The following is a 109,921-nucleotide window of genomic DNA, read 5'->3' as shown; positions in this document are numbered from 1 at the left end:
TCGGAGATGTGTATAAGAGACAGGACATGGGCGGGCGCGGCTGTGTTTCGTGCTGAGCGACAGTCCTCGGGGAGGCGGACGCGAGTCCTGTCGCTGAGCGCGAACCGTCGGTGCTGTCCGGGCCCACGGTCCGGGCCCGCGGTCTAGGCTGACGCCGATGAGCGACGACGCCCGGGATCCCCGCACGGACTGGACGGGACGCCCGGGCCCACTTCTCAGCCTCGCGCTCATCGTCGGGATCTCGCCCTTCGCGACCGACATGTACATCCCGGGCCTGCCCGCCATCGCCCGCGACCTCGACGTGTCGACCGCCGCCGTGCAGCTCAGCCTCACCGCGTTCCTCGTTGCCTTCGCCGTTGGGCAGCTCGTCGTCGGACCGATCAGCGACGGGGTCGGACGTCGCCGGATCCTGATCGGCGGCATGGCCCTGTTCACCGTCTCGACCGTGGTGTGCGCGATCGCCCCGGACATCGTCACGCTCGTCCTCGCGCGCGTCGTCGAGGGGGTGGGCGGAGCCGCCGCGGCGGTCGCCGGACGCGCGATGGTCGGAGACGCGGCGACGGGCCTCCGCCGCAGCAAGCTCTTCTCGACGCTCGCGGTCGTGAACTCGGTCGGACCGGTCGTCGCGCCGCTGGTCGGCGGCGTCGTGCTCACGGTCACGTCCTGGCGGGGGACGTTCGTCGTGCTCGCGGTCTTCGGCATCGTGCTCACCGTCGCCGCGCTCCGGCAGCTGCCCGAGACCCTCGTCGCCCCGAGCCCCGGCGGCTCGTCACCCCGCGCCGTGGCCGGTCGGATGGCGGAGCTCCTGCGCATCCCGCGGTTCCGGTGGTACCTGGTCACCGGATGCGCGGCGACCATCGGGTTCTTCTCGTACATTGCCACGTCGTCGTTCGTGTTCCAGGAGCAGTACGGGTTCAGCGAGGGCCGGTACTCGCTCGTCTTCGCCACGAACGCGGGCTGTTCGATCCTGTCGACGCTGCTGTTCCGGCACCTCGTCGGACGGTTCTCCGAGGACCGGCTGTTCACCATCGGGCTCGTCGTCGGGACCGTCGGCTCCGCACTCGTGCTGCTCGGAGCGGTCAGCGGGCTCGGCGCCGCACTCGTCTGGCCGGCGCTCGCACTCGTCACCGCGGCGTGGGGATGGGTGATCCCCGGCTCGATCACGTTGACGCAGGCGCTCGGGCACCGACACCCGGGAACGGCATCGGCGCTCGCCGGTGGGCTGACGTTCGGGCTCGGCGGGATGGCGACCCCGCTCGCCGGGGCGCTCGGCGGGACGGCGATCGCGATGGGGGCACTGATGACGGGGTTCATCGCGGTGGGGTTGGCAGCGCAGCTCTGGGCGTCGGCAGCGGAGGGGAGGCGCGGGGTCGGCTCGCGCTGAGCGGCGACGCGTGGGCGTCGGTGCTGACATCGGTGTTGGCGCTGGTGCTGGTGCTGGTGCTGGTGTTGGTGTTGGTGCTCGCCGGGATCGAGCTGGCTGGCACCCGGGCGCGGTGTCGATCCCTAGGCTGGAGCGATGCCGACGTTGAACCGCATGCCCGTCCTGCTCGCCACCGGCTCCATCGCCATCCCCGTCGCCGAGGCCCTGGTCGCCCTGCCGTCGGCCGTGCTCCAGCGGATCGAGGCATCGCCGATCGACCCGGACCTGGCGGACACGGCTGCGTTCTCGGAGGCCTACGGCTTCCCGGTGTCCGGCGGCGCGAACTGCATCGTCGTCGCGGGGAAGCGCGGCGACACCGTCACCTACGCCGCCTGTGTGGTGCTGGCCTCGACCAAGCTCGACGTGAACCGCACCGTGAAGGGCCTGCTCGGGGCACGGAAGGTGAGCTTCGCGCCGATGGACGACGCCGTCGAGCGCACCCGGATGGAGTACGGCGGCATCACCCCGATCGGTCTGCCGGCCGACTGGGCCGTGTACGTCGACTCCCGGGTGCTCGCGGTGCCCGAGGTCGTCATCGGTGCGGGTGTCCGCGGGGCGAAGCTGTTCCTGCCGGGTGCCGTGCTCGGCGAACTGCCACGTGTCGAGGTCGTCGAGGGGCTGGCGGTCGACCCCGCTGATGCGGGCGCTGTCGATTCGGCACAGGTCGATTCCTCGTCGGAGGCCGACCAGCCCGCTTGACCGAGCGGACTCAGTCCTGCGGCACGACCAGGCAGAACGGGTGCCCGGCCGGGTCGAGGTAGACCCGGAAGGTGTCGGTGCCCTGCCCGGTCGTCGCCGCACCGATCGCGACCACCGCCTGCTCACCCGCGTCGAGGTCGTCCACCTTCACGTCGAGGTGGACCTGTTGGGGGACGCTCTGCCCCGGCCAGTCCGGCGCACGGTAGTCGTCGACCCGCTGGCAGGCGAGCAGCGGTCGGTATCCGGCGAAGGGCAGGACCACCTCGGCCCAGTCCTCGTCGAAGGCGACGATCTCCCCGCCGAGGACTTCGGCGGAGAAGCGGGCGAGGGCGCGCGTGTCCGGGCAGTCCAGGACGACGACGTCGAGTGTGCCGATCATGGCGGTCACCGTAGTCCTGGTCGGCTCGGCCGGCCCGCGGCTCAGCGCGAGGCTGCCGTGAGCGCCTTCGTGATCCGCTGCAGTGACACGGTCTCCGCTGTACCCAGTTCCTGCGCGAAGAGGCTGAGGCGGAACTCCTCGAGCATCCAGCGTGCGTGCACGAGCTCCGGGTGCGAGTCGACCGCCGGCGGGAACGTCCCACCGGCCTCGACGTAGCGGTCCGTCGCGCCGGTGACCTCGCGCATCCAACTCGCATCACGGCCCGGGTTCTGGAGCAGCTTCGTCACGCGGGCGTCGATGCCCTGCAGGTACACGCGGATTCGTCGGAGGCGGTCGAGCCCAGCCACCGAGACGAACCCGGCGAACACGAGCCGTTCCATCTGCTGCCGCATGTCCGACAGTGCCGGCAGCAGCGCCATGTTCGTCGCCTGCTTCATCGCGCGTTCGGCGTTCCGCTGGGCGGTGAGGACGGCGGCCACCTCGGACACGGCGGTGAACATCGTGTCGACGACCGTCGCCGAGACGGTGGCGCGCACCTGGTCGAACGCGGCCCGGGTGAACACCAGCCCGTCGGGGTGGGTCCGGCGGATCCCGGCATCGACCACGGCGGCCAGGACGTCGTCGAAGAGGGCGTTGGTCGACGGGTAGGGGCTCGCGGCGAGCGCGAGCTTCTCCTGCGCGGTGAGGTGCTGCTGGATGTACGACACGGGGGACGGTACGGCGAGCATCACGAGGCGGCGGACGCCCGCGGGCATCTGCACGGTCCGGTCGCCGGGCGTCGCGAGGAGCTGGACGCCGACGGTCGCCTTCGGGCCGGAGCCCTCCTCGACCAGGGCCGGGTACGCGCGGATGACGCCGCCCGCCTGCTTCGTGTCGAGGACCTCGGGCAGGTCCTGGTCGGGCCAGGTGGTGAGGCCGGACCGTTCGATGCGGCGGCCGGAGCCGGCGTCGGCGACGCGGGACGAGCCTCCGGAGCGTTGTGTCGCCGCAGCGACGCTCTGCTGGGTCCGGTCCTTGAGCTTGGTCTGCAGGGCCGAGAGGTCCTTGCCGGCCTCGACCCGGCGGCCGCGCTCGTCGACGACCGCGTAGGTCGGCAGCAGGTGCGACGGCACCCGAGACATGTCGAAGTCGGACTCCGACACCGGCACGTGCACGAGGCGCTGGATCGTCTTGGCGAGTGTCGCGCGGAAGCTCTCGGTCGGGGTCGTCGGAGCGTCGTCGGGGAGTTCGGCGACGATCTTCTCGGCCCAGTCGGCGGCCGGTACGACGTTCTTGCGGATCTGCTTCGGCAGCGCCTTGATGAGCGCGGTGACGAGTTCCTTCCGGAGCCCGCGGACCTGCCAGTCGAAGCCCTCTTCCCGCATGCGCGGCAGGACGGCGAGCGGCACCTGGACGCTGACCCCGTCGTCCTCGGCACCGGGCTCGAAGCGGTAGCGGACGGCGAGGCGCTGGTCGCCGCTCCGCCACTGGGTCGGGTACTCGGCGTCGTCCTCTGCGGCGGATGCGGCAGACTCGTCGAGCAGGTCCTCGCGGCGCATCGTGAGCAGGTCCGGCTGGTCACGACGAGTCCGGCGCCACCACCCCTCGAAGTCGCGCGTCGTCGCGATCTCGGCGGGGATGCGGGCGTCGTAGAACTCGACGACCGTCTCGTCGTCGAGCAGGATGTCGCGGCGCCGGGTGCGCTCCTCGAGCTGTTCGAGTTCGCGGCGGAGCTTCCGGTTCGCCCGGTCGAACGCCTGCTGCGACTCCCACTCGCCCTCGACCAGGGCGTGCCGGATGAAGAGCTCCCGCGAGTGCACGGGGTCGATCCGGTTGTACTGCACCCGTCGACGCTGCACGATCGGCACGCCGAACAGCGTCACCCGCTCGTAGGCGACGACCGAGCCCTGCTTCTTCTCCCAGTGCGGTTCGCCGTAGGTGCGCTTGAGCAGGTCGCCGGCCAGCGGCTCCACCCACGCGGTGTCGATGCGGCCGACCGTCCGGGCGAACAACCGACTCGTCTCGACGAGTTCGGCGGCCATCACCGCGTCCGGCTGCTTCTTCGCGAGCACACTGCCCGGGAACACCACGAACCGGGTGTTCCGCGAGCCGAGGTAGTCCCGCTTCTCGCGGTCGCGGAGACCGATCTGGCTGAGGAGGCCGGCGAGGAGCGCGCGGTGCACCGAGTCCGGGTCGTCCTTGCGCTCCTTGCCGACGTGGATGCCGACCTGCTTCGCCGCCCGGGAGAGCTGCCGGTACAGGTCCTGCCACTCGCGGATGCGCAGGTGGTTGAGGAACTCCGCCTTGCACATCCGGCGGAACGCGCTGGAGGACAGCTCCTCTTGCTTGTCCTCCAGGTAGTTCCAGAGGCCGAGCAGGGTGAGGAAGTCGCTCGTGGGGTCGGCGAAGCGCGCGTGCTGCTGGTCGGCCTGCGCCCGCTTCTCCAGCGGACGCTCGCGCGGGTCCTGGATGCTCAGCGCCGAGACGATCGCGATGACCTCACGGCCCACGCCCTGGCGGCTCGCCTCGAGGACCATCCGGCCGAGGCGCGGGTCGATGGGCAGTCGGGTGAGCTGCTTGCCGGTCTTCGTGATCGCACCGTCGGTGTCGACGGCGCGGAGTTCGCGGAGGAGGTCCAGGCCGTCCTTCACGCCCCGGGAGTCCGGCGGTTGCAGGAACGGGAACGACTCGATGTCGCCGAACCCGAGCGAGATCATCTGCAGGATGACGGCGGCCAGGTTCGTCCGGAGGATCTCCGGGTCGGTGTACTCGGGACGGCGGTCGAAGTCGTCCTCGGAGTAGAGGCGGATCGCGATGCCCGCACTCGTCCGACCGGCACGGCCGGAACGCTGGTTCGCGGACGCCTGCGAGATCGCCTCGATGGGCAGCCGCTGCACCTTCGCCCGCGGCGAGTACCGGGAGATGCGGGCGGTGCCGGTGTCGACGACGTACTTGATGCCGGGGACGGTCAGCGAGGTCTCGGCCACGTTGGTCGCGAGCACGACACGTCGTCGGAGGCCCGGGGTGTTCGATCGCTGGAACACGCGGTGCTGGTCCGCGGCGGACAATCGACCGTAGAGCGACAGGACCTCGGTCCCCGGGTAGTGCTTGCCCTCGATGGCGTCCTGCGCGTCGCGGATCTCGTTCTCGCCGGACAGGAACACCAGGACGTCGCCCGGGTCCTCCCGCGCGAGCTCGTCCAGCGCGTCCGTGATGCCCTGCAGGTAGTCGCGGTCGTCGGTGCTGCTGTGGTCGTCCCTGCTGCCGTTGTCCGGGCCGCCCTCGTCCTCGTCGTCGTCCTCGTCGCCCGTGGCGTCCTCGTCCGCGACGAGCGGTCGGTACCGGACCTCCACCGGGTAGGTCCGTCCGGAGACCTCGACGATGGGCGCGTCGCCGAAGTGCTCGGAGAACGACTGCGGGTCGATCGTGGCACTCGTGATGATGACCTTGAGGTCCGGGCGCCGAGGGAGCAGTCGCTTCAGGTACCCGAGCAGGAAGTCGATCGTCAGGGAGCGCTCGTGCGCCTCGTCGATGATGATCGTGTCGTACCGCTTGAGGTCCCGGTCGAAGTGGATCTCGTTCAGCAGGATGCCGTCCGTCATCAGCTTGATCCGGGTGGCCGCGCTGACCTTGTCGGTGAAGCGCACCTGGTACCCGACGAGGTCGCCGAGCTCGCCGCCGAGTTCTTCTGACACGCGCTCCGCGATCGTGCGCGCGGCGATCCGTCGGGGCTGGGTGTGGCCGATGCTCTCGCGACCGAGCTCCAGGCAGATCTTCGGTAGCTGCGTCGTCTTGCCCGACCCGGTGGCACCCGCCACGATCACGACCTGATTGTCGCGGATCGCAGCGGCGATGTCGTCCCGCCGCTGCGAGACGGGCAGCTCGGGCGGGTACGTGATGACGGGGGGATTCGACATGAGCATTCCAGGATACCGTCCGGGCGTGCCGCAGTCAGCCGAGCTGGGTGGCGAGCTCGCCGACGGTCCGTGCCGGCAACGCGCAGACCCGGTCGTGGCAGACGTACGTCACGCCGTCCAGCGCGTCCCTGCCCTCGAACAGCGAGAAGCCAGCCGCCGCCCACTCTGCCGCCTGCGCTCGGGTGAGCACGGCGACGATCGTCCCCGGACGTCGTGCGGCCCCGACTGTGGTCAGCATGCCGACCACCTCGGAGCCCGATCGGTCGTCAGCGACGAGCACGACCTCTCGTGAGGGCCGCTGGAGGGCGAGCGCGAGCCCGAGGGCATCTGCGTGCCCGAGTGGTCGGTCCACCCCGGTCCGGGCGCGCTCGGCGATGAGGCGCTCGGCCGCCGAGTGCCGGCCGTCGTCACCGGTGAGGGCAGCGAGGAGCGCGGCAGCCCCGGCCATCGCCACCGTTCCGGATCGGAGTGCTGTCTGCGGCTGCTCACCGGTCGCGGTCCCGGCAGCGGCGAGGACCGGATCGACCTCCAGCGCACCCGACAGTCCGTCGTCCACGAGCGTGCGCCCGATCACGGCGTACCCGAGCTCGCCGGTCGCGAGGGCGAGCTCGAGCAACCCCTCCGCGAACAGGCCGAGGTCCTCGATCGTCGGCGCTGCGGTCGACCCACCGCGCGGGGTGCTCGACCGGACCATGACGTGTTCGTCCCGGAGGTGTGCGGCGATGACGGCGTCGGCCGCCGCTCGCGCGAGGTTGATCATCTCGTCGTCCCCGGCGCGACTGCCCGCGATGACCAGCCCGCGGATCGCCAGGCCGTTCCACCCGGTCAGGACCTGGTCGTCGAGCGGCGGCGCCTCGAGCCGGCCCCGCTCTTCGAGCGGTACGCGGTACCACTCGCCTTCCACACGCCGGCCGTCGATGGTCGACTCGCTGTCCTGCGCCGCGACGAAGGCACCGTCCGCCCGTCGGAGGGTGTCGCGGAGGAAGTCCGCGATGCCGCGGGCTCGCCCCGGTTCGGCCACCGCGAGCAGGCCCGCATTGTCGTAGAGCATCCGCTCGTAGTGGGGGACGGACCAGTCGCGCTGGGTCGCGTACCGGAACACACCACCGTCGACGTCGGTCAGTTCGGACCCGGCGATGGCGTCGAGCGCACGGGTGAGCAGCGCGCCGGCTGCGCCGTCGCCGTCCGCAGCCACGTCGCCGAGGAACTCCAACAGCGGAGCGTTCGGGAACTTCGGCGCCCCTCCGAACCCGCCGTACGTGGCGTCCTCGGCACGCTCGAGGTCGGACACGACCCCGTGGATCGCCTCGACGGACGGGAGGCCCGCCCCACCCCCGTCAGGCTGCCCGGCCTGCGCGGCGGCCGCGTCCGCCTCGGCGCCCTGCCGGATCGCCCCCGCGATCGCAGCGGCGTTCGCATCGACCTCGTGCCGACGGTCCCGCCACGCATCGAGCACCGCGGCCGTGACCTGCCGGAACGACGGGTGCTCGCCGACCGGCTGCGGCGGGTAGTAGGTCCCCGCGTAGAACACCTGCGCGGCAGGCGTCATGAACACCGTCAACGGCCATCCGAGGTTCTCGGTGAAGGCGCTCGCCGCGGCCATCGCGCTCGAGTCGACGTCCGGGCGCTCTTCGCGGTCGACCTTCACGGCGACGAAGTCCTGCCGGAGCATCGCACCGATCTCGGGGTCGGAGAAGCTCTCACGCGCCATCACGTGGCACCAGTGGCACGTGGCGTAGCCGATCGACACGAGGACGGGCACGTCACGCTCCCGTGCCTCGGTGAAGGCGTCGGCGCCCCACTCGCGCCAGTCCACCGGGTTGTCGGCGTGCTGGCGGAGGTAGGGGCTGACGGCGGTCCCGAGCCGGTTGTCGTTCATGCACCCAGCGTGCCCCGCGCGCCCTGTGTGGGCGGGCCTCCAGTCGGATCTGTGGAGGAGCTGCCGCTGTCCACAGCCCGGCGGGGTCAACCCAGCCGACCTGTCAGCCCAGCCCGAGCGACAGCAGCACCAGCGCCGCGTCCTCCGGCCCGTAGTCGAACATCCGGTCCCAGAACGGATCGGCCGCCCACGGCACGTCCCCGTCGACCGGCGTGCGGTGCGCCGTCTCGACCAACCAGTCGACCTCCGGCACGACCGCCTCCGCGAACCGCGGCGGCACCCACCCGAGCGAACGCGCAGCGGTGGTGTCGAGCACGGACGGCGACGGCACCGACCAGGGCGTGAGTCCGACGAACGCGGGGGCGTCCTCGCCGAGCAGGACCTCGTCGAACGTGTGACCGAGGTGCCTCGCGACGATCCGGACGATCTCCAGCGCCGTCGGCGCCGTCTCGTCCGCGACGTTGAGGATGCGGCGGTCGGGTGCGTCGGCGACGATCCGGACCAGGGACGCGATGCCCGACGCCGCCGTGGTGTGGTCGACGCCGCGCCCCTCGTCGGCGAGCAGGACGCGCTCGCGGCCGTCGAGCACCCGGCGTACGACGAACCACTCGCGGGGTCGGCCGATGCCGACGCCGTACACCTTCGAGGGGCGCAGGACGGTGACGGGCGCCCCGTGGTCGAGCAGGACCTGTTCGGCGGCGACCTTCGCGGCGCCGTAGCCGTCGCGACTCGCCGGGTCGGCGTCAGCGGGGGTGACCGTCGGCTGCAGCTCGGTGACGGCGCCGCCGAACACCGGTTTGTCGAGCGAGTTCGCGTGGCGACCCTGCTCGTCGGCGTAGACCGCCTTCGAGGACACGAAGACGGTCGACCCGACGTCGTCGAGGAAGGGGGCGAGCTGCAGGGCGTCGTCGCGGGTCACGCCGACGGTGTCGACGAGCAGGTCCGCGCCGGGGCGCAGCAGCTCGCGCAGGAACGTCGTGTCGCGACGGTCTCCCGGTCGGCCGACGGCGCCACGGGCGAGGAGTTCATCAGCGACCGGGCCTCCGGAGCGCGAGACGACCTCGACCTCCCAGTCGTCGCCGCCCCGGCCGGACACGTCGAGGAGTTCGCGGACGACCTGGGCTCCGATGCCGCCGGTCCCACCGAGGACGACTGCGCGTCTGCTGCTCATGCGGGCAACGCTAGCCCGCCGCGGGCAACGGGCAGCGCCACCCGGTCAGGACGCGATCGGTTCCCGCCACCACTCGGCGAGGGACCCGTCGTACACGCGGACCTTCTGGTGTCCGAGCACGGTCAAGGCCAGCGCGTCGACGCAGGAGGCGCTCCCGACACCGCAGTAGGTGACGACCTCGTCCGCGGAGAGCACCGGTGCGAGTGCGCGCTCGAGTTCCGGCTGGCGGAGCAGGGCGTTCGATCGGTCGAGCAACTCACGGACGCCGATGGTGGTGCTCCCGGGGACGATCGGCGGGTGGTCGTCGCCGAGGGCCGCCGGGTCGGCAGCCATGACGAGCGCCGCCGGCTGGGAACCGTCGACCGCACGGAGGACCCGTGCCCGGTCGGCCCAGAGCGGACGTTCCTCGCCCGCGACGAACGCGTCGCCGTCGCGGGACGGCTCCGGTGCGCGGGACAGGGCCCCGACACGGACCGGCCGTCCTTCGTCGCGCCACTTCGGGAAGCCGCCGTCGAGCACGGCGACGGCGTCGAAGCCGAAGGACCGGAAGATCCACCACAGACGGGCGCTCCACTCGCCGATGCCGTCGTCGTAGACCACCACGGTGGAGGCGCGGCTCACGCCCAGCGCGCGGGCCGCGGACTCGAAGCGGTCGACTCCGGGCCGGGTGAAGGGCAGGTCCGTCCCGGACGCCGAGAACTCGTCGATGAGGTCGGCGTAGACGGCACCCGGGACGTGTCCGCGACGCTCGTGGGCGTCCCGCGCCGAGTGCCACGACATGCCGAAACCGATGCCGTCCGTGTGCACCGAGGCGTCGAGGACGAGGAGGTCGTCCGCGCCGAGGTGGTCGGCGAGCCACTGCGTGGACACGAGTGGCGAGGTCAGGACGGGGGCCATGTGGCACACGGTAATCGACGCCTCTGACTCACGACAGAGGGTGAGCAACAGTCCGACACAGGCCGTGGAACGATCGGTCGGAGCACAGCGTGATGTGGCTTGCAACAGCCGGACGCCGGACGGCGCCGCAGTGACCTGCGGTGCCGTCCGGCGTTCGGCGTGGTCGTGTCGTCTGGTGCTGGTCAGTGCGCGGCGGTCGGGACGCTGCCCGTCACGCCGGACCCGGCACGGGCGAGACGATCGAGACGGACCGACTGCCGGTTGATGAGCAGGCCGCTCGCGATCGCCACGATCAACAGGACCCCGGCCGAGATCGCGAACGCAGCGTGGTAGCCGTCGAGCACGGCCTGCGCCTGCTGGAGCTTCGTCGGCGCCGCGGACAGGCCGGAGAGGCTGTTCTCGACGACGTTCGCGAAGATCGTCGACAGCAGCGCGGTGCCGATCGAGCCACCGATCTGCTGCATGGTGTTCACCGTCGCCGATGCCACACCGGCGTCCGAACGGGCGACCCCGGTCGTCGCGGTGTTCATCGCCGACGAGAAGATCGTGCCCATGCCGAGACCGATCACGATGAGCGCCGGCAGGACGGTGCCCGCGTAGGAGCTGTCGAGGTCGGTGCGCAGGAGGAGCAGGAGCCCGATGGCGGCGACGAGGGCTCCGGCGAAGATCAGGACCTTCGGGCCGACGCGGGGCAGCAGGCGTCCGCCGATCTGGGTGGCTGACAGCATGATCGACAGCGGCATCGGCAGGAACGCCAGGCCGGTCTGCAGCGCCGAGAAGCCGAGGGTCTGCTCGAGGTAGTAGGTCAGGAACAGGAAGATGCCGAACATGCCGATCGCGACCAGGCCGATGGCGACGAACGAACCACCGCGGTCACGGTCGAGGATGACGCGCAAGGGGAGCAGCGGGTGCGCGACCCGGGTCTCGATCACGACGAAGGCCGCGATCAGCAGCACACCGCCGGCGAGCATGCCGATCGTGAGCGGGGCGTCCCAACCGTTGGTCTCGGCGTTCGAGAAGCCGTAGACCACACCGACCAGGCCGGCGGTGATCGTGATGACCCCGGCGATGTCGATGCGCGGACGCTCGACCTTCGGCGGCTTCGCCATGAAGACGATCGCGCCGATGACGCCGAGGATCGCGAACACGACGTTCACGTAGAGGCACCAGCGCCACGAGGCGTACTCGGTGAGCACGCCACCGAGCAGCAGACCGATCGCGGCACCGGAGCCGGCGATGGAGCCGAAGATGCCGAACGCACGACCGCGCTCCTTGGGGTCACGGAAGGTCGTGGTGAGCATGCCCAGGGCGGACGGGGCGAGCAGCGCGCCGAAGACGCCCTGCAGGGCGCGAGCGGCGACCAGGAGCCCGAACGAGTCGGCGAGGCCGCCGAGCACGGACGCGACGGCGAAGCCGACCAGGCCGATGATGAAGGTGTTCTTGCGGCCGAAGAGGTCACCGAGGCGCCCGCCCAGGAGCAGGAGTGAGCCGAAGGCCAGCGAGTACGCCGTGACGATCCACTGACGCTGGTCGGTGGCGAACCCGAGGTCCTGCTGCGCCGAGGGCAGCGCGATGTTCACGATGGTGGCGTCCAGGACGACCATGAGCTGGGCGAGGGCGATGACCGCGAGTGCGATCCATCGGTGGTCGGTCCGGGCCGGGGTGGGGCCCGCGGTCGTCGGCGTTGCTCCTGTGGGAGCGGGCGCGGTCTGTTCTGCCGTCACGACAGCCTCCTTCTCGAAGGATGGAAGAGGAGGGGCGCGCGCCGTCGGGCGTCCCGGAGAAGAGTGAAGCGGATGCGCTGCATCCGCTTGCGGTAACTGTAGCCCAAAACGGAGTCACCGCATCCGCTTGTTCCCAGAAAGTCCGATTATGTTCGTTCTGTGAGCACCACCGGACCCGCCGCCGATCTCGATCGCCCCCTGCGCGCCGACGCGGCACGGAACCGCGAACTGATCCTGCAGACGGCACGGAAGTGCTTCGCGGAACGCGGCATCTCGGTCACCCTCAACGACATCGCGCACGAGGCCGGAGTGGGCGTCGGCACCGTCTACCGGCGCTTCGCGGACAAGGACTCGCTGATCGAGGCCCTCCTCGCGACGAAGTTCGAGGCGATGAACGCCGCCGCCGCCCGCGCTGCCGACGAGATCGACCCGCGCGAGTCCCTCCGTCTCTACCTGATGGGCGTGTTCGCCTTCCGAGCGCGGGACCGCGCCCTGGCCGACGTCATCGTCCGCGCCGGCAAGGCCCGCCCGTCGATCGTGCAGGAGCGCGACCGCCTGGAGCAGCAGGTGTCCCGCATCATCGGCCGTGCGAAGGACGCCGGCGTGATCCGTCCCGGCTTCGACTACCGCGACCTGCCGATGCTGACGACGATGATCGGTGCCGTGGCCGACGCCACCCGCGATTACGATCCCGACGCCTGGAAGCGGTACGCGCAGGTGTTGGTCGACGGCGTGCTCCCGCAGGCCCAGCCGGACCAGCTGACCGGAGAGCCACTGGACCGCGACGCCCTCGAGCGCGCGATGCAGACGCAGAACTGACCGGAGCCGCCGCTACAGCCAGCTGGGCAGCCAGTAGTGGGACCGGATGAAGTCCCACGGCGCCTGCATCGCCGACCACAGCGGGTACCAGTACGCCGACGCGAGCACCACGACGACCAGGTACACGCCGAGCCAGACCAGCGCCCGGGTCCGCCGTGGCCGCGGGTCGTCCCGCGAGCCGATCAGGTGCCCGATCACGGCCGACAGCGCCATCACGAGGAAGGGCTCGAAGGCGATCGTGTAGAACTGGAAGACCGTCCGGTCCAGGTACATCAGCCACGGCAGGTAGCCCGCGGCGATGCCCATCAGGACGATGCCGTACTCCCACCGCGGCCGTGTGATGAGCAGCACGAGCAGCACCACGGCCGCGATGACCGAGGCGTACCAGATGAACGGGTTCGCGATCCCGGTGATCGCCGCCCCACAGCGGTCGGCCGCGCAGCCGTCCTGGCCCACGTTCGTGCCGACGTAGTACATCGACGTCGGCCGTTGCATGAGGAGCCAGAGCAGCGGGTTCGCCTGGTACGAGTGCGGCGTGTGCAGGCCGATGTTGAAGGCGTAGATCTCGCTCTGGTAATGCCACCAGTTCTGCAGGCTGTCCGGCACCCAGGCGAGCACCCCGGTCCAGCGCTGACCGCCGGTCCCGATCCAGTCGCGGTCCCAGCCGCCCCGGGTCAGGAACCAGCCGGCCCACGACGCCAGGTAGGTCGCGGCGGCGATCGGCACGGTCAGCAAGAAGGTCACCGGTGCCTGCTGCAGCGCGGCGCTCGAGGACCAGAAGGCCACCCCGGCGCGACGCCGCAGCAGCATGTCGCTGACCACGGAGTACACGGCGAAGAACGCCAGGAAGTACAGCCCGGTCCACTTCGTCGCGGTCGCGAGCCCGAGCGCGAGGCCCATCGCGACGAGCCAGGGGCGCCACCAGAGGACCGGACCCCAGAGCGTCGGTCGGCCGGCGGCGGCACGACGGTCGACCCACCGGTCGAGTTGCCGGGCGGACCACCGTCGGTCGAGCAGCAGTGCGCCGAAGCCGAGCACGACGAAGAACGTGACGATGCCGTCGAGCAGCGACACCCGTGACATCACGATCGCCTGTCCGTCCACCGCCAGGAACCCGCCTGCCAGCGTGCCGATGAACGTGGACCGGAACAGGGAACGAGCGATCACCGCGGTGAGGAACACGGTGGCGATGCCGAGGACCGCGACGGTGAACCGCCAGCCGAAGGCGTTGTCCGGCCCGAACAACAGCATGCCGAGACCGATCAGGTACTTCCCGAGCGGCGGATGCGCGATGAACTCCGCGGCTCGGGAGTAGAGGTCGGTCTGCCCGTCGGCGAACCGGTCGTCGGTCGTCGGTGCACCGTCGCCCGTCGGGTTCGCCGGCCACGTGCCCTCGTACCCGAGGTGGACGAGGGACCAGCTGTCCTTGACGTAGTAGGTCTCGTCGAACACGAGCGAGTGCGGCCGGCCGAGGTCGACCAGCCGGAGCAGGGCAGCGAGCACGGTGACCGCGATCGGGCCACCCCATCGCCAGGCGGCGACCCGCCACCCGGTGGAGAGCATGCGGCCCCACCAGTCGTCGAGCCGCGAGCCACGCGGGACGTCCGGCACGGTCTTCTGCAGGTCGGCCAGGTCCGTGGTCACCCGCAGCATCCTACGGACGCGGCGCAGGTGTCGGCTGCGTGTCCACAGGTCGCGGGTCCTGCGACGACAATGGGGTCGTGATCGTCCTCGCAGCAACCCCCATCGGCAACCTCGGTGATGCCTCCCGTCGACTCGTGGAGACGCTGTCGAACGCCTCCGTGGTGGCCGCCGAGGACACCAGGACCGCGATCCACCTGATGCGCGCACTGGGCATCGAGAACCGTCCGCGGCTCATCGCGCTGCACGAGCACAACGAGCGGGAGCGCGCGGCCGAGGTCGTCGAACTCGCCCGGGAGGACGACGTCGTCGTGCTCACCGACGCCGGCATGCCCGCCATCAGCGACCCCGGGTTCCCGCTGGTCGAGGCCGCCGCCGCCGCGGGCGTCACCGTGACCGCGGTCCCCGGCCCGAGCGCCGTCCTCACCGCGCTCGCGCTCTCCGGGCTGCCGACCGACCGCTTCACGTTCGAGGGCTTCCCGACCCGCAAGGCCGGGGAACGGCGACGGGTGTTCGCCGCACTGGCGGGGGAGCAGCGGACCATGGTCTTCTTCGAGTCGCCGCACCGGATCGCCGACACGCTCGGCGACATGGCCGCCGGGTTCGGCAGCGACCGGCGTGCCGCGGTCTGCCGCGAGCTCACCAAGATGCACGAGGAGATCCGTCGGGGGACCCTAGCGGAGCTGACCGAGTGGGCGGCTGACGGCGTCCGCGGCGAGATCTGCGTCGTCGTCGCGGGGTCCACCGGATCGGGTGACGACGCCACGATCGAGGACGGCGTCCGCCTGGTCCTCGAACGCGTGGCCGCCGGCGCACGCATGAAGGAGGCCGCCGCAGCGGTCGCCGACGCGACCGGACTCTCCAAGCGCGACCTCTACGAGGGTGCACTCGCCGCACGCTGACCGGACGCGACACCTGTCGGACGGGAGGCACGTGGGGGCGCCGCCACGGGCCTCCCGTCCGGTTCTCCACAGGCCGCCCGGCAGCGCGTCACGGTGCTCGGGCGCGCCTCTAGGATGGTCCGCATGGCCGACGGCAGCTCGTTCTCGATCACCACGCCGATCTTCTACGTCAACGACGTGCCCCACATCGGGCACGCGTACACGGAGGTCGCCGCGGACGTCCTCGCGCGCTGGCACCGCCAGCGTGGGGACGACACCTGGCTGCTCACGGGCACCGACGAGCACGGGCAGAAGATCCTCCGCACCGCCTCGGCGAACGACGTCACGCCGAAGGAGTGGGCCGACCGCCTGGTCACCGACGCCTGGAAGCCGCTGCTCGACACGGTGGACGTGGCCAACGACGACTTCATCCGGACCACCGACGAGCGGCACGAGCGTGGCGTCACGGCGTTCCTGCAGAAGCTGTACGACGACGGCTTCATCTACGCGGGCGAGTTCGAGGGCTTCTACTGCGTCGGCTGCGAGGAGTACAAGCAGCCGAGCGACCTGGTCCCCGGCACCGGTCCGTACGAGGGCCAGCAGGTCTGCGCGATCCACTCCATCCCGGTGGAGGTCCTGGCCGAGCGCAACTACTTCTTCCGCATGTCCGACTTCGAGCAGCGTCTGCTCGACCTCTACGAGTCGAACCCGCAGTTCATTCAGCCGGAGAGCGTCCGCAACGAGATCGTCTCCTTCGTCAAGCAGGGGTTGCGCGACCTGTCGATCTCGCGGTCGAGCTTCGACTGGGGCATCCAGATCCCGTGGGACTCCGACCACGTCCTGTACGTCTGGTTCGACGCGCTGCTGAACTACATCACCGCCCTCGGGTACGGCACCGAGGACGACGAGGCCTTCCAGCGCCTCTGGCCGAGCGTGCACATCGTCGGCAAGGACATCGCTCGCTTCCACGCCGTCATCTGGCCGGCGATGCTGATGGCGGCCGGGCTCCCGGTCCCCGAGCGTGTCTTCGGCCACGGCTGGCTGCTCGTCGGCGGCGAGAAGATGTCGAAGTCGAAGCTGACGGGCATCGCCCCGAGCGAGATCACCGACACGTTCGGCTCCGACGCCTTCCGGTACTACTTCCTCCGGGCGATCACCTTCGGGCAGGACGGCAACTTCAGCTGGGAGGACATCTCGGCGCGGTACCAGGCGGAGCTCGCCAACGGGTTCGGGAACCTGGCCTCCCGCATCGTCGCGATGCTCAACCGCTACTTCGACGGCGCCGTCCCCGAGCGGGGCGAGCTGACCGAGTCCGACGCAGCGATCGACGCCCTCGCGCGGGCGGTCACCGAACGGGCCGACGCCGCGATCGCCGCGTTCGCACCGCACGACGCGATCAGCATCGTCTGGGAGCTCGTGGACGCCCTGAACGGCTACATCACCGAGCAGGAGCCCTGGACCCTCGCGAAGGACGACGCGCAGCGTGAGCGCCTCGCGACCGTGCTCGTCACCGCACTGCGGGGACTCGGGACCGTGGCCGTGCTCGTGTCCCCGGTGATGCCGAAGGCGACCGAGAAGCTGTGGGCCTCGATCGGCGCCGGTGGCTCGATCGCTGAGCAGCGCATCGACCGCGCCTGGGAATGGCAGGGGTCCGAGACGGTGACGCCGCTCGCCGCCGGGCTCTTCCCGCGCATCGAGCAGCCGGAGCAGGGCGCCGCGTGACCGACGCGCACGTCCGTGCCCGCGGCGGCGACGGCGGCGGGCAGAAGCGGGACCTGACGTACCCGCCGCTGCCCCAGGCCCTCACGGTGCCGGTGTACGACAACCACACCCACATGGAGATCGCCGACGGTGTCGGGGACGGCGGCGACGGTCCGCTCGACTACCGGGAGCACCTCGACCGCGCGTCGAGCGTCGGCGTCCGCGGTGTCGTGCAGGTCGGCACGGACCTGGCCACCTCGCGGTGGTCGGCGTCGATCGCGGCGCGGGAGCCCCGGGTCCTCGCCGCGGTGGCCCTGCACCCGAACGAAGCCCCGGTCCTCGACGAGCAGGGGTTGCTCGACGAGCACCTCGCCGGTATCGCCGAGCTCGCGGCACTGCCGCGGGTGCGGGCGATCGGGGAGACCGGGCTCGACTTCTTCCGCACCGGTGACGACGGCCGGGCGGCGCAGATCCGCTCCTTCGAGGAGCACATCCGCATCGCGAAGGACCACGACCTCGCGCTGACCATCCACGACCGGGACGCGCACGACGCTGTGGTCGAGGTCCTCGAGCGCGTCGGCGCACCCGAGCGCACCGTCTTCCACTGCTTCTCGGGCGGCCCCGAGCTCGCGCGCCTGTGCGCCGAGCGCGGCTGGTACATGTCGTTCGCCGGCACCGTGACGTTCAAGAACGCGCAGAACCTGCGGGACGCACTGCACGTCGCCCCGCGCCACCTGATCATGATCGAGACGGACGCGCCGTTCCTCACCCCGACGCCGTTCCGCGGCCGGCCGAACGCGCCGTACCTGATCCCGCACACGCTCCGGTCGATGGCCGAGACGCTGGGGACCGACGCCTCGATGCTCGCGGCGCAGATCACCTCGAACACCGAACTCGTCTACGGCGCGTGGGACGCCGAACCCGTCACGGTGGTGCAGTAGCCGTGGGCGCGCTCCTCGGCCCGGCGGAGATCCGGGAACTCGCGGCGACGCTCGACGTCACCCCCACCAAGAAGCTCGGCCAGAACTTCGTGCACGACGCCAACACGGTCCGACGCATCGTGTCGATCGCCGGTGTCACGCCGCAGTCGAAGGTGCTCGAGGTCGGACCGGGGCTCGGGTCGTTGACGCTCGGCCTCACCGAGACCGGTGCTCCCGTCACCGCCGTCGAGATCGACGCCCGGCTCGCAGCGCACCTGCCGACGACCGTCTCCGCGATGCAGCCCGACGCCCGCCTGACGGTGGTCCACCAGGACGCCATGCAGGTCTCGGCCGAGGACCTGCCGGTCCTGCCGACGCACCTCGTCGCGAACCTGCCGTACAACGTGTCCGTGCCGGTGCTGCTGCACCTGCTCGCGACCTTCCCGTCCCTCGTCCGCTCGCTCGTGATGGTGCAGGCCGAGGTCGGCTACCGCCTGGCCGCCGACCCGGGCAGCAAGGTCTACGGATCCCCGAGCGTCAAGGCCGCCTGGTACGGGTCGTGGCGCATCGCCGGGCAGGTCAGTCGGCAGGTCTTCTGGCCGGTGCCGAACGTCGACAGCGTCCTGGTCGGGTTCGACCGACACGAGCCGCCAGGCGACGAACAGCTCCGTTCTCGGGTGTTCACCCTGGTGGACGCGGCGTTCCAGCAGCGCCGGAAGATGCTCCGTCAGGCACTCTCCGGTGTCCTGGGCGGCAGTGCGCACGCGTCCGAGGTCCTCGAAGCCGCGGGCATCGCGCCGACGGCGCGTGGCGAAGAGCTCGGGGTCGACGACTTCGTGCGCCTCGGCCGGACCGTCCTCGCTGCAGCGGGGGGCGCCGCGGCCGACACGACCGCCTGACAGCCGGTCAGCGGACGGACGCGCCCCGAGCCTCCAGGGCGGCAACGACCGTGTCCGGATCGCTGCAGCGGAACCGGAGCGCGCGCTTGCCGTCGACGGTCACGTGCACGCCGGGCCCGTTGTCGAGCAGGATCGCCGTCCCGCTGGGGATCAGTCGGATGCCCCAGCCGCCGGAGTTGAGAGCCGTCATCTCCATCGGCGTCGCCGACGCGATCCGGTTCAACGGGATGCGACGTCGGTACCAGAACGGAGTGACCCGCACCTCCAGCACGTCGTCGATGCGGACGTGCAGGCGCATCCGGACCACGCCGATGCCCAGCACGGTGGTGAGCACGAGGGTGCCGACCAGGCTGACGGCATTCCCGGCGCCCACCCGTCCGCCAGGTGACGACGGCACGGTGAGCGGGAGCGCCACCGCGCCGATCCCGACGACGATGAGAGCGATGCCGACCACGGTCATCAGGCGTCCGGACGGCAGGGCTTCCTCGTGGGGTTCGCGTCGCATCCCCCCATCCTGACATGACGGCAGACGGTGATGTGCGACATGTCGGGACGGGAGCTGGCTGTCAGTGCTCGCGTCCCGCCATCATCTCGAGGATCTGCTGGTGGTTCCCGTTGCGCTCCGCCCATCGCAACGGCTGGACGTTCTGCACGAGGATCTCGGGAGCGGCACCGGACTCGATGAGCCCCACCACCTCGTCGATGAACGCGTCGAGCGGCATCCCGCCGAAGTCCTGGCCGCCCATCAGGTCGGTCGCGACCGCGGGCGGCGCGAGCTCGAGCACCTCGACCGACGAGCCGACGAGCTGCTGTCGGAGTGCCTGCGTGTACGAGTGCACGCCGGCCTTCGTGGCGTTGTAGGTCGGCGTCGCGGTGAGCGGGACGAACGCCAGGCCGGACGACACGGTCATGACCGTCGCGCTGCGACGGCCGAGCAGGTGCGGCAGGAAGGCGTCGATCAGTCGGATCGTGCCGACCAGGTTGGTCTCGATGGTCTGAACGGCGTCGGAGATGTGTCCCGGGTCGCGGAGGTCCTCGTTCCGCATGATCCCCGACATCGTCACGAGGGTGTCGAGTGCGGGGTAGGTCCCGAGGACGGTCTCGGCGGCCTGCCGGATCGACTCCGCATCGGCGACGTCGATCTGCACGGTGCCCAGGCCGTGTTCGGTGGCGATGGAGTCGAGGAGGGCCTGCCGACGGCCGCCGATGACGACGGTGCTGCCGGCCTGCTGCAGGCGGAGCGCGAGTGCCAGGCCGATGCCCGAGGTCGCGCCGGGGATGAAGACGGTGCTGTTCGTGATGTCCATGACCACCACGTTGCGCCGTCCCGGCCGAGGCAACCAGAGCGCGGTCATCGGGGGACCGGCGATCCCTGGCTCCGAGTGTGCCGACGCAGCAGACTGGGTGCATGGACCGTGCTGCCCTCGCCGACTTCCTCCGCCGCCGTCGGGAGATGCTCCGACCGGAGGACGTCGGGATCGGGGCCGGCGCTCGACGGCGGACCCCGGGCCTCCGTCGTGAGGAGGTCGCGGCCCAGGCGGGCATGTCGGTCGACTACTACACGCGGCTCGAGCAGCAGCGTGGCCCGCAGCCGTCCGAGCAGATGGTCGCGGCGATCGCCCGTGCCCTCCGTTGCTCGCTCGACGAACGGGACCACCTGTTCCACCTGACGGGGCAGAACGCACCGGTCCGGATGCACCGTGCCGACCACGTCGACCCCGCGATCCTCCGCGTGCTCGACCGGTTGGCGGACACCCCCGCGATCGTCGTCAACCACCTGGGCGAGACGCTCGTCGAGAACCCGTTGGCGGCGGCGCTCCTGGGCACGTCCGTCGGGCTGGCCGGCAACGAGCGCTACCAGGCCTGGCGGTGGTTCGTCACCGGGACCGAGCGGGCGAAGTACGCGCCGGAGCAGCACGAACGTCTGGGGCGGGTCGTCGTGGCCTCGCTCCGTGCGGCCATCGGCCTCGCCGGTCCAGGTGACCGTCGCGCGACCGAGCTCATCGCGGAGCTCGAACGGCGGAGCCCCGAGTTCGCCGCGCTGTGGGCACTGCACGAGGTGGCGACCCGCTGGTCGGACAACAAGACGATCGTGCAGCCCGAGCTCGGGCGGATCACCGTCGACTGCCAGGTGCTGCACACGGACGACCAGGCGCAGGCGCTGCTGCTCTTCACGGCTCCTGCAGGCAGCGACGACGCGCAGAAGCTCGAGCTCCTCGGGGTCGTCGGCCAGCAGACCTTCGACGCCGTCAGCGGATCCTGAGGCCCCGGTTCGCTCCGCAACACCGCGTCACACGCCTGGCAGATGCGGGGACACCGTGCCTAGGGTGGAGCGGTGAGCACTCCGCGCGTGTACGTCATCCACGAGAACCCCGAGTGGTTCCCGCCGCTCGCCGCCGCCTTCGAGGCCGAGGGCGTCCCGGTGCAGGAGGTCCTCCTGACCGAGGGACAGATCGACCTCGGAGCCGAACCGGAGCCGGGCGTCTACTGGAGTCGCATGTCGGCGAGCAGCCACACCCGTGGACACGAGCACAGCAAGGAGTACACCCGGGCGCTGCTCGGATGGCTCGAGCGTGCCGGACGCCAGGTGGTCGGCGGCAGCCACGTCCTCGAGCTCGAGGTGTCGAAGGTCGCGCAGCACGGGCTGCTCCGCGCCGCGGGCTTCGACGTGCCCCGCACGACGGCGGTCTTCGGCACGACGACGCTCAAGCAGTCCGCGGCGACCTTCACGGGCGGCCAGGACGTCCCGTTCATCACGAAGCACAACCAGGGCGGCAAGGGCCTCGGCGTTCGCCGCTTCGACTCCCTCGCCGAGTTCGACGCCTACGTCGACAGCCCCGAGTTCGAGGCGCCGGTCGACGGAATCACGCTGCTGCAGGAGTACCTGACCGCGCGTGAGCCGTTCATCACGCGCGCCGAGTTCGTCGGCGGCGAGTTCGTCTACGCGGTCCGCGTCGACACGAGCGCCGGCAGCTTCGAGCTCTGCCCCGCGGACGCGTGCGAGGTGCCGTCCGGAGAGAACGGGCCGCAGGGCATCGCCGGCGCGGTGTGCGAGGTCCCCGGCACCGACGGCACCACCGTGACGGCGGACACGTTCTCCGTCCGCTCCGAGGTCACCGCCGAGCACCCGCTCGTCCAGCAGCTCCGGGGTTTCCTCGCGGACCAGCGCATCCAGATCGCGGGGGTCGAGTTCATGGAGACCACCGACGGGCGCACCGTCGTGTACGACATCAACACGAACACGAACTACAACCCCGCCGTCGAGGCGGTCGCGCCGGCCTCCGGCCCGCGCTCCATCGCCCGGTTCCTCGGCGGCCTGTTGGACGCGGAGTACGCGGCGGCAGCCGCACCGACGCACGCCTGACCACGCGGCCGCACCGTCCCGACCACCCACCGGACGGGAGGCGCGCCCCACCACCCGGGGCGAGCCTCCCGTCCGTCCCTCCTCACCACCCAAGGAACCCACCCCGTGCGATTCGGATACTGGACCCCGCTCTTCGGCGGCTGGCTGCGCAACGTCGACGACGAGCAGATGCCGGTCACGTTCGACTACGTGAAGCTCCTGGCGCAGCGCGCCGAGCGGATCGGGTTCGACCTGACCCTCGTGCCGGAGCTGAACCTCAACGACATCAAGGGCGTCGCGGCGCCGAGCCTCGAGGCGTGGGCACTGGCGGCGGCGATCGCGGCGACCACCGAACGCCTGGAGATCATGGCGGCGATGCGTCCCGGGTACCACCTGCCCGCGGTGACGGCGAAGCAGGCGGCCACGATCGACGACATCTCCGGCGGCCGCTTCACCTTCAACGTGGTGAGCGCCTGGTGGGCGGAAGAGGCCCGTCAGTACGGCGGCATCTTCTCCGAGCACGACGACCGGTACAAGCGCACCGCGGAGTTCGTCGAGGTCATGAAGGGGATGTGGCGGGAGACGCCGTACTCCTTCCACGGCGAGTACTACGACGTCGAGAACGCGCACCTGGAGCCGAAACCGCGCGTCACCCCGCGCATCTACGCCGGCGGCGAGAGCGAGGCCGGCAAGGCGAGCATCACGCACTACGCCGACGCCTACGTGACCCACGGCGGCACCGTCGAGGAGCTCCGGAACAAGATCGCCGAGATGCGTCGTCGCCGCGAGGACGCCGGCTTGCCGCCGTTCGAGGCCTTCGGGATGGCCGCGTACGCGATCGTGCGGGAGACCGAGGAAGAGGCCCAGGCTGAGCTCGCGCGCATCACCGACGTCCAGCACGGCAAGGCGTACGAGTCGTACCAGGACTTCATCTCGAAGTCGCAGCTCGAGCACGTCCCCTCGCTCGAGGACTACTCGGTGTCGAACCGGGGGCTCCGGCCGCAGTTCGTCGGCACGCCGGAGCAGGTCGCCGCGCGGATCCGCGAGTACGAGGACGCGGGCGTCGACACGCTGCTGCTGCAGTTCTCGCCGCAGCTGGAGGAGATGGAGCGCTTCGGCGAGCGGGTCATCCCGCTCGTCCGCGCCGCGGTGCCCGCCGAGACCGTGTCCTGATGGCCGTCGAGGACGACTGGGCGTTCGAGACCCGGCAGATCCGGGCGGGATTCAAGTCCGATCCCGGCTTCGGCGGGAACGTGCCGCCGATCGCGCAGACCGCGGCCTTCGTGTACCCGTCCGGCGAGGACGCGGCCGACCGGTTCCTGCTGAACGCGCCCGGGCACACGTACTCCCGGGTGAACAACCCGTCGGCTGCGGCGCTGGAGCGTCGGATCGCCGACCTCGAGGGCGGTGTCGCCGCCCTGGCGCTGGCGTCCGGGCAGGCGGCCACGTCGTTGGCGGTGCTCGGCCTCGCCCGGGCTGGGGACCACATCGTCTCGAGCGCGTCGCTGTACGGCGCGACCTACACGCTCTTCGCGTCCACGCTCAAGGACCTGGGCATCGCGTTCACCTTCGTGCAGGACCCCACGGACCTGGACGAGTGGGCCGCGGCCGTCCGTCCCGAGACGCGGGCGTTCTTCGGCGAGTCGATCCCGAACCCGCGCGGCGACGTCCTGGACTTCGCCGGGGTGGCCGGGGTCGCCCACGACGCCGGGGTCCCGCTCATCGTCGACAACACGATCGCGACCCCGTACCTCGTCCGGCCGATCGAGCACGGCGCGGACATCGTGGTGCACTCCGCGACGAAGTACCTCGCCGGGCACGGCAGTGCGATCGCGGGCCTCATCGTCGACGCCGGCTCGTTCGACTGGGCGGCGCACCCGACGAAGTACCCGCAGCTGGCGACGACCGAGCACTCCGGGTTCGCGGGCACGAACTTCGCCGAGAAGTTCGGGCGGCGCGCGTTCATCCAGCGCACTCGGTCGAAGCTGTCGGCGGACCTCGGCCCGGCGATCGCCCCGTTCAACGCGTTCCTGGTGCTGCAGGGCATCCAGACCCTGTCGCTCCGCATGGACCGACACGTCTCGAACGCGGCCACGGTGGCGTCCTGGCTCGACACGCACGAGCAGGTCGAGCACGTGCACTACGCCGGACTGCCGAGCTCCCCGTGGCACCACCTGCAGCAGCGGTACGTGCCGAAGGGGCCGTCGAGCGTCCTGGCGTTCGACCTGGCCGGCGGTGTGGAGGCCGGGCGGCGCTTCGTCTCGGCGCTGGAGCTCTTCGACCACGTCTCGAACATCGGCGACGTCCGTTCCCTGGTCGTGCACCCGGCGTCGACCACGCACGTGCAGATGACCCCGTCCGAGCGTGCCGCAGCGGGCGTCGGCGAGGGGCTCATCCGTCTGTCGATCGGCCTGGAACACGTCGACGACGTCATCGCGGACCTGCGACGTGGGTTCGCCGCGGCGGGCGACGCGACGGGAGCCCGACCCGGACGGGGATAGGTTGGTCGCATGACGTCCACGCCCGCTCCGGATCGGGTGCGGACGCGCGCACCGGGCAAGATCAACGTCCACCTGTCCGTCGGCGCGCTGCAGGACGACGGGTACCACGACATCGCCACCGCGTACCAGGCGGTTTCCCTGTACGAGGACGTCACGGCTGAGCGCGCCGACGACTTCTCGGTCCGGTTCACCGGTCCGATCGACACGTCGTCGGTGCCGACGGACGACACGAACCTGGCGATCCGCGCCGCCCGTCTGGTCGCCCGCACGGCGGGCCACCGCGGCGGCGTGCACCTGACCATCGACAAGCAGGTCCCGGTCGCCGGCGGCATGGGTGGTGGCTCGGCGGATGCCGCCGCGACCCTCCTGGCCGTCGACACCCTGTGGGGAACCGGCCTCGGGCGGGACGAACTGCTGCGTCTGGCGGCCGAGCTCGGTGCCGACGTGCCGTTCGCCTTCGCCGGCGGCACCGCCGTCGGGACCGGTCGTGGCGACGAGCTCAGCCCGGCGCTGGCGAAGGGCGAGTTCCACTGGGTCCTGGCGCTCAGCGAGACCGGCCTGTCGACCCCGTCCGTGTACCGCGCGCTCGACGAGCACCGGGAGCGCTACCGCGCCGACATCTCGCCGGCGCCGCGCACCCCCGTGGTCGAGGCGCAGGTCCTCCAGGCGCTCCGTGCCGGCGACGCCGAACTGCTCGCCGAGAACCTGCACAACGACCTGCAGGCCCCCGCGATGCGCCTGCAGCCGGCCCTGGCGGAGACGCTGGAGTTGGGGGAGCGCTCCGGTGCCCTCGCCGGCCTGGTGTCGGGCAGCGGACCGACGGTGGCGTTCCTGGTGCCGGACCGCGACGTGGCACTCGAGGTGCAGGTGGCGCTGAGCGCGTCCGGGTTCGTGGCACTGCGGGCGAACGGCCCCGTGCACGGCGCCCGCGTCCTGCACTGACAGCGGCCGGCACGCGTCAGGAGCGGACGAACTCCGTCATGATGACCTTGCCGGTCTGCCAGTTGTGCGCGGGACGGAACCCACGCTCCGCGAGCACGGCCTTCAGTTCGGGCCGGATCGTGCGCGACGTGCCGCCGACATACCAGACGGTGTCGATGTCACCGAGGCGCGCGGGGACGGTCGAGGCGAGGTCGGCGTTCCGGTTCCAGAGCACGCCCTGGTCGGCCCCCTTCGTGCCGACGGCCAGGTCGGTGAGGCCGGCGAACGCCTCCGGGTACGAGACCTTGATGATCTCCGCCGTCGCGGTCGGGTGCCGGTAGACGCTGCCGAAGACGACGCCCTCGTTGGCGCTCGGACGCGCCGCCCGCTCAGCGCTGATGATCGAGGCCGCCTGCGCCCAGGTCGATTCCGCTTTGGCCTCTGGCCCTTTCACCGTCACGGCGGTGGGGACCGACAGGACGACGAGCGCCGCGACGGCCACTGAGAGCAGCGCCTTCGGTCGGATCATCGTCAACGCGAGCGCGATGAGCACCGCCACGAACGGCAGGCTCAGGGACGCGTACTTGGGGGAGTACAGCCGCTCACCCAGCGCGGTCGCGAGCAGGAGGACCGTGGTCGGGACGACGACCAGGGGGAGCGCCACGCGGACGGCCTGGGCCCGGAGCACTGCCCGTGCCGATGGCACCCGCCGGCGCACCTGCACCAGGGCGGTGACGACGCCGACGACCATGAGCGTCCACGCCATCGCCGCGTACGGGTCGGAGGCACCGAACCACGCCGTCGAGTAGACCTGCCCGAACGTGCTGGCGCTGATGCCCTCGATCCACCCGACCTGCTTCGCCTGTGACGACACCACGACGACGAACGGCGCGACGACCACGGCTGCCAGGCCCGCGGCGGCGGCCCACCGGACGAGCACGCCACGGGAGACGAGCGGGGGACCCGGCGTCCGACCGGTCCGAGAGACGGTGGCCCGTCGGAGGTCGTGCCGTTCGGCGAGCAGGGTCCAGGCGAGTGCCACGGCATGGGCGACGACCGCGAGCGAGAGGTAGACGTTGAACGCGACGGCGACGACGGCGAGGACGCCGTAGGCGACCCACCACCCGGTCGCGCGTCCGTGGCGGCTGCGGCGGAGCGCGGTCAGGCCGACCAGTGTCAGGCAGACCGAGAGGGTCGTGATCGTGGCGTAGGGCCGACCCTCGGTGCCGGCCCACTGCACGCGGGGCAGCAGCAGGAACACGATGCCGGCCGTGATGCCGAGCCGCTTGCCACCGATCCGGCGGCCGAGAGCGACCACGAGGGCGGCGGCGACGCCGATCGCGAGCGCGCTCGGCAGACGCAGCGTGAAGGGGGTGTAGCCGACCAGCCAGAACCAGGCGTGGACGACCGCGTAGTACAGACCGTGCACGGCGTCGACCGTGTGCAGCTCGGCCCACAGCTGCGGCCAGGAACGCTGCGCGCTGGTGACGGTCGCGGCCTCGTCGTACCAGAGCGACGGCACCCACGAGAAGGCCGCGGCGACGACGACGCCGAGGGCCCCGACGGTGAGTTCCGGGGTGCGGACCGCGGCGGTCGCGGCGGCCGAGACGGCACCGCGGAGCCCGGCACGGACCGGCACGTGGCGGACCGCGTGCGGGACGCCGATGCTGCCGGTACGGGGGGAACTCACGCCGGAGACGGTACCGAGCGCCGCTGGACGGGAACCCGACATCGACCCCTCCGAGGCGGTGAGTGTCCACAAGCCGAGGGTCGGTGATCCACAGTTAAGGTCGTCGTCATGACGCAGCTCCGGATCCGTGACGCAGCGACGTACCTCGGGGTCAGTGACGACACCGTGCGCCGTCTCGTCGAGGGCAGCACCTTCACCCGCGCGACCGACGCCGTCGGACGGGCGGTCGTCGACGGGCGGGAGCTCGCCGAGTACGCCCGGTCGCGCGGCGACCAGCTCGCCGACCCCTCGGGCGTTCGCAGCTCGGCGCGCAACCGCTTCGTCGGCATCGTGACGGGGCTCGTCGTGGACACCGTGATGGCCCAGGTCGAGCTGCAGTGCGGCCCGCACCGTGTCGTCTCCCTGATGAGCTCGGAGGCGGTCCGCGACCTCGGGCTCGAGATCGGTTCGGTCGCCGTGGCCTCGGTCAAGGCGACGATGGTGACGGTCGAGACACCCAGCCCGGAGGAGGCCCCGTGAGCACGCCCGTCAGCACCGCGCGACGACGACTCGGTTCGCGGACAGCCGCGCTCGCCGGGTCCGGCCCCGACGTCCTCGAACGCCTCGGTCGTGCGCGGGTGCTGGTCGTCGGGGCGGGCGGGCTCGGTGCGCCCGTCGTCTCCTACCTGGCCGGCAGCGGGCTCGGTCGCCTGACGATCGTCGACGACGACGTCGTGGACGGATCGAACCTGGCCCGACAGACGCTCTTCACGACCGCGGACGTCGGTGTGGCGAAGGCCGAGGTCGCCGCTGCCCGTGCGCGCGCGGTCGACCCCGAGCTCGAAGTCGTCGCGGTCGTCGGACGCTTCCGGCCGGACCACGTCGCCGGGCACGACGTCGTGGTCGACGCGGCCGACGCGGTTGACGTGACGCGGGCGATCTCGGACGCGTGCGCCCCGCTCGGCATCCCGTTCGTCTGGGGCACCGTGCTCTCGTACGACGGCCAGGTCTCGGTCTTCCGCGATGCCGGGGACGATGGTGTCGACTTCCACGACCTGCACCCGGAGGTCCTGCCCGACGAGGGCTCGTGTGCGATCGACGGCGTGCTGCCGGCGCTCTGCGGAGCGGTCGGGTCGGTGATGGCCGCACAGGTGACGGCCCTCGTCGCCGGGCTCGGCGAACCGCTGCTCGGCCGGCTCCTCACGGTGGACGCGCGACGGTGGCGGTGGACCGAGAGCCCGATCCGACGTGGGCCGGCGTCGCGACGTCCCACGGGCCTCCCGGCCGGAGCGGCCGGAGCGGCCGGAGCGGACGGAGCGACCGGAGCGGACGGCGCCGGCGGCACGAGCGGTGCTGCGCCGCGCATCGCGCCCGCGGCCCTCGCCGCCCGCCTGGCCGATCCGACCGACAGCCTGACCCTGGTCGACGTCCGCACCCCGGCGGAGTGGGCCACCGGCGTCATCGCGGGGTCCGTGCACGCCGACGCCGCACTGCCGGACGGCGACGTCGTCGTCACCTGCGCACGCGGGCCGCGGGCCGACACGTGGGCGCGGGCGATCGGGAGGCCCGTCACCGTCCTCGACGGCGGCGTCGATGCGTGGCGCCGCGAGGGGTTGCCCCTCGCATCCTCGTGAACCGCTCCTGCGGGTAGGATCGTCGCGAATAACCGCAACTGCGGACCCCAACGGCGCTCCAGGAGGCACCATGCGACAGCCCGTGCGGTCGACGGCCGTCCTGGCCGCCGGAGCGCTGCTGGCCCTGACACTCGGCGGCTGTGTGAGCACTCCGGCGAGCGGCGGACCCGGCACGAGCGCGACGTCGGGCGCCGCCCCGTCCGGCTCGATCACGGTCTTCGCCGCGGCGTCGCTGCAGCGCACCTTCACCACCCTCGGACACGACTTCGAGCAGGCGCACCCGGGCACCACCGTGACGTCCTCGTTCGCCGGGTCGAGCGACCTGGTCTCCCAGATCCGGAACGGTGCCCCCGCGGACGTCATCGCATCGGCCGACCAGGCCACCACGGCGGAGCTCGGGAAGCAGCGCCTGGCCAGTGGTTCGCCGCGGGACTTCGCGACGAACACCCTCGAGATCGCCGTCGCCCCCGGCAACCCGCACCACATCCGAGGCCTGGCGGACCTCGACGACCCCGGCGTGCAGCTCGTGACCTGCGCCGCCCCGGTGCCGTGCGGGGCCGCGACGCTCGCGGTCGAGCGCTCGAGCGGCGTCGACCTGCACCCGGTCAGCGAGGAGCAGTCCGTCACGGACGTCCTCGGCAAGGTGCGCTCAGGCCAGGCCGACGCGGGCATCGTCTACCGCACGGACGTGCAGGGTGCGGGCCGCGACGTCACCGGGGTGCCGTTCGCGGCCGCGGACGACGCGGTCAACACCTACCCGATCAGCGTCCTGCGCGACGCGGCGAACCCCGTCCTCGCCCGGTCGTTCACGTCGTACGTCCTGTCCTCTGCGGGGCAGCGGACCCTGCGCGACGCCGGCTTCGGGAAGCCCTGACCCCCGTGCCCCCGGCAGAGCGAGTCACCACCCGACGCGGCCGCAGCACACGACGCGGCTCCGGCACCGGACGCGCTCGGCCGACGGCCCGCGGTCCGGTGCCGTGGTGGCTGCCGGTCCCCGCGGTGCTCGGCGGCCTGTTCGTCGTCGTCCCGGTGCTCGCGATGGTCGGCCGGGTGCAGTGGGGCTCCTTCGTCGCGCTGGTGACCTCGCCCGCGTCGCTGACCGCGCTCGGCCTGAGCCTCGGCACGGCGACCGCGTCGACCGGCATCGCCTTCGTCCTCGGCTACCCGCTGGCGGTGCTGTTCGCCAGGTCACGCTCCCGGTGGACCGGGGTGGCGCGCGCGGTGGTCCTCCTGCCGCTGGTCCTGCCGCCGGTGGTCGGCGGCCTGGCGCTGCTCGCGGCGTTCGGCCGGCTCGGCGTCGTCGGGGCGTTCCTCGACGAGCACGGGCTGCGGATCGCCTTCACCACGGCGGCGGTCGTGATCGCGCAGACGTTCGTCGCGATGCCGTTCCTGGTCTCCTCGATCGAGGGGGCGCTCCGCGTCGAGGGGGACCGGTACGAGCGGGTCGCGGCCACCCTCGGTGCCGGACCGACCCGCACCTTCCTCACGGTCACCACCCCTCGGGTGCTGCCGGGCATCACGGCGGGCCTGGTCCTCTGCTTCGCCCGCGCCCTCGGGGAGTTCGGCGCGACGCTGACGTTCGCGGGCAGCCTGCAGGGCGTGACCCGGACCCTCCCGCTCGAGGTGTACCTGCAGCGCGAGATCGACCCCGACACCGCGGTCGCACTCGCGCTGGTGCTCGTCGTCGTCGCGGTGCTCGTGATCGGCCTGGCCTCGGTCCGGACCCGCGGAGCCGCGCTGTGACCGCCGCACACACCGAGGCGGCCGGACTCGTCGCCCACGTCGTCCGTCACGACCGCGACGTCGACGTCGCCCTGACCGTCGGCCCGGCCGAGTGCGTGGCCCTGATCGGCCCGAACGGCGCCGGCAAGTCCACCGTCGTCGACGCCGTCGCCGGTCTGCTCGCCCTCGACGCCGGCGAGGTGCGTTCCGCCGGTCGACTGCTCGCCGGCCCGGGCCGCAGCGTCCCCGCGCACCGCCGCCGCGTCGGCCTGGTCGCCCAGCGACCGGACCTGTTCCCGCACCGCAGCGTCCTGGCGAACGTGGCGTTCGGGCCGCGGGCCACCGGCCGCTCCGGTCGGGAGGCCCGCCTGACGGCCCGCCAGGCCCTGGCCGCCGTCGGGGTGGCCGACCTGACAGACCGCGCCCCCGGGACGCTCTCGGGCGGTCAGGCCCAGCGCGTCGCGATCGCCCGGGCACTGGCGGCGGACCCGGCGGTGGTCCTGCTCGACGAACCGACCTCGGCGCTCGACGTCGGCGCCCGGCAGGAGGTCCGGGCAGCCCTCCGCTCCGCCGTCGCCGGCCGACCGAGCCTGCTCGTCACGCACGACCCGGTCGAGGTGATGGCCCTCGCCGACCGGGTCGTCGTGCTCGAGGACGGCCGCGTGGTGGAGGAGGGGCGTCCCACCGATGTCCTCGCCCGACCGCGCAGTGCCTTCACGGCGACGTTCTCCGGCCTCGTCGTCCTGCACGGCACGGCGACGTCGGACGGACTCGTGCTGGACCATCCCACGACGACGGACGGGACCGCGACCGGGGCCGCACCCGACGGCGGGGGCGAGCTGGCGTCGGGGACGCACGGCGTGCCTCCCGGCCGTGCCGTGTCGGCCGCGCACCACCCGACCGCCGCCCTCGTGACCCGCGCCGACCAGGACGGGACCGGGCTGCTGCGGACCGTGACCGGACTGGAGCCCCGCGACGGGCTCGTCCGGGTACGGGCCGGGGAACTCACGGCGGACCTGACGCTCGCCGCGGTCGCGGCGCTCGGGCTGACCCCGGGCCTGCGGGTCCGGGTGCGCGTGCCGCCGGCCGAACTCACCGTGTGGGAGCGATGACGGGCCCGGCCCGGACCTAGCCGCCGGCGAAGGGTGGCATGACGTCGACGATGCCAACGCCGGCGAGCGAGGTCGACCGGTCGCGGGTGGTCACGCCGTCGACCAGGTAGGAGCAGCGCTCCTGCAGGGCGGTCCAGCGGGCCGCGTCCGCCGCGTCCACCTGCCGGAGGGCGTCGTCGAGCGAGACGGCCGAGACCGTCGTCTCGTCGAGACCGACCGCGGCACGGGCGGCGGCGAAGAAGCGCAGCGTGGTCATGTCCGTCATCCGCCGATCGCGCTCATGCCCCGGGTGGGGTGCACGAAGCCGTCGCTGTCGTCACCGTGGTCCCGGGGCTTCGCCCACATCGCCCGGCGCCACCGGTCGAGGACCACCGCGTCGTCGGCACCGGCACGCAGGGGGCCGAGCAGGTCGACCTCGTCGTCGGAGAACAGGCAGCTGCGGACGTGGCCGTCGGCGGTCAGACGGGTGCGGGTGCAGTCGGCGCAGAACGACTCGGTGATGCTCGCGATGACACCGACGGTGCCGAGGTCCGCACCGGTCGCCCGGGAGCGGACGCGGTAGCGCTCGGCGGGGGCGCCGTTCCGCGGGGCCTCGTCGGGCGTCAGCTCGTACTCGGCGCTGAGGATCTCGCGGATCTGGACAGCGGTGATCATCGTCGACGCATCCCAGGCGTGCCCCGGGTCGAGGGGCATCTGCTCGATGAACCGCAGCTCGTGGCCACGCTCCAGGCACCAGGCCAGCAGTTCGGACGCCAGGTGGTCGTTGACCCCGCGCATGAGGACCGCGTTGACCTTGACGCCGAGGCCGGCGTCCGCGGCCGCCGCGATGCCCTCGAGGACCCGATCGAGGAACGGTCGGCGGGTCACCACGGCGAAGACGTCCGGGTCGACGGTGTCGAGCGAGACGTTGAGCCGGTGCAGGCCCGCGGCCCGGAGGGCGGCGGCGCGACCGGCGAGCCCGATCGCGTTCGTCGTCAGTGACAGTTCGAGGTCGGGGTGGGCTGCCGCGCTCCGGGCGATCACGTCGACCAGGTCCTTGCGGAGCAGCGGCTCGCCGCCGGTGAAGCGGACCTTGCGGATGCCGAGCTGCTGCGCGCCGAGGCCCACCAGGCGGGCGATCTCGTCCGCTGACATCAGCGCGGCGTCGGGTGCGAAGGGCAGGCCCTCGGCCGGCATGCAGTAGGTGCAGCGGAGGTTGCAGCGCTCGGTCAGGGAGACCCGGAGGTCGACGGCGGACCGGCCGAACCGGTCCACCAGGCCGGGGTCGCCAACGGGGCGTGGCGGCAGGTCGGTGCGGTCCAGGGGGCCGGGCACCGGGGCCTCGGGGTGGACCCGACGCATCAGGTCCGACGAGGGGAGGAGCTGCCCGGCCGACGGTGGTGTCTGCGCCGCCGAGGGCGGCATCTGCCCCGTCGAGGGCAACATCTGGGCCGGCATCGGCTCAGGATACGTTGCCCGCGCTGCGTTCCGGGTGCACCGCGTCGCGCTGCACCGCGTCGTCTCGCGCTCCGTCGCGGCCGAGCAGCCGGTCGCGCCAGCGCAGCCAGTCCTCGCGGCGGGTCCGGACGAGGGTGACGACGAGCACGACGGCGATCGCCGCGAGCAGCCACCACCGGTAGGCGACGACCGAGGGCCACACCCCGCGCAGGGCGATCGCGAGCGTCAGGGCCAGCCACTCCCACCGGCCGGACAGCACCACGAAGGGGATGAGCAGCAGCGCGTACCAGGGGTAGCGGGGCGTCACGGCGAGGAAGGTCACCCCGATCATGAAGACCTGACCGGACCAGGGGTTCGCCGGGTCGGACAGCCGCCAGGCCAGCACCGCGGCGACGAGCACGACCAGTCCGACGCCGATGGTCGCGGCGTCCCCGGGCAGGACCTTCGCGACCAGGGCGAACCGGGAGCCGTCCTCGTAGCCCTCCTCCGACAGGTACCCGGGCAGGTAGCCGAGCACCTTCGGGCCGGTCGTCAGCACGTACGGCACGTAGAGGAGCCCGAACACGACGACACCGACCGGGATCGCCCACCAGCTGCGCCACCGACCGAGCAGCGCCGGGTAGACGATCGCCGGGATGAGCTTGGTCGCGGTCGCGGCTCCGAGGGCGATGCCGCCCCAGATCGGCCGACCGAACGCCACCAGCACGGCGCCCGCGGTGGCCAGTGCCGCGCCGACGACGTCGACGTGCGAGTTGGTGACGGCCTCGGCAGCGACGAGCGGTGACCAGGCCCAGAGCGCGGCCCACCAGGTCGGGCGGCCGAGTCGGCGGAGGACGACGAGCAGGCCGACGGTGACGCCGAGCGAGACGACGAGCCCGGCGAACTGGAACGGCAGGTACTGCGCGGTGGCGGGCACGAACGCGCGGACGAGCGCGAACCACAGCTCGGCCATCGGCGGGTAGATCGTGGGGACGTCCGGCCGGTTGATCGCCGTGCAGTGCCCGAGTCGACCGTCGCCGAGACCGCGGAACCGGGGCTTGACGTCACCGCACGTGCCGTGCACCTTGTCCGGGAACAGCCAGTCCGGGCGGAGGTGCTGCAGCACGTCCGACTGCGGCGTGTGCCGGTACGGGGAGATGCCCGCGTGCTGCACGATCCCGTCCCAGGCGTAGCGTGCGGAGTCGGTGCTGGTGTTCGGCGGTCCGATCAGGGCCGCGATCCCGACGACCACCGCACCACCGAGGACGATCCGCGTCACCAGGTGCGGGGGCACGAACCTGAGCGCCAGCACGGCGCCTGCGAAGACCGTCCAAGCGATGAGGGTCCACGCAACGAATGGAGAGCGATGACCCTCCCGGAGGAACCCCAGATGCGTGACACCCACCGCGATGACGATGCCGAGCACCAGCACGCCGACGACGGCCAGCACGGCCGGGACGAGCGTGCGCGGGGCGAACGCCCGGTGGTCGAGACGGGCCGGACGGAGTCGTTCGCTCATGGTCCGACGAGGCTAGCGGGGGTGCAACACCTGATGCTCCATGCCCGGGACGTCATGGCGTCACCGAACCGCACCGCACGCAGCGCCGTCGTCACCGGTCGTCTGCTCGGCATCGCGTTCCTGGTCTGCTTCCTCACCGGCGTCTACAGCCACCTGCTGCAGGAGCCGCTGGGGTGGATGCGCTTCCCGACCCGGCCCGTGCAGCTGTACCAGTTCACGCAGGGCCTGCACATCACCGCGGGGATCGCGATCATCCCGCTGCTCCTCGCCAAGCTCAACGTCGTCATGCCGGCGCTCGTCCAGACCCCGCCGGTCCGGAGCGTCCTGCACCTGCTGGAGCGTGCGTCGATCGCGGTGTTCGTCGCGTCGGCGCTCGTCCAGGTCGCCACCGGCCTGCTCAACACCTTCCAGTGGTACCCGTGGCCGTTCCCGTTCCGGCAGGTGCACAACGCCCTGGCCTACGTCCTCATCGGGTCGCTGCTCATCCACATCGGCACGAAGCTGCAGGTCATCACGCGCTACTGGCGGAAGCGCGACTCCTTCGACGCGCAGGGCCGCTTCGTCGCGGACGCCACGGTGGGCAGCGAACTCCCCGACCCGGGCAGCCGGTACGACCCGGACGACCCCGCCGGCCTGGAGGCCCGTCCCGGCTCCGCCTCGTCGTCCCGCGGGTTCGTGGGTCGCCTCCACCGCTGGATCGACGGGGCGGCCGTGCCCCGGGCCTCCCGTCCAGGCGTGACCGCCGAGGCCGCTGCACCCCGGCCGACCCCCGATCCCGCCGGCGCCGCGGCGAGCGACGACGGGCGTCGTCAGCGCGTCGCGCGTCGCGGGTTCATCGCCGGCGTGACCGCGGCCACCGCGGGCGTCGTCGCCCTGACGGTCGGGCAGTCCTCGGTCGTCGGGGAGCCCCTCAACGTCTTCGCTCCTCGCAAGCGGCACCTCGGCCAGAGCGGACTCCCGGTGAACCGGACGGCTCGCGCGGCGGGCGTCCTGACCACCGCGACGGCCGCCGACTGGGCGCTCACCGTCGCCGGGCCCTCGGTCAGCCGCACGTTCTCACGTGCCGAGCTCACCGCCCTCGGCCAGACCGAGGCGCGCCTGCCGATCTCCTGCGTCGAGGGCTGGAGCCAGATGGCGACGTGGAAGGGGGTCCGGATGCGCGACCTCCTCGCCGCGGTGCAGGCGGACCCGCACGTGCAGGTCCGGGTGACGAGCCTGGAGCGGCACGGCGGCTACCGGATCATGGAGATGGGGCCGGAGTACACGGCCGACCCGACGACCCTGATCGCCCTCGAGCTCAACGGCGAGAAGCTCGACCTGGAACACGGGTTCCCAGCCCGGATCATCGCGCCGGGCCGCCCGGGTGTGCTGCAGACGAAGTGGATCGAACGGATCGAGGTCATCGCATGAGCGCCGCAGTCGTCGACGGCCGGGTCCGCACGGCCCGGATCGTGCTCGTCGTCCTGGGCGTGCTCGTCCTGGCGTTCGGGGCCTGGGTCCTCGTGACCTCTGTCCGGCCGGACCGGATCGGCGGGCTCGCGACCTGGCTCCTCGCCGCCGTCGTGCTGCACGACGCGATCCTGTCGCCGTTCGTCCTGGCGGTCGGCATGGGACTCCGCCGGGCCGGCCGCTCACTGCGCACGTGGGTGCTCGTCGTCGTGCAAGCGGCCGTCGTCCTGGGCAGCGTCCTGGCCCTGGTGGTCCTGCCGGAGATCGCGGCGAAGGCCCACGGCACGAAGAACGACACGGTGCTGCCGTTCGACTACACGACCCGGCTGCTCGTGGTCGAGGGCGCGCTGGTCGCCGTCGTGGTGGTCGCCCTCGTGGTCGGAGTGGTCACGGCTCGGCGTCGGTCCGTCCGACCTGCGGTTGCAGCGACAACCTCTCCGTAGGATGAGGGCATGACCGACGACACCCCCTGGCTCTCCCGCGAGCAGTTGCGGGCGTGGATGGGGTTCGTCGCCGTGATGGAGCTGCTGCCGGCAGCGCTCGACCACCAGCTGCAGCGTGACGCCGACCTGACCCTGTTCGACTACATGGTCATCGCGATGCTCTCCGAGACCGACTGCCGGACGCTCCGGATGTCCGTGCTCGCCTCCGCCACCAACGCGTCGCTGCCCCGGCTGTCGCACGTCGTGTCCCGGCTGGAGAAGCGCGGGCTGGTCGCACGCTGCCCGTCCACCGAGGACCGCCGGGCGACAGACGTCCGGCTCACCGACGCCGGCTTCGAGCACATCGTGGCCGCAGCTCCCGGCCACGTGCGCACCGCCCGCCGACTGGTCATCGACGCGCTGTCCGACGAGCAGGTCGCCGAACTCGACGACATCTCCCGCGTGCTCCTCAGCCGCGTCGACCCCGACGGGCGGTTCGCCGCGGTGGCCAACATCCCGGCGGACGAGCCGTCCATCTGCGAAGCCCGGTTGACCGGCACCGCTGACGACTCCTTCCCGGACCTCGTGGACGGCATCGCCTACCGGCCGGCGACCCGCGACGACCTGCCCCTGCTGCGCCGGGCGAGCCTCGACGCGATGAACTGGTCGGCCGAGCGCTTCACCGACGCCGACCTCGACCGGCCCGAGTTCGCCCACTACTCCGCCGCCTTCGACCCGGAGCGGAGCAGCGACGACCGGACCGACGACCGGACCGTCGACCGGGCTGCTGACCTGGGCGTCGTGGCGTCCGACGGCGACGGGCCGCTCGGCGTCGTCTGGGCCGTGCACCTACCCGCGAGCGACCCGGGCTACGGCTTCGTCGCCGAGGACGTCCCGGAGCTCACCCTGGCCGTCGACGCCCGCGCCCGCGGTCGTGGTGTCGGGTCCGCACTCCTCGCCCGGATCGTCGCCGCCGGACGGAGCGCGGGGTGGCCGGGCATCAGCCTGAGCGTCGAGGACGGCAACACCGGCGCCCGCATCCTCTACGAGCGGGTGGGCTTCCGCACCGTCGGCCGGAACGGCGACTCCGACACCATGCAGATCACCTTCTGACCGCCGCTAGGCTCGCCGGTATGAGCCATGCCGCCGACCGCCCCTCCGAGACCTACAGCTACCTCGGACCGGCCGGCACCTTCACCGAAGCGGCGCTCAAGCTCGTCGAGGCCGCCGCCGGCAAGCCCTGGCGCAGCGTCAACAACGTCGGTGAAGCGCTGGACGACGTCGTCACCGGCCGTTCCGTCGGCGCCGTCATCGCCATCGAGAACAGCGTCGACGGCGGGGTCAGTGCGACTCAGGACGCCCTCGCCCGGATCCCCGGCGTGCGGATCGTGGGGGAGTACCTGGTGCCCGTCGACTTCGTCCTCGTCGCCCGGCACGGCACCGCGCTCGCCGACGTCCGCACGGTGAACGCCCATCCCGTCGCGTACGCGCAGACGCACCGGTGGCTCGAGGCCAACGTGCGCGGACACGGACACATCCCGGCCTCGTCGAACGTCGCCGCAGCGGCCGAACTGCTCGAGGAGCACTCGGTCGCGGACGCCGCCGTCGCCCCGCCAGGCATCACCGACCACTACGACCTGGCGGTGCTCGCGGACTCCATCGGCGAGAACGCCAGCGCCGTCACCCGGTTCGTGCTCGTGTCGAAGACGCTCGCGCTGCCCGAACGCACCGGCTCGGACAAGACGAGCGTCGTCGTCGAACTGCCGAACGAGCACCCCGGCGCCCTGGTCGACATGCTCGAGCAGTTCGCCACCCGGGGCATCAACATGGGGCTGTTGTCCTCCCGGCCGATCGGTGACGAACTCGGGCGGTACCGGTTCGTCATCGACCTCGACGGACACGTGCGCGACGAACGGGTCGCGGATGCGCTGCTGGGCCTGCGGCGCTTCAGCCCGCGCGTCACGTTCCTCGGGTCGTACCCTCGCGCCGACGGCGCGCGTTCCGAGGTCTCGCCCCGGTACTCGGACCAGGCGTTCGTCGAGGCCCGTGACTGGCTGCGCGCGATCGTGAGCGGCGAGCCGGAGGCGGGCTGAGCCTCCCGTCCGCCACCGCTGCACGGCACGACGGCCGCCACGCCGTCAGCGCCGGCGGGTCGCCCGCGTCTGGTCCTCCGGACCGGCCACCCGGACGGTCAGGCCGCCGGCATCGATCTTCGCGCGGAACGCCACGACCTCACCCACCGGGTCGCCGTCGATCTCGAACTCGTCGGGACGCTCCAGCCGCACGGTGAACTCCTCGCCGCGCAGGTAGCGCAGCGGACGCTCGTCCCGCGTCTTCGTCACGATGCGCTGACCGATGTCCGTCTGGCCCAGTGCCGAACGGCGGAAGCGGCGCAGGATCGCGTTCTCCCAGAACACCCGGGCGCCGATCCGGACCCAACCGAAGAACCCGTGCGGCCGCATCACGACGACGTCGAAGAAGCCGTCGTCGATCTCGGCATCCGGCAGCAGGGTCGCGCCGGCCTGCAGCATCCCGCAGTTGCCGACGATGAGCGAGTGTGCCCGGACCGAGCGGGTGCCCTGGCCGTCCAGGCGGTACCGGAACTCGAAGGCGTCGGCGTCGCGCAGCGACCGCACCAGGGAGTCGACGTACGCCAGCCAGCCGACCTTCTTCTTGAGGTCGTCGTTCGTGTTCGCGAGCATCCGGGCGTCGAGCCCGAGTCCGGCCATCACGAGGAAGCCGAACTCCTCGCGGGAGCCGTCCTGACGCTCGACCCCGACCGTGCCGAAGTCGATCGCGCGGTCCTCGCCGTGGAAGATCGTGTGCGCGCTCGCACCCAGGTCGTCGATCGGCGCGGGGATGTTGCGGGCGAGCAGGTTCCCGGTGCCGCTCGGCAGCAGTGCGAGGGCCGCGTCGGAACCGTGCACGACCTCGGCGACCGCACGGACCGTGCCGTCCCCGCCGGCTGCGGCGATCACGTCGGCTCCGGCGTCGAGCGCTTCGCGGGTCATGCCGCCGCCCGGGTCCTCCTCGCTCGTGGCGTACCACTTCGTCTCCGCCCAGCCGGCTTCACGCTGGTAGCGACCGACGATGCGCTGCAACGAGGGCAGGTCGACCTTGATCGGGTTGTAGATCACGGCGGCGGTGCGCTGCTCAGTGGCGAGGGCGTCCTCCGGCAGAGAGGTGGTGTCCGAGGGCGTCGACATGCCGCCAACGCTACCGGGCACCGCCTGCGCGGTCCGGATCGCGACCAGGGGACTGACGGCAGGTGCGGACCGGCAGCATCACGGGCCTCCGGTCCGCAGCTTCACCGGGTGGTCATCCGTTGCTCGCTAAGCTGGGTCGGTGATCGACCCACAGCTGTTGCGCGACGAACCGGACCTCATCAAGGCCTCGCAGGCGGCGCGCGGCGCCTCCGTCGACGTCGTCGACCAGGCCGTCGCCGCGGACTCCGCCCGTCGTGCGGCCATCACCGCGTTCGAGGCGCTCCGTGCCGAGCAGAACGCGTTCGGCAAGACCGTCGCGAAGGCGCCCAAGGACGAGAAGGCCGCGCTCGTGCAGCAGGCCCAGGCGCTCGCCGCGAAGGTGAAGGAAGCGCAGGCCACCGTCACCGCCGCCGACGACACCTTCAACACCGTCGTCCGCTCGATCCCCAACGTCGTGATGCCCGACGTGCCCGCCGGGGGCGAGGACGACTTCGTCACCCTCCGCACCGTCGGCACGAAGCCCGAGTTCACGTTCGAGCCGAAGGACCACGCCGACCTCGGTGAGTCCCTCGGCATCATCGACATCGCCCGCGGTGTCAAGGTGTCCGGCTCGCGGTTCTACTTCCTCAAGGGCATGGGCGCCCGACTCGAGATCGCCCTGATGTCGCTCGGCCTCGACCGTGCCGTCGCGCACGGGTTCGAGCCGCTCATCACGCCGACGCTCGTGCGTCCCGAGACGATGGCCGGCACCGGCTTCCTCGGCGAGCACTCCGCCGAGGTCTACCGCCTCGAAGCCGACGACCTGTACCTGACCGGCACCAGCGAGGTCGCCCTCGCCGGGTACCACGCCGACGAGATCCTGCAGTTCCCGTCCGAGGACGACCAGGCCCTCCGGTACGCCGGTTGGTCCACCTGCTACCGGCGGGAGGCCGGTTCGGCGGGCAAGGACAACCGCGGCATCCTCCGTGTGCACCAGTTCAACAAGCTCGAGATGTTCGCCTACGTCCACCCGGACCAGGCTGACGCCGAGCACCAGCGGCTGATGTCCTACCAGGAGTCGATGCTGCAGGACCTCGGGCTGCACTACCGCGTCATCGAGACCGCCGCCGGGGACCTCGGCACGAGCGCCGCACGCAAGTACGACCTCGAAGCGTGGGTCCCGACGCAGGGCACCTACCGCGAGCTCACCTCGACGTCGAACTGCACCACGTTCCAGGCCCGTCGCCTCGACATCCGCTACCGGACCGCGACGGGCAAGACCGCGCCGGTCGCGACGTTGAATGGCACCCTCGCCACCACCCGCTGGCTCGTCGCGATCCTCGAGACCCACCAGCAGGAGGACGGCTCGGTCGTCATCCCCGAGGTGCTCCGCCCGTACCTCGGCGGCATCGAGGTGATCGAGCCCCGATGAGCTCTTCACGCGGATTCGTGGACGGTTCCGACGCTGCCGCCGCAGCCCCGGGTGGGACCGCGGCGCCCGCACGGGTCAAGCGGTGGCTCGTCGCGCTGGACATCGACGGCACGACGATGCGCGAGGACGGGGTCGTCACCGACACCGTCATCCGGGCCGTGCGTGACGCCGAAGCCGCCGGACACGAGGTCATGCTCTCCACCGGCCGCAGCGAGGGCATGACCGTCCCGCTGCTCGAACGGCTCGGCATCCAGCCGAAGTACCTGGTCTGCGCCAACGGTGCGCTGACCCTCGAGCGTACGGACACCGGCCGCTACGAGCGGGTGCACGTCGAGACCTTCGACCCCACCGAGGTCCTGCAGACGATCCGCGGGGCCCTGCAGAACGGGGCGTACGGCGTCGAGGACGAGACCGGGCACTACCTGCTCTCCGGTGACTTCCCCGACGACACGATGACCGCCTCCGGTGACCAGGTCGAGTTCGAGCGGCTGCTGGGCGTCCGCGCCACCCGCGTGGTCGTGATCTCCCCGGAGCACGGGCTCGAGGAGTTCCTGGACATCGTCGACAAGATGGGCCTGCACAGGGTCTCGTACACGGTCGGTTGGACCGCCTGGCTCGACATCGCGCCCGAGGGCGTCACGAAGGCGACCGCGATGGAGCGGGTCCGCGAGTGGCTCGACATCCCGCGCTCGCGCGTCTTCGCGGCCGGCGACGGACGCAACGACATCGACATGCTGCGGTGGGCCTCCACCTCGGGTCGCGGGGTCGTCATGGGGCAGGCCCCGGACGACGTCGTGGACGCGGGTAACGAACTCACCGGCGGCGTCACGGACGACGGGCTCGCGGCGGCGCTCGACACGTTGCCGCGCTGACGGCTGCACTCCGGCCGGGAGGCTCGGTAGACTGCACGGGACCCGGTCACGTCTCGCCACGTGGTCGGGTCACGGAGGGTTGTCCGAGTGGCCGATGGAGCCTGTCTTGAAAACAGGTGGGCAGAGATGTCTCGTGGGTTCGAATCCCACACCCTCCGCTGCAGAGGAGTCGTCTCGTCCTCACGGGGGTCCTCGCAGGGCCCCGGGAGCGGGCGCTCCGTCGTCCTAGCGTCGAGGGCATGGACATCACCACACGCTCCGTCGCCGTCATCGGCGGCACCTCCGGCATCGGACTCGAACTCGCACGACGCTTCCGTGACGCCGGCAGCCACGTCGTCGTCGGCGGACGTCGAACCGCCGTGCTCGACCAGCTCGCCGCCGAGGGCTTCGGCACGGTCTCGATCGACGTCACCGACGACCAATCCGTCACGACCGCACGCGACACCGTGCTCGACCTGCTGCCCGACCTGGACACCGTCGTGACCATGTCGGGCATCGGCGTCCCCGAGGACCTCCGGGACCCGGCACACTTCGCCGACGCCGCCCGCATGGTCGACGTCAACGTGCTCGGGACGATCCGGGTCATCGACGCGTTCACCCAGCACCTGCTCCGGCAGGGCAGCGGCACGATCGTCACCGTGAGTTCGGGCATCGGGTTCCTGCCGTTCCCACTGATGGCGTCGTACGCCGCCACCAAGGCCGCGGTGCACGCCTACAGCGAGGCACTCCGTGCGCAGCTCGCCGGGACGGGCATCGACGTCACCGAACTCGTGCCGCCGGCGGTGAACACCACGATGGGCACCAGCAACCCGAACGCTCTGGACCTCGGCGACTTCGGTGCCGAGGTGATGGCGCTCCTGGCACAGGACCCCACTCCGCACGAGGTCTTGGTGCAGGGTGTCCTCATGCATCGGTGGGCGGAACGTGACGGCACCTACGACGAGCTGGTCGCCCAGCGCTCCCAGGCGCTCGCGATGTTGCCCGGCCGTTCGGGGACGCCCGCGTGACGCTCGACGGGGACCCGACCGCCCTGCCGACGAACCCGCTCGGCGCCTACCTGCAGGCGCGCCGTGGGCTCGTGACGCCGGAGCAGGTCGGGCTCCCCGCCGGCGGGGTCCGGCGCGTGCCGGGTCTCCGCCGCGAGGAGGTCGCGATGCTCGCCGGCGTGAGCACCGACTACTACCTCCGATTGGAGCGGGGCCGGGACACCCGTCCGTCGCCGCAGGTCCTCGACGCGCTCGCCAGGGTGCTGCAACTGGACGACGTCGAGCGTCTCCATCTCCAGCACCTCGCCGAACCCGCACGACGCAGCCGTCCCCGGCGCACGGCCGAGCGGGTCCCGGCCCGCCTGCACGCCCTGCTGGCGGCGCTCGAGGTCCCGGCCTTCATCGAGGGGCGCGCGTTCGACGTCCTCGCGGCGAACGACCTGGCCACCGCGTTCTCACCCCGGCTCCGGGTCGGCGAGAACCGTCTGCGCTCGCTGCTGCTCGACCCGGAGGAGCGGGTGTTCCACCGCGACTGGGAGCGTGCCGTCGCGAGCTTCGTCGGCGCCTTCCGGCACTCGGTCGCGGACGACGTCCGGGACCAGCGGGTCGTCGAACTCGTGGGCGAGCTGTCACTGTCGAGCGGCCGCTTCCGGCAGCTCTGGGCACGGCAGGACGTCCGGGTGCTCGAGGGCGGGTCGATGACGGTCGACCACCCGGTCGTGGGGGAGCTGCACCTGCACCGCGACAAACTGCCGGTCGACGGACTGCTCCTCGTGCTCTACTACGCCGACCCGGGCAGCGGGAGCGCCGAGCGGCTCAGCATGCTCGCTTCGCTCGCCCGCGACACCACATCGGGGGCGTGAAGCCGCGCCTGGACCGCGGTACCGTTGTCGCCGGAGTGTACGGGTCGTTCTGTGCACGGCCAGCACGACGGAACACGGGGGAAGCACGACCATGACCACGCCGACGTCGGTACCCGGTCGCGGACCGGACCGCCGAACCGCGATCCTGGAGGCCGCCGCCGTCGAGTTCGACCGCCAGGGCTTCGGCGCCGCGAGCATCTCCGGGATCGCCAAGTCCGCCGAGGTCAGCCAGGGCGCGATCCACTTCCACTTCCGCACGAAGCAGGCCATCGCCCTCGCCGTGATCGACGAGCAGAACGCCCGCACGTTCGCAGCCGTCACGTACGACGGACCGTCGCCGCTGGCCGGGCTGGTCGAGGCCTCCCGCGCGATCGCCGGCCTGCTGCTCGACGACCCGGTCGTCCGTGCCGGCATCCGGCTGTCGCTCGAGAACCGGGTGTTCTCCGGGTCGACGTCGTCCTTCTACGACCAGTGGATCGCGAGCGTCGTGGACGTCTTCCGCCTGGCGGTCGCCGCGGGCGAGGTCGGGCCGACGGTCACCCCGGAAGCGCTGGGTGCCACCGTCGTCCCGTGGTTCACCGGCGTGCAGCTCGTGTCCGACGTCCGAGCGGCACGCATCGACCTGCTGCCGGCCGTGGCGACGATGTGGCGCGTCCTCGCGCACGCCTGCGTGGTCCCGGCGCAGCGCGACCGGTTGCTGGCCGTCGTGGACCGCGCCTTCGCCTGACCGTCCGCGCGAGCGTGGTGCGGGTGGCATGACGGGAGGCCCGGACCGGCCCCGGTGGGCTGGTCCGGGCCTCCCGTCCGGTCGTCTCGACGTCAGTCGGTCTTCGCTGCCTGCTTCGCCCGCGCCTTCTGCTGGTCCTCGCGCCGCTTCTCGCGGGCCTTCTGCGCCTTCTCGCGCCGCTTCGCGCGCTTGTTCGCGCGTTCGTGGTCGTCCACGTCCTCGGAGCGCTTCTGGCGCCACGGCTTCGCAGCGAGGTCCGGTCCGTCCCAGACCTTGATGGCGCCCCAGCCGGCCGCCAGGAGCGGCACCGAGATGATCGCGCCGGTGATGCCGGCGAGGACGGTGCCCGCGGTCAGGCCGACCAGGATGACCAGGCCGTGCAGGCGCAGGGTCTTCCCCATCAGCACCGGCTGCAGGAAGTTGCCCTCGAGCTGGTTGACGACCACGACGATGCCGACCACGATCAGCGCCGGGACCGGACCGAGCGCGACGAGGGCCACGAGCGCGGCGAGGATGCCGGCAGCGGTCGCACCGACGATCGGGATGAACGCCGTGATGAACACGATGACCGCCAGCGGGAGTGCGAGCGGCACGCCGACGATGGCGATGCCGACGCCGATGCCGATGGCGTCGACCGCGGCGACGGTCGCGGTGCCGCGGACGTAGCCGCCGAGGGTCGAGACGACGCGGTCACCGACGCGGCGAGCACGCTCGTAGGAGGCACCGGTGAACGGACGGAGCAGGAACTCCCAGATGCGGGGCCCGTCCTTGAGGAAGAAGAACAGCACGACGATCATCAGCACCAGGCCGGTGAGGAAGTTCGCGGTGGCGGACGCGCCGGCCAGGGCACCGGACCCGAACTGCGCGCTCGTGACGAAGTCGGTGGCGGTCTTCACCGCGTCGTCGACCTGCTTGTCCGAGACGGCGAACGGCAGCGTCCTGCTGAAGTCCTGCAGCTGCTGGAAGCCCTGCACGGCGGACTTCTGCAGGCTGGACCACTGGTTCTCGACGGCGACGACGATGAGGTACCCGAGGAACCCGAGGACGACGAGCACCCCGAGGAGCACCGTCAGCGTCGCGAAGACGGACGGGAAGCCGTGACGGCGGAGCCAGGACACGACCGGGTGCATGGCCGAGGCGATGATCAGGGCCAGCAGCACCGGGATCGTGACGACGCTGAGCACCTGGCCCGCGTAGACGATGCCCGCGACGATGACGATGAGGATGATGACCTGCAGGCAGCGGGTCGCCAGCCGGCCGAACGAGTCCGACCAGGCAGCACGCACCCCGGTCACCGGCTCGATCGGTGGCGTCGTCGGTGGGGCAGCGGCGGAGGAGCGGAAGAACGGCATGACGCTGACGGTACAGACGCACAGGTGGGCGCGCCGGATGGTGTGGTGACTCAGCCCTCGACGAGGTCGCGGTCCCGGAACCACTTGAGCAACCAGGCGGCGCTGGTCCGGTCGAAGGACGGCGGGAAGTCGAGGGTGCCGGACAGGAACGGACTGAACCCCTCGACGGTCGCGATGTCGGAGTCGTCGAGACCGCGGTACGCCATCGACCAGCCGTCGAACCGGCGGCGCTCGATGTCCTCACGGACGAGCGAGCGGACCGAGTGGTGGCGCGGGTCCTTCTGGATCACGGTGAACCGGTCGTTGACGCTCCACGCCGGGCCCTCGAGCAGCTGCATGAAGCGGCCGCCCTTGACGAGGAGCAGACCGGAGACGCCGAGGGCCTCGTTCCGCAACCGTGCGCCGGCGAGCATCTCGGCGAGTTCGTCCTCGCCGAACTCGTGCGTCGCGACGCTCATGTAGAGGATGGAGACCAGCACCAGGGCATCATGGCCCGCTCGCGGATGGCAGCACAATCCCGCCCGCCGTCGGCGCCGCGGGCCACGCCTAGGATCGTCCCCATGGCGACCGTCCTCCTCGTCCGACACGGACGCACCACCGCGAACGCGACCGGACTCCTCGCGGGCCGCACGGCCGGGGTCGCGCTCGACTCCGTCGGCAAACGGCAGGCCGCCACGACCGCCGAGCGCATCGCCGCGGTGCCCCTCGCCGCGGTCGTCTCGAGCCCCCTCGAGCGCTGCCGGCAGACCGCGCGGGCGATCACGGCCTTCCAGCCGGGCGACCCGCAGCAGTTCGTCGAGCGCGGCATCATCGAGGCGGACTACGGCGAGTGGCAGAACCGCAGGACCAGCGATCTCGCCCAGGAGCCGCTGTGGCGGGTGGTGCAGTCGAACCCGAGCGCCGTCGTGTTCCCCGGCGGGGAGTCGATGCAGACCATGCAGTCCCGTGCGGTCGCGGCCGTCCGACGCCTCGACGCGCAGATCGAGGCAGAGCACGGGGCCGGTGCGGTCTGGGTCGCGGTGAGTCACGGCGACATCATCAAGTCCGTCCTCGCCGACGCCCTCGGCATGCACCTGGACCTGTTCCAGCGCATCTCGGTGGGACCGGCGTCGGTGTCGATCGTCCGGTACGGGGAGGCCCGTCCGGAGGTCGTGGCGACGAACACCGAGTCGGGGGACCTGTCGTGGCTGGCCCGGGCAGCGGCGCCGAGCGGTGACGCGGTCGTCGGCGGCGGCGTGGGACACGACGAGCAGTCGCCGTCGCCGTCGCGGTCTCCGGAGCATCCCGACTCCGCCACTTCCTGAACGGTCGGAGGCGCACGCTCCTAGAATGCCGGTATGCCCCCCATCGTCCACGGCTTCGACTGGCCGGACAGACTCGTCGTCGGCACGATCGGACGCCCGGGCGAGCGGTCGTTCTACATCCAGGCCCGTGACGGCCGTCGCGTCGTCAGCGTCGCCATCGAGAAGGAACAGTCGGCCGTGCTCGCCGACAAGATCGACGAACTCCTCGACGAGGTCGCCACGGTCGACGACAACCGCTTCAGCGTCCCGGACGCAGCACCGAGCGAGCTGCGTGACGGCGACCCGCTCGACCAGCCCGTCGAGCCCGAGTTCCGCGCGGGCGCCCTGAGCCTGGGCTTCGACCCGGCCACCGCGCAGGTCGTGATCGAGGCGTACCCGATCGAGGACGACGTCGAGGTCTTCACCGAGTCGACCGGCGACGGCGACGAGGTCGAAGCGGTCGTCGAACTGCCCGAACCGAGCGAGCTGCTGCAGGTCAAGATCCCGGTGGGAAGCGCCCGCGCCTTCGTCCAGCGCACGCGCGAGGTCATCGCCGCCGGACGACCGAACCCGCCCGAGCTGCCCGAGCTCGGATGACGATCGGTCCTGACGCCGCCGGTGCCGCGGTCCCCAGCGCTCCCGGGGAACTCCGCATCACCGGGCGCATCCGCGAGGCCTCGAACGCCACGTTCCTCGCCCGGCTCGACGGCGAGGACGTGGTCTACAAGCCGATCGAGGGCGAAAAGCCGCTGTGGGACTTCCCCGACGGCACCCTCGCCGGCCGTGAGGTCTCCGCCTACCTGGTGTCCGAGGCGCTCGGTTGGAACGTCGTGCCCGAGACCTGGCTCGGTGACGGCCCCTTCGGCCCGGGCATGGTGCAGCGGTGGCAGGACATCGACCCCGAGCAGGACGCCGTCGACCTGGTCCCGGCCGAGGACGCCGCCGCGGCGGTCGCCGCGGGCACCGTCCGTGAGGTGCTCGACGCCCTGGACGAGAACGACCAGGCGGTGACCCTGGTGCACGAGGACTCGGCGGTCCTCCGGCGGATGGCGGTCTTCGACGTCGTCACGAACAACGCGGACCGCAAGGGCGGGCACGTCCTGGCCATGCCGGACGGGCACCGCTTCGGCGTCGACCACGGCCTGACCTTCCACGTCGAGCACAAGCTCCGGACGGTGCTCTGGGGTTGGATCGGCGAACCCCTCAGCGAGGACGAGGTCGCCGGACTCCAGCGGCTGTCCGAGGCGCTCCGGGGAGCGCTCGGCGAGACCCTGCGTGAGCACCTCACCGACGACGAGCTGTCGGCGCTCCGGGGGCGCTGCGCTGCGCTGGCCGCGGTCGCGACGTTCCCGCCGCCGGACGGCTACGGTCCGGCCGTGCCGTGGCCGGTCTTCTGACGCGGCTGACCGTCTGACACTGCCCGTCTTCTGACGGGTCCCGCTCGAGGGCCTGGAGGCGCGCGCCGAGGGCCTGGAGGCGCGCGCCGAGCCCGGCACGCGCCTCCCGGGCGTCAGGTGTGCGGTCAGCCGAAGCGGCTGAAGGCGCTGCCCCAGAGACCGTCGTCGCCGGAGCCGGAGCCGGAGCCGCGTCGGGCACCGAGGTAGGACCCGACCACCGCGACGCCGAGGTCGTCGTTCTCCGGCGCCGTCACCGTGCCCTCGACGCGGCGGGCCATGCCGTCCACGAAGCGGGCGAGCCCCGGGTCGTCACCGAGCCGGAAGAACGTCGTCTTCGCGCCCAGCCGGTGAGCGTTCTCGAGTTCCCGGACGCTCAGCGCGATCGTCACCGGGTCCGGCGGGTAGCTGAAGTACACCTGCCCGTTCGGTTCCAGGTGTGACGTGGGTTCGCCGTCCGTGACGATGAGCAGCACCGGCTGCGCGTTCGGGTGCTTCCGGAAGTGCCGGTTCGCCAGCAGCAGGGCGTGGTGCAGGTTCGTGCCCTTGTCCCACATGGCGTCGAGGCCGACGAGCTGGTCGACGTCCATCACCTCGGCCTCACGACCGAACGCGATGAGCTGCAGGTCGTCCCCGCGGAACCGCGTGGAGATGAGGGTGTGCAGCGCGAGGGCGGTGCGCTTCATCGGGACCCAGCGGTCCTCCATCGCCATCGAGAACGAGGTGTCGACGAGCAGGGCGACCACGGCCTGCGTGCGGGCCTCGGTCTCCTGTACCTCGACGTCCTCGATCTGCAAACGCACCCCGGCGCCGGAACGGGTACCGTCCCCGGCCGTGCGGGTCAGGGCGTTGGTGATCGAGCGTGTGACGTCCCAGGGTTCGGTGTCACCGAACTCCCACGGACGCGTCGAGCCGGAGCGGTCCCCGGCAGCACCGGCGCGGCGGAGGTCCCGCGCGCCCTGGCGCCCGGACATCCGCTCGGCGACGTCCTTGAGCAGGCTCTTGCCGAGCTGGCGCATCGCCTTCGGGGTGAGCCGGAGCTGCCCGTCGGTGCCCCGCTTCACGGCACCCGAGTTCCGCAGCGCCTTCTCGAGCTGCTGCAGGGTCCGGGCGTCCACGGCCGCCTGGTCGCCGAGCTGCTGGGCGAGGGCGTCGAGGTCCAGGTCGTCGAGCTCCGATCCGGGGCCGACCTGGGCGAGCTGGTCGGCCAGGGCGTCGAGGTCCGCGATGTCCTGGAACACCCCGGTGCCGTCGCCGAGACCGAGACCCTGCTCGCCGTCCATGCCCTCGGACCCGCCCCAGTCCTCGCCGGGGCGGAGGGCTCGCAGGTTGTCGTCGAGTTGGGACAGCGCCCCCATCAGTGCGGGGGAGCCGAATGCCTGCTCGGCCAGCGCGTCGAGTTCGTCACGCTGCTCCTGCGTCATCGAGTTCCGCATCCGTTGGGCCGCTGCGGCTCGGGCTGCGAGGTCGTCGAGCAGCTCGTCCACGTTCTGCGGGTTCGACGGGAACTGGTCACCGTGCTTCGCCATGAACTCGTCGAACTGTTCCTGGCTGTCCTCACCCCGACGGTGGGCGTCGAGCAGTTCGTTGAGGTCCTGCATCATCCCGGCGACCGCGGCCCGGTCGTCGTCGGTGGCGTTCTCGAGCGCCTGCTTCATGCCCGCGAACCGCTGGTCGAGCATCTCGCGGCCGAGCAGGTCCTTGATCTGCTCGTACTTCTGCCGGGCCGTCGGGCTCTTCCAGTCGTAGCCGTTCAGTTCGCTGACCGCTGCGGCGGGCGAGGACGGCAGGCTGTCGAGCTGCATCTGGGCCAGTGCGCGGTCCCCGTCGTCCATCGCCGTGTCGCGAGCGAGTTGTCCACGTTCGGCCAGGACGGCTTCGTCGAGGAGCTGCCTGATCTCCTGCAGGGTGCCGTCCAGGTTGTTCCGGCTCGTCAGTTCGCGGCGCTTCTCGGCGACCAGTCGGGCGAGGTCGTCAAGCCCCCGCTGCGACCGCCCGCCGCGTCGGAGGAACTCCCGCATCGCACGCTCGGGCGAGGTACCCGCCATCACGTCCTGCCCGATCGCGTCGAGCGCCTCCGCCAGGTCGGCGGGTGGCGCGAGGGGATCCGGGCCGCCGTCGTACTTGCCGTAGCGGCTGTCACGGCTCAGCCGACGGTTCGGGCGGCTAGCCACGGGTCACCCCGTCGGTGTCGGTGTCCGTGCCGGTGCGCACCGGGTCACATCCCATACGCTGCTTCGCCCCCGCCGGACTCCTTGCTGATGCGGCGGGCCAGGAACAGGCCCTCCAGCGCCAACTCGATAGCGCCGGCGCGCTCGCCGTCGGACGTGGCGCCGAGGCGCTCGCACACCTGGTCGTACAGGTCGGACTCGCCGAGCGACGGCAGGCCGGCGAGGAAGTCCCGCGCGCTGACCTGTTCGCCGGTGGTGACCATCGTGCCGCCCTCGAGCGCATCGACGAGCACCCCGAAGTCCAGCCCACGGAAGCGCGAGCGCACGGTCTCGGCGGTCGCGGTCCGCAGCAGGTGTTCGAGCACCTCGTCGGCGCGGTCCTCTTCCCCGGACTCGAACTCGATCTTGCCGCCGAGCACGTCGACCGCGGTCTCGAGGTCGATCGGCCGGGCGACGGCGTCCGGCTCACCCTGGCGGGCGGCGCGGTGCACGGCGGCGGCGGAAACGGTCTCGGCACCGGCGATCGAGAAGCGGGCACTGACACCACTGCGCTGGTCCACCGCACTCGACTCGCGGAGGGCACGGGTGAAGCGGGCGAGGATCTCGATCAAGGCGTCCGGCACCTCGGCGGTCAACTGCGCCTCCTGCCGGATGACGGCGATCTCGTCCGCCAGCTCGATCGGGTAGTGCGTGCGGATCTCGGCGCCGAAGCGGTCCTTCAACGGTGTGATGATCCGGCCGCGGTTCGTGTAGTCCTCGGGGTTCGCACTCGCGACGACGAGCACGTCGAGCGGCAGTCGCAGCACGTACCCGCGGATCTGGACGTCCCGCTCCTCCATCACGTTGAGCATCGCGACCTGGATGCGCTCGGCGAGGTCGGGCAGCTCGTTGATCGCGACGATGCCGCGGTGGCCGCGGGGGATCAAGCCGAAGTGGATCGTCTCCGGGTCGCCGAGGCTGCGGCCCTCCGCGACCTTCATCGGGTCGACGTCGCCGATCAGGTCCGCGACGGAGGTGTCCGGCGTCGCGAGCTTCTCGACGTACCGGTCGTCACGGTGCACCCACGAGATCGGCAGTGCGTCACCCAGGTCCGCGGCACGGCGGATGCTCGCCGTGGTGATCGGTTCGTACGGGTGCTCGCCGAGTTCGGAGCCGGTGATGACCGGTGTCCACTCGTCCATCAGGCCGTTCAGGGTGCGGAGCAGTCGGGTCTTCCCCTGGCCGCGCTCGCCGAGCAGGACGACGTCGTGCCCGGCGATCAGGGCGCGCTCGAGCTGTGGGATGACGGTGGTCTGGAAGCCGTGCAGGCCGGGCCAGGGGTCGCGGCCCTCGCGGAGGGCGGTGAGCAGGTTGTCGCGGATCTCGGCGCGGACCGACTTCTGGACGTGCCCAGCAGCGCGGAGCTCGCCGACCGTGGAGAGAGCAGGTCGGTTCACGGGCGCCACGGTACGCCCGCCCACCGACGGCGGCAACGGACGGGACGCCCGTGACGGGGCCGCCCCGCGCCTCCCGTCCGACACCGCGGCGCCGAGACGCCCCCGTCTGGTCGTGCCGCCGCCCGAGGGGCGAGACGCCGCCGGATGTGGCTGTGTCTCGATGGGTCGGAGGCGTCTCGCGCGGACGCCGGCGTCTCGCGGACGCGTCAGCCGAACAGGCGGCGGGACGCGATCTCGGCGCCCTCGACGAGTGCGCCGAGCTTCGCCCACGCGACGTCGGACGCGACGAACTCGTAGCTGGCGAAGGTCGCCAGGCCGCAGTCCGTGCCGGCGACGATCCGGGTCGGGTCACCGACCGCCTCGGCCGCCTCGACGATCCGGTTCGCGACGAGCTGCGGGTGCTCCAGGTAGTTCGTCGTCACGTCGATGACCCCCGGCACGAGGACCGCGCCGGGGGGCAGCGGCAGGTCGCGGAACGCCGGGAACTCGTGCGCGTGCCGCGGGTTGCCGAACGGGATGCTGAACGACCCGACCTCGGCGCGGTAGAGGTGGGGGAGCAGCACGTCGACGGGGACGTCGTCCTGGTGCGGCCCCTGCCAGTTGCCGTAGCAGACGTGCAGTCGGGTCTGCTCCTTCGGGATGTTCCGCAGGGCGTGGTTGAGCGCGTCGACGTGCAGGTCGACCGCCGCCAGGAACTCGTCGAGCGATGCGTCGCCGAAGTGGATCACCCGCTCCATCGCCAGGTCCGGAGCGTCGAGCTGCAGGACGTGGCCGCGGGCGACGATCTCCTCGTACTCGACCCGGAGCTGCTCGGCGAGGGCGAAGACGTACTCGCGGTGGTCGGCGTAGTGCGGGTTGGCGTCGTCGAGCAGCAGCGTCGTCGCGACGATCCCGGGGGTCGCCGCCGAGATGAACGTGCCGGCCGGGGTGCGGCCGGCTTCGGCGTTGCGAGCGAGTTCGCGCTCGAAGCCGTCGAGGTCCTCGCGGATGCCCGCGCGCTCCTCGTCGTACTGCAGCAGGCCCTGCGCGACCGGGGTGTCCCAGACGCGGGCGAACTCGGCGCCCTCGTCGATCTGCCGGGCCTGGAACGCGGCGTACTCGGGGAACTTCACCGAGTCGAGCGTCGGCTTGCGGTGCCCCGTGCCGCCGAATCCGGACAGGCGCTCGCGGATGTAGGTGGAGAAGCCGACGCGGGGCACCTCGCCGTCGTTGACGACGTCGATCCCGGCCGCCAGCTGCGCGTCGACGGTGTGGGCGAGCACGGCGGCGGTCTCGTCACGGAGCGCCTGTTCGTCGAACGGCTTGCCCTGGTCGCGGGCGACCAGGAGCGCGGTGAGATCCGGCGTCCGGGGGAGCGAGCCCGTGTGGGTGGTGAGGATGCGGTCGGTGGAGTTCTGCAGCGGCACGCCACCACGCTACTGACGGGAGGCTCGTGGCGGCGCCGTCACGGGCCTCCAGTCCGGATCGCGGTCGGATCAGACCCCCGGGCGTCGTTCCGGGGCCGTTCCCGCCCCTCCGCGAACCTGAGCGGCGGCTGGAGCGTACGTTCCGGTCTTGCGGTGAGCGGAGGGCGCTCACCGCGGGAGGAGCATGCGCATGACGAGCGCCAGCGGAACGAAGGACGGGACGGTCACGAGTCTCGTCCCGGCGAGGATGGACCGACTGCCGTGGACGAGGTTCCACTGGAGCGTCGTGGTCGGCCTGGGGGTGTCGTGGATCCTCGACGGACTCGAGATCCAGATCGTCTCGAACGCCGGGTTCAAGGCCGACCTGGGACTGTCGAACCAGGACGTGGCGTCCCTCGGCAGCATCTACCTGGTCGGACAGGTCGTCGGCGCACTGGTCTTCGGGCGCCTGTCGGACCGCCTCGGTCGGCGCAAGCTCTTCATCCTGACGCTCGCGATCTACCTCATCGGTTCCGGTGTCGCGGGTCTGGCGCAGGACTTCTGGTTCCTGGCGGTCTTCCGGTTCGTCGCCGGTCTCGGCATCGGCGGCGAGTACGCCGCGATCAACTCGGCGATCGACGAACTCATCCCGGCGAGATACCGCGGGCACGTCGACATCGCGATCAACGGCACCTACTGGGGCGGCGCCGCCCTCGGAGCGGCCGCGAACATCTACCTGCTCGACACGGCCAACTTCTCCGAGAGCATCGGGTGGCGGATCGGGTTCTTCCTCGGCCCGGTGCTCGGCATCGCGATCATCTTCCTCCGTCGGCACATCCCGGAGAGTCCCCGGTGGTTGATGACGCACGGCAAGGAGCAGGAGGCCGAGGACACCGTCGCGCGGATCGAGGCCGAGGTCGAGCGGGAGTCCGGCAAGGAGCTCGAGCCGGTGCCGCAGTCGAAGGCGATGACCGTCACACCGATGGACCGGGTGGGGTTCCTGACCATCGCGCGCGTGCTGCTCAAGCAGTACCCGACCCGGACGCTGGTCGGCGCGACGATGATGATCACGCAGGCGTTCCTGTACAACGCGATCTTCTTCACGTACGCACTCGTGCTGACGAACTTCTTCGGGCTGAAGACCGCACAGACGTCGATCTACTTCTTCCCGTTCGCGATCGGCAACCTGCTCGGGCCGATCATCCTCGGTCGCTTCTTCGACACCTGGGGTCGGCGGCAGATGATCTTCCTGACCTACCTGGTGTCCGGGCTGGTGCTCGCCACCTCGGCGTTCCTGTTCCGCGCGGACGCGATCAACGCGGGCTGGCAGGTCGCGTTCTGGTGCGTGTCGTTCTTCTTCGCCTCGGCCGGGGCATCGAGCGCGTACCTGACCGTCAGCGAGATCTTCCCGCTCGAACTGCGGTCGCAGGCGATCTCGTACTTCTTCGCGCTGGCGCAGGTCTTCGGCGCGATCGCACCGCTCATCTACGGTGCCTTCATCGGCGACGGTTCGGACCGCGACCCGCTCTTCTGGGGGTACCTGCTCGGATCCGCGGTGATGATCGTCGGCGGGGTGGTCGCACTCGTCTTCGGTGTCGATGCCGCCCGGAAGGGCCTCGAGGACATCACGCAGCCGCTGTCGGTGTTGACCGGGAAGGACAGTGCGGACTCCGGTCCGGGTTCCGGCACGGGAGGCCCGTCCAGCCGTGGGTCGGCGACCGGGCGAAACTCCTGATGCAACATGTTTAGCGGTCGCCGCCGCATCCTGTGATCCTCGTGACCACGGCCCCGTCCGGAGGGCCGTGGTCACGGAGGATCCGATGCACGACACCACCACGACGGCCGAACACCGCCGGAGGGGGCAGCATGCTGTCCTCCACAGAAGACGGCCGCGTCCGGTTGTGCACCGGGCAGACGGTGCCCTCGGCCGTCGGAGCCGCCGTGCAGGACGGTGACCTGATGACCGGACTCCTGCGCGTCGAGAGCGACGCGATCAGTGCCACCAGTGCCGCCAGTGCCACGAGTGCCACCGGTGCCGGACCCGGTGCCGGACCCGGTGCCGCCGGTGCCGGCGCCTGTGCCGGTGCCGGTGCCGGTGGCGGTGTCGCCGACCCGCTGGGGGTGCCGCGCAACCTCTTGCGTGACGCGGTCTTCGAACGGATGTTGCGCCACATCCTGCGCGGTGACTACCGCCGTGGACAGCGCCTGCGCCTCGACGCGCTGGCCGACGACATGCGGGTGTCGCGGACCCCGGTCCGCGAAGCGCTCGTGCCGCTCGAGGCCCTCCGACTGGTCATCGTGCAGCGCTACGTCGGTGTGGTGATCGCCCCGTGGACGGTCGGGCAGATGGTCGAGCGCACCCGGATCGCGCGCTCGATGCTGGTCGATCCGCCGACCAGCTGTGCCCGGGGCGACGAGCCCTTCGACCCCGCCGTCCTCCGCGACTGTCTGTCGGAGGCCGGTGCGTTCGTGGAGCTCGCGGTGTGGGTGCTCCGGCGGTCCGGGGCCCCGGTGAGCGCTGACTGGTTGCGATCGCAGCAGACCGTGCTCGATGTCTTCCACACGGACGACATCGCGCGGGCGAACGGCATCGACGTCGCAGCGGACTGGACCCGGCGCATGCAGGTCGTCAAGGCTGCACGGAGCGCAGCGCTCGCGGACGACGTCGCGCTGTGCGCCGTCCGGCTGACCGAGCTGGCCGAGCTGCTGATCGCGCTGCCCGAGCGGTTCCGCAGCGCCGAGACGGCTTGAGTCGAACCGGTGTCGCCATGCGGGACGGACATCACCATGCCGTCGCGCAACCAAGTCGCTCCCCGGGCGGGCGCTGACGATCGGGGGCGTCAGGCCCAGGCCACGGGGAGCGACGTCTGGTGCTGTACTGCGTGCTCTTGCTGGGTGCTGTGTCGCGGCGACGGGGGTGTGACGCCCCGGAATGTGATGCCACGTCACGACGAGACTATGCACCGGGGTACACAACGGCAACCCCCCATCGTCCCCACTTCGGGGGACCGATGAGAACGGTGCCGCAGATGCCGTCTCACCGGGCACGACTGCGGCTCCGCTGACGGCGATCCGGCGGGTCGAGAGTCCGCCCGACCTCCTGTATGCTCGTCGTCGAACACCTGGAGACGTCGCATAGTCAGGCCGAGTGCACCACCCTGCTAAGGTGGAGTCCCCTTTCGGGGACCGAGGGTTCAAATCCCTCCGTCTCCGCACTCCGGAGAGTTAACGAGTGCGGCTCGATCTAGTTATCGAGTCGCACTCGTTCTTTCCCGGAAGCAGGCGGATGACAGGGGTCGGATTTGCGGGGGCGCGTCGGCGATCTTGTCTTCGCTGCCTCTTCATCTGTCGTGCGTGCCGCCTGGGTGGTGCCCAGCGTAGCTGTGCCGGCGAAGCGGCCGCTCGATGGCTGATCTGATCATTGGTGCTCGCTGCACCTCCGCCGACGTCCAGAAGTCGATCGTTCCTTCGCCTGTGGCGGGGCTGTCTCGCGTCGATCTTGGACGCGCGACCTGGTTCACGCCGTTTGGGCTTGTGAGTGTTCTCGCCTTCATCGACCGTCAGCGCCGTGACGGCGTCAACGTGGAGTTCGTTGCGCCGGCCAATCGGGACCGCGGCTCCTACCTTTATCGGATGGGGTTGGGTGACCGACTTGACGAGTTGGACGTGGTGCACGGACTCCCGTTCGTGCCTGCGCGACGGAACACCGGGCTGGTGGAGCTGCACTCATTCGACTCGGTGGCGAGCATGTCGGGGCTTGCGGAGCATATTCACGATGCAGTTGAGCCGTTTGACGCCGTTGCTGCTGGCGCCCTGCATCGCTCTCTGAGCGAGGCTGGGGAGAACGTGGAGGAGCACTCGGGTTTGTCGAACGGGTTCCTGGCGGCTCAGTGGACGAAGGACTGGGGAACCACGCCCACGTTGCGGTTCGCTGTCGCGGATGCTGGACGTGGGTTTCGGGGCAACCTGGCCAAGTTCGGTGCGACGACTGACGCCGTCTCCGCCTGCGTGGCGGCTGTGGTGATTGGTGCACCTGCACCGAGTGCCTTCGCGGCCTGGCGGGCTCCTGCTGATCGTTCCCCGAGGGCGACGTCCTCGGCCTCGCGCTCGCTCAACACGTCGTCTCCGTGAAGTACGACGACTGCGACGGTGTTGCTGGTGGGCATCCTGTGTCTCCTGGGTCGACGAGAAGGATCGAATGGGCCGGTTAGGTGCCTCCTCACAGATCACGGCAGGTGCGCACGGCTCGGGCGGCAAGCGAGACAGTGCCGAAGAAACCGCTTCAGCTGCGTTGCGCTGCTGTGCTGCGATCCGAAAACGCGCCGGTAGCCCCTCGTCCCATCGTGACCGCCCGAAACACGAGCTGCGCACGGAACGACACAATCGTCGCCGCTGCATCGGCACGGAACGCAGCCTCGTCCTCAGCGGTTGTGCGGTCAAGGTAGGTCTGCACGTTAGGTGGGAGCCCAGTGACCGGTGCTCCGAGCCGAGCCCCGATGTACAACAGTGCGATGAGGAGCGGACGATCAGCGCCGCGGCGGCGAGTGCCAACCAGGAGCCCTGCGTGGCCGAAAGCGATCTGTCGCTCCACCGCCAAATACGCCTCCCGGTGGGCGTCGGAAAGTTCGTTGCCTGCGGCAAGTGCAACCCAGAGCTGATCGAGGGCCGTGACCAGGCTGGCAGCCTCTTGCCGCAGGCTGCTCATCCGACCGCCAGCGATCCCGAAGACGAACGTGGCGACAGCGACCGCTGCGCCCAGCGGGGCAGCGAGACCGCTACCGGTCGGTGCGATGGAACACGCGATTGCGGTCAGCAAAGTCCCGCTGGCCAGCCAGAGAACGAGAACCGTTGCGACGTTGAGCGAATACGACCAATGGCCGGTGCGCGCGCTAAGCAATGGTGGCGCGCACGCCCGACTCCCGAGCGCGAAGAAGCAGGCGGCGCCGGCCTGCAGTGTGGCGATGAGAAAATCCTGCCGCATGTCATCGGCGCCGGAGAGCACGGTGATGACCGTAGTGTCGAGCGCCCAAACAGACATCGCAACAGAAGCCGCGAAACAGAACGTGTAGGCCGCGCCGATGAGGACGTCGCGGACGATGTCGAGTGCGACGGAGAAGCTGGTTCGTCGGGCGTGGGCGAGGAGGTAACACGCCGTGAGCAGCACGCCACTAACGCCCACCGTTTGGATGACCTCACGGTGAGTGAGTGCGCCGCTAACGACAGCGCTTGCGGCCCCGATCAACACGACCACCAGGAGCGCCCGGGTGCGGCGTCGAAGCGCGACCGTTGCTTGCGTTACGCGTTCTGGTCGAAATCCGGCTGCGGCGAGTCGCTGCACCGCATCGGAAAGCGTCCACGGGACGGATCTGTGCATGACGGCAGTATCGCCTGAGCGGAGACGGTAATTCGACGTGGGCCGGCGAGCACGAGGTGCTGGGGTTCGCGCCGCTACGGCGGGAGGGTCACGACTGCCGGATGAGGGCGCGGCTGCTTCGGAGGAATGACGCGGCGAGGGTGTCTTCATCGTCGAGGTAGCCAGCGACCATCGCACCATCACGCAACAGCATCAGATCGGCCGCCACTCCCGACGCATCCTCCAGATGGAGCGGTCGGATGATTTCCTCGAAGGTTGACTTGCACCAGGAGCGATGGTGCTGAACGGTCTGTCGCACGGCGCTTGCAGGGTCCGGGTACTCGGCGGCGGCATTGATGAACGGGCATCCGCGAAAGCCCGGCTCGCACGCCATGGTTCCGAGCGCGCCTGCGATGAGTTGGAAGGCGCGGTCTGGATTGCCGTTGGCGTGTTCGATGGCTGCTCCAATGCCGTCGCGCTCCAGCTGCGCACGGCGTTGCAAGTGCGCGACGACGAGTTCGTCCTTGCTCTTGAAGTGCCGGTAGAAGGTCACCTTCGTGGTACCCGCGCGCTCGATGACCTTGTCGACGCTCACCGCGCGAAGGCCCTCTGCGTAGAACAACTCCGTTGCGGCTTCGATCAGTCGGTCTCGCATGGGCGCCTTCATCGACCCGATCATAAACGGTCCTCCGTCCCCACTTGCGCTCATCTTCCGACTGTGCCTACTCTTCGTAGAGTGACTAGTCATTCTACCTCGCTACAGCAGCGAGCGCGACCCGGCTGTCCAGCTCTCGCCGCTTCGGCGTCTCACCTTCAGAAGGGTTTCTCATGACTTCCTCTCCCGTCCCGCAGTCCGCGGGGATCGCCGCCCCGCTGCGGAACCTCTACTTCCTCCGCTCCGCATTCCAGCTCGTCTGGGCACTCGTGCTGATCATCGCCGGCTCGGCGACCGGCCTCAGCCCGCTGACGATCACGCTTCTGCTGCTCTACCCACTCTTCGACGTTGCCGCGGCGATCGTCGACCACCGCGCTTCCCGCGCGACAGGCCCCGCATCACTGCTGTACGTGAACATGGCGCTCAGCGTGCTGGCCGCCGTCGGTCTCGGCTTCGCCGTGGCCTCCGGCACCTCAGCCGTGATGGTCGTATGGGGGCTCTGGGCTGTTACCGCGGGCGCGGTGCAGCTGATCGTCGCGCTCCTCCGCCGCAAGCTCGGCGGCCAGTGGCCGATGATCCTCAGCGGCGGCATCTCCGTCCTCGCCGGAGCCGGCTTCATCCTCCAGTCGACAAAGTCCGAATCCGTGACCGGCCTCGGCGGATACGCCATCCTCGGCGCCGTTTTCTTCCTCATCTCCGCGATCCGCCTCGGCCGCGCCGCGAAGGCTGCCACCCGATGAGCGCCACCGAGTTCGACGTTGTCGTCATCGGAGCCGGGCCGGTCGGCGAGAACGTCGCAGACCGAGCAGTGCAGGGCGGCCTCAGCGTCGCGATCATCGAGTCGGAACTCGTCGGCGGCGAATGCTCCTACTGGGCATGTATGCCCACCAAGGCTCTCCTCCGCGACGTGGCGGCGTTCCGAGCGGCACAGCATCTGCCCGGCGCGTCGGCCGCGATCACGGGCACCCTCGATGTCGCGGCCGTCCTGCGGCGCCGAGACCGGTTCGCGTCCGAATGGGATGACGCCGGACAGGCGTCATGGTTGGCAAGCGCAGGCATCACGCTCATCCGTGGGCGCGGACGTATCGCTGGTCCACGAAGCGTCTCGGTGACTCAGCCTGACGGTTCCGACGTGGTTCTCACCGCCCGGCACGCTGTCGTCGCCGCAACCGGTACGAGCGCAGCGGTGCCTCCGATTCCCGGCCTGGCAGAAGCGCGTCCGTGGACCAGCCGGGAAGCGGTGTCCGCGAAGAGAATCCCCGAACGCTTCACGATCATCGGCGGTGGCGTCGTCGGTACGGAGATGGCCACGGCCTACAGCGCCCTCGGTGCGCAGGTCACGTTCATCGCACGCGACGGTGTACTTCCCAACGTGGAACCATTCGCGGCGCAACACGTCGTCGCCGCCCTGCAAGAGGACGGAGTCCGCGTCATGATCGGGGCGAACCCTACAGAGGTGCATCGAGACCAATCGGGCGTGCATGTCACACTCGCCGACGGCGAAACGATCGATGCGGACGAACTCCTCGTCGCGACCGGCCGGACGCCGAATACCGCTGACTTCGGCCTCGCTGCACTCGGGCTGCGCGATGGTGGGTGGTTGCAGGTTGATGACACCCTCCGAGTGCTCGGCGCCGATGGCAACCTCATCGACGACGGCTGGTTCTACGCCGTCGGCGACGTCAACCATCGGGCCCTCCTCACCCATCAAGGGAAGTACCAGGCACGCGCTGCTGGAGACGTCATCGTGGCACGCGCCGCCGGGGCGCCAGTCGACGACGCCCGATGGGGGCGCCATGCCGCCACGGCTGATCATGACGCCGTTCCGCAGGTGATCTTCACCAGCCCGGAGATCGTTGCCGTCGGTCTCACTCGCGCCACCGCGGCATCTTCCGGGCGGCATGTCCGCTTCGTCGAATACGACCTCGGCGCTGTCGCCGGAGCCGCTCTGCACGCCGACGGCTACAGCGGCCACGCCAGCATCCTGATCGACGACCACACCGACACCATCGTCGGGTTCACCGCGGTCGGCCAGGACGTCACCGAACTCGTCCACGCCGCCACCATCGCGATCACCAGCGAAGTGCCCATCCACCGGCTGTGGCACGCAGTGCCCGCGTACCCGACCATCAGCGAAGTGTGGCTCCGGCTCCTCGAAGCCGCGGGCCGATAAGTCGCCCTCCTCGCTCCATCACCCACCATCGAACGGACAAACTCATCATGGCCACCAAGATCACCTTCATCTTCAACAACCCGACCGACCCGGCAGTCTTCGAAGCGGCGTACGCAGACGTGGTCGTCCTCGCCGAGCAGCTGCCGCAGCTGCGCCGAACCGAGAGCGCAAAAGTGTGGCCGAAGGAGGACGGCTCAGCCACACCCGCCTACCGCACGCTCGACCTGTACTTCGACAGCTACGAAGACGCATCGGCAGCAGTGACGACTCCTGTCGCCCAGGAACTGTTCGGACGACTCATCGCCACCGACGTCCCATTCACCGGCCTCTTCTCCGACATCGAAAGCGCCTGACCGGACCCTGGCCGTCGAACACGACACGCGTGCTCGGCGGCCACCGCCCGGGTCGGTGAAACCCTGGCCACGCACGGTCACGTACACTCCGGACAACCCCGGGAGGCACGCATGATTAGCCGTGACGTCTTCATCTCGCACGCGAGCGAAGACAAAGATACCGTCGCCCGGCCCATCGACCGTGCGTTGAACAATCTTGGCGTTTCCACCTGGTTCGACGAAGCCTCCATGGTGCCCGGCGACAGTCTGACGGCCGCCGTCGGTGAAGGCCTAGCCGAGGCGGCCCTCGTTCTCCTGATCATCACCCCAAGCTTCATTGGCAAGGGATGGCCCGAGCTGGAACTGCGGAACGCGCTCGCGCAACAGGGACGGACCGGCGACCGCAAGATCGTGCCGCTGATCGACGGGGACTTCGACGAGGTCGCGAAGGCGTATCCGCTCCTCCAGGACACTCTCGCCGCACGATGGGACGGCGACGCGGACGCCCTAGCCCGCGAGATTGCCTCGCGGTTCGATCGACGGCCGGCCGAGTGGCACGCAGGCACACATCCCACCGCCTACACCGGCCCCGTCTGGTTCCGAGCCACACCCACCGCCGAGAACACCGGCACGGTACACGAGATCACGTTCCTGTGGGACGCAAACGCTTCACCACCGCCGCACCACTCAACGGACCGACGAGCTTCACGCACGGGAAAGAGGCTCCCGAGGAGGGGACCGTCCAGATCCGCGTCTACCCGCCCGCGATCGTGACGATCGGCACCGGATCCGCGCCCGACAGCGACGCCACTCCCGCCGGAGAGGGCTGGGTGAACAGCGCTGACGCCAGCACGCCACCGCTCACCCGCTAACCGCCTCGGAGCACTCTTCACTGAGGGACGGACTACTGCGGACGGTCCTCCGAATGCTCCGGATCCTCCGGGTCCTCCGAATCCTCGGCCGCTTCGATTGCCTCCTCGGCGATCTCCGCAACATCGACGGCAAGCTCGTCCTCGTCCTCGTGGGCCCCGCTCCAAGCCGCACCCTCCTCGCCGCCCCGCTCAACGTCGTCCACCCACGACTGAAACGAAACGCCATGCTTCTCAGCGAGGTAACGCACCCGGTAGACGCGGGTGGCGTCCTTCAGGGCACGGTCCAACATTTCGTAGCTCAACGCGGCCGAGAACAGACCGCCGAGCACCGGTACGAGTTGCGCGAGCCGCTTATGCGTCAGGTTCACCCCAACCTTCTCGAACACTGCTTGCACGATCTTGACGAGGACTTCTTTCTCAAGGTCCTTCCACGTCGCCCTCCGCATCATCTGCTGACTGAGACGAGCAAGCCCCGCCAGCGAAGCAGTCTTGGCCTGAAGACTTGTGGCGGTGCTGTACGACAGCGCGCCGAGGAGGAAGACCTCCTCTTCGGGCTCGGCGGGGTCATAACCGTAGTGCACCGCGACTTCCGCGATAGCCCGGCCAAGAAGTGCCAGAGACGCCGCTATATCGCTCGCAATCGCAAGGCCAATCGCGGCCGCTGACGCGCCCCCGGTCACTGTCGTCGAAACCTCTAGCCCCGTGATGACGAGTGAGGCGCCGGCGGATTCCACCGCGCCCGCGATCGGCAGGATCTGCCTCGGCCGCCCTTTGTCGAGCACCCGAAGGTCAAGCACTTCGAATAGGGACGCTTCGTCAACCTCCGGGTGCTTCGCGTGCAGGCGACGGACTCTGCGTTCATACGACACGGTCGACACAGCCGGCGCGAACACGGCGGTCGCGGCGCCACCGAGCGCGGCCTTGATGTGCTCTTCCAAGACCACGTCGACGCGACTCACGCCGGGGATGTGCTTGACGAACTCGCCTGTAGATGACGCCATCTCTGCGGCCTTGGTCGAAGCGCGGGCGCGCCAACCGCGTCGGCGCGCACGCTCGTCATCGACGAGCTTGTCCCACGCGCGCCGCTCGTACTCGGACATGCCGTCGATCACTACGTCTCCGCTCGAATTGAAGCCTCCTCGTAAGTAGACCACGGACCATGAGCCACACGACGGCTCGCAGATGCATGGCCCAAGCAGAGGAAGCCCCGCTCGTCCCTGATGGGGGCGAGTCGAGGCAGGGTCGCTGCCCGTGCGCTGAGATTCAGGCAAGGGAGGGCGCTCCGTAACGGCTGGGCTGACCGCTGGGTGGACACCTTTCGCGCAAAAGCGGCCGGTACTTGGCACCTGCGTGCCCCCCCCCCGACAGTCGCGGTCCGCGAAGTCGTTGTGAGTTCCATCAGCAGCCGGACCGACGCCCGCGCGCGTTCACCAGCGGGCAAGGGGTGGGGTCTTGGGCACGCTGCTTCACCGAAGCAGCGTCATACCTTCGCGCTACCCTCTTGGCATGGCTTTCGCGCAGACGGTGCTAGACGATGGTGCAAGGTCAGGAGTCAGCACGAAGCCCGCTGTGACTCTCAGCGCGACTGAATTAGCGCTGGCGAAGTTGACGCCCTGGTGGCGGCATCAGGTTCGGAAGTCTGGACTGGATCCAGCGTGGGAAGACCTCGCGTTCGCGCTGCAAGCGAAGCAGCCAGCGCCGATACCGGAGCTGCCCGACGGCGTGCCATTCGACGCAGCCGGTACAGACGGTCTTGCAATCGGGCAGGCGTACGTCGCGACGGTCGACCCCGCAATACGCAGCGAGCACGGGCGGCACTACACACCGCTCGTCCTGGCCGAACAACTCTGGAAGATGACGAGGAGTGCTCTCGGTTTCGGTGAGACTCCCGAGGTGGTGCCCGGTCTCGTGCGAGATCCCGCGTGTGGGGCTGGGGCACTGCTAGTTCCGGTACTGCGTGAGTATCTCCGCGCGAGGAGCGACGTCGATCCGTCGATCGTGTTGGCTGCGCTGCCGCAAGCCGTCGAGGGGATCGATACCGATCCGTGGGCTGTCTACGTCGCGAACGTAGTACTCGCGGCCGAGATGCTGCCCACTCTGGCTCGGGCTGCGTCTAGTCTGCGTCCACTTCCGGCGCTTGCTCACGTTGGGGATGGTCTCGCTGCCGACCTGGAACCAGCGCAGGTGTGCATCATGAATCCGCCGTATGGCCGTCGGAAGATGACGGACAGCGAACGGGCGCGCCTCGGCGGGACGGTCTATGGGCATGCCAACATGTACGGACTGTTCCTTGCAGCAGCAGCGAAGATGGTCGGTGCAGACGGCGTCGTCTCTGCCCTCGTGCCGACAAGTTTCACCGCCGGGTTGTACTTCTCGCGACTGCGCTCGTATCTCGCTGAGAAGATTCCACTGCATGAGATCGCGTTCGTGAAGAATCGCAGCAGAGTGTTCCGCGATGTGCAGCAAGAAACCTGCCTTGCCGTCTTTCGTGCGGGGTCACCAGCGGTGCGTGTGCACTCAATCAGCGACGAGGTCGCGGAGATCGCGAGTGTGCCGACACCGACCGGCGACCGTCCCTGGCTGCTCCCTCGGCGCGAGCAGGATGCACCGCTCGTAGCTGCCGCGTCTTTCCTGCCCAACACGCTTCGCAGCGCAGGATGGCACGCTTCGACGGGGCCGCTTGTATGGAACCGCCGGCGCGCGGACCTGCACTCCAATGCAAGCAAAGGACGTGCATATGTGCTTTGGGCGGCTGACATCGACGGTGGAAGGGTGCATCGGGACGTGGGCCGAGACCATATTCGGTACCTCTCCCTGCATGGAGAGAAAGACCGGGCTGTTAACGCGCTCACTCAGCCAGCGATCCTCGTGCAGCGCACGACTGCCCCTGAGCAGGTGCGGCGTCTCGTCGTCGCTCCATTGGATGCGGACTTGATCGCGACACTTGGCGGAGCTGTGGTTGTGGAGAACCACATCAACGTCCTCCGACCGACGAGTGACGAGCCGCTGCTGACCCAGCGCCTTCTGACGCGACTGCTCTCATCCCAGATGCTCGATGATCTACTTCGCTGCATCTCAGGATCGACTGCGGTTAGTTCGTACGAGCTTGGATCGCTCCCGCTGCCCTCAGCATCGGAGCTTGACCGCCTCGCAGCGGTAGCAGACGATGACTTCGAAGCGGAACTCGCGCGCGCCTATGGACTGCCGCTAGCGTTCTAGCGTGCTGCTACCAGTCGTTAGTGTTGTCGAGAGCCAACGACGGCTCGCGTTGATCTTCCCGCGGACCAACTTCGACGCGGCGGTGAACAGCCCGCTCGCCGCCGCCGCTGTCGCGGGACTGGTGTACGCCGGCGCGGTCTACGACGAAGACGCAGCGCCGGACGGGCAGCGATGGGGCCGTCCATCGATGGTTACTTGGCTCAATGACGACATCATGACACGAGACGCTCCAGCAGAACGGGACGCCTGGTATCAAGCCGCGATGGAAGCGTCGGCTCGTCGAGCTGTCGAGACCCTCCTGTCCAGGTGGGGAGCCTCCACCGAGCGCCGATACGCGGACAACACGCGAGAGACGTTACGAGACGAGACGTTTCGGAAGTGGCGCACGTACGGCGCCGCGATCAAACGGACTGACCTGCCCACCACTAGTCCACTCCCACGATGGGCGCTCGCGAAACCGTTCGCCGAACTCTTCACACCGTCAGAGGATGACGCCGACCTTCACCGTCGCATCGACTCCTGGCGTGATAACCATGCGAGCCAGGCTGGCCGTCTCCGCGCGCTTGCGGCGCAAGCACATGCTCGGGCAGCGACCGGGGCCGGTGTCGACGTTCGTCTTCCGAACGGACAGACCCGCTCCCTTGAGCCCGGTGTCGCATCAAACATCCTCAAGGGAGTCGTCGAGGAGTGGGCCACCCGCAAGCTCGACTCGCCACTCGTTCTCACCATCTCCGAGCCCGGAGACAAACTCTACGTCGCGGATGGAGAGCTGCTGCGGAGTATTGGGGTGCGAATCGACACGAGCAACCTCCTGCCAGATGCACTCATCGCAGATGCGCGAACCGATTCCGAGGCGGTTCACTTTTGGATGATTGAGGCCGTCGCCACCGACGGACCCATCGATGACGAGCGTAAAGCGAGACTCACCGCGTGGGCGGGAGCGCAAGGAATCCCGCCTCAATATTGCCGGTTCCTTACCGCATTTGCATCGCGCAACGCCCCCGCAGCCCGAAAGCGATTGAAGGATCTCGCCGACGGTACTGCGGCCTGGTACCTCGACGAGCCCGATAGTGAACTCAACTGGGCGCCGATCACCAACGGCTGATGCTTGAAGGTGCCCCGGCGAGGGGCAGGGGAGGCGGGCTGCCATGATGGATTCGTGACCCCCGAACTGCAGCACCGGGTGGCGACGGTTTCGTTACGCCCCCCGCGAGTCGCGATCCTCTTCATGCAGCAGGCTCGCGGCAGGATTGGGCGAGGCTAGGAGCGGGCCAACTCGGCGCTATAAGCTGCACTCGGAATCGACAGACCTTAGCGATGCTTGTTTCCGCGGAGAACTAGTAATGACGAAAGGCTGCGCGTCGCCAGCCGAGCATGTCTGGTGACCCTCTCGTCCAGCCGACGCACTGCGGCGAGCAGCGGAACCGGCCGCTGCAATCGCCCCGCGGGGAGAATTGGAACAGTTGATGACTCGTATGGATGTTGTTGACGTCGGTGACGGCGCCTGCAGTGTGGTCGACAGTTTGCGCACTTCTTCGATGATGGTCATCGACTGCGGCAGTCTTTACGACGTCTCCGGCGCAATGTCGGCTCGTCGGCTCGCAAAGTCGATCCTGCCGCGTATATCGCGACTGCAATGCCTTGCGGTGTCGCACTTCGACGCCGATCACTGGAAGGGCCTCGCGGCGCTGCCAGCATTGCTGCCGCAGGCAGCGGTCATTCGTGGGACTCTCGACTTCATATACCCGGATCTGCCCGCGACGGCCCGCTGGGTGCCCGCTTTGCTACAAGCTCTAGCGACGCATATGCCCGCGTACCCGGCGGGCAGCATGGCGGAGGTAGTTGACGCTTGGGCGGCGCGAGGGGTCCGGCTGCAGCCCTGCCCAAAGCACGCCGGGCAGTCTTTCCACGCGGCAGGCCAGGATTGGAATGTGCTCTGGCCGCCAGCCCTGTTACCCGTCGGCTGGGGGCGGCGAGCAACAGCCCTCATTCGACGTGCTCGGGAATTGGCGAACCGTCCGGAGAACGACTGGCTCAACGATGCGTTCGAGAAAGCCTACGGAAGATCCTGGGGCGCCGACATCGATCTCGACGTCAGCGAACGCAACGCCTTCGATCCGTGGGAGCGGGCTCAGAACGACCTCGCCGGACCATTCGATGAGTCCGAAGACGCGTCCGAAGACGCGTTCGATGACGACGGCGACAACCGTGACGACGGCGGCGAGTTCGAGGACGCCAGCCAGCTAGGGGACTCCTTCGGCACCGATGCACGGGTCGGGACCAGCGGAAAGACAACCGTACCCGAACCGATAAAAGACCTGTTCGGTCGCCTGCAGGGGTTGAACAACGAGCTGAGTCTCGTACTTTCGAGCGGTAGCGGTCGACTCCTTGCAATGGGAGATGTGAAGGGGTTCGGCCTTCGACGGACGCTCCAGCACCCCAAGCTGAGGGCACGCTACATGACGATCCTCGTTCCGCACCACGGCACGATTGCACCAACTGCTCGCCAAGCATCCCTCCTACCTCAGGCCTGTTGGTTGGTTGCGCAGAACGGTCCGATTCACCACCCGCGGCTCAGGCAGGCGTACATTTCCCGGAGCGTTCGATGCACCTATCACGAAGGCGATATACATGTCTGAGGAGGGCGTGCGCATGCCCGACGCCTCCCGCGGTGATGCCACTGGGCCAGAGTGGCTTCGGGGCGACGGAAGCTGTCGTCGTTGTCATGAGCCGTGAGATTACCGGCGAGTTGAAGCGCGAAGGTGTGAACGCGAACGCGGCCGCGTCGGATACGAAGCCATCGACCTCAAAGGTGATCGTCAGCCAGCCTGAGCGGACTGTGTGGCTACCTGCCCGCGCAAGGGCTAACCCAGCCGTGGGTCCTGAGGTGCAAGAGCGCGATTTACGCGCGCGGGTCCGAGGCGGTGTCCTCGTCTCCCATGGGGAGTTGTGACACCTCGGCGTTCTCGGGAGCGGGTACCAGTTCGGTCGCGACGTTTTCGATCCCGTCGACGTCACGCACGCGGTGTTCGCGCAGCGCATCCTCGGGAAGCCGCTTGAACGGCGCGAAGTCCGACTTCGGGAGGTACATGCGAGATGGCCAACCGTCAGACTCCAGGCATGCCTTGCATAGGGCCTCAACGTCGACGGTGGCGGTGCTACTCATCCCTCGTATCGCTTCGTTCACGGCATCTTCGAATTGCCGATCGATCGCGACCACCGGGTATCGCCGGCCACCCCACACGCCCTTAAAGTCGCGTTCGCCAAGATACGCGATGTCAGGCGATTTCTGCTGGAGTCCGCGGATGCCCCAGCTGAACGCCCAAGCGACTTCGATGCTCATCGTGAAGTAGCGCTGGTCGCATGCGGAGAGGATCCGGAACCCGGTATCGATGCTCGGTCCGATGTAGTCGTAGATGAACCGGTCGCGATCCCGTTCTCGCAGCGCGTCATCGTTGAGGTCGAGGACATCGCGGGAAGAGGTTTCCGTGAACGGGTCCAGTGGAGCGGTTGCTTGGGTGTCGGGACCAGGGAAAGTCGCGATGAAAGCGCCACCTTTTGTTTTCAGCGGCACGTCTGAAAGCGACCGTTCCTCGTACTGGCGCATCGCCGCCAGCCATGTCCGTACCGCGTCCACCATCCCAAGCGACATCAAAGTCGCCCTGAGCGAGGCCGAGATCGATGACGAGGTCAGCATCGACTACCTCGCGGGTACGGTCCGGCTGCCTGCCTAAACCAGGTCGTGGGGGAGAACTTGCTGCCCGCGCATCTGGAGCGCTGGTGGACGCAGCGGCAACCGCTGCCAAATGGACTGCTGGTCGGTCTCGACGGCTCGCTCGTCGACCGTGATCGGATCGTCCCTCGCTACACGCGCGTCAGCGGGGTGCTACGAGATCCGGGCAGTGTGAAGGACCACCGCTCCGAGAGCGAAGTCGACCGCGGCCGGCTCGCCTACTCTCCTGAACTGCGTCGACTGGCTGGCGTCACGCAAGTGGTCAGCCCCAACCTCGAAACCGCGAACATGCACTCGCGCGGCTCCCACAGCTACAAAGTCGCACAATCGCACGAGAGATCGCCGAACACGTCGCGCGGCGAGCAATCACTGACGCGAGTGTTGCGGATGTGGTCCTGAACTTCGGGGGTCTCGACATCACGGCATGCGAGACAGCTGGGCTCGCGCACGACCTCGGACATCCCCCCTTCGGGCACGTGGGCGAGCACATCCTGGACGAACGCCTCCGCACCGAAGCGGTAGGCGACTGGGATGGGTTCGAAGGCAACGCGCAAACGATGCGCATTGTGACGGTACTTGCACGGCGACGACGAAACGCGTCGCTGGATTTGACCAACGTCACGCTCGCAGCAATTGCGAAGTATCCCTGGGTCAGGGACATCGAGGCCACCACTACTCCGGATGGGCATTTTCTCCCCCACGGCAAACCGCACGTGAAGTTCAGCGCCTACTCGTCCGAACGGGACGCGTTGCAGCAAGCACGCACCGCGGTCATGCCGAACGACGACGATGTCGACTACGGCGCCACGAAGGCGCGCCCGCAACAGAGCCTCGAAGCGTCAATCATGGATCTTGCAGACGACATCGCCTACTCGATCCACGACCTAGAGGACTTCTGCGTCAGCGGCACGATCAAGATCGAACGCGTCCGAGAAGAACTGTCCCGCGCCCGCCTCCAGCTGGAGGGCGGCGAGGACCTCAACGGCGACTCCAACGTCTTCGTCGACGCCGTGGCGAAGCTTCAGCGGGACTACAAGCAGTTTGATCAGAATTCGTTTGTCGCGGCGATCAGCGAGGTATACGGACTGTTCGACAGGATGAGCAGCAACCCGGGCGGCACCTGGACCCCCGGCGACTTCGAACTCATCGTCCGTCAACAGCTCAGCCACAAGGTGGACCGCTTCTTCGGAGCTATCCGATGCGACAATGAAGTCGGCATGCCGCCCGTGTACCTCGGTGAAGCGCCCTGGCATGAGATGCAAGTGATGAAGCTCATCACCAAGCGCTTCCTCGTATCCAGCCCGGCAGTCGGACGGCTGCAGCGCGCGCAAACCGCGGCGCTCAACTCGCTCTTCGACAACCTCGTCGCATGGGTGCGTGAAGCCACCGACCTTCGCACGTTGCCGCCAAGCCTGCAAGACGCCCTCCAGGTCAACGCGGCCGTCTTGCCGGAGGGTGAACCGCTCACCCTCGGCCACTACCGTGGGATTCGCGACTACCTGTGCGGTCTGTCCGACGCGCAGGCCTTCTCGATCTCGCAGTGGCTCTCCGGAATCGCCCTGCCCGGCGCCAGCCTCAACGACCTGCCCAGCGCCTGATCGAACAGGTGGCGGCATCGACCGCGCGCCACCCCGACGCGATCTCGCGTCGACGATCCACCGTTCCCGCAGTCGTCCGCCCGCCGAGTGGCGGTCCGTCGGCCGCATGTGAGGATCGGAGAGAATGGTGACGTGGGAAACAACGTGCAACGGCGGCATCACACCGTAGCCCGGGTGCTCCTGCAGGGCTTCGCCGATGGCGCCGGGCAGCTCCTGCAACTCCACCGGTCCGGCGCGGAGCACCGCACTGCCACCACGAACGCGTCCGTCCGCGGTGAGTTCTACACGGTCACGATCCACGGGGAACCGAGCACCGTCGTAGAGGAGTGGCTCGCGACGGACATCGAGGATCCCGTCGCGGAGACCCTCCTTCGCGCTCGGACCGAGCACACCGTCAGGACAGAGGATCGGAGACCCCTCGCGCGATTCGCGGCAGCGAGCCTGCTTCGCACCCAGGCTGCCCGCTCCCAACTGCTGCGGATCGGCGACGACGTTGGACCGCTCACCCTCCTGCACTACGCGCTCGCACAGGAGCCCACACTCGGCGACCTCACCGACCCGACGCAACGATCACAGATGATTGCTGAAGCCACTGCCGCCTACAAGCGCCTCTCCCCATTGACTGACAACCCCAACGCGCTTCTGCGCGTCGTGTTGCGCAAGACCGATGAACTCGCGCAAATGCTCACCGACTGGGAGTGGACCGTGCACCGCGGCAAGCACCCCGTTCTCCTCACCGGCGACAGCCCAGCCGTCACAGTCCGCACGAACACTGTCGGCTGGGACGGAGCACTCCCGGCCGGCGCACCGGTGTTCCTCCCGATCAGCCCCACCCACCTCATCGTCGGCACCGCGCCAGAACATCGCTTCGGGGTCACCGTCGCATCGCCCGCTACCCTCACTGACGACATGGCCTGGGCAAGTAACAGCTGCATCATGCGTGAGGCCGCCGAGTCGGTGTTCCGTCACCCAGCTACGTCTCTTCCGCCCATCGCATTCCCGCCGACCGCTGAAGTCCTTCCGGAGCCGGCCGTCACCTGGAGCGTGCCCGATCCGGCAGGCTCGGACGTTGGAGGTATCGTCACCGACGCGGATCTCCCTCCGGTTGAGGACGCAAGAATCGCCGCGCTACTCCGCGCAATCCAGAACGTCGACTGGCCCAACGGCAGCTGACACCCGTCAGCGCAGGCGGGGGCCCAGCCGCGCGCAACGAACCCGTCAGCGCCCGGGGCCAAGATCACCCGGTCCCACGAGGTGAGGCGACGGATGGGCGTCATCCTCGCGGCGGGTTCGGGTCGTTCCCGTACGAGTTCTTCTCGCCAACCGCCCCGTCGAGCTTGCTGATCGTGTGCTCGACACCACGAGCCTTCGCCATCCCTCGACCAACGGCCTGCTGCTCAGCCTTGGTTCCGCCCGCGTGGGCAGCGCGCCTGCTGCCCTCAACCTTGGACTTCCAGACACCATCTTCGTTGTAGGTGCGGATGTCGCCCTTGGCCATGATGCACCCCTCTCTCTCCGGGTTACGACCGCCTCCCTTCAAGCGCCGAACGGTAGTCGGCGTCGCTGCATCGTCGAGTCAGCAGCGCCCAAGACCTGCTGGATTCGATGTGGCGGGGTCATCAACGGGACTCTCCTCGGGAGGCACGGGGTCGGCCGGCGTCACCCAACTACCGGCAGAAACCACGCCACGTCGGGCTGTCGGTAGCGCACCATTTTGGTGGCCCCGAGATCGTCATGACGAAGTCGGTCTGCTCGACACTTGCACGATGCGGGCGCCCCCACGCCCTGCAAGCATTCCGATTCGGACACGCTCATTCGGCTGCGCCGCGCAGGGTGGTGTCGCTCAACGCCGAGCCCGAGATGCGCCCCAGCGATAGCGGTGTCGGACAGAGGCTGGTCCGTGCGTGATTGCCGAGCCTGGTGGGGTCGCGTCAGGGGGCTGCGATGGCCAGATCCTGCTGGAACTCGCGGATTATGACACGACATGGACCTGTCACTTGGCGCCGGAGCCTGCTATACGAAAAACGGATTACGCATTACAATCGGGGCATGCAGCATCGGCATGAAGCGGCAACCCGAACGTGGTCCAAGACGTTGTTCAACGACGTCCACTTCCTGCGTGTGGCCACCGCGATCGGCCAGGGGCCAGCAGAGACGGACGCGACCGTCCTGCAAGCGGACCTTAAACTGACTCAGCCCGCTGTCCGCCGCGTCATCGTGGACCTCGAAGGGGTGCGGCTGCTCGATCGGCTAGACCGTGTGAGCCGGACCGAACCTCAACGGTACCGTCGTGCCGAGGGGCACCCATTTTGGGCCGCGGCGTCCGCGCTGTTGAACGCGGCGATCGAGGTAGAGAGGTGAAGGACGTGCATCTGGAAGCAGTCGCGCTAGGTGACGCCGCGAAACTGTTGCCCGGCGAGATGCTTTGCCGTCACACCGCCGACGTCTTCGGCTCCCGCATCACGGTTACGTACGCGGTCAACGCGGAGGAGCATGCACGACGCGAGCAGGTTGGCACGGCTGCGATCGAGGATGAACGAGCACTCGCGATGCTCTTGGCTCTGCCGACAGACGACCTTGCCCCAGTACCACCACGCTTCGTGGATGTCGCGATCGACCTGGCATCGCATTCGGCTAGCACGGTGGACATCTTCGCCGACCCTGATGGCGACGTGTGGGCTTGCCGACGTGTGGACGTCCCCGTTCGGGTCGTCGAGATCGAGATCGCTTCTTCGCGATGGCTGTTAGCCATGCGGGCAGCCCACCGATGGAACGGCTACGGCCCTCGGAAAATTGTGATGGCGGGGGGAGTGCCGGATGAGTTGGCCGCCTCCATCGAAGCCAGCCACTACGGCATCGGACTCACCATCGAAGATGGCAGCGGTGCCCGCGTCATCATCGACGCGGACACGTTCAACCCGCGACGATTCACCGCCGCTCGCTGGCTCTTCGCCGAGACGGTCTACCGACAGTTCGTTGACGCTGTCCGAAGCTGACCTGTTCCCGAACGGCACTGCGCGAGCATCATCACCTCAGCGCTCGCTCCAGAACATCACCTCGTCGGGAATCGACACCGCGCGACCGAGGTAGGACTCCAGCTGTGCGTAGGCGTCCAAAGCTGCCGCCGCTTGATCGGCCCACCACGCACCGATATCGGTCGGGGAGAGTCCGAATGTCTGGTCGTGGAGGCGCTGCAGATCCAGGGCGTTGTGGAGGTGTCCGGTGAGCCGGTCCTCGTCACTATGGAAGAGCCGGTCGATCGGCTGGTTCTCGCAGATCGCACAGAGGCAGGCGATGCTCTCCACGTCAACGAACCAGTGTCGACGAAGCTCGGTGGATCGGACGAATCGCAGCAGGTCCCCGATGAACATGTGCGGTGCCATGTCCGAGGGGTCCGCAGCGCTGCCACCCTTTCGGCCGACAGGGGTCAGGCGTCGCTTCGATGGGATCACCCCGACTGCCATGCCTACGGCTCCGTGAGCCAGCGCGTCGAAGCCGCTCAGATCCACACGCCACGGGATCACCATGTTCGTGGCTTCCTCGAAGATGCGCCGGTATGCGCGGCGACGGCGCTCGTTGTGGACTGGGTTCTTGTCAGATGTCAGAGCAAGCAGCACAGGGTGGGTGCTGCGATTGATGACTGCGATGAGCTGACGAACGGTGTCCTCCCGATCGAGGACCGCTCCGCTGATGGGAATGAGGAACGCGGTATCAGTCCGGTCGACGTCGTTCACCATCGACAGTGCGGTCTTTAAGGAGTCGGAGTCACCCACCTTGAACTGCCCGGTTGGCGTGATCGCAATTGCGCTGTGAGCAGCACGCATCTCCGTGAGGGCCTCATCGAGGGTCGGCCGGATCATCATGTTCGGGTCACCGAGGTAAAACGGTTGTTCCGGGTTCGCCCAGTAGCCGGATTCGCCCTCGATACGGGTCGGCTCGATGATCAGCGCGTGCGACGGATGCGCATCCTTTAACTGCCGTGCCTGTCGAACCCCGTACGCGCCGGTCGTCACGATCCCACTCGCAGAAGCTGAAACCCACGGCGCAGCGTCGATGACCTCTTCGCCGAGCACGAAGAGCTGACGTCCGCGCAGCAGACTACGTGCATCGCCAACCTCGACGCCACGGGCGGGCGTGCTCGCTCGGAGGGCACCCCGGAGGTTCTGATTGCTGATCACGCTGTATTGGTCAGGCATGGTGCGGATCCTCCAAGAAGGTGGCACGGAACTCGGGCTCAAGCATGTAAGCGGAGCGGGCAAGCTGCTCGGCGGTGACGTCGCTGCTGAGCGCGTCCTCGACGGCTCGCCGCAACATCGTTGGGATCTCGACGGCAAGCGGCTCCGGTTCACGGCGGCGCATCCCAGTGGTTGCGAGGGTGACGTTCAGTCCCCGGTACTCCCGATCCGACACCAAATCCAGATCGAACGCCCGTCGGATGACGGCGCCCAACGACACGCGCCAGAGGCGCTTCAGTCGAAGTAAGGCGTCCAGGTCAGATCCTGCCCAGTCGCGACGGAACTCCCGCTCGGGCATCAGGAAGGCGCTTGCGAAAGCATCCGCTTGCCGCTCGTGCAGCGGCGAAGCGGCAGTGTCATGCATCACCGCATGACCAAGCTCGTGAGCGAGCGTGAACCTCTGCCGCTCCGCCGAGGTGTGCCGAGACACCAGAATGATCGGAACGGTGTTGTCTGGCCAGCCCGCAATCGCATCGACCTGCGCCGAATCAAGGTCCGTGCTCAGAACAACCACGCCGGCCGCCTCGACGACCGCGGTGAGATCGCCGATGGGGCCGGCTGGAACGTCAAGGTCCCGCCGGACAAGGGCAGCGATGTCCGCGGGGGTGTCGAAACCATCCTCCGGAAGCAATCGACGACGCAGCCGCGTCGACGTGGCCGAGTCGCCGAGGAGCTGACTCACTCGAAGACTCGTCAGATCAAGCTCAGCTCGGATTCGCTTCAGCGCGGTCTCCGGGGTCGTCTTCTGCCTCCGGTGGAACACCCTCGCATCCGAACGCGCTACGGGAGCATCCGCAAACGCACCGGAGGGCACAGCGAGCGCGCGTTCGAGCGCTGCCCATCGGTCTGAGTCGAGGTCCTCGCGTGCTCGCTCCGCCTTCGACAAAGCAGCCTGCGAGATCTTCGTCGCTTCCACCAGGTCCGCCTGCGTGAGCCCATGAGCGACTCGAAGTGTGCGCAGCAGTGCGGCGCGGTCGGCGAGGCTCGATGACATGCTTAGAGAATAGCAGACGGCGCTCGAATATTCGAACCTCGAACCTGATCATGGCCGACTTCGCCTGCGATCCTCCTCGCCGTCGCCCATCACGTCCGCGACGGAGGGAACTCAACCCCTCCACCAGCGTTGAAGTTGCTGATCGGCAGAGTGTCCGCGGCGACGATGTTCCACCCGGTGTCCACGCGGACGCGGTAATCGATCTGCCGATACGACTGCTCGCGCTTCGCCCATCGTCCGGGGTCATACCCGGGGCTGCTGACCTGCAGAACCACTTCGAACGTCTTCCCGATCGCGTCGGAGACGACATCGGCGTCATCAGCGCCCGAGAAGGTGACGCCTACCCACGTCGCGTTCCCCACATCGATGGCGACGACGTACTTGAGCAACCCGAGGGCTCGCAGATCACGCCAAAGCTGCGCAACGTCGATCGTGCGCTGCCCAGCGTGGAAGTCGACGTGACACAGGATCCCGGCACCGTACTCGAACGGTTCGGTCGCCCACGGTCGGGCACTGAACTGAACCTGGTACTCGATGTCGTATCGCCGCTGGGCGTGCTCCGTCAGTCGCTGTGCGGTGGGGTGATTGCCCCGGACCCAGCCATCAGTGACCGCATCAGCTCCGGTGGTCGGCGGACGCCACCGAGAGTTGTAATCGGACATGGCTATGAACGCGCCCGCCTCAAGGTCACGCAGAGTCTGCTCAATACGAGCAAGGTCGTCTCGGTTTGCGCGCCTGATGTGGCCGATCCGGTGACGAATCTGCAAAAGCTCGGCCTGGCGGCCCTCCCATGCAGTCTGTTCGAAGAGGGACGGCGCAAACAGGTTCCAATCTTCACGGATAATCTGCACGAGCTGCGAGTAATCGAGGTATGCGAGTGGATTCTCGTTGTCGACCCCAGTCATGTGTGAGAACGAGGCGTCACGCTCCTCGCGTCGTTGGGCTCGCTTGACCGCGTCCGTCCATTCAGCCCCGAATGCGGCCCGCAGCTCCATGTAGGCCAGGTCGCGTACCCATGCTTCGAGCTGCCACCAGCGGGCATACATCGCAAGGGACTGCTGCGGCACCCCGAGGGCGTGCGCGGGCACGATGGCATCTCCCGAGGGTCCGCGAAGCACGCTGGGGAGACTCGATTCGCCGACTACATCCATGACCGTCACAATCGGCCGCTCTCGGCGAGCCGTTACGCGCGCGCGCGCCTATCCGCGCCCAGCCTCTCTGCGCCGGATGAATCCTCGCGCGAGCTGCCGTCCGTGAGCGCGAGCGCTTGGAAGGAGCGGTACCGCTCCTCAGGTCCGGACCGCGATGAGAAGGAGGATCTGTCCGGGGCGCGATTCGTGAAAGACGACGACGCACCCAAGTGCGGCTCCCGGTCGCGACCTGAGCGCACGGCTTCTCCTCGAGTGGCCCGCGCAGGTCCCTAGCCAACGGCTTGGTGTAGACGTGATCCTTCATCAGGAGCAAGTGAGGGGTGTCGCGTCGCCTGGCCAGCGCCCGGGAACCAAGCCGGATCCCAAGCGAGGCTGGATGGCGAACCGGCTGCCGACTCCTTCAACGCCCTGAGGGCATGTGCTATCCCTGTCCGACCGAGATTGCTCGCGGGCACCGCCGAGATGGCCCGTCGCGGCCGTCTCGGACGGGACATTCCGCCGCCGGCTTCCTTGCGTCCCCCTTCGATTTAGGCGCGTCGCAAGGCGCGAAGCGCGCGGACTCCTGCCCACTCCAAAGCGCTTCAGCCAACGGGATCGCGACGTCTGTCGCCCGACCCGGAAGGTCGATCGCCCAATCCTGCTGCGCCTTCATGTCTCGGATGATGGTGCCGAGCGTCGTCAACGAGTTCTTCGGGCTCACCACCGGCGCGGCCGCTTCTTCGACTGCCTTGACGGCCTTCTCGTACGCTTCCTCGGGATCGGGCACGCGGCCGTATGCAGCAGCCACGCTTCGCCGAGCAGCCTCCCCGATGAGCTGTGCGAGATAGCAGCATCGACGGCCACCTGCACACTCTCCGGCATGCGTCGGACGAGACCGTCGTTGCCGTTTCGTTTCCCGATCGTCCACGTCGGTCCCGCTGCTTTGAGCACGCGGTCGATGCTCTGAGCGACCGCTCGATTGTTTTGATGCACCACCCAACGGGCGAGGTCGAGAAGCCTCTTCTGGCAGTCGGTTGAAGAACCCCGGCCAGGAGGAGCCGTCGAGGTGGTCGATGTAAGACGGCTATCAGCGAGCTACGAGGTCGAACATGAGGAGCGGTTCGCGGCGAGATGGCCACTCGGACGTGGCGCGTGAGGCTCTCGCGAAGTGCGGCCTCAAAAATTCTAGAAGCGCCGGTTTCATGTGTGACGGAATGCCGTCAATGAGGATCTCGCGGGTGCCGGGGTCCTCGCGACAGGGTATCCATTGCGTCATGGTGATGACCCTATGGTTTCTTGGACGTGCGTTGGGCTCAATCTGCGGTGCCCCGCTGAGGGTGGTCGGTGAGTGTCGATGAGTTGCGCGGCGACGAGCCGGGCCTTCGCGCTTCCGAGCGGCAGCTGATTCAGTTCTCGAACCTGCTCCCGTACCCCCCATCCTCGCGTGAATCGAGAGCTTATCCTAACCGGGGCGGGAAGAGCCACCCGTCCCGTTTATGGCCGTCGTCTGTTGCGCGGCGGTATCCGGAGGCCGATTCGCTCGGCGGATGGCGACCTGCCGGAGTGACGCCTTGGCCGGGTTGCGGAAGAACGCCTGCCCTTGGACACCGTGCACGTTCGAGTGCGACGCTGAGCAAGAACGGATCTGGCTGGTTTACCATCGCCACCACGCTCTGGCACCAAAAGTTGACTGCCCGCTCAGATCCGAGCGGGCAGTCAATTTTTGATGCCTTAGTGAGCAGCGGGCGTCCGGCTTCTCTCCACGTGCTGCACAAACGCTGTGAGCGCGAATCCGATGCCGAAAACTACTGTCACAGTGGAAGCCACGACAAGAATGAAGGTGAATGCTCCCACCGAAGGATCGAGGCCTGTGCGGTCAGCTAGAGCAAAAAGTGCCTGAGCCTGCAGCATTGAACCGACCAGCATCGGTACCCCGACCACAAGAGTGATCAGCGAGATCTTCACGTTCTTATTCATGGCATATCCCTCACGGATTCGGGTTGCATAGAGCTATTACGGTCTTGGTGTACCCCACGTCCGGTCGCCAGGCGTCCAGATTCCAAGGCGTCTTGTTCCACGCGTTAGCCCAGTGGCAGACAAGCTGGTCCCGCCACTTCCGACCTTCGTAGCTTGATGAGACGAGAGTCTTGTAATCATTGTAGATTGCATCGCCGCTGCCGCGCCCGCTCGGCGGCATGTTCGGGCCCTTGTACACGTGAACGATAGTTCCGAGCTTGTTCGACGTCTTGTCGACGACAACCTTGCTGAAGTACTGCGACGACGTCGGGTCGGCGACCACCGGGTAAGCAGCCCCATGGTGCTCAACTTCCTGGGTGATGACGTTCTCGTGGACGTCGTAGCTGGTCGGCACGTCGGCGCCGTCCGCGTCGAGAGCCCATGCAGCGAGGAAGTGAGTAACGACGTCTCCGTGTTGGTCAGAAACAGTCACCGAACCGTCATCCTCGAGCGTCAGCTTCGCTGGCCCGTCCGGAAGGGTAACCGGGTAGGAGTAGGAGGTCGGCGCGTCCGCCGAAGCGATCGTAGTGCCGATGACCACTGCGCCATCGTCGCGCGTCGTCGACAGAGTCGACGAGCCGTCTCCGTTGTCGTAACTCACGGCGTTCGCCTCTTCGTGGAGCTCGGCCGGTGCAGCAGTTGTAGGGATGCCGACCGAGTACTGCCGGATGATGTCTCCCACTTGCGATCGAACATCGATGACACCAGTCGTCGACTTCGGGTATGCGACATCGGTACTGCTGGCGTCAGCGGCAAATCCGGTCGAACTCTCACCGATTGCCACTGCTCCCGTCAGTAGCTCCGGGGCTACGCGATCCGCCACGGCAGCTGCGCTGTCGCCCTCGCTAGCGTTTGCCGGTGCCGTAAACATTATGGATACGGCTACGCAGCCAACTATCCCCAACCCAAGCAATGTCCTTGAAGTTTTCAAAGTCCCCCCTCATTCGTTCAGTTGAGCTTTCAATGTATCCGTCCGACGACTCGGCGCAAAGTAGCTTGGTGTCAGATCACGTAGGTGTTGCCAAATCGTGACCGGTTGTCCTCCAAAAAGCGGACCGGAAACCGCTGCCGCGGCCCCCTCCCACTTGGGCCACGGGCGGCTGCGGGGGACACTACCCAGACCCGCGTGCAGTTAGGACCCGAGTTCTGGCGAACGGCCGACGAGGTGTGTGGCCGTCATATCTAGGTCGATGACGACTGGCCAACTTCATCGCTTGACCCGGTCTCTGTGTCAGTCGTCATTCTGCACTGCGAGGAAGGTGTCCCCAGCACGGATGACGCGGATCGGCCGCTCTGTGATCTGATCGACAAGGGTCCGCATGAGGTCCTCGTCGGCAGTTCGCGACAGATCGCTCGCGACGTTGACCGCGCCTCGGTTGGTACGAACCACCCGCGGCTTCGTTGAAGAGTTCTGGTTCTCACGCCGCTGGGAGGTCGCGCCGTCGGTTTCCACCCGCTCCAGGGCTTCGGCGTCGGCCACTAGCGAGCCGCGGGCTTCGTCCCGACTTTCGTCTACATATCTCGTGCTAACGTTGCGGGATGCATCGCTTGGACCGCGTCACGCGAGCCACCGTCGACGTCCTCGGCGCCCTGGTCGACGGAGGGCGGCCGATGTGGGGTCTCCTGCTCGTTAAGGCAACTGGTCGTCCTACTGGCACGGTCTACCCGATTCTGGCGCGTCTTGAAAACGCCGGCTGGCTTCTCTCCAGCTGGGAGCCCGACAACCAGCGCCCTGGTGCGCGTCGCCGGCTGTTCGAGTTGACGCCCGAAGGAGCAACAGCGGCGAGTGCACTGATCGCACGCGGAGTCGAAGCCGAGCGAGGACCCGGCGGCGCAACGTCGAGAGGGAGTGCCAGGCTTCGGCTCGAGGGGGAGCGGGCGTGAGGCCCGAGGAGCACATCTCACGTCGCGCCGCTCGCCCAACGCACAGGCGCCCGGTCACCGCGCGGCGGCCGGAGTGGACGCAGGATTCCGATTGGCCCGTCGCCCTGCACTGGTACCCGCCCGAGCCGGCCGAAGAAACGTATGCAGGGCCGACGATGCTCTGGCTGCACGGCGGCGGCTTCTTCCGCGGAAGTCCGCGTCAGCCGGAAGCCCATGCAGTGGCTCAGGCTCTCGCGCGCCAGGGTGTGCAGGTCGCGACCGTGGGATACCGCTTGGCGCCCTTCCCCTGTTTCGCTCGCCGACATTCCCGAGTACCGCGCGGTCGTGGTAGGTACCCACTCGCCCTGGTCGATGTCCTAGACGCCTTCGCGCGGGTCGAGGAGAGTTCGCGGGGCGGCGTCATCCTGGGAGGCGCGAGCGCGGGCGCCTGTCTCGCTGCGGCAGCAACGCTCGCTTTGATCGCCGGGGGCTCCCAGCCCGTTGGAAGCGTCTTCGCGTACGGATTCTTCCATGGCCGTCACCCGGCCGTGCGGGACCGACGTCAACGGTCGCGAGGACACCGTCGGTTCACGCACGCGACTTGGGCGTTGAACGCCGCGAACCGAAACTACGTCGAGTCCCCTCGAGAGCTGAGCGATCGCTTCGCGTTCGCCGGCGGACACGATGTCGCCGAGTTTCCGCGCACGTTGATGGTCAACGCTGAACGGGACAACATGCGCGCGTCGGGCGATGCGTTCGCGGGTGAACTGACAGCGAGCGGCGTTGAGGTCGAGCACCACGTCCTACCTGGCAGCAGCCACGCGTTTCTGAACCGCCCACGACAGCCCGACTTCGAGACCGCGACGGCACTCATGGCGCGATGGGCTTGCGCCTGAGGAGCGGACTTGTTGCGCCGAGGTCGTCACAAACCCAGGCGGACGGACCTCCGCGGATTTGACGGCACCCTCGTTGTCGAGGACCGGCGATTTCGTTGACGAGCGCCGAACGAGAAATGAGCAGTACTGCGCGCACGAGGGACGTGCGTCGCGTCCGTAGGGGGACACATGAAGGTGAACGTGCTGGGGCCGGTGTCGGTCGAGATCGATGGGGTGGCCATTCCCATCGGCTCAACGAGGGTGCGTGCGGTGCTCGCGGTGCTTGCGTTGAACGCGGGGCGCACAGTCTCCGCCGCGCATCTGGTCGATGAGATCTGGGGTGCAGGCGAGTTGCGCAACGCGAGGAACGCGCTGCAGGCCGCCGTGGCGCGTCTTCGACGAGCGCTGGCGCCGTCCGGAACTCGATCCGCGCGGCCGGTGTTGTACACCGAGCCGTCCGGATATCGTCTGGCGGTCGATCCGAACCAGGTGGACGCGCTCCGATTCAGGCGCGTTGCGAGCACCAGCCGAGACCGCTTCGCGGACGATCCCGCCGGAGCGCTGGGGCACTTTGATGAGGCGCTGCGCCTCTGGCGCGGACCCGCTCTCGAAGGGGTGTCCGGTGGCGACCTGCTGCAATCGGAACGTCAGCGCCTCGACGAAACGAGGGCGGAACTGTACGAGCTTCGCGCCTATGCCCGCCTCGCCACCGGGCAGACATTCGGGTCCGCGGCCGAGTTGCGGCGCCTCGTGGGCATCTACCCCCATAGGGAACGCCTCCACGAGCTGTTGATGATTGCTCTCCACGACGGAGGGCAACAGTCGGAAGCGTTGACCGTGTATCGCGACGTCCGACGACACCTGACCCACGAGTTCGGGATCGAGCCGAGCGAACGGCTTCAAAATCTGCACGACGCCATTCTCGCCCAGCGAGAGCTGGCGCACCCGGGGTCGGTCATTTTCGGTGGTCAGCGAGACGTCAGCGATGCGTCAACGCGACGTCAACGGTTCGGTTCAGCTGCCTCTTAGAATCGTCCGCGCCAGGAACACAGAGGCCAGGGGGGCGAAATACTGTGACGTCTATCGTCGACATCGGGGTGCACATCCCGGCACAGATCGCGCTGAGCGACCGGCAGGAATCGCTTGGTCTGAGCGACGTCGAACTCAGACGCTACAAGCGCGGATTCGGCTTTGATCGCGTCTGCTTCGACGCCAGCGCAACCGAAGTAGACTTACTACACCGCGCCGTCGACGACCTAGAGCACTTTGCTCTCGCTGCTGAGCGGGTGAAGTTAGTGATCCGTCCCAGGACGATTCGCAGCACGTCTCCGTATCCACTCAATCCGATGCTCGATCTCCGACGGCAACTGGGGTTGATGGAAGCTCAGGCCTTCTCGATCACCGACCAAGCCTGCGCCTCCGGGTTACTTGCGATGGAACTTGCCGGGGATCTCCTCGAGCAGTGTGAGGACGACGCACTCGCGCTGATTCTTGCGGGCGAGAAGACGTACGGCGCTTCCAGTCAGCTCATCCCGAGCGTGGCGGTGCTCGGGGAAGCAACGGCGGCAGTCCTCGTTAGCGCACGGCCGGGACGTAATCAGATGATTGGCTACGCCGCCGACACCATTGCCGTTCCCGGGTCCGGCCTCACGATGACCGACGAGGCTCTGCTGGTCTTCGGGGAGATCTACTCCACCTCGCTACTGCGAGTGATCAACGCCGCTCTCGAAGCCGCCGGCCTCAGCGTGCAGGACCTGGACCTGTACCTGCCGCACAACGTGAGCAAGATCGTTGGGATCCGCATGGGCCGGACCCTCGGGCTCCAATCCGAGCAAATCCACACGGCGAACATCGCGGAGACCGCCCATTGCTTCTCGGCGGACTCGTTCATCAACTTGAAGAGCGTCATGACCGAGGGGTCGCTGGGAATCGGCGACTTCTTCCTCGTTACGTCTGTGGGAATTGGAGCGACCTTTGCGGCAGCAGTCTTCAAACACTAGTCCGCTGCACTGACGACCCTTGATTGGTAAGGAGAGCGGATAGGGCCATGGACTTCATTCAACGAGTTAAGAAAGCTACCACTGGAGCCGCCGCGAGCAGGACGATGCTCCTCGCCAACTTCGAGGTGGAGGAATCTTGGGCGGAAGGTGAGACGACTCTCCCCAGGGTGGGTTCAGAGAACGCCGCCGCGATCGTCAACCGAATGGACGAGTTCGGCATCTGGCTCGCCGAGGGCGAGGACACTGTCTTACTCAAGGAGGCCCCGGACCCGGCGTACCTCGAGGGTATCGAGCGTCAAGGGTTCGAGGTCCCGAAGATGCTCGTCGTCGGGCAGCACTCCCCGATGTCGAAGATCACTACTGACGCACGGAACAACCCCAGCACTCTGCGGGAGGCGTCGAGGCTCGCAGGCGAGGGGGTGATGATGCTCCCGCACTCGTTGTCGGTGGCCGAATCTGACCTCTGCCGTGACATCGGCATTGCCGTTGCCGGTCCGAGCGACGACGTCTGCCGACGCGTCAACGGAAAGGTCTTCAGCCGTCGCTTGGCGGACTCAATGGGCATCCGGCAGCCCGCCGGTGTCGCCACGGAAGACCTGGACGACTGGAAGCGGGCAGTCGAATCCGCACGTTCGCTGCTCCAAGACGGTAGGACCGCCGTCGTCAAGGAGGCCTACGGTGTGTCCGGCAAGGGCATCGCCGTCGTGAAGTCCGAGCAGCGGTTGAACCGCCTCGACGCCATTGTCACCCAGCGAGCTGAGTCGAACGGTGGCCGCGCGATGTTCTCCGTGGAGGAGTGGGTCAACAAGAGCGTCGACCTCAACTTCCAATTCACTCTAGGAAGGGACGGTGCGACTCACTTCGATTTCATCAAGTTGGCCGAGACTGCTCGGGGCGTGCACCTGGGGCACTCCTATCCGGCCGCATTGAGTGCCGCGCACGTCGATGAGATCGAACTCACCGCGGAGCGGATCGCGTCCAAGCTTCGAAGCGAGGGGTACTTCGGAGTGGTCGGCGTCGACTCGATCATCGATGACGCGGGTGTTGTGTACCCAATGCTCGAAATCAACGCTCGGTTCAACATGTCGACCTACCAGGCGAAGATCGATCAACGAGTGGACGCCCAGAACGCCGTCGCGAGGGCTAAGCACTTCACGTTGCAGTTGGGGGCCCCGCTGACGTACCTCACACTCCAGGGCTTGCTTGCGGAATGTCTGTTCACAGCGGAGCGGCCCGCCGGGCTGGTCATTAATAACTTCGCGACAGTCAATGCCGCCTTCGGCGACGGTGACTTTGAAGCGCAATCCGCTCCGGCGGCTCGACCACGCGCATCTACGCAGGGGCGCTTGTATGGCGTCATCGTCGGGCAGGACGCCGAGGCCGTCGACCGCTTGGACGCCGAAATCAGCGCTCGCCTCGAGCGTTCGTACGGGAGGGCAGCATGAAGTCGGAAATCAGCGCTAGCAAAGACCTCGAGGCGATCGCAGCGAAGTATGGAACCCCGATGTTCGTTTACGACGCGGACGTGCTCTCGTCCACCGCTCGGTCAGTGCGCACCGCGCTCGATGAGCGAATCTCCATCTACTACTCCCTCAAAGCAAACCCTAACGTGAGCGTTGTCTCAACTTTAATGCGAGCTGGCACGCGAGCGGAAGTCTCCTCCTTGGCGGAGCTGCGCACAGCAATCAACGCTGGACACCCTGCTGAGAACGTAATCTTCCTTGGCCCCGGAAAGACGGACGAAGAGATCGCCGCTTGCATCGACCTTCGCATCCGAGCGATCGTGTGCGAGTCGTTTGAGGAACTCGAGCGCATCAACGACGCGTCCTACAGTATGGGGACACGGACTAAGGTCGTCCTGCGGGTCAATCCGAGCTTCGAACTCAAGGGATCGGGGTTGACGATGGGAGGCAAGGCTCGCCAATTCGGTATCGACGAGGAGCAACTCGCCGAGTTTGTGGATCTGCGCGCGCGCTTCGCCTCGGTTGACGTCCTAGGCGTCCATGCATACATGGGGACCCGCATCCTTAACGAGCCTGCGATCGTGCAGAACACGAGGCGAATCCTCGAGATGGCCCGTCGAATAGCAGCGATTCAGCGATTCCCTCTCAAATTCGTCAGCGTGGGTGGGGGTTGGGGTGTTCCTTACTTCGAAGGCGAATCTCCCATAAACCTGCAAACGGTGGCCGACGGGGTGAACGAAGCGGCACTCCTACACGTAGGCTCCCACCCTGAGACTGAAGTGGCGATCGAGTTGGGAAGGTACCTCACGGCGCTTGCCGGCGCTTATGTCACCAGCGTGCTGTACACCAAGACCTCGAGAGGTGAAAGCTTCGCAGTAGTCGACGGCGGGACGAACCATCATGCCGCCGCGGGAGGCGTCGGTTCCTTCGTGAAGCGGAACTTCCCAGTTGTCGTCGTCGGCGCGGAGGCCGGAACGCCCACTTCGACCTGGAACCTCGCAGGTCCGCTCTGCACCCCGAACGACTTGATTGTCAAGAAGGCGGAGCTGCCCGACCTCACGCGGGGTGACCTCGTCGCCGTGCTCCGCTCGGGCGCTTATGGCCCATCGGCTTCGCCTGGGCTGTTCCTCAGCCACGGATTCCCGACTGAAGTGCTGCTGCGAGATGGGGAGGCTCACCTGATCCGTGCAGCGGATTCAACCGAGGATCTTCTTGCCCGCCAAATCCTGGTCGACACGGCCTAGATGAACCAATCAACTAAAACTGTGAGTGCTCAGACGAGCAGAAAAGGGAAGGCTGGCCATGGAGAACGAGAATGTGCCGGACCGCGAACGAGTCATCGCGGCGATCACTGATGCGCTCGAAGAGACCCTGGGTGCGCCCCAGGAGAACATCACGGAAGACACGTCGCTGTTCAACGAGATCGGTCTTGACTCGACAGGGGTGTTCGACGTCCTCATGGGTGTCGAAGCAAGCTTAGGGGTGGAGATTGACTCGGAAGATCTGGAGATGAAGGACTTTTCGAGCATCGGCACGCTTGCCGACTTCCTGCAGAAAGAGACGGAGGAATAAATGTACGCCGCCGGAATCGCTTCGATGCCGCCCGAGAGGGGGAGGAGCGAATTCGCGGTTACGCAGGCGATACCTCTTGAATTCGACGGCGGTCAGACGCGAATCGTCGGCGAGACGATGGTCAAGTCGTATCAGGCGGCGATGTCGGCGCACGGTGTCGAGGTGTCGCCGCTGCAGGTCGCGGAGGCACTCGGGACCTCGTTCACCGACATGGTTCGGGCCACGGCGGAGAAGCACCCCGAGTTGCAGGACGCCCAGCTGGTGATCGTTGCCCACCACACGCCCGATCTGATCCCAGGTGATGTTCCAGCCGTCACTATGGTCGCTTCGCAGAGTCCCGGGGCTGCCGCTGGATTCGCGGTCTGCGACGAGGGTCCCTTGGTCTCGTTCACTGCAGTTGATCTGGCGCGTCGATTCGCTTCACGTCACGGTTATCGGCGTGCTCTCGTGCTTGTCGCGGAGAACGCCACCTATCCCTACGCCCCGGATTCGTCCGAGTCTCAGCGGGTGGACCGCGGCGCCTGCGTCCTGCTCGTGGTCGAACCTTCCGAGCAAAGTGAGACGGTCATCGACCGGCGCTTCGTCAGCGCCGCAGTCCATCCCGAGGCTGTCGAGCGGACGGTCCTACAGCTCGCAGAGTCCAGTCTTGAGCGAGCCGAACGGGACGGTTTCGCGGCGGCTTTCGTGCTTGGACATGCGCTCCGCGACCATGCGACCGCGGTCAGCGCGCGAACCGAGCGAGAGGTGATCCTGGGGGACGTCGGGCAGCCGGCCACCGCGGTTTGGCGAGCAGCGGCCCGACGATTCGGACAATCGGCTCCCGTGCCCATCATCTTGATGGATTTCGATCCCGAGGCGCAGACCCTCGTCGCCTGCGGGCTACTCTCACCTGGAACGGGAATCCCGTGACCGGTCCACATCACATCGAAGCGCAGTCGGTGGCGCGATCTGCAGGTCTAGCCGAGGCGCTGGCGATCGTGTCGCGGAACCACCCCGGAGCCTGGCGCACAGGTAGCCGCCCGTGGGATCTCACTACCTGGTGCGGTGCGCTGGCAGAGTCCCCGCAAGATGCCGTCGGGACCCTCGGAACTCGCGTCCAGGACGACTTCCTCCGTTCGCTTCTGCACGCGCGCCTGGGGTTCAGCGAACGGCTCGTCGGGCTGGTAGTCGCACACCTCCGCAACCGTCGGACCGGGGAATCGACAATCTTACTGCAACAGTTGGTTAAGGCTCAGCTCGGAGAAGTGGCTATTGAACATCTCGAGATAGATGCGCTGCTGGCCTCGTCAACGTTCGACCGCCAGGAGGCCTTGATGGTGGACCGGCGCATCACTGACGTCGACAGGGCCGTCCTTCGGCTGTTCGGAGCAAGCGGCTATCTGCGCGACGACTTCGCGCTTTGGGCCAACGTGAGCGAGCAGCTTCTGGCGTACTCGATGTCTCCGGAGGAGGAACAGCAGCCTTGAGCGCGAGCGCACAGTCATCAAGCCTCCGAGAGCGTGCACGAGAGTGGGGTCGCGAGTTTCGGTATGCGGGCATGTTGCTCGAAGCCGAACCCGCCAACTCGCTCCGTTTCGTCGACCTCGAGGGTGTCCAAGTGATGAGCACCGCGGGTATCCCGCCGTCGGCTCGGAGAGCCGAACAGTGTCACGTGAGGCGAGAACTCGATCTCCGGCGTGCCGTCGACCGAACCATCGTCATGGAGGAACTCGCCAGGGGAGACGTCGGTGTCTTTCTGTCGGCTCCCGGCCCGTCGATGGCGGGCCTCCTGGTCGACATGCTCGGTACGGCGCACCAAAAAGAGGACTTCTTCGCACCATTCCTCGACTGCCCGACATGGAGCTGCTTCGCCTTGACCGAGCCCGAGCGCGGTTCGGATGCCGGATCGTTGACCACCGCGATCACCGAGGACGACTCTGGTCGGCTCCGTGTGAATGGCCGGAAGCGCTACATAGGAAACGGGACGCGCGCGACGACGGGTGTAGTTTTCGCGCGTCGAGGAAAGAGCCCGCTCTCGATCGGAGCGTATGTGGTCGATCCGACGGCCTCCGGCGTCAAAGCCGACGCGCTTGCGACGATCGGGCTCCGTGCGGCGCAGATCAGCGACATCTCATTCGAGGATGTAGCTCTGCAGCCGGATGCCGAACTCGGAGCCCACCTTCCGCGTGGGCAGAGAGGGATACGAGCGAGCCTACAAGTGTTTAATCAACTGCGCCCAGGTGTTGCCGCGCTCGCACTAGGGGTTTCGTGGAACGCCTTCGACACCGTGGTCGAAGCGCTGGCCGGCATGCAGGTTCCGAAGCTACGGGACCGATTGCGCTGCATAGAAACAGAGCTGCTCAGCAGTCGGGAACTTGTCGTCCGCGCAGCGACAGCGGCCGACGAGACGGGAGACGGTGTGCTCGCTTCGGCTGCAAAGCGAAGCCTCTGTCGTCAAGCGGAACGGGTGACTTTGGATCTCTGTTCCCTGCTTGGGCCGCGAGCCCGCTTGGACAATCCCGCCCTCGACAAGGCGGTACGAGACGCTCGCGGTATCGAGTTCATGGAGGGAACGAGCAACATCCAGGTTCTCAACGTGGGGCAATCCGTCGTGACAAGCGTCAGAAGCCCCCGTCGAAGCACAGATCGCTAGTCCGGTGCGACCCAGGTCGACGCGCGAGACCACAGCATGCCTCATCTGGCGCGAGAGCATTCGAGACTTCTCCGAGAGTCTCGATCACATCGAGAAGGACCGGTGGGCGAGGTACCGTCGGGCGTCGGACCGCGACCAATTCTCTACTGGAGTCCACCTGCAGCGCCGTGCACTTCGTGCGGTTTGCGGCGTCGACGTCAGGCTGGTCCGACGGTGCCCCGGATGCGGAAGCGGTAGCCATGGTCCGACGGAGCCCGGTGGAGGTTTCGCGTCCGAGTGGACGATGTCGCTGAGCCACAGCGCGGGTCTGGCCGTTCTGGCCATCACTCCTTCGTCTGCGAAGGTTGGCCTCGACGTTGAGGGCGTCGATTCCTTCGACCGAGTCAAACGGATAGCCTCGCTAGCATTCTCCCCTCGAGAGCGGGCAGAGGACGGGGATACAACCGAATCGGTGGTAGCCCGGCTGGCGCAGACGCGCCGCTGGTGTCGCAAGGAAGCGATCCTGAAGGCCGCGCGCGTGGGTCTGGCCACTTCGATGAGCGGCCTAGAGATACTCGACGCCTATGTTCAGCCAGCTCGACTGAGTTGGCCCACTGCGCCTGCCGACCTTCCCGTCACGCAAGTTCAGCTCTTCGACCTGGAGCCTGAATTCGTCGGCAAGGACCACATCGGCGCCGTGGCGTGCGTCAGCGCCGATTCGTACGAGCTTCAGTACGTTGACTGACCCAAGTCGACAGGCTTGAGTCCTCCCTGGCGTCTACAACCCTGCCGCGAACCGTGAAGCGGTAGTTCAAGTCCGCGCTGAGAAGCCCCATCGTTGCGCCCCGCTCAGCAGCACCAATGCAGCAGCACCGAAGGCAGCGCTCAGCAGCGGAATGTGCGAGACTCCAAACCCCGCCACGATGAGTCCCCCGAGCGCGCCGCCGAGCGAGACGCCCAGGAAGTTACTCGAAGTGTTGAGGGCCAGCGCCTGAGGTGCGAGGGCCGCTGAAAGCCCGTAGAGGCGGATCTGGATGGCAGGGGCGTTCCAGAACGCGGTCGCGCCCCACACGATTCCCAGCCCGAGGATGATCGGGAAGGGGATTGGCGCGACAAAGCGCAATAGCCATAACGCGACCATCGTCAGGCAGAATGCGGCCACGCCAATGTACAGGGTTCGCTCCGCCCCCATCCGGTCCACCGCGATTCCGCCGCCGACTACGCCGACCATTCCGGCAAGACCGGCAAGGCCGAGTGCTGCCGCCCGTTCGCCGATGCCAGCATGAGTCATAGCGTCGAGGTACGAGGCGAAGTAGGTCAACAACATCATGGTCCCGCACATCAACGCGCAAGTCGCAGCCAGGCCCAGGACGATCGGCGCCTCGGTCAGCGCTTTCATCTGTTGCCGAAGGCTCGGCGGCACGTTCGTCGGTACACCCAGCGGAACCAGCACTAACACGAGCGCCAACGCGAGAACGCCGGCGCCAGCCATCGTCAAGAAAGTTGCGCGCCAACCGAGCTGCCCGCCGATCCAGGTGCCCAGCGGAACTCCCGCGGCGAGCGAACCAGTCACACCCAGCGTGACGATCGCCGTGTACCTGCCACGCTTTCCGGACGGCGCGATCTGTGCGGCGAACGCGTGCAGCGCCGGGGTGGCCGCCGCCGCCGCCGCCGCGGCAGCGATCCGGAGCAGGACGAGCGCCAAGAACGAGGGCGATGTTGCGGCGACAGCATTGGCGCTCACGAATAGCAACAGCGCCATCACGAACACGCGACGTCGAGGGAGCCGAGCGAGCGTCACCGCAGCAACGGGAGCGACGATAGCGATGGTCAGCGAGAAGAACGTGACTAACTGCCCGGCCGTTGAGACCGACGTGCCCAACCCTCTTGCAACTTCGGGCAACACGCCAGCGATCATGTAGTCGTTGGTGTAAAAAACGAAAGCCATGAAGAACAACGCGATCAAGGTGAGTGGCGGCCTGGTCCTCATTCAGCACTTTCCGATTGGTCCATCAGATTGACGGATGACTCGCTGTCGGCTCGCCGCGCAAGCTCTAAGCGCCTCGAGCCATGAACAGGCTTCGAAGCGCTGTCCAAGTATAGTGAAAATCGTGACTAGAGCAGTGCTGCATGAGAACCCATATTTTCGCGTCGTTCATCATGAGGTGGGAGAGCAAAGCTGGTACAGAGTGGAAGCCCCCGACGCGGCGATGATCGTCGGCACCACGGAGGAAGGGGAGCTTCTGATGGTTCGAGGTTCGAGAGGCGGCGCGGACGCCCTCCTGGGGTACGAGTTTCCAGGCGGTCTCGTCGATCCAGGCGAGGATCCCGCGACGACTGCCGCTCGAGAAATCGAGGAAGAGACCGGCTACCGGGCGACGGACCTGCGACCACTCGGCCGCTTCCACACGATCGCGGCGGTCAGCTCGTCGGAGTGTCACGTATTCGAGGCATCAGTTACCAGCGCTGGGGCTCCGAGACTGGAGCCGGGCGAAGACTGGACGACCGAACTCGTAGACCCCGACCGGTTCAACCTGCTCCTTCGCACGTCGCAGATACGGGATGCGAGCACACTAGCCGCGGCCGCCTTGTACGCGGCTAGGCGCTCCTGAGCTAGGCGGCGGGGCCGAAGGGCGCTTCAGAGCTACCCGACGCCGTCTCCCTGCTGGCTCTGGAGCTTCGGCGAACGAGCATGACGATGACGAGGCTGCCGATCGCAATGAATTCCACGCAGCCCGCCCAGAAGAGAGGAACGACTCGAGCGCCCGCGGCGCCGGTCGCCTGTCCGGAGTCGGACAGGTCGAAGGCCGTCCCCCAGGACGACCAAAGGGCTGCCGTGGTTATGAACCAGAGGCCGATCAACGCGATCAGCGTCAGGATCATCCATCGCGGTACGCTCGGGCTGGTTCGGCGCATGACCCATACCGCGCCGGCCATGATGACGAAGGATCCCACTGCCAAGGCGCCGGCGGTGGGGAGGAGCATCGCGGTGATCGCGAATGCGAGGGCAGCCGTCGCCGCCACGATCAAGAACCTGGTTGCGCGGTTTTCGGCAACGTTTCGCATGAGTGATTGAACCCTTCTGTTGATGAGCAGTGTTGCGGCGCCGAAGATGACCGACGACCGTCGTAATCCAAGCTCCCGTGCCCCCTCAAGATCGGCGAGCCACTGCTCCCTCGCCGTATCGCGCTCCGAGGCCGGGAGCCAGCGGGCCAATCCCTTGACCGCGTCCTCCCGCAATGTCATTGCGTCCTCCCTGCGAGACCAGCGGCTCGAGGGGCGCGCGTGCCCTTTGCCGCGTACGCTCGAACAGCCGCGGCGGCAACTATCGCGCCATCCTCAGTCAGCTCGTAGAGGCGGCGCCGCGGACCAGGTCGCTCCGTTTCTTCCTCCCATGTCGAAGCCACCACCCCTGTCCTTTCGAGTCGCGCGAGAAGCGAGTAGACCGTCGCCGGCGCGAGGGACGTCTCCTTAGCGAGGCGCAAGCCCCACACCGGCTGACTATGGCCAAGCATGGTCTCGAGCACTGAGGCGGTCGGCCGTGTGACTCGCTGAATCGCATCCACACTTAAACCTACCTATAACGATTAAGGATGCGCAAGTCCCCGCCCTGATGCGGGGTCAGATCACGCTCGCTGGCCTGAGCACGTAGACAGACAGTCCTGTAGCCCACTACTGTTCGAGGAATGCTCCGTTACGCGGAGTGCCAAGTAGGGGGATCTTGTGAAGCGTAAAGCATGGAACATGTCGTCGGTGATGGGGGTGGCCGTCCTCGCGACGGGCTTGGTCGCCTCGACGACAGGGGTCGCAGTGGCCGACACGGCGGAGCCGGCAAAGGACCTCGACCAAATCTCAGCGGTCGCGCCGTTCGTCACCGACACTATGGCTGACGTCACAGCCTCGCCGTCGTCGAGTGCAATCGTCGACGAAGAGGTCGCAGGGGTTCAGGTTTCGGTCGCGAGCAAGGCGGAGGCGGGCGTCTCGCTCTCCTACGGCGATCGAAACGTGTCAGTCTCGTTGCCCGAGACATCCGGGCGCACCCCCGTGGCGAAGGCGAACGAATCCGGCGCGGTGTTCGAGAACAAGGACGGCTCATCGACCGTCCCGGTTGTGCAGGAAGACGGTTCTGTCGTCATCGCGACGGTCATCTCGGACGCAGGTGCGCCGTCCGAGTACAGCTACGAGGTCCAGGACCTCGGCGATGGTCGGCTCTCGTTGGACGAGAACGGCGGCGTCAACATCTACTCCGCTGACGGCTCTTGGAACGGTGGATTCGCTGCGCCGTGGGCCAAGGACGCCAATGGGCGCGACATCCCAACGAAGTACGAGATCGTTGGCAACTCCGTCGTTCAGACGGTTGAGCACTCGGGCGAGGGCTACGCGTACCCGATCGTCGCCGATCCGTGGCTCGGGATCAGCCTGATCAGCTCGGTCGGATGGGGAACGTACAACGGCGCTTGGATGGGTAAGGTCGTGCCGACTTCGTACGGCCGCGTAGCACCCATCGCGTCGAGGCTGGCCGCGTGGGGCGAAACGCTCGAGAAGCCGAATGCTCGCGCTCGACTCGACTTCGCCAACACGCGCGACCAGTTCTACTGCCACTACGACGGCGTCCGCATCATCGAGCCGAACAAGCCGAGCTGGAACCTCGAGCGTTCGCGGCCCAATGTCGGTTACGCGAAGACGGTCGCCGCCAGCTGCAACCCGTAGTCGCTCTCCGGTATAGCGCCAGCTGCGGCACGGAGTCGTTCCGGCCGCAACCGGCGCGCTGCCATGGAGGCAATATCTGCGCGCACACGCTGGTGGGTCCGAGGCGCACCCTGATCGGCGTGCGCCTTCCGAAGAAGGACGTCAGGTTATGAAGGTGGGTCTCATCACCGGGGCTTCGAAAGGCATTGGTGCGGCGACGGCTCAAGCTTTCGCGAGGAATGGGTACGAGGTCGTTCTAGTCGGTCGTGACGAGCAAGCCCTGACGGCGGTCGCTCTCGCGATCAGGGAGACCGACGGTGTGGCGCACGTTCTACGATCGGATCTGGCCGATCCGACATCCGTCGAGACCGTCGTCCGTTCAGCGCTGAAGCTCACAGGCGGGCGCCTCAACGTCCTGGTGAACTGTGCCGGCATCGTCGGCGCCGTCTCGGTACGCACGGACCACGCTTCCGTGCGGCAGCTCATACAAGTCAATTTGCTCGCCCCAATCGCGCTGATGCGCAGCGCGATACCGCACCTCGTCGGTCAAGGCGAAGGGGCGATTGTCAACGTGGGATCGCTGGCAGGTGAACTGGGCGTACGCGGTATTTACTCCGCTTCAAAGTTCGGACTTCGGGGACTCTCCTATTCGGCGAGACGCGAGCTGCACGGTACCGGCGTGCGAGTCTGCCTCGTGCAGCCTGGGCCCATCGACGAGGTCGCAGGTTCGACACGGACACCCGAAGCTGTCGCGAGTGCGATCCTCAAGTCGATCTCCGGACGCGCGCGCCGTCGCGTCTTCGTTACTCGAGGTGACAAAGCACTCTCCATGCTCGAGTACTTTCTGCCAGTAGTGGTCGACCGAGCAAATCGAGCTATCTGGAGGCGTACCCACGCGGGCGTTTGGCCCGCTGCAGACGAACTATAGCGACGTCGAGAACGTGCGGCGACGCAATCAGAACGCCGTACCGATTATGGCACCCAGTTTTTTCGGCTCCCCGACGCGCACCTAGGGAAAAAAGTGCAAGATTATGTGATGACCGCAGGTCAGCAGGACATCCTCAGAGGCACCTACCCGAGGGAATTCATCAACCGGAACGCCCAATGCTTCGCAATTGATGCGCCGGGTTTGATTGATTCGACACATCTGCACCGCGCCATAAGTGCTATGCGAGAGAACCACCCAGTTCTCCGCATGATCCCGACCGGGTCCGGGTCCGAATGGCGCCAGTCGATACTTTCTCCGAGTGCAGCCGAGGGCGAGTACGAGTTCGTCCTGGAGACCGTTTCGAATGAATCGCTGCAAGACCGAATGGACGCTCTCTCACACGACATGATCGAGCGCTTCGACGTCTTCGCAAAGCCGTCGTGGGGCGTAATCCAGCTTCGAGCTGCCGAAGCAGATCACCTCGTTTTCATCTTCAACCACTTCGCTGCCGATCTTCTCGCAGTCTCGCAGTTTGTCCGCTCGTTCGTATTCGCTCTAGTTCGCGGCGAGGGCACGAGCCTTCCCGGCGATACATATCTCGAATTCCTTGACGCCCTCGAGGCAAAATGGAGCGGGCCGCTCTCCGAGGAAGCGCGATGGTGGATCGAACGGCCCTGGAAGGCGATCCCAGCACTTCCGGGGGTGTACCTCGCAGATGACGAGCAAGCCGCCGACGGTTCAGATCTCGTCGCCTTCGTGCCTGAGTCCAGCATCAGGTCGCAGAAGCTGTCCGAGGCACTGATTGTCGAGGCTGTTGATCGCAGCGTCCGGGATGTCACCGGTGTCGAGGTCACGCGGATCGACGCTGCACGGGTCGGACGAAACAACCACGTCGAGCGTTCTGCGAGCGGCTGGCTGTCCCATGCGGTGCCATTTGTCAACACCGACGGACGCTCGAACGCCGACCTCGCGCTCGCACGCGAGACCGCGCCAAGTTGGATCGCGGCGTTTCCAGTGGTCCGGGGCCGGGCCGATCTGTCGAATGAGAAACACTTCGGGGCTCACGTCTTCCTCAACTTTTTCGGTACCTTCAGTCCGGAGAGTTGGACGTTCGGCGGCTTCCGCGTGTCGCGTAAACAGCCTCGTTACGCTCCCCCAGGCCGAGTGTCTCTGACGCCCCTTAGTTTGAAGGTTCGGAAGTCGAATGAGAATTGGGTCCTCAATTGGTCCCTGAGTCGGCGCTATCAGGGCGCTGACCTCCTGCGTGCGGTCAGCGATCGGACGAGGGAGCTACTCGTCTCCGAAAATTGAAGGGCTGTAGGGCTCAGCTGTCGTACCGGCGTGCTGGACGATTTCTTGGCCTCGCATCCAGCCTCGAGAAGATCAAGGCCTGAGCGGCGGGGCGGAGCGCGTCAGGAATGGTTAGGTCTCAATATCGGCGTTGGCGAGAGGGGCGGAAACGGAAGGACGAAAGGGAAGGGCCAAGGACGTCGCGCGAGGCGGGATGGGGCCGCCCACGGGAGCAGGGCAACGCGCGTGAGGTTCACATCGCGGTATGCACTCGCTTCCTACAGAGGGTGCCGGGCTGAGGCCAAACCGGTGGATTCGTGTTGAGCGAGTCTTCCTCCCTGTGGTGCCGCGCGCGGAGGCTCCTGAGAGAGCGGCGAAGTGATGCGTCGTCGAACGAGAAGCATGCCGCTATCGCGTCCACGAGGTGGGGATTTTTGTGCTCGGCAGATCTTGTCCAGTGAGCGTGTGGTCCCCGCGTTTCGATACGGAGGCCATGACTACGAGTGGTGTTTCGCGGGTGGGAAGCTCATCTCACCGAACTAGTTCGCGGAGCGGAGACGCTGTATCGACTGCCGCTATTGCTCGCTTAGGCAGTCCGGAAAGCTCGATCGAACGGCGGAATATGTAACAAGCATATCTGACGTGAGGCACCCACTAGTGATGGGTTAGTCATCGGGGTCGTTGGAGGCGCAGAATGTGCAAAACGCCGGAAGCGGCTACTTGAGCTAATCAAGTCTATAGTTCAGTCAAACAATCGAGAATGAGTTGAAGCAATGAGTGATCGCAAGATGCTGAAGCGCGCGCGTCGTTACGACGCGAGTTTAAGTCGAGTTGGCCCCCAGTCGGCGTGGATTCCATCTGACGATATTGTTGCTTCAAGTTTAATCTTGTCCTACGTGTCGAAAGCGGGCGAGGAGGAGCGGGTCGGGACTGCTTTCCTGATTCGTGTTCCATTCGAGAACGACGACAGCTACGAACACATCTACATCGTGACTGCAGCCCATTGCGTGATGGATAAGCACTTCGTTCCTCGACAACTGTGGGCAGAAGGAAACTGGATGGGGGGCCAAGGAAGTGCAAAGTCGCGACTCGCGGCAGAAGGCTGGAGCATTCTTAGGTATCAGGATCTTGCGGATCCAGGAGAGCGCGTCGATCTCGCCCTCCGACGCTATAAGGGTCCTGCCTATCCCGGGCATTTGATTGGACGGACGACTCGTGCAATCCGAATCGACCAGCTTATCGACGTAAGGCGGGTCGACTTCGACGACGCGGCGCCATTAGGTCTAGAAACGGCGACCGTAGGTCTTTTGCTGAACTATCGTGACTCGGCGCGTGCTGAGCCTGCCGTGCGCTTTGGTCGTTTATCCCTCGTACCGTTTGAATCTGTGCCCACGGTCGGCGGCCGGCGGGACGTGGTCTACCTGGTCGAGAGTAACGCAACCCATGGTATGAGCGGCGCGCCGGTACTGGTTAAAGACGAGGTGGACGAGCGGGACTTCGCGTTGCTGGGCGTTCACGTCGGACATTACCTGGAAACGGACGGTAAGGAGGTGACCATGAGTCACTCCGGTCTATCGAAGGTTGTCCCGGCTCCTTTCATCATCGATTTGCTCTCAACTCGCGAAGTGGTGACGGAGCGCGAGCAGGTGGAAGCTCGCCACTCCGACTTGCCGTGGCGTCTGAAAGATCGGCGTCACCGCGAGAGGAATGGCGTAGCGTTCGCCGAAGAAATCTTCATCAACGAAGATGCATATCTCGACGAATATCCTTTGAGGCCGGAAGTACTGTTTGTCGTTACCGACCCTCCGAACTCGAAGGTTCAAGACTGGTGGAACGTCGGAGACGTCGCCGAACTCGGCTCTCCCTCTGAGGTCGCGCTCATACTGGAAAAGTGGCTGGGTCGTTTGACGTGGTGGCGGGCTGGTGAGTCCGGATACGGCTCCTCTTTCGCGGGTCCTTTTGAGTTCGAAATGTACGTGAATGCGAAGGGCGGGATGACGGCTTTGAGGCTTGCTTTCGAGGACGAAAGCCCCGATGTCACCGAAGAGCACGAGAATGTCGTGCGGGCAGTTGCGGACTCTTTAGGCGCGTACGCAATCGAGCCGCGAACAGGTGAACGGATCGCCTGAAGTGGGCACCGTGGTCACTTGACACGATTCGCTCGTGAACTACGTCGGCCTGGTCCACGTAGTTACCGACGGAACCCCACCACGCATCGAACTCAAGCAGATACGCCCTCGGCTCATCCTGCTCGACGCGTTCTTGCTCGCTTCCTGGTGGTCGCGACCGGGAGCTGCTCTTTCCGCCGTCGGTCACGCCCCGATTGTTCAGGAGGCCCGGCCATCCGACGACAGCTGGCTGCTCTCTGCTCGTCGGTTTCAGCGCCCCGCTGTGCCGGAAGTGTAAGTAAGCCTGTGCCAGGGATTCCCAGGAAGCGCGGTCGAGTGCCGCAGGCACAGCGATCGAAGCCACTCGTTAACTACCCCACTCCACGAAACCCCGGAACCGTCGATGCGGACCGGGATTTCGTCGTTCCCGGTGCGCAGTTCTTCCCCCCGACTCTTTCCCCCGACGTCTGGGTCTCGGTCCACCGGCCGCCCGGAGCGCGCCCTCGAACGCACCGGCTACGGTCATCGGGTGATGCGACGGATGACGACGGCAGCGGCGACCATGGCGGTCGCCGCCGTGCTGCTCTCGGGCTGCAGCGCCGACGGCACCCGTGGCTCGGCTGGCGGCATCGAGGGCTACGTCGAACCCGGAGGTGGTGCCGCCGACCGCGTGCGTACCGCCGTCGGCCGCGGCGCAGACGTCATCGGGGTGGACGGTGCGGCGCTGGCCGACGACGGCACGCACCTGCTCTCGACCTCGGGCGACGTCGGCGAACTCGTCGGTGTCGCCGCGGACGCCGGGGCCCGGACCGAGGTGCTCTTCAGCAACTACACATCGACGCTCGGGGACTTCTCGCCCGAAGCGGCCACGGCGCTGCTGTCGTCGCCGACGAACCGGGAGCGTGTCGTCGGCGGGCTCGTCGACCTGGCGGCTCGCCTCGGGGCCGACGGCGTGCAGATCGACCTCGAGTCGATGCGCTCCCAGGACCAGGCCGACCTGGTCACCTTCACCCGGGCGCTCCGGAGTGCCGTCCGCGAGCGGCTCGGGGACGACGCCGAGGTCTCGATCGCGATGATGTCCTCCACCGACCCGGCGGAGTACCGCTCGCGCGGCTACGACCTGGCCGGGCTCGCCCCGCACCTCGACCGCATCGTCCTGATGACCTACGACCAGCACGGGCCGTGGGGCGGTCCGGGCACGATCGGGTCGTTGCCGTGGACACGGAAGGCCGTGCGCACCGCCGTCGACGGCGGGCTCACCGCAGACCGCATCGACGTCGGCATCGCCGGCTACGGCTACGCGTGGGGGCCCGGTGCGAACGCCGCCCCGATCCCGGCAGCCCGGGCAGCGCACTTGGCCGGCGACCGGGCGGTGTGGTCGGACCGCACGGGGGAGTGGTCGGCGACGCTCGAGGACGGCCGGCAGCTGCACTGGTCCGACGACCGGTCGTACGCCGCACGCCGGGACCTGGCCCGTGAGCTCGGTGCGCACGGCGTCGCGATGTGGTCGCTCAACCTGTCGCCTCTGCCCGAGCGCTGATCCGCGGGGCACCGGAGCCCGGCGCCGCACGGATCTCGGCTCAGCGGGTCAGGACGGCGGCGGTCCCGTGGTGCGCCGGAGCACGAGTGACGGTTCGACGAGTGACCGCGTCGGCGCCGGGGCCGGTGCCGCGGCGCTGCCGTCCGGTTGCCCGGCGGCAGCGTCGAGCCGCACCAGCAGCCGTGCCGCCGCACGCCGTCCGACCTCGTCGTTGTGGGGATCGACCGTGGTCAGGCCGACGAGGGGTGACGACGCCAGCGGGGTCTCGTCGTGCCCGATCACCGAGACGTCCTCCGGCACCCGCAGTCCGGCCTCGAGCACGGCGGCCATCGCACCCATCGCCATGACGTCGTTCGCGGCGAAGAACGCGGTGACGTCCGGGTGCTCGGCGAGCACGGTCCGGGCCGCCTGGTGCCCGGCGGCCTCGTCCGTGCCGGCGTCGCCGGCGACGACCGGGACGATGCCGGAGCGGGCCGTCTCGGCGACGGCGGCGACGCGGCGGGCGGTGGCCGAGCCTCCCGTCCCGGTCAGGTGGGCGATCCGTCGGTGGCCGAGGTCGACGAGGTAGCGGATGGCGAGTCGCCCGCCGGCGGCCTCGTCCGAGGCGACCGTGTCGGTGTCCGGGGGGCGGACCGCGCGCTCGCCGGCGACGACGACGGGCAGGTCGGGTGGGACCAGGAGACCGTCGGGTGACTCGGCGGCGAGGACGACGCCGTCGACCCGCAGCGAGACGAGGTCGTCGAAGGGTGAGGCGCCGAGGTGCGCGTTCGCGGCGCCGTCGGCCAGGGTGAGTCGGAGTCCGCGGGGTGCGAGGACCTCCCGGATGCCGTCGAGCATCGGGACGTACCAGGGGTTCCGGAAGTCGTCGACGACCACCCCGACGGTGCCGGTCCTGGTGCCCGCGAGGATCGCCGCGGCCCGGTTCGTGCGGTAGCCGAGCTCGGCGACGGCGGCGAGGACGGCCGCGCGGCGCGCGGGGGAGACGCCCGGGTCGCCGCGCACGACCATCGAGACGAGTGACTTCGAGACCCCGGCGCGGGCGGCGACGTCGATGATCGTCGGCGGGCGCTCGGCCACGGGACCTCCTGCGAGACGGGGAATTGACAGGACATGGGTTCCTGCGCCTACAGTGTAGCCACCGCCTTTGGAACGTTCCAGAAGCGACGGTCGCAGCGTCACGAAGGAGTGCACATGAGCGAGCCCATCGGCGTCGCCGTCATCGGAGCCGGCATGGCGGGCAAGGCCCACATGGCCGCATGGCGGACCGCCCCGACCCTCTTCGACCCGGTCCTGCCGCCCGTCCGACTCGTGTCGGTCGGGGACGTGTACGAGCCACTCGCCCAGCAGGCGGCGCGGCGGTTCGGGTACGAGCGGCACGACAACGACTGGCGGGCGATCGCCGCGGCGGACGACATCGACGTCGTCAGCGTCGTGGTCGCGAACAGCCTGCACCGCGAGATCGTCGAGGGGTTGCTCGACGCCGGCAAGCACGTCCTCTGCGAGAAGCCGCTCGCCGACTCGCTCGAGGACGCCCGCGCGATGGCCGACGCCGCGGACCGGGCAGCGGAACGGGGCATCACCGCCCGGATCGGCTTCACCTACCGCCGCGCCCCCGGCCTCGCCGCGATCCGCGAGCTCGTCGGCGACGGCACGCTCGGCCGGGTGCGGCACCTCTCCGGACGGTACTGGACGGACTACGGCTCCTCGCCCGACGTGCCGTTCTCGTGGCGCTACGCCGGCGCCCCGGGCACCGGTGCGCTCGCCGACGTCGGGTCCCACCTGACGTACATCGCCGAGTTCCTGGCCGGGGACGTCACGCAGGTCAGCGGAGGACTGTTCACCACCGAGATCACCGAGCGCCCGGTCGCAGCCGGACACGCGCTCCGTGGGCAGGGGGCACCGCTCACGGGGGAGACGGCACGCGTGCAGAACGACGACTACGCCACCTTCGCCGCTCGCTTCGGTGCCGGTGTCGGCTCCCTCGAGGTCTCGCGCGTCACGACGGCGCACCCGAACGGCCTGGTGGTCGAGGTGTTCTGCGAGAACGGGGCGGCACGCTGGGACCAGGAGCGCCCGGCCGAGATCGGTCTCGCCCTCCGCAGCGACGGCAGCCGCCTGGGCGGGTACCGGCAGGTCGTCCTCGGCCCCGACCACCCCTACGTCGCGGGCGGGATGGCGATGGACGCACCCGGCGTCGGTTGGGGGCAGAACCAGATGTTCGAGGTGCAGGCCCGCGCCTTCCTCGACGAGGTGGCCGGGGTCGCCGACCCCCTGCCGACGAACGCCACCTTCCACGACGGCGTGCACAACATGGAGGTCCTCGCCGCCGTCACCGCGTCGGCCGCCGACGGCGGTCGCACGGTCACGGTGGAGGCCCGGCGCACCGCCGACACGACGGCGACGGTCAGCGCATGAAGCTCGGACTGTACGGCGCGGTCTTCCACGACCGGTCCCTCGCCGACGCACTCACCGCCGTCCGTCGGGCCGGCCTGACCGGGATCGAGTTGAACACCGGCGGCTTCCTGCCCCCGGTGCACGTGCCGGACATGGACGCGATCCTGACGGACGACGCGGCTCGCGACGCCTTCCTCGAGCAGTTCGACGGCACCGGGGTGTCGATGGCCGGACTCAACTGCAACGGCAACCCGCTGCACCCCGACCCCGCGATCGGCCCCGCGCACGCAGAGGACATCCGACGCAGCATCCGTCTGGCCGCCCGCCTCGGGCAGACCCGCGTCGTCACGATGTCCGGCCTGCCGGCGGGGGAGCCCGGCGGGAGCCGTCCGAACTGGGTCGTGAACGCCTGGAACTCCGCCGCGCTCGACGTCCTCGAACACCAGTGGAGCATCGCGGTGCCGTTCTGGCAGGAGATCGACGCGTTCGCCCGTGAGCACGGGGTGCACGTCGCGCTCGAGCTGCACCCGCAGAACCTCGTCTTCAACCCGGCGTCGGTCCGGGAACTCGTGGAACGCGGTGCCCTGACGAACACCGGCGTCGAACTCGACGCCAGTCACCTGTTCTGGCAGCAGATGGACCCGGTCGCCGTCGTCCGCGACCTCGGTCCGCTCGTCCTGCACGCCGCCGCCAAGGACGTCCGGATCAACCCGCACGCCGCGATCAACGGCGTGCTCGACAACTCGTTCCGACGACTCTCACCGGACGAGCCGCGCACGAACCTCGGCGGCGACGAGTGGGCGAACGAGTGGCCGAAGCCGTCCGCGTGGGACTTCGTGGCGCTCGGGAAGGGGCACGACACCGCGTTCTGGACTGAGTTCCTCCGCGCGCTGCACGAGGTCGACCCGGACATGCTCGTCAACATCGAGCACGAGGACACCGAGCTCGGGCGGGAGGAGGGGGTCAGGGTGGCGGCGGAGGTCCTGCTCGCCGCGGACGCGGCACTGCGCCTCCCGTCCGCACTGCATGTCCCGTCCGCGCTGCGCGATCGGTGACGCATCCTCCGGTTGCGCTCACTCGGCCGTTGTAGCATCGCCGGACATCGACCCAGCGGCGAGGAGACCTGCGTGCCGGAGCTGACCCACCAGACCGTCCCGATCGACCGGATCCAGGACGCGGGTGCGGCCGTCATGGCGTCGGTCGCGACTGTGGTGGACGGCAAGACCGAGGCCATCCGCACCGCCCTCACCGTGATGCTCGCCGAGGGACACCTGCTCGTCGAGGACGTCCCCGGCGTCGGCAAGACCGTGCTGGCGAAGGCCCTCGGTGCCTCGGTCGGCGGGTCCGTGAGCCGCATCCAGTTCACCTCCGACATGCTGCCCTCGGACGTCACCGGCGTGAACATCTACGACCAGTCGTCCGGCGCCTTCCGGTTCTCGCCGGGTCCGGTGTTCGCGAACGTCGTCATCGGTGACGAGATCAACCGCACGAGCCCGAAGACCCAGTCGGCGCTCCTGGAGGCGATGGCCGAGTCCCAGGTGACCGTCGACGGCGTGACCCGGCCCCTCGAGACCCCGTTCATGATCGTCGCGACGCAGAACCCGGTCGACATGGAGGGCACGTACCCCCTGCCGGAGGCGCAGCGCGACCGGTTCATGGCGCGCATCGCGATGGGCTACCCGAGCCCCGGTGCCGAACGGCGCATGCTCGCGGCCCGAGGCGGGCACGACCCGCTCGCCGACCTGCGCCCCGTCGTCGACGTCGACACGCTCCGTGCCATGATCGCGTCCGTGCGCACGGTGCACGTCGCGCCGGACGTCGAGGCGTACATCGTCGAGATCGTCCGCGCCACCCGCACGCACCCCGACCTGCTCCTCGGCGCCAGCCCCCGCGCGACCCTGCACCTGGCACAGGCAGCCCGTGCGCACGCGGCGCTCCTCGGCCGGCCCTTCGTCACCCCCGACGACGTCGCGACCCTGGCGCCGGTCGTCCTGGCACACCGGCTCGTCCCGGTCGCCCGCGGCCTCGGCGGCTCGGCCGAGGACACGGCCCGCGAGATCGTCGTCCGGATCGTCTCCGACACCGCGGTGCCGTTCACCGCGACCCCCGTCCGCTCCTGATGGCCGACCAGCGCCCCGCTGCCCGTCCGATCGCGCTCCGCGCGGGCGCGGCCGGCTCGGCGCTGTCCCGCATCGGACGCCGCGGGCTCGGCATGCTGCGGCGGACCCCGTTCCCACGCCCGACGCTGCGCGGCTGGACGGTCCTCGCGGTCGGCATCGGGCTCGTCGGCGGCGGACTGGTGGCGTCGATGAGCGTCGCCGTGTCCGCGGGTCTCCTGCTCCTGGTGCTCGTCGTCGCGGGTGTCGTCACCGCACTGGCCGTGGCGGCGCCGCTCCGGGCCTCCCGGTCGGCACCGCGCGCGACCGTGCAGGTGGGAGAGGTCTACCGGGAGCGGGTCACGCTCCGGGGCTCCGGGGTGCGCTTCGCACCGCGGTCCACGCTGCTGGTCAGCGAACAGCTGGACGACCTCTTCGTGAGCACCAGTGACGCGGCGTCGCTCGTCACCATCGGACCCGGCCAGCCGCCGGCCGTCCTCGACGTCGAGGCCCTCGCGATCCACCGCGGGCGAGCGTCCATCGGCCCGGTCACGATCCGCGTCGAGGACCCGTTCGGGCTGCTCCGCATCGACCGGCCGGTCGTCCCGGCCGAGGAGGTCGTCGTGGTCCCCGGGACGACGCCGCTCGCCGCGCTCGACACCGGTGCGCTCGCCGGCGCGGTCTCCGCGGACGAGGGCCGGGTCGGACAGGGCGGATCGGCCGACGACAGCGAGCTCCGCCCGTACCGTCCGGGTGACCCGATCCGCCGCGTGCACTGGGGACAGAGCGCGAAGCGCGGCGTCCTGCACGTCCGTCAGACCACGCAGGCGCAGCCGCCGGAGGCCGTGGTCGCCCTCGACGTGCGCCGCTCCTCGTACCAGCAGCTCGGCCGCGACGACCTGTCCGAACTGTCCGACCTCGGCGGCGACCAGGCGTTCGAGCACGCGGTCGTGGTGGCGGCGAGCGTCGCCCGGGCGCTGTCGGCACGGACGTCCCGGGTCGCACTCGTCAGTGACGGTCCCGGCGGTGACGTCCGCCACAGCGGCGACGCCGGTGGTCTGTCCGAGGTGCTCGTGGGCCTCGCCGACGTCCAGGCCCGGTCCGACTCGCGCGACCCCGTCGACGTGCTGCACGGCGTCCGCGGTCGTGACGTGCACGGCATGACCGCGGTCGTCACCGGGCACTGCAGCCCGGAGGAGGCGGCCGGACTCGTCTCCGCGACGAACGGGTCGAGCCGCGGGGTGCTCGTCACCGTCGTCGCCCCCGACCCGGTCGTCCGCGGGATCATGGACCGCGCCGGGTGGCGCGTGCTCGTGGTGCCGGTGCCCGGCACGACCGTGAGCGGACGCAGCCGGTGACCGCCACCAGCCCGAGCCGGCAGCGCCAGCACGTCGACGTCCGCGAGGTCCTGGACCGCGACGACCGCAGCCCGGACACCCCCGGCGCCTGGGTCGTGGCCCTCGCACCGGTGCCCGTCCTCGTCGCCGCACTGGCGATGCGCCCGCTCGTGCAGGGGATCTCGTGGTGGCTGTCCGGCGTGGTGTTCGCCGCCGTGCTCGTCGCCGTCCTGCTCGCCGTCCGGACCCGGCCCCGCGGCGTCCGCTTCGTGGCGCTCGTCGCGACGCTCGTGCTCGGCTCCTGCGCCGCGGCGCTCCTCAACGACACCGCACCGCTCGGCTGGCTCGACCGGGACGGCGCGCTCGGGCAGACGCTGGCGGCGATCCGCCTGAACCCGGCTCCGCTGCCGCAGACGGACTCGATCCGGCTGATCGTGACGGTGGCGATCGCCTGGGTGGCGGGCGCCTCGCTGTTCCTGGCAGCCGTGGCCCCGACCGCCGCCCTGGCCGCGGCACCCGCACTCGTGATCCTCCTGGTGCCGGGCATCATCACCGGCGAGGCCCCGTCGGGGTGGCTGGTCGTGTCCACCGCGCTGGCCTTCCTCGCGCTGCTGTGGACGTCGGTCCGGCCGGTGCAACGGGTCTTCCCGGCTGCCGTCGTCGGCGTCATCGGGTTGGTCGTGGCCATCGGACTGCCCGTCCTCGTGCCGATCGACGCCGGCTGGCTCTCCGGCGTCACGGGGGCGATCCAGTCACCGATCCAGCCCGGACGCCCGGGCACCCTGCTCGAACTCGGCCAGGACCTCCGCCGACCGAGCGAGCTCGAGGTCTTCCGGTACCGGTCCTCGGACGGGCAACCGGAGTACCTCAAGCTCGCGGACCTCGACGAGTTCGGCACGGGCGACTGGGTGCCGACCGTCACCGACGCCTCCACCGCGGACACCGCCGACCAGTCCCGTCGGGTGGACGGAGTCAACCCGCGGTTGGCCGACCGTGGTGACGTGACGGTGCAGATCACCGGACTGTCGAGCAACTACCTGCCGCTGCCCGCCGGGGCGATGTCGGTCGAGTCGAAGTCGACGAACCTCGACCTCGCCCAGTGGCGTTGGTCCGGGGACACGAACACGGTCCGCTCCGCCGGTCCGGCGACCCGCCGCGGTGCGGTCTACGAGGCGTACGGCGCCTCGGTGTCCGCGAGCGCGTACCTCGACGCCATCGCCGCCTCCGGCCGGCTGTCCCAGGCCGACGGTCGTGGCTTCGTCGCGCCGTCCCGGGCGCAGCTCCGCACCGACACCGAGCTGCCCGACGACCTGCCGAACGTGATCCGCACCACCGCGGCCCGGGTCGACGCCGGCGCGACCACCGACTACGGGCAGGCCCGGGCTCTCGAGCAGTGGTTCCGCAGCGGCCTGTTCACCTACTCCGAGACGGCGCCGGTCGAGCAGGGCTACGACGGTGACAGCATGGACGTCGTCGCGCGGTTCCTGCAGGAGCGCTCGGGGTACTGCGTGCACTTCGCGTCCGCGATGGCCGTGATGGCCCGCACCCTCGGCATCCCGTCGCGCGTCGCCGTCGGCTACCGCACCGGTGCCAGCCGCGAGGACGGCCAGTACACGGTGTCGAACCGCCAGCTGCACTCGTGGCCGGAGCTGTACATCCGCGGCGCCGGATGGGTGTCGTTCGAGCCGACGCCGGACTCCGACCAGGCCGCGCAGCCGCAGCCCTCGGCGTCCGCCACGTCGGCGCCCGCCCCGACCGAGACGCCGCTGCCCGCTCCCGGTGAGACCACGGCACCGTCGGCCTCGGCATCGGCCTCGTCGACACCGACCTCCGCGGCTGCGGGCGGCAGCAGTGCCGGTGGTGGCGGTGCCCCGTGGGGTGTGCTCGTCGGCGTGCTCGTCGCCCTCGCGGTGCTCGTCGCGCCCGGCGCGGTCCGAGCGGGACGACGGCACCGTCGGCTCGGCGCGGTCGCGGCAGGACGGCATCCGGCCGTCACCGCGTGGCGGGAGCTGCTCGACGACGTCGCCGACCACGGGTTCGCACCCGGTTCGGCACCACCCGGGGACGCAGCCGCCGTCGCCCGGACCGCACGGGGCGTCCTCGGTCGCCTCCGGACGGTGGTGCCGGCGTCGGTGCTGCCGCACCTGCAGTCCGTGGTGGACGCCGTCGACCACGAGCGCTTCGCCGTCGACGGCCGTGCGGACACGCAGGCACTCCTCCGGTCCGTCCGGGAGGCCCGCACCGCGTTGGACGGCGCGGTCTCGCGTGGCCGGGTGGTCCGGTCCCGCCTGCTCCCGCCGAGCCTGCTGCCCTCGGGCCGTCCGTCGGACGGGCGACCCGCGCCGGCAGCGGGCTGACCCGCGCCGGCAGCGGGCTGACCCGCGGGCCACGCCGGCGGTTCAGCGCGGCCGGAGCACCGCCTCCACCATCGTCGCGACGGCCTCGCCCGGGTTCATCCCGTCGAGGGCGGGGGCGTCGAACACCATGCCGGAGTTCGTGGCGATGAGGATCGTCGCGAAGGTGTCGAGCGGCATGCCGGGGTCGACCTCGGGGTGCGCGGCGAACCAGGTGTGGACGAGTTCCCGGACGCCGTCCTGCAGGGTGCGGCGCTGCCGGACGAACTCGGGCATGAACTCCGGGTGGCGGATGGCGTAGGCGCGGAGTTCGGAGAGCAGGGCGAACTCGGCGCTCTGGTCATGTCGTCCGAACGCGGCCCGGACGACGTCACCGACGTCGGCCGCGCTGATGTCGATGCCGATGAGCTCCTGCAGCGACTGGAGCACCCGGTTCGTGGCGCGCTGCATGACCTGCGCGAGCAGGTCCTCCTTCGACGAGAAGTTCGAGTAGACCGCGCCCTTGCTGAAGCCCGCGGCGGCGGCGACGGCGTCGAGCCGCGCTTCGTGCACGCCCTGCTCGGCGAAGACCCGGGAGCCGGCCGCGAGCAGGCGCTCCCGGACCTCGGATCGCGGTGTCCGCGGGACCGGTGTCGTGCGGTCCTCCGGTGCGTCCGGGCCTGCCGGTTCGGTTGCGTCGGTCATCGGATCCTGTTCCGGGACTCTGCTGGTGCGGATGGAGCTGGTGCGGGTGGGGCCGGTGCGGGCTGTCTCTTATACACATCTGAC

The 109,921-nt window shown here is 68.7% G+C and carries 102 protein-coding genes and 2 tRNA genes; 68 read left to right on the top strand and 36 right to left on the bottom strand.

Annotation, left to right across the window (positions count from 1 at the left end; all coding sequences use genetic code 11):
- Positions 1 to 157 precede the first annotated feature (157 nt).
- Positions 158 to 1,384: a multidrug effflux MFS transporter gene (locus DEJ31_RS15570; RefSeq protein WP_111043989.1), complete on the top strand. Its 1,227-nt coding sequence runs from the start codon at positions 158 to 160 to the stop codon at positions 1,382 to 1,384.
- Between the two features lie 135 nt (positions 1,385 to 1,519).
- Positions 1,520 to 2,122: a YbaK/EbsC family protein gene (locus tag DEJ31_RS15565; protein ID WP_110904672.1), complete on the top strand. Its 603-nt coding sequence runs from the start codon at positions 1,520 to 1,522 to the stop codon at positions 2,120 to 2,122.
- A 10-nt stretch (positions 2,123 to 2,132) separates the two neighbouring features.
- Here DEJ31_RS15565 and DEJ31_RS15560 read toward each other — a convergent pair whose 3' ends face one another.
- The 6 genes from DEJ31_RS15560 to DEJ31_RS15535 all read right to left on the bottom strand — a co-directional run bounded on the left by DEJ31_RS15560 (position 2,133) and on the right by DEJ31_RS15535 (position 12,068).
- Complete coding sequence (locus DEJ31_RS15560) at positions 2,133 to 2,501, bottom strand: VOC family protein (protein ID WP_111122308.1); 369 nt, start codon at positions 2,499 to 2,501, stop codon at positions 2,133 to 2,135.
- A gap of 41 nt (positions 2,502 to 2,542) precedes the next feature.
- Positions 2,543 to 6,397 (bottom strand): ATP-dependent RNA helicase HrpA, encoded by a 3,855-nt coding sequence (hrpA, locus tag DEJ31_RS15555; protein ID WP_111122315.1) that lies wholly within the window; start codon positions 6,395 to 6,397, stop codon positions 2,543 to 2,545.
- 34 nt (positions 6,398 to 6,431) lie between these two features.
- On the bottom strand, positions 6,432 to 8,276 hold the full coding sequence (locus DEJ31_RS15550; protein WP_111122307.1) for a thioredoxin domain-containing protein: 1,845 nt from the start codon (positions 8,274 to 8,276) through the stop codon (positions 6,432 to 6,434).
- Positions 8,277 to 8,379: 103 nt separating this feature from the next.
- Positions 8,380 to 9,447, bottom strand: coding sequence for an NAD(P)-dependent oxidoreductase (locus DEJ31_RS15545; protein WP_111043991.1), 1,068 nt, complete (start codon positions 9,445 to 9,447; stop codon positions 8,380 to 8,382).
- 45 nt (positions 9,448 to 9,492) lie between these two features.
- Positions 9,493 to 10,344: a sulfurtransferase gene (locus DEJ31_RS15540; RefSeq protein ID WP_110904669.1), complete on the bottom strand. Its 852-nt coding sequence runs from the start codon at positions 10,342 to 10,344 to the stop codon at positions 9,493 to 9,495.
- Between the two features lie 182 nt (positions 10,345 to 10,526).
- Positions 10,527 to 12,068 (bottom strand): MFS transporter, encoded by a 1,542-nt coding sequence (locus DEJ31_RS15535; protein WP_110904668.1) that lies wholly within the window; start codon positions 12,066 to 12,068, stop codon positions 10,527 to 10,529.
- Positions 12,069 to 12,227: 159 nt separating this feature from the next.
- Here DEJ31_RS15535 and DEJ31_RS15530 point away from each other — a divergent pair, with 159 nt between their 5' ends.
- A complete protein-coding gene (locus tag DEJ31_RS15530; protein ID WP_110904667.1) occupies positions 12,228 to 12,887 on the top strand; it encodes a TetR/AcrR family transcriptional regulator in 660 nt (219 codons plus the stop codon).
- Positions 12,888 to 12,899: 12 nt separating this feature from the next.
- Here DEJ31_RS15530 and DEJ31_RS15525 read toward each other — a convergent pair whose 3' ends face one another.
- Entirely contained in the window at positions 12,900 to 14,531 is a 1,632-nt protein-coding gene (locus DEJ31_RS15525; protein WP_181433547.1) for a phospholipid carrier-dependent glycosyltransferase, read from the bottom strand.
- A 77-nt stretch (positions 14,532 to 14,608) separates the two neighbouring features.
- On the opposite strand from DEJ31_RS15525, the gene rsmI reads away from it, so the two are divergent.
- From rsmI to rsmA, 4 genes are all read left to right on the top strand, one after another.
- The gene (rsmI, locus tag DEJ31_RS15520) at positions 14,609 to 15,430 is read left to right on the top strand and encodes a 16S rRNA (cytidine(1402)-2'-O)-methyltransferase (RefSeq protein ID WP_110904665.1); all 822 of its coding nucleotides are present in this window, start codon (positions 14,609 to 14,611) and stop codon (positions 15,428 to 15,430) included.
- 123 nt (positions 15,431 to 15,553) lie between these two features.
- Positions 15,554 to 17,131, top strand: coding sequence for a methionine--tRNA ligase (gene metG / locus DEJ31_RS15515; protein WP_110904664.1), 1,578 nt, complete (start codon positions 15,554 to 15,556; stop codon positions 17,129 to 17,131).
- Positions 17,128 to 18,051, top strand: coding sequence for a TatD family hydrolase (locus tag DEJ31_RS15510; RefSeq protein WP_110904663.1), 924 nt, complete (start codon positions 17,128 to 17,130; stop codon positions 18,049 to 18,051). Before metG ends, DEJ31_RS15510 begins: the two co-directional genes overlap by 4 nt.
- 2 nt (positions 18,052 to 18,053) lie before the next feature.
- Positions 18,054 to 18,929, top strand: coding sequence for a 16S rRNA (adenine(1518)-N(6)/adenine(1519)-N(6))-dimethyltransferase RsmA (gene rsmA / locus DEJ31_RS15505; protein WP_110904662.1), 876 nt, complete (start codon positions 18,054 to 18,056; stop codon positions 18,927 to 18,929).
- Between the two features lie 7 nt (positions 18,930 to 18,936).
- On the opposite strand, the gene DEJ31_RS15500 is transcribed toward rsmA, so the two are convergent.
- Both DEJ31_RS15500 and DEJ31_RS15495 read right to left on the bottom strand, forming a co-directional pair.
- Complete coding sequence (locus tag DEJ31_RS15500) at positions 18,937 to 19,434, bottom strand: hypothetical protein (protein WP_110904661.1); 498 nt, start codon at positions 19,432 to 19,434, stop codon at positions 18,937 to 18,939.
- Positions 19,435 to 19,495: 61 nt separating this feature from the next.
- Entirely contained in the window at positions 19,496 to 20,236 is a 741-nt protein-coding gene (locus DEJ31_RS15495; RefSeq protein WP_110904660.1) for an SDR family oxidoreductase, read from the bottom strand.
- Positions 20,237 to 20,337: 101 nt separating this feature from the next.
- Between DEJ31_RS15495 and DEJ31_RS15490 the strand changes: the two genes are divergently transcribed.
- The 5 genes from DEJ31_RS15490 to DEJ31_RS15470 all read left to right on the top strand — a co-directional run bounded on the left by DEJ31_RS15490 (position 20,338) and on the right by DEJ31_RS15470 (position 25,715).
- On the top strand, positions 20,338 to 21,192 hold the full coding sequence (locus DEJ31_RS15490) for a helix-turn-helix transcriptional regulator (RefSeq protein WP_110904659.1): 855 nt from the start codon (positions 20,338 to 20,340) through the stop codon (positions 21,190 to 21,192).
- 72 nt (positions 21,193 to 21,264) lie between these two features.
- On the top strand, positions 21,265 to 22,293 hold the full coding sequence (locus DEJ31_RS15485; RefSeq protein WP_110904658.1) for a RimK family alpha-L-glutamate ligase: 1,029 nt from the start codon (positions 21,265 to 21,267) through the stop codon (positions 22,291 to 22,293).
- 105 nt (positions 22,294 to 22,398) lie between these two features.
- The gene (locus DEJ31_RS15480; RefSeq protein ID WP_110904657.1) at positions 22,399 to 23,445 is read left to right on the top strand and encodes an LLM class flavin-dependent oxidoreductase; all 1,047 of its coding nucleotides are present in this window, start codon (positions 22,399 to 22,401) and stop codon (positions 23,443 to 23,445) included.
- Positions 23,445 to 24,773: an O-acetylhomoserine aminocarboxypropyltransferase/cysteine synthase family protein gene (locus DEJ31_RS15475; RefSeq protein WP_110904656.1), complete on the top strand. Its 1,329-nt coding sequence runs from the start codon at positions 23,445 to 23,447 to the stop codon at positions 24,771 to 24,773. The genes DEJ31_RS15480 and DEJ31_RS15475 overlap by 1 nt, the downstream gene beginning before the upstream one ends.
- A gap of 9 nt (positions 24,774 to 24,782) precedes the next feature.
- The gene (locus DEJ31_RS15470) at positions 24,783 to 25,715 is read left to right on the top strand and encodes a 4-(cytidine 5'-diphospho)-2-C-methyl-D-erythritol kinase (protein ID WP_110904655.1); all 933 of its coding nucleotides are present in this window, start codon (positions 24,783 to 24,785) and stop codon (positions 25,713 to 25,715) included.
- A gap of 16 nt (positions 25,716 to 25,731) precedes the next feature.
- Here the strand turns inward: DEJ31_RS15470 and DEJ31_RS15465 are convergent, their stop codons facing one another.
- A complete protein-coding gene (locus tag DEJ31_RS15465; protein ID WP_181421673.1) occupies positions 25,732 to 27,384 on the bottom strand; it encodes a glycosyltransferase family 39 protein in 1,653 nt (550 codons plus the stop codon).
- 108 nt (positions 27,385 to 27,492) lie between these two features.
- Here DEJ31_RS15465 and DEJ31_RS15460 point away from each other — a divergent pair, with 108 nt between their 5' ends.
- The 5 genes from DEJ31_RS15460 (at position 27,493) to DEJ31_RS15440 (ending at position 31,831) form a co-directional block, all read left to right on the top strand.
- The gene (locus tag DEJ31_RS15460; protein WP_110904653.1) at positions 27,493 to 27,903 is read left to right on the top strand and encodes a molybdopterin-binding protein; all 411 of its coding nucleotides are present in this window, start codon (positions 27,493 to 27,495) and stop codon (positions 27,901 to 27,903) included.
- On the top strand, positions 27,900 to 28,997 hold the full coding sequence (locus tag DEJ31_RS15455; protein WP_111122305.1) for a ThiF family adenylyltransferase: 1,098 nt from the start codon (positions 27,900 to 27,902) through the stop codon (positions 28,995 to 28,997). The genes DEJ31_RS15460 and DEJ31_RS15455 overlap by 4 nt, the downstream gene beginning before the upstream one ends.
- Positions 28,998 to 29,067: 70 nt before the next feature.
- The gene (gene modA / locus DEJ31_RS15450) at positions 29,068 to 29,871 is read left to right on the top strand and encodes a molybdate ABC transporter substrate-binding protein (protein WP_111122304.1); all 804 of its coding nucleotides are present in this window, start codon (positions 29,068 to 29,070) and stop codon (positions 29,869 to 29,871) included.
- Positions 29,872 to 29,969: 98 nt separating this feature from the next.
- Positions 29,970 to 30,740, top strand: a complete 771-nt coding sequence (locus DEJ31_RS15445; protein WP_111122303.1) for an ABC transporter permease — start codon at positions 29,970 to 29,972, stop codon at positions 30,738 to 30,740.
- A complete protein-coding gene (locus tag DEJ31_RS15440) occupies positions 30,737 to 31,831 on the top strand; it encodes an ABC transporter ATP-binding protein (RefSeq protein ID WP_111122302.1) in 1,095 nt (364 codons plus the stop codon). The genes DEJ31_RS15445 and DEJ31_RS15440 overlap by 4 nt, the downstream gene beginning before the upstream one ends.
- A gap of 16 nt (positions 31,832 to 31,847) precedes the next feature.
- On the opposite strand, the gene DEJ31_RS15435 is transcribed toward DEJ31_RS15440, so the two are convergent.
- The 3 genes from DEJ31_RS15435 to DEJ31_RS15425 form a co-directional block, all read right to left on the bottom strand.
- Positions 31,848 to 32,087, bottom strand: coding sequence for a MoaD/ThiS family protein (locus DEJ31_RS15435; RefSeq protein WP_220034879.1), 240 nt, complete (start codon positions 32,085 to 32,087; stop codon positions 31,848 to 31,850).
- Positions 32,088 to 32,092: 5 nt separating this feature from the next.
- Entirely contained in the window at positions 32,093 to 33,172 is a 1,080-nt protein-coding gene (gene moaA, locus DEJ31_RS15430) for a GTP 3',8-cyclase MoaA (RefSeq protein ID WP_111122314.1), read from the bottom strand.
- A gap of 100 nt (positions 33,173 to 33,272) precedes the next feature.
- Entirely contained in the window at positions 33,273 to 34,766 is a 1,494-nt protein-coding gene (locus DEJ31_RS15425) for a glycosyltransferase family 87 protein (protein ID WP_111122300.1), read from the bottom strand.
- A gap of 21 nt (positions 34,767 to 34,787) precedes the next feature.
- On the opposite strand from DEJ31_RS15425, the gene DEJ31_RS15420 reads away from it, so the two are divergent.
- The 4 genes from DEJ31_RS15420 to pheA are packed head-to-tail and all read left to right on the top strand — an operon-like array spanning position 34,788 to position 38,730.
- Positions 34,788 to 36,176, top strand: a complete 1,389-nt coding sequence (locus DEJ31_RS15420; RefSeq protein ID WP_181421672.1) for a molybdopterin-dependent oxidoreductase — start codon at positions 34,788 to 34,790, stop codon at positions 36,174 to 36,176.
- Positions 36,173 to 36,658 (top strand): hypothetical protein, encoded by a 486-nt coding sequence (locus DEJ31_RS15415; protein ID WP_110904646.1) that lies wholly within the window; start codon positions 36,173 to 36,175, stop codon positions 36,656 to 36,658. The genes DEJ31_RS15420 and DEJ31_RS15415 overlap by 4 nt, the downstream gene beginning before the upstream one ends.
- 9 nt (positions 36,659 to 36,667) lie before the next feature.
- Positions 36,668 to 37,750 (top strand): bifunctional helix-turn-helix transcriptional regulator/GNAT family N-acetyltransferase, encoded by a 1,083-nt coding sequence (locus DEJ31_RS17735; RefSeq protein ID WP_309146533.1) that lies wholly within the window; start codon positions 36,668 to 36,670, stop codon positions 37,748 to 37,750.
- 20 nt (positions 37,751 to 37,770) lie between these two features.
- On the top strand, positions 37,771 to 38,730 hold the full coding sequence (gene pheA / locus DEJ31_RS15400; protein ID WP_110904645.1) for a prephenate dehydratase: 960 nt from the start codon (positions 37,771 to 37,773) through the stop codon (positions 38,728 to 38,730).
- Positions 38,731 to 38,775: 45 nt separating this feature from the next.
- Here the strand turns inward: pheA and DEJ31_RS15395 are convergent, their stop codons facing one another.
- Positions 38,776 to 39,843: a diacylglycerol kinase family protein gene (locus tag DEJ31_RS15395; protein WP_110904644.1), complete on the bottom strand. Its 1,068-nt coding sequence runs from the start codon at positions 39,841 to 39,843 to the stop codon at positions 38,776 to 38,778.
- A gap of 139 nt (positions 39,844 to 39,982) precedes the next feature.
- Here DEJ31_RS15395 and serS point away from each other — a divergent pair, with 139 nt between their 5' ends.
- The 6 genes from serS to DEJ31_RS15365 all read left to right on the top strand — a co-directional run bounded on the left by serS (position 39,983) and on the right by DEJ31_RS15365 (position 44,702).
- Positions 39,983 to 41,254, top strand: a complete 1,272-nt coding sequence (gene serS / locus DEJ31_RS15390; protein WP_110904643.1) for a serine--tRNA ligase — start codon at positions 39,983 to 39,985, stop codon at positions 41,252 to 41,254.
- Positions 41,251 to 42,126 (top strand): HAD family hydrolase, encoded by an 876-nt coding sequence (locus tag DEJ31_RS15385; protein WP_110904642.1) that lies wholly within the window; start codon positions 41,251 to 41,253, stop codon positions 42,124 to 42,126. Before serS ends, DEJ31_RS15385 begins: the two co-directional genes overlap by 4 nt.
- Positions 42,127 to 42,199: 73 nt before the next feature.
- Positions 42,200 to 42,284, top strand: a tRNA-Ser gene (locus tag DEJ31_RS15380).
- Between the two features lie 81 nt (positions 42,285 to 42,365).
- Entirely contained in the window at positions 42,366 to 43,133 is a 768-nt protein-coding gene (locus DEJ31_RS15375) for an SDR family oxidoreductase (RefSeq protein ID WP_110904641.1), read from the top strand.
- On the top strand, positions 43,130 to 43,975 hold the full coding sequence (locus DEJ31_RS15370; protein ID WP_258366336.1) for a helix-turn-helix transcriptional regulator: 846 nt from the start codon (positions 43,130 to 43,132) through the stop codon (positions 43,973 to 43,975). The genes DEJ31_RS15375 and DEJ31_RS15370 overlap by 4 nt, the downstream gene beginning before the upstream one ends.
- Positions 43,976 to 44,066: 91 nt before the next feature.
- Complete coding sequence (locus tag DEJ31_RS15365) at positions 44,067 to 44,702, top strand: ScbR family autoregulator-binding transcription factor (protein WP_110904638.1); 636 nt, start codon at positions 44,067 to 44,069, stop codon at positions 44,700 to 44,702.
- A gap of 92 nt (positions 44,703 to 44,794) precedes the next feature.
- Here DEJ31_RS15365 and DEJ31_RS15360 read toward each other — a convergent pair whose 3' ends face one another.
- Complete coding sequence (locus DEJ31_RS15360) at positions 44,795 to 46,054, bottom strand: AI-2E family transporter (protein ID WP_110904637.1); 1,260 nt, start codon at positions 46,052 to 46,054, stop codon at positions 44,795 to 44,797.
- A gap of 50 nt (positions 46,055 to 46,104) precedes the next feature.
- Complete coding sequence (locus tag DEJ31_RS15355; protein WP_111044010.1) at positions 46,105 to 46,533, bottom strand: BLUF domain-containing protein; 429 nt, start codon at positions 46,531 to 46,533, stop codon at positions 46,105 to 46,107.
- Positions 46,534 to 46,614: 81 nt separating this feature from the next.
- On the opposite strand from DEJ31_RS15355, the gene DEJ31_RS15350 reads away from it, so the two are divergent.
- Genes DEJ31_RS15350 through DEJ31_RS15340 form a run of 3 tightly spaced genes read left to right on the top strand, consistent with a single transcriptional unit; the run spans position 46,615 to position 48,734 of the window.
- Entirely contained in the window at positions 46,615 to 47,358 is a 744-nt protein-coding gene (locus DEJ31_RS15350) for a histidine phosphatase family protein (RefSeq protein ID WP_111122299.1), read from the top strand.
- A gap of 33 nt (positions 47,359 to 47,391) precedes the next feature.
- Positions 47,392 to 47,934, top strand: coding sequence for a DUF3090 domain-containing protein (locus DEJ31_RS15345; RefSeq protein WP_110904634.1), 543 nt, complete (start codon positions 47,392 to 47,394; stop codon positions 47,932 to 47,934).
- Positions 47,931 to 48,734 (top strand): SCO1664 family protein, encoded by an 804-nt coding sequence (locus DEJ31_RS15340; RefSeq protein WP_111122298.1) that lies wholly within the window; start codon positions 47,931 to 47,933, stop codon positions 48,732 to 48,734. The genes DEJ31_RS15345 and DEJ31_RS15340 overlap by 4 nt, the downstream gene beginning before the upstream one ends.
- Before the next feature lie 125 nt (positions 48,735 to 48,859).
- On the opposite strand, the gene DEJ31_RS15335 is transcribed toward DEJ31_RS15340, so the two are convergent.
- The 3 genes from DEJ31_RS15335 to DEJ31_RS15325 form a co-directional block, all read right to left on the bottom strand.
- Positions 48,860 to 50,905, bottom strand: a complete 2,046-nt coding sequence (locus DEJ31_RS15335; RefSeq protein WP_258366335.1) for a VWA domain-containing protein — start codon at positions 50,903 to 50,905, stop codon at positions 48,860 to 48,862.
- Positions 50,906 to 50,949: 44 nt separating this feature from the next.
- Entirely contained in the window at positions 50,950 to 52,338 is a 1,389-nt protein-coding gene (locus DEJ31_RS15330) for an AAA family ATPase (RefSeq protein WP_110904632.1), read from the bottom strand.
- Positions 52,339 to 52,544: 206 nt separating this feature from the next.
- Positions 52,545 to 53,744, bottom strand: a complete 1,200-nt coding sequence (locus DEJ31_RS15325; protein ID WP_258366334.1) for a cobalamin-independent methionine synthase II family protein — start codon at positions 53,742 to 53,744, stop codon at positions 52,545 to 52,547.
- A gap of 190 nt (positions 53,745 to 53,934) precedes the next feature.
- Here DEJ31_RS15325 and DEJ31_RS15320 point away from each other — a divergent pair, with 190 nt between their 5' ends.
- From DEJ31_RS15320 to DEJ31_RS15300, 4 genes are all read left to right on the top strand, one after another.
- Positions 53,935 to 55,458: an MFS transporter gene (locus tag DEJ31_RS15320; protein WP_258366333.1), complete on the top strand. Its 1,524-nt coding sequence runs from the start codon at positions 53,935 to 53,937 to the stop codon at positions 55,456 to 55,458.
- Between the two features lie 131 nt (positions 55,459 to 55,589).
- On the top strand, positions 55,590 to 56,474 hold the full coding sequence (locus DEJ31_RS15310; RefSeq protein ID WP_181433546.1) for a GntR family transcriptional regulator: 885 nt from the start codon (positions 55,590 to 55,592) through the stop codon (positions 56,472 to 56,474).
- Positions 56,475 to 56,847: 373 nt separating this feature from the next.
- Positions 56,848 to 56,936, top strand: a tRNA-Ser gene (locus DEJ31_RS15305).
- A gap of 192 nt (positions 56,937 to 57,128) precedes the next feature.
- Positions 57,129 to 57,854: a hypothetical protein gene (locus tag DEJ31_RS15300; RefSeq protein ID WP_146243179.1), complete on the top strand. Its 726-nt coding sequence runs from the start codon at positions 57,129 to 57,131 to the stop codon at positions 57,852 to 57,854.
- 151 nt (positions 57,855 to 58,005) lie between these two features.
- Here the strand turns inward: DEJ31_RS15300 and DEJ31_RS15295 are convergent, their stop codons facing one another.
- Together DEJ31_RS15295 and DEJ31_RS15290 are read right to left on the bottom strand one after the other, a co-directional pair.
- Entirely contained in the window at positions 58,006 to 59,097 is a 1,092-nt protein-coding gene (locus DEJ31_RS15295) for a hypothetical protein (RefSeq protein ID WP_146243178.1), read from the bottom strand.
- An 88-nt stretch (positions 59,098 to 59,185) separates the two neighbouring features.
- Positions 59,186 to 59,743, bottom strand: coding sequence for a TetR/AcrR family transcriptional regulator (locus DEJ31_RS15290; protein ID WP_258366332.1), 558 nt, complete (start codon positions 59,741 to 59,743; stop codon positions 59,186 to 59,188).
- A gap of 161 nt (positions 59,744 to 59,904) precedes the next feature.
- Between DEJ31_RS15290 and DEJ31_RS15285 the strand changes: the two genes are divergently transcribed.
- From DEJ31_RS15285 to DEJ31_RS15270, 4 genes are all read left to right on the top strand, one after another.
- Positions 59,905 to 60,471, top strand: a complete 567-nt coding sequence (locus tag DEJ31_RS15285) for a hypothetical protein (protein WP_111122293.1) — start codon at positions 59,905 to 59,907, stop codon at positions 60,469 to 60,471.
- Positions 60,468 to 61,904, top strand: coding sequence for an NAD(P)/FAD-dependent oxidoreductase (locus DEJ31_RS15280; protein ID WP_111122292.1), 1,437 nt, complete (start codon positions 60,468 to 60,470; stop codon positions 61,902 to 61,904). Before DEJ31_RS15285 ends, DEJ31_RS15280 begins: the two co-directional genes overlap by 4 nt.
- Positions 61,905 to 61,951: 47 nt before the next feature.
- Complete coding sequence (locus DEJ31_RS15275; protein WP_111122291.1) at positions 61,952 to 62,257, top strand: EthD family reductase; 306 nt, start codon at positions 61,952 to 61,954, stop codon at positions 62,255 to 62,257.
- Positions 62,258 to 62,368: 111 nt separating this feature from the next.
- Entirely contained in the window at positions 62,369 to 63,010 is a 642-nt protein-coding gene (locus DEJ31_RS15270; RefSeq protein WP_111122290.1) for a toll/interleukin-1 receptor domain-containing protein, read from the top strand.
- Between the two features lie 130 nt (positions 63,011 to 63,140).
- On the opposite strand, the gene DEJ31_RS15265 is transcribed toward DEJ31_RS15270, so the two are convergent.
- Positions 63,141 to 64,220 (bottom strand): EcsC family protein, encoded by a 1,080-nt coding sequence (locus tag DEJ31_RS15265; RefSeq protein ID WP_111122289.1) that lies wholly within the window; start codon positions 64,218 to 64,220, stop codon positions 63,141 to 63,143.
- Positions 64,221 to 64,614: 394 nt separating this feature from the next.
- On the opposite strand from DEJ31_RS15265, the gene DEJ31_RS15260 reads away from it, so the two are divergent.
- The 3 genes from DEJ31_RS15260 to DEJ31_RS16995 all read left to right on the top strand — a co-directional run bounded on the left by DEJ31_RS15260 (position 64,615) and on the right by DEJ31_RS16995 (position 68,966).
- Positions 64,615 to 66,327, top strand: coding sequence for an Eco57I restriction-modification methylase domain-containing protein (locus DEJ31_RS15260; protein WP_111122288.1), 1,713 nt, complete (start codon positions 64,615 to 64,617; stop codon positions 66,325 to 66,327).
- Position 66,328: 1 nt separating this feature from the next.
- Positions 66,329 to 67,432, top strand: coding sequence for a BsuBI/PstI family type II restriction endonuclease (locus DEJ31_RS15255; RefSeq protein WP_111122287.1), 1,104 nt, complete (start codon positions 66,329 to 66,331; stop codon positions 67,430 to 67,432).
- Positions 67,433 to 67,793: 361 nt separating this feature from the next.
- The gene (locus DEJ31_RS16995; RefSeq protein ID WP_146243177.1) at positions 67,794 to 68,966 is read left to right on the top strand and encodes a hypothetical protein; all 1,173 of its coding nucleotides are present in this window, start codon (positions 67,794 to 67,796) and stop codon (positions 68,964 to 68,966) included.
- 263 nt (positions 68,967 to 69,229) lie between these two features.
- Here the strand turns inward: DEJ31_RS16995 and DEJ31_RS15250 are convergent, their stop codons facing one another.
- Positions 69,230 to 70,024: a hypothetical protein gene (locus DEJ31_RS15250; protein WP_111122286.1), complete on the bottom strand. Its 795-nt coding sequence runs from the start codon at positions 70,022 to 70,024 to the stop codon at positions 69,230 to 69,232.
- A gap of 45 nt (positions 70,025 to 70,069) precedes the next feature.
- On the opposite strand from DEJ31_RS15250, the gene DEJ31_RS16990 reads away from it, so the two are divergent.
- The 3 genes from DEJ31_RS16990 (at position 70,070) to DEJ31_RS15240 (ending at position 72,831) form a co-directional block, all read left to right on the top strand.
- The gene (locus DEJ31_RS16990) at positions 70,070 to 70,459 is read left to right on the top strand and encodes a hypothetical protein (RefSeq protein WP_146243176.1); all 390 of its coding nucleotides are present in this window, start codon (positions 70,070 to 70,072) and stop codon (positions 70,457 to 70,459) included.
- Entirely contained in the window at positions 70,387 to 71,658 is a 1,272-nt protein-coding gene (gene dgt, locus DEJ31_RS15245; RefSeq protein ID WP_111122285.1) for a dGTP triphosphohydrolase, read from the top strand. Before DEJ31_RS16990 ends, dgt begins: the two co-directional genes overlap by 73 nt.
- 132 nt (positions 71,659 to 71,790) lie before the next feature.
- A complete protein-coding gene (locus tag DEJ31_RS15240; protein WP_181433545.1) occupies positions 71,791 to 72,831 on the top strand; it encodes a DUF4238 domain-containing protein in 1,041 nt (346 codons plus the stop codon).
- A 100-nt stretch (positions 72,832 to 72,931) separates the two neighbouring features.
- Here DEJ31_RS15240 and DEJ31_RS15235 read toward each other — a convergent pair whose 3' ends face one another.
- A complete protein-coding gene (locus DEJ31_RS15235; RefSeq protein WP_111122283.1) occupies positions 72,932 to 73,156 on the bottom strand; it encodes a DUF2188 domain-containing protein in 225 nt (74 codons plus the stop codon).
- 551 nt (positions 73,157 to 73,707) lie between these two features.
- Between DEJ31_RS15235 and DEJ31_RS15230 the strand changes: the two genes are divergently transcribed.
- Positions 73,708 to 74,019, top strand: coding sequence for a hypothetical protein (locus tag DEJ31_RS15230; RefSeq protein WP_111122282.1), 312 nt, complete (start codon positions 73,708 to 73,710; stop codon positions 74,017 to 74,019).
- A complete protein-coding gene (locus tag DEJ31_RS15225) occupies positions 74,016 to 74,654 on the top strand; it encodes a hypothetical protein (protein WP_111122281.1) in 639 nt (212 codons plus the stop codon). Before DEJ31_RS15230 ends, DEJ31_RS15225 begins: the two co-directional genes overlap by 4 nt.
- Positions 74,655 to 74,690: 36 nt before the next feature.
- Here DEJ31_RS15225 and DEJ31_RS15220 read toward each other — a convergent pair whose 3' ends face one another.
- The 7 genes from DEJ31_RS15220 to DEJ31_RS15200 form a co-directional block, all read right to left on the bottom strand.
- Complete coding sequence (locus DEJ31_RS15220) at positions 74,691 to 75,854, bottom strand: hypothetical protein (protein WP_111122280.1); 1,164 nt, start codon at positions 75,852 to 75,854, stop codon at positions 74,691 to 74,693.
- Positions 75,847 to 76,887 carry an ImmA/IrrE family metallo-endopeptidase gene (locus DEJ31_RS15215; RefSeq protein ID WP_111122279.1) on the bottom strand — a complete coding sequence of 347 codons (1,041 nt, stop codon included), beginning with the start codon at positions 76,885 to 76,887 and terminating at the stop codon, positions 75,847 to 75,849. Before DEJ31_RS15215 ends, DEJ31_RS15220 begins: the two co-directional genes overlap by 8 nt.
- An 89-nt stretch (positions 76,888 to 76,976) precedes the next feature.
- Positions 76,977 to 77,975, bottom strand: a complete 999-nt coding sequence (locus tag DEJ31_RS15210; protein WP_220034878.1) for a Swt1 family HEPN domain-containing protein — start codon at positions 77,973 to 77,975, stop codon at positions 76,977 to 76,979.
- Between the two features lie 484 nt (positions 77,976 to 78,459).
- Positions 78,460 to 78,825: a hypothetical protein gene (locus DEJ31_RS16985; protein WP_146243175.1), complete on the bottom strand. Its 366-nt coding sequence runs from the start codon at positions 78,823 to 78,825 to the stop codon at positions 78,460 to 78,462.
- 923 nt (positions 78,826 to 79,748) lie between these two features.
- Entirely contained in the window at positions 79,749 to 79,994 is a 246-nt protein-coding gene (locus DEJ31_RS16980; protein ID WP_146243174.1) for a hypothetical protein, read from the bottom strand.
- Positions 79,995 to 80,004: 10 nt separating this feature from the next.
- Positions 80,005 to 80,715 carry a DUF2599 domain-containing protein gene (locus DEJ31_RS17650; RefSeq protein ID WP_258366331.1) on the bottom strand — a complete coding sequence of 237 codons (711 nt, stop codon included), beginning with the start codon at positions 80,713 to 80,715 and terminating at the stop codon, positions 80,005 to 80,007.
- A gap of 549 nt (positions 80,716 to 81,264) precedes the next feature.
- Entirely contained in the window at positions 81,265 to 81,513 is a 249-nt protein-coding gene (locus tag DEJ31_RS15200) for a hypothetical protein (RefSeq protein ID WP_111122278.1), read from the bottom strand.
- A gap of 59 nt (positions 81,514 to 81,572) precedes the next feature.
- Here DEJ31_RS15200 and DEJ31_RS17730 point away from each other — a divergent pair, with 59 nt between their 5' ends.
- The 11 genes from DEJ31_RS17730 to DEJ31_RS15145 all read left to right on the top strand — a co-directional run bounded on the left by DEJ31_RS17730 (position 81,573) and on the right by DEJ31_RS15145 (position 91,162).
- A complete protein-coding gene (locus tag DEJ31_RS17730) occupies positions 81,573 to 81,917 on the top strand; it encodes a PadR family transcriptional regulator (RefSeq protein ID WP_111122277.1) in 345 nt (114 codons plus the stop codon).
- A 155-nt stretch (positions 81,918 to 82,072) separates the two neighbouring features.
- On the top strand, positions 82,073 to 82,792 hold the full coding sequence (locus tag DEJ31_RS15190) for an alpha/beta hydrolase (protein ID WP_111122276.1): 720 nt from the start codon (positions 82,073 to 82,075) through the stop codon (positions 82,790 to 82,792).
- 168 nt (positions 82,793 to 82,960) lie between these two features.
- A complete protein-coding gene (locus DEJ31_RS15185; protein WP_111122275.1) occupies positions 82,961 to 83,800 on the top strand; it encodes a BTAD domain-containing putative transcriptional regulator in 840 nt (279 codons plus the stop codon).
- Positions 83,801 to 83,844: 44 nt separating this feature from the next.
- The gene (locus DEJ31_RS15180) at positions 83,845 to 84,771 is read left to right on the top strand and encodes a 3-oxoacyl-[acyl-carrier-protein] synthase III C-terminal domain-containing protein (protein ID WP_111122274.1); all 927 of its coding nucleotides are present in this window, start codon (positions 83,845 to 83,847) and stop codon (positions 84,769 to 84,771) included.
- Positions 84,772 to 84,818: 47 nt separating this feature from the next.
- Positions 84,819 to 86,216 carry an ATP-grasp domain-containing protein gene (locus DEJ31_RS15175; protein ID WP_111122273.1) on the top strand — a complete coding sequence of 466 codons (1,398 nt, stop codon included), beginning with the start codon at positions 84,819 to 84,821 and terminating at the stop codon, positions 86,214 to 86,216.
- The gene (locus DEJ31_RS15170; RefSeq protein WP_111122272.1) at positions 86,213 to 87,478 is read left to right on the top strand and encodes a type III PLP-dependent enzyme; all 1,266 of its coding nucleotides are present in this window, start codon (positions 86,213 to 86,215) and stop codon (positions 87,476 to 87,478) included. Before DEJ31_RS15175 ends, DEJ31_RS15170 begins: the two co-directional genes overlap by 4 nt.
- Before the next feature lie 58 nt (positions 87,479 to 87,536).
- Positions 87,537 to 87,806 (top strand): acyl carrier protein, encoded by a 270-nt coding sequence (locus DEJ31_RS15165; protein ID WP_111122271.1) that lies wholly within the window; start codon positions 87,537 to 87,539, stop codon positions 87,804 to 87,806.
- A complete protein-coding gene (locus DEJ31_RS15160; RefSeq protein ID WP_111122270.1) occupies positions 87,807 to 88,715 on the top strand; it encodes a hypothetical protein in 909 nt (302 codons plus the stop codon).
- Entirely contained in the window at positions 88,712 to 89,272 is a 561-nt protein-coding gene (locus DEJ31_RS15155) for a hypothetical protein (RefSeq protein WP_146243173.1), read from the top strand. Before DEJ31_RS15160 ends, DEJ31_RS15155 begins: the two co-directional genes overlap by 4 nt.
- 71 nt (positions 89,273 to 89,343) lie before the next feature.
- Entirely contained in the window at positions 89,344 to 90,438 is a 1,095-nt protein-coding gene (locus DEJ31_RS15150; RefSeq protein ID WP_111122268.1) for an acyl-CoA dehydrogenase family protein, read from the top strand.
- A 283-nt stretch (positions 90,439 to 90,721) separates the two neighbouring features.
- A complete protein-coding gene (locus tag DEJ31_RS15145; RefSeq protein WP_111122267.1) occupies positions 90,722 to 91,162 on the top strand; it encodes a 4'-phosphopantetheinyl transferase superfamily protein in 441 nt (146 codons plus the stop codon).
- 66 nt (positions 91,163 to 91,228) lie between these two features.
- Here DEJ31_RS15145 and DEJ31_RS15140 read toward each other — a convergent pair whose 3' ends face one another.
- On the bottom strand, positions 91,229 to 92,383 hold the full coding sequence (locus DEJ31_RS15140; protein WP_220034877.1) for an MFS transporter: 1,155 nt from the start codon (positions 92,381 to 92,383) through the stop codon (positions 91,229 to 91,231).
- A 145-nt stretch (positions 92,384 to 92,528) separates the two neighbouring features.
- Between DEJ31_RS15140 and DEJ31_RS15135 the strand changes: the two genes are divergently transcribed.
- On the top strand, positions 92,529 to 93,029 hold the full coding sequence (locus DEJ31_RS15135) for an NUDIX hydrolase (protein WP_220034876.1): 501 nt from the start codon (positions 92,529 to 92,531) through the stop codon (positions 93,027 to 93,029).
- Between the two features lies 1 nt (position 93,030).
- Here the strand turns inward: DEJ31_RS15135 and DEJ31_RS15130 are convergent, their stop codons facing one another.
- Entirely contained in the window at positions 93,031 to 93,663 is a 633-nt protein-coding gene (locus DEJ31_RS15130) for a hypothetical protein (RefSeq protein ID WP_111122264.1), read from the bottom strand.
- Positions 93,660 to 93,932: a PadR family transcriptional regulator gene (locus DEJ31_RS17795; protein ID WP_375537629.1), complete on the bottom strand. Its 273-nt coding sequence runs from the start codon at positions 93,930 to 93,932 to the stop codon at positions 93,660 to 93,662. The genes DEJ31_RS15130 and DEJ31_RS17795 overlap by 4 nt, the downstream gene beginning before the upstream one ends.
- 208 nt (positions 93,933 to 94,140) lie before the next feature.
- On the opposite strand from DEJ31_RS17795, the gene DEJ31_RS15120 reads away from it, so the two are divergent.
- From DEJ31_RS15120 to DEJ31_RS15100, 5 genes are all read left to right on the top strand, one after another.
- Positions 94,141 to 95,127 carry a DUF2599 domain-containing protein gene (locus tag DEJ31_RS15120; protein ID WP_146243172.1) on the top strand — a complete coding sequence of 329 codons (987 nt, stop codon included), beginning with the start codon at positions 94,141 to 94,143 and terminating at the stop codon, positions 95,125 to 95,127.
- Positions 95,128 to 95,281: 154 nt separating this feature from the next.
- On the top strand, positions 95,282 to 96,034 hold the full coding sequence (locus DEJ31_RS15115) for an SDR family oxidoreductase (RefSeq protein ID WP_181433544.1): 753 nt from the start codon (positions 95,282 to 95,284) through the stop codon (positions 96,032 to 96,034).
- Positions 96,035 to 96,142: 108 nt separating this feature from the next.
- Positions 96,143 to 97,345 carry a condensation domain-containing protein gene (locus tag DEJ31_RS15110; RefSeq protein ID WP_146243171.1) on the top strand — a complete coding sequence of 401 codons (1,203 nt, stop codon included), beginning with the start codon at positions 96,143 to 96,145 and terminating at the stop codon, positions 97,343 to 97,345.
- A 752-nt stretch (positions 97,346 to 98,097) separates the two neighbouring features.
- Positions 98,098 to 99,453: a hypothetical protein gene (locus DEJ31_RS16975; RefSeq protein WP_146243170.1), complete on the top strand. Its 1,356-nt coding sequence runs from the start codon at positions 98,098 to 98,100 to the stop codon at positions 99,451 to 99,453.
- A 511-nt stretch (positions 99,454 to 99,964) separates the two neighbouring features.
- A complete protein-coding gene (locus DEJ31_RS15100; protein WP_258366337.1) occupies positions 99,965 to 100,972 on the top strand; it encodes a glycosyl hydrolase family 18 protein in 1,008 nt (335 codons plus the stop codon).
- Positions 100,973 to 101,020: 48 nt separating this feature from the next.
- On the opposite strand, the gene DEJ31_RS15095 is transcribed toward DEJ31_RS15100, so the two are convergent.
- On the bottom strand, positions 101,021 to 102,049 hold the full coding sequence (locus tag DEJ31_RS15095) for a LacI family DNA-binding transcriptional regulator (RefSeq protein WP_110904629.1): 1,029 nt from the start codon (positions 102,047 to 102,049) through the stop codon (positions 101,021 to 101,023).
- A gap of 114 nt (positions 102,050 to 102,163) precedes the next feature.
- On the opposite strand from DEJ31_RS15095, the gene DEJ31_RS15090 reads away from it, so the two are divergent.
- From DEJ31_RS15090 to DEJ31_RS15070, 5 genes are all read left to right on the top strand, one after another.
- Entirely contained in the window at positions 102,164 to 103,387 is a 1,224-nt protein-coding gene (locus tag DEJ31_RS15090) for a Gfo/Idh/MocA family protein (protein WP_111122258.1), read from the top strand.
- Positions 103,384 to 104,421, top strand: coding sequence for a sugar phosphate isomerase/epimerase (locus DEJ31_RS15085; RefSeq protein WP_111122257.1), 1,038 nt, complete (start codon positions 103,384 to 103,386; stop codon positions 104,419 to 104,421). Before DEJ31_RS15090 ends, DEJ31_RS15085 begins: the two co-directional genes overlap by 4 nt.
- A gap of 135 nt (positions 104,422 to 104,556) precedes the next feature.
- Positions 104,557 to 105,486: a MoxR family ATPase gene (locus DEJ31_RS15080; RefSeq protein ID WP_110904674.1), complete on the top strand. Its 930-nt coding sequence runs from the start codon at positions 104,557 to 104,559 to the stop codon at positions 105,484 to 105,486.
- Positions 105,486 to 106,820 carry a DUF58 domain-containing protein gene (locus DEJ31_RS15075; RefSeq protein WP_110904627.1) on the top strand — a complete coding sequence of 445 codons (1,335 nt, stop codon included), beginning with the start codon at positions 105,486 to 105,488 and terminating at the stop codon, positions 106,818 to 106,820. Before DEJ31_RS15080 ends, DEJ31_RS15075 begins: the two co-directional genes overlap by 1 nt.
- The gene (locus DEJ31_RS15070) at positions 106,817 to 109,156 is read left to right on the top strand and encodes a DUF3488 and transglutaminase-like domain-containing protein (RefSeq protein ID WP_146243168.1); all 2,340 of its coding nucleotides are present in this window, start codon (positions 106,817 to 106,819) and stop codon (positions 109,154 to 109,156) included. The genes DEJ31_RS15075 and DEJ31_RS15070 overlap by 4 nt, the downstream gene beginning before the upstream one ends.
- Before the next feature lie 42 nt (positions 109,157 to 109,198).
- Here DEJ31_RS15070 and DEJ31_RS15065 read toward each other — a convergent pair whose 3' ends face one another.
- Complete coding sequence (locus DEJ31_RS15065; protein WP_111044018.1) at positions 109,199 to 109,837, bottom strand: TetR/AcrR family transcriptional regulator; 639 nt, start codon at positions 109,835 to 109,837, stop codon at positions 109,199 to 109,201.
- Positions 109,838 to 109,921 lie beyond the last annotated feature (84 nt).

Source organism: Curtobacterium sp. MCPF17_031 (genome assembly GCF_003234035.1).
Lineage (GTDB): Bacteria > Actinomycetota > Actinomycetes > Actinomycetales > Microbacteriaceae > Curtobacterium.
The sequence above is the reverse complement of the archived record's forward strand: the minus strand, read 5'-3'. Positions and strand labels throughout refer to the sequence as shown.

Bases quoted from the DNA above. Each gene is read 5' to 3' on its own strand.
- DEJ31_RS15165 (WP_111122271.1), top strand. From the start codon at position 87,537: ATGGAGAACGAGAATGTGCCGGACCGCGAACGAGTCATCGCGGCGATC.
- DEJ31_RS15540 (WP_110904669.1), bottom strand. From the start codon at position 10,344: ATGGCCCCCGTCCTGACCTCGCCACTCGTGTCCACGCAGTGGCTCGCC.
- DEJ31_RS15560 (WP_111122308.1), bottom strand. From the start codon at position 2,501: ATGATCGGCACACTCGACGTCGTCGTCCTGGACTGCCCGGACACGCGC.
- DEJ31_RS17730 (WP_111122277.1), top strand. From the start codon at position 81,573: ATGCATCGCTTGGACCGCGTCACGCGAGCCACCGTCGACGTCCTCGGC.
- DEJ31_RS15170 (WP_111122272.1), top strand. From the start codon at position 86,213: ATGAAGTCGGAAATCAGCGCTAGCAAAGACCTCGAGGCGATCGCAGCG.
- DEJ31_RS15435 (WP_220034879.1), bottom strand. From the start codon at position 32,087: ATGACCACGCTGCGCTTCTTCGCCGCCGCCCGTGCCGCGGTCGGTCTC.
- DEJ31_RS15340 (WP_111122298.1), top strand. From the start codon at position 47,931: ATGACGATCGGTCCTGACGCCGCCGGTGCCGCGGTCCCCAGCGCTCCC.
- DEJ31_RS15300 (WP_146243179.1), top strand. From the start codon at position 57,129: ATGGCTGATCTGATCATTGGTGCTCGCTGCACCTCCGCCGACGTCCAG.
- DEJ31_RS15425 (WP_111122300.1), bottom strand. From the start codon at position 34,766: ATGAGCGAACGACTCCGTCCGGCCCGTCTCGACCACCGGGCGTTCGCC.
- DEJ31_RS15230 (WP_111122282.1), top strand. From the start codon at position 73,708: ATGCAGCATCGGCATGAAGCGGCAACCCGAACGTGGTCCAAGACGTTG.
- DEJ31_RS15085 (WP_111122257.1), top strand. From the start codon at position 103,384: ATGAAGCTCGGACTGTACGGCGCGGTCTTCCACGACCGGTCCCTCGCC.
- DEJ31_RS15345 (WP_110904634.1), top strand. From the start codon at position 47,392: ATGCCCCCCATCGTCCACGGCTTCGACTGGCCGGACAGACTCGTCGTC.
- DEJ31_RS15415 (WP_110904646.1), top strand. From the start codon at position 36,173: ATGAGCGCCGCAGTCGTCGACGGCCGGGTCCGCACGGCCCGGATCGTG.
- DEJ31_RS15290 (WP_258366332.1), bottom strand. From the start codon at position 59,743: ATGAAGGCGCCCATGCGAGACCGACTGATCGAAGCCGCAACGGAGTTG.
- DEJ31_RS15285 (WP_111122293.1), top strand. From the start codon at position 59,905: ATGACTTCCTCTCCCGTCCCGCAGTCCGCGGGGATCGCCGCCCCGCTG.
- DEJ31_RS15145 (WP_111122267.1), top strand. From the start codon at position 90,722: ATGTCGCTGAGCCACAGCGCGGGTCTGGCCGTTCTGGCCATCACTCCT.
- DEJ31_RS15220 (WP_111122280.1), bottom strand. From the start codon at position 75,854: ATGCCTGACCAATACAGCGTGATCAGCAATCAGAACCTCCGGGGTGCC.
- DEJ31_RS15110 (WP_146243171.1), top strand. From the start codon at position 96,143: ATGACCGCAGGTCAGCAGGACATCCTCAGAGGCACCTACCCGAGGGAA.
- DEJ31_RS16980 (WP_146243174.1), bottom strand. From the start codon at position 79,994: ATGAATAAGAACGTGAAGATCTCGCTGATCACTCTTGTGGTCGGGGTA.
- DEJ31_RS16995 (WP_146243177.1), top strand. From the start codon at position 67,794: ATGACTCGTATGGATGTTGTTGACGTCGGTGACGGCGCCTGCAGTGTG.
- DEJ31_RS15275 (WP_111122291.1), top strand. From the start codon at position 61,952: ATGGCCACCAAGATCACCTTCATCTTCAACAACCCGACCGACCCGGCA.
- DEJ31_RS15190 (WP_111122276.1), top strand. From the start codon at position 82,073: ATGCTCTGGCTGCACGGCGGCGGCTTCTTCCGCGGAAGTCCGCGTCAG.
- DEJ31_RS15460 (WP_110904653.1), top strand. From the start codon at position 27,493: ATGACGCAGCTCCGGATCCGTGACGCAGCGACGTACCTCGGGGTCAGT.
- DEJ31_RS15320 (WP_258366333.1), top strand. From the start codon at position 53,935: ATGACGAGCGCCAGCGGAACGAAGGACGGGACGGTCACGAGTCTCGTC.
- DEJ31_RS15375 (WP_110904641.1), top strand. From the start codon at position 42,366: ATGGACATCACCACACGCTCCGTCGCCGTCATCGGCGGCACCTCCGGC.
- DEJ31_RS15385 (WP_110904642.1), top strand. From the start codon at position 41,251: ATGAGCTCTTCACGCGGATTCGTGGACGGTTCCGACGCTGCCGCCGCA.
- metG (WP_110904664.1), top strand. From the start codon at position 15,554: ATGGCCGACGGCAGCTCGTTCTCGATCACCACGCCGATCTTCTACGTC.
- DEJ31_RS15475 (WP_110904656.1), top strand. From the start codon at position 23,445: ATGGCCGTCGAGGACGACTGGGCGTTCGAGACCCGGCAGATCCGGGCG.
- DEJ31_RS15075 (WP_110904627.1), top strand. From the start codon at position 105,486: ATGGCCGACCAGCGCCCCGCTGCCCGTCCGATCGCGCTCCGCGCGGGC.
- DEJ31_RS15130 (WP_111122264.1), bottom strand. From the start codon at position 93,663: ATGACATTGCGGGAGGACGCGGTCAAGGGATTGGCCCGCTGGCTCCCG.
- DEJ31_RS15350 (WP_111122299.1), top strand. From the start codon at position 46,615: ATGGCGACCGTCCTCCTCGTCCGACACGGACGCACCACCGCGAACGCG.
- DEJ31_RS15250 (WP_111122286.1), bottom strand. From the start codon at position 70,024: ATGCTGACCTCGTCATCGATCTCGGCCTCGCTCAGGGCGACTTTGATG.
- hrpA (WP_111122315.1), bottom strand. From the start codon at position 6,397: ATGTCGAATCCCCCCGTCATCACGTACCCGCCCGAGCTGCCCGTCTCG.
- DEJ31_RS15570 (WP_111043989.1), top strand. From the start codon at position 158: ATGAGCGACGACGCCCGGGATCCCCGCACGGACTGGACGGGACGCCCG.
- DEJ31_RS15360 (WP_110904637.1), bottom strand. From the start codon at position 46,054: ATGCCGTTCTTCCGCTCCTCCGCCGCTGCCCCACCGACGACGCCACCG.
- DEJ31_RS15175 (WP_111122273.1), top strand. From the start codon at position 84,819: ATGGACTTCATTCAACGAGTTAAGAAAGCTACCACTGGAGCCGCCGCG.
- DEJ31_RS15495 (WP_110904660.1), bottom strand. From the start codon at position 20,236: ATGGACATCACGAACAGCACCGTCTTCATCCCCGGCGCGACCTCGGGC.
- DEJ31_RS15310 (WP_181433546.1), top strand. From the start codon at position 55,590: ATGCTGTCCTCCACAGAAGACGGCCGCGTCCGGTTGTGCACCGGGCAG.
- DEJ31_RS17735 (WP_309146533.1), top strand. From the start codon at position 36,668: ATGACCGACGACACCCCCTGGCTCTCCCGCGAGCAGTTGCGGGCGTGG.
- DEJ31_RS15295 (WP_146243178.1), bottom strand. From the start codon at position 59,097: ATGCACAGATCCGTCCCGTGGACGCTTTCCGATGCGGTGCAGCGACTC.
- DEJ31_RS15150 (WP_111122268.1), top strand. From the start codon at position 89,344: ATGTTGCTCGAAGCCGAACCCGCCAACTCGCTCCGTTTCGTCGACCTC.
- DEJ31_RS15500 (WP_110904661.1), bottom strand. From the start codon at position 19,434: ATGCGACGCGAACCCCACGAGGAAGCCCTGCCGTCCGGACGCCTGATG.
- DEJ31_RS15550 (WP_111122307.1), bottom strand. From the start codon at position 8,276: ATGAACGACAACCGGCTCGGGACCGCCGTCAGCCCCTACCTCCGCCAG.
- DEJ31_RS15545 (WP_111043991.1), bottom strand. From the start codon at position 9,447: ATGAGCAGCAGACGCGCAGTCGTCCTCGGTGGGACCGGCGGCATCGGA.
- DEJ31_RS15365 (WP_110904638.1), top strand. From the start codon at position 44,067: ATGACCACGCCGACGTCGGTACCCGGTCGCGGACCGGACCGCCGAACC.
- DEJ31_RS15090 (WP_111122258.1), top strand. From the start codon at position 102,164: ATGAGCGAGCCCATCGGCGTCGCCGTCATCGGAGCCGGCATGGCGGGC.
- DEJ31_RS15235 (WP_111122283.1), bottom strand. From the start codon at position 73,156: ATGGCCAAGGGCGACATCCGCACCTACAACGAAGATGGTGTCTGGAAG.
- DEJ31_RS15470 (WP_110904655.1), top strand. From the start codon at position 24,783: ATGACGTCCACGCCCGCTCCGGATCGGGTGCGGACGCGCGCACCGGGC.
- DEJ31_RS15565 (WP_110904672.1), top strand. From the start codon at position 1,520: ATGCCGACGTTGAACCGCATGCCCGTCCTGCTCGCCACCGGCTCCATC.
- DEJ31_RS15065 (WP_111044018.1), bottom strand. From the start codon at position 109,837: ATGACCGACGCAACCGAACCGGCAGGCCCGGACGCACCGGAGGACCGC.
- DEJ31_RS15160 (WP_111122270.1), top strand. From the start codon at position 87,807: ATGTACGCCGCCGGAATCGCTTCGATGCCGCCCGAGAGGGGGAGGAGC.
- DEJ31_RS15100 (WP_258366337.1), top strand. From the start codon at position 99,965: ATGCGACGGATGACGACGGCAGCGGCGACCATGGCGGTCGCCGCCGTG.
- DEJ31_RS15280 (WP_111122292.1), top strand. From the start codon at position 60,468: ATGAGCGCCACCGAGTTCGACGTTGTCGTCATCGGAGCCGGGCCGGTC.
- DEJ31_RS15215 (WP_111122279.1), bottom strand. From the start codon at position 76,887: ATGTCATCGAGCCTCGCCGACCGCGCCGCACTGCTGCGCACACTTCGA.
- modA (WP_111122304.1), top strand. From the start codon at position 29,068: ATGCGACAGCCCGTGCGGTCGACGGCCGTCCTGGCCGCCGGAGCGCTG.
- DEJ31_RS15260 (WP_111122288.1), top strand. From the start codon at position 64,615: ATGGCTTTCGCGCAGACGGTGCTAGACGATGGTGCAAGGTCAGGAGTC.
- DEJ31_RS17795 (WP_375537629.1), bottom strand. From the start codon at position 93,932: ATGCTTGGCCATAGTCAGCCGGTGTGGGGCTTGCGCCTCGCTAAGGAG.
- DEJ31_RS15185 (WP_111122275.1), top strand. From the start codon at position 82,961: ATGAAGGTGAACGTGCTGGGGCCGGTGTCGGTCGAGATCGATGGGGTG.
- DEJ31_RS15270 (WP_111122290.1), top strand. From the start codon at position 62,369: ATGATTAGCCGTGACGTCTTCATCTCGCACGCGAGCGAAGACAAAGAT.
- moaA (WP_111122314.1), bottom strand. From the start codon at position 33,172: ATGCGTCGGGTCCACCCCGAGGCCCCGGTGCCCGGCCCCCTGGACCGC.
- pheA (WP_110904645.1), top strand. From the start codon at position 37,771: ATGAGCCATGCCGCCGACCGCCCCTCCGAGACCTACAGCTACCTCGGA.
- DEJ31_RS15395 (WP_110904644.1), bottom strand. From the start codon at position 39,843: ATGTCGACGCCCTCGGACACCACCTCTCTGCCGGAGGACGCCCTCGCC.
- DEJ31_RS16975 (WP_146243170.1), top strand. From the start codon at position 98,098: ATGAGTGATCGCAAGATGCTGAAGCGCGCGCGTCGTTACGACGCGAGT.
- DEJ31_RS15490 (WP_110904659.1), top strand. From the start codon at position 20,338: ATGGACCGTGCTGCCCTCGCCGACTTCCTCCGCCGCCGTCGGGAGATG.
- DEJ31_RS15080 (WP_110904674.1), top strand. From the start codon at position 104,557: ATGGCGTCGGTCGCGACTGTGGTGGACGGCAAGACCGAGGCCATCCGC.